The sequence below is a fragment of the Rossellomorea oryzaecorticis genome, assembly GCF_038405515.1.
In the GTDB taxonomy this organism is placed as follows: Bacteria; Bacillota; Bacilli; order Bacillales; family Bacillaceae_B; genus Rossellomorea; species Rossellomorea oryzaecorticis_A.
In genome coordinates this window covers 57672-173014 of the sequence record NZ_JBBYAF010000003.1, presented here as the reverse complement: position 1 = coordinate 173014, position 115343 = coordinate 57672, and the positions used below count along the sequence as shown (strand labels likewise).

Here is a 115343-nt window from a genome sequence, read left to right as displayed (position 1 = left end):
GAAAAGTCTTTCCAGTAGTCCACCCACAAGGTGTTTAACTTTTCTTCTACATCCAGTAACTCTTTTAGCCGCTTTCCCTGCTCCTTAGTAATCAACATATACCCACTCCAGCAACCTCTTTTTCGCTAGTATTGCTATAAAGCGGGAACAATATTCAGATCCGTCTCCGTGCTTCTTAAAAGCAAAAACCAGAGCGGGAACGGTCCCCACTCTACTCAAACCTTTATCTTCCGCCCCTTCCACTTCACCGAATGAAAAACATTCACCCGGATGAAGGAATACAGGTAAATCCCTGCAAAAAACAAAAACAATACCGGGTAAAAAGGAAACACCGCCCATCTGAAATCACCGACCCTGCGGGCAAACCACGCCGTTTGAAGCGCATAGAGGACATACAATGCTCCACTAAGAATCATCATGGCTGGGTCCCGTTCAATTACAGAAGTGATCAATGCCCCCGCAGTGGTTAAGCTGCCGGAAATCCAGATGATGACCATCAGCATGACGGCTGGATGGGTAGACTTGGAACCGACGGCGAAACTTTTGCACCAGCCTTCGATCAGGCTTCCCAAGCCTTCCGGGTACATGCGCAGGGAGATGATCCCTTTGCCGCCGAGGCAGCGGACCGGGAGATCTTTATCAAGAAACGCTTCCCCCAGGGCGAGATCATCCATGATGGCCCCTTCGATCCCTTTATGCCCTCCCGACAAAAAATAATCTTCCCGGTTGCATAGAATGCACGGGCCGAACGAGCCGGCGGTCTTAAACCGCGATCCCCAGATCGTAAACAGGTTCATCCCTACCACAACAATGATGTTAAAGACAACGGAGAGGTGTTCATACAAGCGCTCAACTGTATGAAATGGCTGTAACGCGACGATGCCCCTGGCTCCTTTTTCCTGGTAGAAATGCAGCAGACTTCTTATTCCATCCACACTCGAGAACCGAGTATCTGCATCCAAAAACAACAGCCAGCTCCCTTTTGCATGCTCGGCACCGAGCCAGCAGGCGGATGACTTTCCTGCTCCCTTATTCTTCAGGACCGTCGCCCCGCAGCTTTCCGCAACAGCAGCCGTTTTATCCGATGAATCGTCGTCCACAACCAGTATTTCGAATTGCTTGAAACGCTGCTCCTGCAAAGATTGCAGTAAAGGTGAGATCCTGCCTTCTTCATTCCTGGCAGGGATGATGATGGACAGAAACGGGAGACCGGCCGTCTTTCTGGAGGTGAAACCGGGAACCGGCAAAGACCAGAACATGATGATGCCGATCATCACTGCCAGAAAACCAATAGCGAGATTAATCACTTCTGATGCTGTCATACAACCTGCCTCCTTTCTCTATATGTGAGCTACAATCCCAATCACCCTTTAACTATATGTCCACACACAACTCAATCAGCCTTTATCCACATGTGAACACACAATCCGATTAGCCTTTATCCACATGTGAACACACAACCCGATCAGCCTTTATCCACATATCAACGCACAACCCGATTAACCTTTATCTTCGTGCCACTACTCCACCAAATCAACCGTTATTTCACCGAATAATCATAGGGCTCCCCTGTATCATCCTGTACCAGTTCCTGTGCGGCGATCCTCGCCGATAACAGCACGATCGGGACACCGGCACCGGGATGGGTGCTGCTTCCGGTAAAGTACAAATTTTCACAATGTGTTGCCTTGCTTTGCGGACGATAGTGGTTGCTTTGGTCCAGGCTCGGCTGCAGCCCGAACGTCGCACCGTTATAGGCATTGAATTTCGACTCAAAGTCCCGTGGTGTGGTACACGTTTCTGTCACAATCTCATTTTCAATGTTTTCAAAGCCGCGGATTTTCTTCAGTTCATTTAAAATGTAGCTCCGGTAATAAGAAATGGTGTCCTCGTCCCACTCATACTTTGCAGATGCTACATTCGAGACGGGCATCAGGATATACAATCCATCTTTCCCCTCGGGTGCAAGGGAAGGATCCATTTTTGAAGCGATGTACACATAGAAGGATGCATCCGTCAGTTTCTTTCCGTCAAAAATGTCCTCCAGATTCTGATTCAGGTTTTCATTGAAAATAAAATTATGTACATGCTCGATTTCTTCATATTTCCGGTCCATACCGAGATATAACAGAAAACACGAACAGGAGTATTTCATGTTGTCGATCTTTTTATCAGTGTATTTCCCTTTGGCCGTCTTGTCTTTCACCAGATGTTTCATCGCATATGGGAAGTCTGCGTTACAGACGACATAGTCCGAAGCCATTTTTTCGCCGTCCACGATGATTCCGTCCGCCTTGCGACTTTCAATGTTTATTTCCTGCACATCCTTACCGTAGTGAATCGTTCCTCCAAGTTCCTTGAAGAGCCTCTCCATGCCAAGGGCCATCGTATACATGCCGCCTTTGATGAACCATACTCCATATAAAAATTGAATCATGGGGATCATGGTGTAAAAAGATGGACTTTTAAGAGGGGAAATGCCTATGTACAGCGTTTGAAAACTGATCAGCTGCTTCAGCCGTTCGTTCTTGATATATTTCCCTATAAACGTATCGGCAGTGTCGTACGGCTTCAGTTTCAACGCTTTTTTCAACATGGGAAGGTTATAGAAATCAGACCTCTTGCGGAACGGTCTTTGAAGGATGTGATGCTTTGCGATGACAAAGCGTTTATAAATTTCATGCAGATATTGAAAAAAACCTTCCGTGTCCTCTTCGCTGATCGATTCAATCGTCTTTGTGAGCTCGGTAAGGTCCGAGGAGATGTCAAAAGGCTTGTCGGGAATATCACTGAAATAAGCTCGATAAATCGGGTCCAATTTTTGCATGGGAATATACTCATCAGGGTCGCGGCCGCATAATTCAAAGATTTCCCGATACAGATCCGGCATCATGACGATACTCGGCCCCAAATCAAATGAGTAGCCATCCAGTTCAATCCGGTTCATTTTGCCCCCGGGCCTTGATCCTTTTTCATAGATTTCCACCTCGTACCCCGCGTGCTGCAATCTTATGGCACTGGCAAGCCCTGCGACACCTGCACCGATGACAATAACTTTCTTACTCATGTACATCCCTCCGATAGTTCCAAAACCCTTGTTCTTTAATCTCTACACGTACCATTGTGTCCAATCTTTTCCGCTTACAACAGCCACTTCCTCAACTTCTTCAATGCCTTCATATTCCGCTCCGAATACGGCGGGAACTTCCCCCGGAAACGAATGAAATGATGCGCGCTGTAATCTGTTTTTTCATAACTGAACGCCAGAAAACCAGTCTTTCCGTGATAAGCACCGTAGCCGCTTCTTCCTTTTCCTCCGAACGCGATATGCGGACTCGCGGCATGATGGATCACTTGATTGACGCTGATGGTCGGTGACTGCATGTGGTCCTTGAACAGCTGGATCCCATTCTTATCTTTACTGAACATATATCCGGTAAGCGCATCCCGCTGGATCATTCCACTGGATAATAACGTATTTAAATCCGTATACGGAATGACGGGAAGGACCGGGCCGAAGATCTCCTCTTCTAAAATCGGACTTCCCGGGTCCATATCCGTTACCACGGTCGGAGCGATGAACCGATCGTCGCGATCATGCGTTCCCCCATGCCGGACATCACCCTGCCTGATAAACTCGAGCACCTTCTGAAAATGGGCATCGGTACAAATCCGGCCATAATCACCGTTCGTCTGCGGCCGGTCCCCGTAGAAAGCGGAGATCACAGCGGAAAGTTCATTCAGCGTTTTTTCAAAAATGGACTCATGGACAAACAAGGTGTCCGGTGCAATACAGGTTTGTCCGGCATTAAGAAATTTCCCCCAGACGATGTCCCGGATAGCCGCTTCTGAAAAGCCTTTTTCATCAATGATGCAGGGGTTCTTCCCGCCGAGCTCCAGTATCACCGGGGTGAGCTGCCCAGCTGCCTGCTCGGCCACGAGTTTTCCGGTCTCCCCGCTTCCTGTGAAAAAAATCAGGTCAAAACGTGATGAAGTCAACAGGCTCGCAGTCCTTGCATCCCCTGTCACAACGGTTACTTGTTCAGGGGTAAAGGCAGCATTCATGACTTCTTCCAGCAGCCCGGCCGTTGCCGGTGCATGCTCGGATGGTTTGATCACGCATCGGTTTCCGGCGGCTATTGCACCGATTGCCGGCATCAAAGAAAGCTGGAGCGGATAGTTCCACGAACCGATGATCAGGACACTCCCATGTGGATGCCTGTTTCTGTTGACCGTTTCCACATATCCCATTTTCAAATGCCGGGACCGCACCGGCCGCATCCATTTTGCCAGATGCCTGCATACATAATCGATTTCGTTCAATAAGACGGCGATTTCAGATGAAAACGACTCGAATGCCGGTTTTCCCAAATCGGAATGAAGGGCCTCCATAAATGCCTCTTCATGCTTCAATAAAATGGTCTTCAGCTTCAACAGCTGTTCTTTACGCGTTTTAAGTGAGGGGCTTCCTGTTGAATACAGATCCTCCCTCTGCCTTACCGGTAATGCCTGCAGAAAAGCCTCCTCAGGCATGAGTTGCATCCCTCTCCACAATCTTCTTCCCTACAAGCTGGCCGCTCAAGGTAACCATCGGCATGCCGCCGCCCGGGTTCACCGTCCCGCCGACAAAATAGAGATTATCATAGCGTTCACTCTGTTTCGGATGCTTGAATCCTTTATTCTTCTTTTTGTCCGACACGGTCCCATAAATCGCGCCGCGGTCGGAGCCGTACGTCCTTCTGATATCTTCCGGTGTCCACATATCCTTTGTGACGATATTTTCGCGTAGGCCCTCAAGGCCCATTTTTTCCAATTTGATCAGGGTCCGCTCCGCGAATTGTTCATAGTCCTGCTGCGTATACGGGTTTTTATCCTGGATAAACGGAATATGAGGCAGCACTTTTATATTTTCATGTCCTGGAGGAGCCTGTGTCGGATCGGTCTTATTGACGTTCACCAGATAAATGACCGGGTCGTCCGGCAGTTCTCGGCGATGGAAGATCGACTGCATTTGCTCCTTCATGTTTTCTGCGAAAAAGAAATTATGATGGCGCAGCTGCGGATAGCTCTTTTTCACACCGAGATGCATCACAAGCCCGGAACTGGCCGGCTCGAATTTCTTTTTTAATTTTTTAATATAATGACTGTCTTCATCCAGCAGCCGTTCATAAACCGGGATGACTTCCATGTTGGAAACAAAATAATCTGCCGTCAGAGTTGTCCCGTCTTCCAGCACGGCCCCTGTGATCTCGCCGTCCTTCTTTTCAAGTTTGACGATTGGCCTGCCCAGGTGGAAGTTGACGCCCACTTCTTCCGCCAGTTTCACGAGGCCGTCCGCGAGCTTGTTCAAACCGCCGGGCACATACCAGACACCCTGGTCATGCTGCATGTAAATCATCATATTCAACACGGCCGGTGCATCGTATGGGGACGAACCGACGTACTTGATAAAATAGGAGAGCATATCGCGGAACTGCTCATTGCTGATCCGTTTGTCAATCGCGCCGTGAACCGTCGAAAACAGATCAAAGTTCTTAATCGCACTGAACAGACCCGTATGCTTCATGATTTCCCTCGTCCGATCGACACCATGCTGAAAATAGGTTTTATCCGTCATGTCATAAAGCGTTTTTGAATAGTCCAGCAGATTCTGATATTCACGGATATCCTTTTCACTTAAGGACGGATTCTTCTCCTCCATATCCTTCAATTCTTCATATAAGTCTATGACATTTCCATCAGGAAAAAAGGAGCGCCACTGATGATCCAGCTTCTCAATCTGGACGTAGTCCTTCATCGATTTTCCGCTGGCTGCAAACAATTTTTCAAAAATCTGCGGCATCGTCAAGATGGACGGGCCGAGATCAAAGCCGAAACCATTTTGATCCAGCCGGTTCAGCTTTCCGCCAATGTGATTATTTTTTTCATATAAGGAGACGTCGTATCCGGCCTGCGCAAGTGAAATCGCAGCCGACAGTCCACCGAGTCCGCCTCCGATAATGAGTACGGTTTTATTTTTCAACTGCTCATGCATCTCCTTCCGGCAAATCAGTTTTTTCTTATTAAATGGCCTGTAATCTTAGCACTTATTTTACCCTTGGTTAACCTCCATAAAAACTTTGGATGTGCTGCAGAACACATTTTACAAAGGTGGTGATTCAATGTTTGTATGATACGGCCGCTGCTTTGATTTCCCCTGCAATCAACTGCCAAGCCTCTTCCGCTCTTTCTTTTGGACCCAGATGGGTAAAAGCATGCGAACAGCCGTCGAATCTTTCATCGTGGACGCTTACCCCTGCTGCTTTTAATTTCTCAGCATAACATTCGGCTTCCGGTCTGAATGCGTCGAACTCGGCTATGAGGATGAGGGCTGGTGCTAAACGGCCGCTCACCTCAGCACGAACGGGGGAAGCATGAGGGTGCATGGCTTGTTCTTTTTCGGGTACATAACACATGTTTAAAAAATGGGCCACTTGAGGATAGCGGGACCGCCACTTATCCGGTTCCGGTTTATCGCCGTGCGGAGTGACAAAATCCAGCATCGGGCAGGACAGCACCTGGAGCAGCGGCTGATCGTCCCCTTTCTCTTCAAGGTAGAGACAGAGGGCGGCTGCGATATTCCCCCCTGAACTTTGTCCGCCAACCATGATTTTTTCCTCATCAATATTCAACTCACCGGCCCTCCCCTTCAGCCATTGAAGAATGTCATAGGCCTGTTTTATCGGTTTCGGAAAAGGGTACTCCGGTGCTTTCGCATAATCCACATTAAGAACAACACATTCCGCTTCATTGGCCAGGAAGCGGCAATAAGGATCATCCATCTCCTTTTCATTCATGATGAACGCTCCGCCATGGAAGTTGATATAGACAGGGAACTTTTTCTGCTGTGCTCCCAACGGATAATACAAGGAAATATGAGTCGGCTGAACAGATGTTTCAACCAACACATCTTTTTTCATCTCTACCTCTTGCCGCGGAAGCATAGGTGTTTTTTTCGCCTGATTCGGCAGGAGGCGCAGTACTTTTGCAACAATAGCAGTGAACATTGGTGTGACCTCACTTTTAAAGTTAATTCTTCCATTTACTATGTATTCCACGAAAAGATGCGTAACCCTGCTTTAGGGTACGCACTATTCATTCTTCGGATAGCAGATCCCCGCTGCTAGTCAGGAAATCCAAAAAGAATGGAAGCTGCCTACAGCCTCCTCCTCTTAGTGTTAATTCCCACAAAAAATAGGCTCTCCTTAATAAGAAAGCCCACTCCATCCTCACATCAATTTAATTGGTGAATGTAAATCATCAAAATCCCGATAAGATCGATGGGAAACGATTTTCTTCCCATTTGAATAGCCATCGAGTTGTAAAACCAGGTCATCCCTGGTCTCTAAGTAAAACTGATAGTGGTTCGTATTCAGTCTGTAAAAAGTGTAACTGTTGCCGAGTAAATGCTTCCTAGTGACCTGCGTATCAGGGTGCTGCTGGATAAACTCAGCCAATTCCGGGACTGTAGAATTTGGAATATCAGCGATAGAATAAAACCTTTCCGTGATATTGTCTTTTAGCGTATGCATGGCATGCAGCGCCATGTCTTTCAATTCACTTCCATGTAAATCCATAAGACCACTCCTCATTTCTTGTTATTAAGAAGGGTCTCCAATATCACATAATACATTCCTGATTAAGGAGTCCGGCCTGTTTCCGATGGCACCAGAAATATAAATTTTCATAGTGAAAATTGAGCATATTACCGGTAGGGGGTGATAGGATGGATGACAAAAAGAAAACTTCCAGAGACATCAACAAATACAGTACATCAGATATTGGAAATAAAAACGATCGGCACAATGATAATGCCAAGGCGGCAGCAGCTCTTAAACAAGATTATCCAAGGATCAATACCGATAATCTTTGATTGCAGAGGCTCCGCTAGTTGGGACCTGCCCCCTGTTACGCTAAAGCTGCACCTGGCTCGGGGACTGGCCCCTATTTGACCCAAAGATTTTTGACAAGTTGGTCGATAAATGAAAAAAGTGGCTTGTATTTCTAAAAAGTGGCCCGTAAATCCGGAAAGTGGCTTGTAATTTAAAAAGCAGAGGAATTTGGGTGACCCGGGACGTGCCTAATCCCTTTTCTCGGTGAATCCAGCCGTTTCAGGGAAGCTTTTTGATAAAGAGGCTCTTTTTTTCATGTTTTAAAAAAAGCAGGGTGGCCCCCACTTTATTAAATCATTTTTTAAACTAACCTAAGAAAAACTGCTGGCCGAACTTCAACTTTAGTCTAAATTCAATCACATTCCTAGCGTTCAAAATGTTCCCCTTCGTTCGGGAGACTGCCCTCCGGGGGTGTCCAAACGCTTTGACAGATATTCTTTTCATCTGCCACTGAGTAAGTATACATCCAGCCTTTTTCGTTTTCGAACTCAACCCTTAAATGATAAGGGTTGTATTGCCTGCCTTTATTACGGCTAATTTCCCACTCTTCATCGGGGTATTTTCCCTCAAGATAATGATTTAGGTGTTCCGTCTTCTTGGATACCTGATAATCAATCCAATAGGGTCGAATGGCAAAGAATGAAAGCAATAGTACAGTGATTGAGGATGCAGCAATGATACTCAATCTTCTTATCATTTTTGGTAATAGAAATACGATGACAAAAAGAATAAGGATAAAAGCAGCAGATATTAAAATTTCTATTACGGTTATTGGATGCACACTGATAGCCTCCTAATCCATAAATTTCTTTGAATAAAGAAATTGTCGTGATTCTTGCTGGCAGGACCACCGGTTAGTGAAGACGAGTTACCGGGCAATATGTATAGATGACCATATAAACTCTCTTCACCTTAAAATAGAATCCTTATTTTGTTTAATCATGAACAATTTTCTCAGAGAAAATAGCAATTAAATCACCGCATTGCTTAAAATATATACATAATACCAAATACCCGCGGCGATAATGAAAATCAGACATAAAATCGTGCCCGTCACTTTATAATGCTGTCTCAACCAAAATCCAAAGCTGAATACAAAATAAAATACACTAATGTTAATCACAAAATGATAAACGGTACTTTCTGGATACGAAGACCATATCAATGGAGAAAAAAGAGGTTTTGATAACATTTCAAACGTAATAGCCGTACTTCTCATGCTTATCTCCACACCATATGTACTTACATTCAAAAAAAAATTTCCCAACAGAAAGAGAACTGAAAGTAAGATGATCCATAAAATCAGATTGGTTGTTAGCAGGATTGATTTTTTTAAAGGGCTCTTCTCTGCCTTTATCGTTTTTCTCAGAAACACTGATTTCAGCCCCTTTTTTAATAAATATTCTATTTTCTTTGAATAGTTTACCATAAAATTTGTAAAATACTAGGAATATAGAAAGAACCGGCCCTGGCCGACCTGGGACAATGACCCTGTCCTCTTGTCCCGGACTGAAGAAAAGGATTGGTTTGTGACAGTGAATGAGTTTTCAGTTGGAGAATGAGTGAGCATTCACCACCATCCCCTAGTAATTGTATAGCTAACAAGGATGAATTGGTTTCCATGTTGAATACCGCGAAATTTGACGAAATATGAAAGCCACAGCTCTTTTTCTAATTTTTCAATTTATGGTTTAATAGATAGTTGTGCTAAGTACTTAGAATTATCTATTAAAGTAGTAAAGGATTGATGCAAATGGACAGGTCCGTTTTTAGGATCTCGGTAGGAATTGCAGTGATTTTCGTCCTGATAGGGGTATTGATACCTGAACAATTGGGATCTGCAATGGAAGTAGCAAAAGGATTTGTACTTGAGAAATTCGGCTGGTTTTATCAGCTGGTCGCCACCTTTTTCCTTATATTTGCCGTGTTTATGATTTTCAGTAAATATGGAAAAATCAAATTAGGAAAAGAAGATTCACAACCCGAATTCAGCCGACCGACTTGGTTTGCGATGTTATTTTCGGCCGGGATGGGAATCGGTTTGTTATTTTACGGTGTCTCTGAACCCATCTCTCATTTTTCCTCGCCACCTGCAGGAGAAGGCGGGACGGCGCAATCGGGAATTATGGGAATGCGATATACCTGGCTTCATTGGGGACTGCATGCCTGGGCGATTTATGCCATCGTCGCATTGGCACTGGCCTATCAGAAGTTTAACAGAGGAGCCCCTGGTTTGATGAGTGCGACTCTTCATCCTGTAATTGGTGAAAAGGTGAAAGGCCCAATCGGTAAGACAATTGATGTTGTGGCCGTGTTTGCCACATTATTTGGCGTGGCGGCATCATTAGGATTGGGGTCTCAACAGATCAATGCCGGACTGGAATATCTGATTGGAATTCCGAACAACTTTTTCGTCCAGTTCCTGATCATGATGATCATCACTGTACTTTTCATTGTTTCAGCAACTACAGGCATTTCGAAAGGTATCAAGTTATTAAGTAATATCAATATGTCGTTGGCAGTCATATTGTTTATTGCCATGCTCATACTTGGTCCCACACTATTCTTGATGAATATGTTCACCACCACCATGGGCAGCTATTTACAAAATGTCGTTCAAATGGGCTTGCGCTTGTCTCCTTTCAATGCGGATGAAGCAGCTTGGACCCAAGGCTGGACTGTGTTCTATTGGGCTTGGTGGATTTCCTGGACTCCGTTTGTGGGAATGTTCATTGCACGTGTGTCCAAAGGACGTACCATCCGTGAGTTCACGGTCGCGGTCTTACTTGTGCCATCGGTTGTCTGTGCCTTATGGTTCACAGTATTCGGCGGAACGGGAATCAACCTCGAGATGGTGAAGGGCCTGGATGTTTCAGGACAAAGTCTGGAAACAGCCCTGTTCTTTGTTTATCAAAATCTTCCGTTCGGCGCGATTCTGTCGGTGTTGACTGTGGCACTCATCACGACTTTCTTCGTCACATCAGCCGACTCCGCAACCTTTGTTCTTGGAATGCTCACAACAGGCGGGAAATTGAACCCTCCTAACGGTGTGAAAGTGGTATGGGGATTGATCCTGGTCGCAGCCACACTTGTTCTGATGGCATCCGGCGGCCTGGCAGGACTTCAGACGGCAATCATCGTAAGTGCACTTCCGCTTACATTCGTCGTGCTGGTCATGTGCTATGGACTGGTCAAGGAGCTTGGAAAAGAATATGACATCCAAAAGAATCATTGGAAAACGGATAAAAAGGATAAATCACAAAAGGTTGGCTAAGGAAATGGCCTGTCCCGGAAATGGGGCAGGTCTTTTTTTGCACGAAAATTCTTTCGTTTTTAAAAAGACGGGGGAGGCTATGTTAGCTGTCGGCTTCCCTCTACAGTTGCCCAATAAAAATGAAGCGCGGAGCCGTCCCCGCGCATCAGACAACTAACATTGACAAACCATTAAAAGATTCCCGTCCGGATCTTTAAAATTGAACCAGTTGCCTTCAATGTCTGTTGTGAATTCTACATTCTTGCTTTTCATATACTCATAGGCTTCCTCGATATGATTTGTGTTGAAATGGAAAGGCGGTGCTTTATAGATCGTTTCCTCTGAAAAGATTTTGCTGTCAAGTACGATATCCGTTCCGTTCATAGGCAGTATGTACAAATGACCGAATAAAACCTCTCCATCTGCCGGTAACCCCAATATGTCACAATACCAGTCGCGCGCTCTTTCAATGTCACTCACAGGAATGAAGGTGGTTCCGATTTGATTTAGTATTGGTTTTGACATTATCATTTCTCCTCTCCCCCATTTGTTTTTAAAACATAAATCTCTTTTTTCACTCACTACCAATTATTTCAAAATAGTGCAGCTTACTCAAGTGATTCTTTCATAAACTTCTAGTTAATTAAACTGAAATTACGCTCATAGGTCATCGCCCCGATATTATTAATTATGCACTCCACAATTCAGATTTCCACTCGTCAAAACTATCTGCACCTTAAATGAGTTATCTATTCATCCTCCGCCGGGAGTTCAACCTTCGGGACCGGCCCTTACCGAAAGTTCAGTGGGCGATTGCCATCCTTATTTCTCGGACCGTGCCCCACTCTCCCCTGTCCCTATGTCCCAAAGATTTTTCGACAAGTTGCTTGAAAAAGGGGAAAATTGGATCGTATTTTCCAAAAGTGGATCGTAAATGCGAAATGTGGATCGTATTTTCCAAAAGTGGCACGTAAATGCGGAAAGTGGATTGTATTTTTAATTTGGGCAACCGGCGGCGGTACTTCTACTTACTTTCCAAGCTGAATCCAGTCGCACAGTGAACCTTATTGAAGACAATGCCGCTATTTTTCTTGTAAAAAGACAAAAATAGAATGAGAACCGCTCGCACTCTACTATTTTCGTAAAATCCAACGATACAGTATTCCCACTTCTTACCATTAGGTCTATAATACTATATTGTAACAGGAATATTTTCACATCAAAGAAACAGGCGGGATTTTTAAAATTTTTACACGCTTTTAAGAATACCAGGCCCTGCTGCTCAGTAAAATGAACTTTGTGGCAATCCATAAGTAAAGGAGGATGCACTAAGCCTCAGGTCTTAGATGAAGATTGGCCTGGAGGAGGCTGTGAATCAGTCAGTAATCCAGTATCTTTAAAAAGAAGGAAAAATAATACATCAGTATTAGGGGGGAAACACATGCAAGCTTTAATTAACTGGGGGTTTCGCAATAAGGCAGCCATGGGCCTTTTGGTCGTCATCACATTGATTATCGGTATCATCAGCTATTTCCGTCTGCCTATGGAATTCTTGCCTGAAGCGGACAATCCACAAGTTACGGTCGTCACCCTCGCACAGGGTTATGACGCCGGTTCCATGACAACGGCCATTACTGAACCTGTGGAGCAGGCGGTCACATCCATTTCAGGAAAAACATCGATCCTATCCACTACAGGTGAGGGATATTCCCAGGTCACACTCAACTTTGATTCTAAAACCGACATGAAAGAAGCCAAGAATAAAGTCGAGGATGCGATCAAAGGAATCCGCCTTCCTGAAGGAGTGGGACAACCGCAGATCTCGCAGCTGAATACTTCAATGATCCCGATCGGCCAGGTATCGGTGACGTTCGATGACGGATTGACGAAACAGAACCTTGATCTCGCCAACGATGAGTTCAAACCGTTGTTTGAGAAGCAATCCGGCCTGTCACAAGTAGGCTTCGCTGGAGTAAACAGCCCGCGTATCCAAATCAATCTTGACCACGACAAGCTGGAAGAGTTACATATCCCGGTCAACGCGGTGATGGGCGTGCTCCAGGGGCAGGATGTTTCCGCCTCTGCCGGCACCACCACGATCGATGGTCAGAAGAGTACCATCAACGTCACGGACAATCTGACTTCCGTGGAGGCCCTGAAGAATCTGCCCGTTCCGATGCAAGTCCCGAATGCTCCTGCGGTCAAATTGAAAGACATCGCAACCGTTGAAAAAGGGAAGCCTGAAGACATCATCACCCGGGTAAACGGGAAAGAAGCCCTGGCCGTCGTCCTGTTCAAAGAAAGTGACGCCAGTGCCGTAACTGCCGGGGAACAAGTGAAAGACACGGTAGATAAAATCAACAAGGACTATGAAGGGGTCGAAGCAACCGCCCTGTTCACAACGGGGGAAATGGTCGAGAACTCGGTGAACACCATGGTGCGGGAAGTAGCCCTTGGCGCATTGTTCGCGACGCTTGTCATTCTTTTTTTCCTAAGAAAATTCAAGCCGACGCTCGTGACCGCCGTCTCGATTCCATTATCACTCTGCATCACGCTTTTCCTTCTCTGGTTATCCGGAGTCACATTGAACATCCTTACGCTCGGCGGAGTCGCGGTCGCGGTCGGTCGTCTGGTCGATGACAGCATCGTCGTCGTCGAAAATATCTTCCGGCGCAGCCAGAATGAGAAGATCACGAAACAGAATGTGGTGCAATCCACCATGGAGGTTTCCCGTGCCATCACGTCGTCCACTCTCATCACCGTGGCCGTATTCCTGCCGATGGGACTCGTCAACGGCTCGTTAAAAGCATTCCTGCTTCCATTCGGATTGACGGTTACGTATTCGCTGCTTGCTTCTTTGCTTGTAGCCTTGACCGTCGTACCATTGTTGAGCCGCGGCATGCTGAAAAATACAACCTTGCCAAGCCACCGCACACCTCACCGCTATGTGAACGTGCTGCGATGGTCACTCAATCATAAATTCGTTCCAATCTTATTGGCCATTCTTGTGTTTGGCGGTTCGATTGCCCTTTACATCACACTGCCAAAAGCAGCAACGAATGCGAATGATGCTTCCTTTGTCTCTGTCACGATGGAGTTCCCGAGTGATACGCCGGCAGACACCATGAAGCAGCGTATGACAGACTTCGAAGAAAAAATTTCTGGGTTTGAAGGGTACGACCATCTGATTACACAGTACGGCTCAAGTGAAGAAAATGCCCAATACGGAGCCGTGAGTGATTCAGACACCGTGTTCTATACCGTCATCATGAAAGAAGATGGGGATGCTGAAGCCTTCATTGAGAATGTAAATGAAACGAAAAAAGAAGAAAAGGATGTGACCATCACCGCGTCACCATCGTCCATCTTTGGGGGATCATCCAACTCAAGCATTACGTATGACGTGGTCGGAAATGACACCGATGAACTTTTGACTACTTCCGAAACGCTTATGGATAGAATCAAAGATGTGGATGGGGTCAAAAAAATCTCGAGCAACCAGGAGAAAACGTCGCCTGTCTTCACAGTGAACGTCAATACGGAGAAAGCGAACGCCCAGCAAACGGCCATGCAAATCCGTTCCCTGCTGAACCCGCAGCCGATCGGGGCCATCACCCTGGATGACGAACCAACCCCTGTGTTCCTGGACTCCGGTGTCAATCCGGATACCTTGTCCGATTTGAAGGACTTGACGATCGCCACAAGTTCAGGCATCCAGCCGCTTACCGAAGTAGCTTCCATCACGGAAGAAGAGAAACCAAGCACCGTGCTCCATAAAGATGGTGACTTATATGTCCGGATCACGGCAGAAGTGGAACCGGAAGAACTCTCGGTCATTTCCAAAAACATCGCTGCAAAGATCAAGGATATCGATCTTCCGAAGGGCGTTTCCCTGGATACCGGCGGTGCAGCCGCCCAGCAGGCAGATGACTTCAAAGACCTTGGGATGACCATGCTTGCCTCCATCCTGATTGTATACCTGATCATGGTCCTGACCTTTAAGACCTTGAGAGCGCCACTGGCCATCTTGATCACGCTGCCGCTCGCCTCAATCGGAGCAGTCCTCGGACTGCTCATCGCCCGGGTGCCTGCAGACGCGACCGCTCTCATCGGAGCGCTGATGCTGATCGGTATCGTGGTCACGAACGCAATCGTCCTGATCGACCGCGTCAAACAGAACGAAGAAACGATGATCATCCGCGACGCGATTCTCGAAGCCTGCGGAACCCGGCTCCGTCCTGTCGTCATGACCGCGGTTGCCACCATCTGTGCCATGCTTCCGCTTCTATTCGGTCATGCAGAAGAAGGAAGTCTTGTATCCAAATCGCTTGCAGTGGTCGTCATCGGGGGACTTGCCGGCGCCACTGTTCTGACGCTCGTCGTCGTCCCGGTGTTCTACGAATTGCTGTACTTCAGGAAATCGAAGCGACAACGTGCTCAGCAATTGGAGAGAGAAGAAAAAATAGCTCAGTAGGAATATAGATTAGGTTGAAGGCCGCCGGGTGTTTTCGGCGGCCTGATTTATTGGCTGGGCTTGGTTGATTATGTTAAGCGGGGACGATTCTTTCCCTGCTTTTCACTGTGGAACCGGAGTGCCTCTAACAATGCTCATCCAAAGATTTTTCGACAAGTTGGTTGATAAATTGGAAAAGTGGATCGTATTATTCAAATGTGGACTGTAAATGCGGAAAGTGGATCGTATTTTTCAAATGTGGACCGTAAAGCTGGAATGTGGATCGTAATTATCAACGTGAAGGAATTCTGGGAACTCGAGACGGTGATTCTCCTGCTGCTCACAGTGGAATCCAGCCGCAGAGTAAAGATTTTTGATGATGGTGGCTCTTTTTTACTTATTGTTAGTGAAAAGCAGAGCGGGAACCGTCCCCACTCTAACCGCTCTACTCCTAATAAGAATGTTCGAATCCCTCTTATTAATGAATAAACCCTTGTGAACAAGGTAATAAAATGAATAGGTATATAAAAAGGCGGGGAATTCATGACAACGGTAATTGGTTACGCAGAATCATTCTCTTCATATTATTTAGTCATTATTTTAATTGTAATTGGTCTTTATTTGCGCCTTCGGTATTACACTGCTTATAAAGATAGAAATTTAGACAGAGATGCTCAAGCAGCAAAATTTGGTGGTTATGGCTGCTTAATCTTATCCGGGGTTGTATTAATTGCACATTTTATTATTTCTTGATTCTTCCATACCTTCTAATAGAAGTATTTACTTCCATTTCTATTTTTGCCTCTGCAAATGCTTCTTCCCAGTTGCCCTTCACATTTTTCCAATACTTATACTCATGTCTTCTTAACTTTTCACCAAACCCGAAGACATCGGCTTGATATTCATCTTGCATTTTCTTTATAAATTCCAAAGTATCATTTTTTATTTTTTTATTTAGTTCATTTTCCATTTTTTTAATCTTCTTTTCACTAATTAATCCTTTAAAGCCATCCTCGGCTAAGTGTCCTTCTACTAGTACTTCCACTTTGAATTCAGGCTTATCATTTTTTATACGGGTATGAATGATTGATCGCATTCCTTTTACCTCAAATGTAGAGGATGGTTCATTTTCATTCTTTTTATCCGAAGAGGATATGTGAGCTCCTTTTTTAAAAGTTCCTTCAACTACACGGAGTAATTTTACTTCTTCCCCTGTTAGAAAGCCAATTAACTTTCCTTCTCTCATTATGGCTCCACCACTCATATCTACATGATTTCCTCTCACATATACTATCGGCAATAATAAGTCAGCACCACTCTCATGCTCACTCGAAAATTGTCCGACTGTAAATGTAATAGGGATTAAAGCAGTCTTATTTACCGCCTCTTGAGTTAAATCAGATATATATTGCCCGGAAATAGGAATTAAAGGATGTTTAGTTTCTAGTGCATCTTTCGCTTTTCCTTTCACGATAATCAATTTCGTTCTCCTTCTCATTTCATGATCTCTAAAGAATAAGTCCAGGGAGTCAACGATCCCTTCTTCCATAGCCAGTTCTTCACCAATCAATATAATTTGCAAATGACCGTAGTAACTTGGCCTGGCTACCTCTGTTGCATTATCCCTTACACATTGAAATAGAGATGGACAAGTAGTAGATAAATTCCAAACAGGTTCTGTTCCCGGTATAGGTTTTTCAGTAAGCGCATTTGGTTCTGCAATTTGGATTGTCATATCATACCGGTCTTCTTCATTATTTGATTCAGGCTTATCAAGAGCAACCGAAAGAATCATGGTCCTCTGCTGAATTTCAACTGAATCCCAGCAGCCTGTTATGAAGGATGTAAGAATAATAACAACTGTCACTTTCAAGAACTTATTCCCGGTCATAATAGTTTCATCCCTTTTTTCAATCCATAAATACTCCATAAAATCAATGGAAGTCCAAATGATAAACCTATACCTGCATAGCTGGTTTTTTCAGCAATATAACTTACTTGAAGAACATTTTCAGGTAACACAGCCATTAAAAAAACAATTGGAAATAACAGTAGAGATACTGTCCGGTGTTCTTCCAGCTTTAATAAACCAGATGTGAGAAGACTGGCGCCATACAAAAAAATAACCACAGTAGTAACTGAAAATGGTATCCAAACAAACATCATAATCGATTCTAATCGTTCAATAAATGTACCTGGAACCTCTATGTTCTTAACAAGAGCAATCGTTGGATATTCGAGAATCACCACTTCTTTATGACCCAGTACAGAAATACTTAAAACCATAATAAATGTATAAAATAGAGTCACAACAATGATTCCAACTGATAGAATTCTCTTCACTTTTCCTTTATCCATTAAGAACGGCAGCAGAAAAAATAATAGTTCAAACCCTAAGAATGAAAAGAGTATCTTGGGAATGCTTTTCATTACTGGTACAACCCCATCCCCCAAAACCGGCAGATTCCTTCCAAAATCTGCGTCTTTTAATGTGAGGAGTAATACTACAATTAATATAAAAATAATACCTGGCTGTAATGATTCGTTAAATCGGGCAATAGGATTAATGCCATGAACAACCAAATAAGTACTCATAATCAATATGCCCAGTAATATAACTTCCACAGGTGTCTGGTCCAACAAAAACATTTTTGTTGCATCAGCGGAAATACGTACCACCATTGAGACAAAAGTTAAAAAATACAGAATGAAACAAACCATTATGATTATATTGATATATCGTCCCACTAATTTCGGGCCATAATCCACCAAACTTTGATACTGAAATTTCTTTCCTAGTGAAATGATGAGAAATGATGAAAATAGTGAAATGATTCCTGAGATGATAATCCCTATCCACCCGTCAACCCCAGCTTCTTCTGCCACAGGCCCTGGATATGAGAGTATCCCTACGCCAACCATTACAGATACAATCGTAACCGCTAGTTGGGCGGTTGTAATCTTATCTTTAATCATCACTTTTTTTACCACCCTTTTTTCCTTTGTTTTAAATCCATTCGTTTCTTATCATAATTATGAAGAACTTCTGGTCGATTCTGTAAGAGTGGCAATGGCCCTCTTACCACAAAATCCATCCAATCCTTTATTCGATATGGAGCAATAGGGGAAAAGTAATTAATACCAAATGATTTTATTGTGAGTAAGTGCGCCAGGATTGCCAGCAGCCCCAGTATCACACCTAATAAGCCTACCGTTCCAGCAAGGAGCATCAAAGGGAATCTAAGCAATCTAAATGAAATAGCTACGTTGTAATGAGGGATAAGAAAAGATGATACTGCTGTTAAGGCAACGACGATGACCATCATCGGGCTTACAATTCCCGCTTGAACCGCTGCTTCACCAATAACTAATCCGCCGACAATGCCTACGGTCTGTCCAATAACCTTTGGCAGTTGCAAACCGGCTTCACGCAGCATCTCTAACGTAAATTCCATCATTAGAGCTTCTAATAAGCTTGGAAAAGGAACGTTCGCACGTGTGCCGGCAATAGAAATTGCAAATTTAGTAGGAATCAGTCCGGGATGAAACGAAATTAAAGCAATATATAAGGATGGGAGAATGAGTGCAATTAATGCAGCTGAATACCTTACAAAGCGAATAGAAGAGCCTACAATCCATCTCTCATAATAATCACCCGGGGATTGAAACAACATAGAAAGTACTACTGGAACGAGAAGAACAATTGGAGTACCGTTGACCAAAATGGCTATTCGTCCCTCCAACAAAGAAGCAATGACTTTATCAGGTCTTTCTGTATATTGAACCTGAGGGAATGGTGTATACCAGCTGTCTTCAATCCATTGCTCTACAATTCCACTATCCAATACCCCATCTATCTTTATCGAATCCATTCTCTTTCTTACTTTTTCAAGCACCTTCTCATCCACAATTCCATCGATATAAGCAATGGCAAGTTTTGTTTTTGTTCGCTCGCCTTTTGTACTGATTTCAATTTTTAAATCCGTTGACAAGTAGCGCCTTCTTAACAGTGAAATGTTTGTGGTCAATGATTCAACGAAGCCGTCCCTTGGCCCACGCACGACAGCCTCGTTTTGAGGTTCATTAATGGAACGTATCTCGTAACCACCGCCACTCATCTTTAAGGCGGCGTCACCTCTTATCACGATAACATCTCCCCTCATGATCGACTCAACGGCCTCAGTGCTTCCCACTGAATCTGAACGATCCATTTCATCCAAGCTTGCTACTCTTGGAATGATCTTATCCTCAATGTATGACAGTTCAACAAAACCCTCCAAATAAATGAAAATAACCTTATTGTTATTTATATCTTTTTCTAAGAAAATGACATCCGATTGCCCTTCTAATAAGGAAACGATTTCATTATACATTTCACTTTCCTCCTAAGGAGTTACTCACTATAAGTTTCCTCATTTTGATATTTTTATGTAGTATATATTTCAATCGATTCAACATTCATACTCCTTATTATCACGGTGAATGTGATAACTTTTTTCTTTCCCTTACAGCTTCTTTCCCAGCTTTCTTACTGTGTGTTACTTCTGCTCCGGATTCGGTGTCGATTTGTTTAAGTCGGGACGGATCTTGTGGAACCGGAGTGCCCGTAACAATGCTCACCTAAAGATTTTTTCGACAAGTTGGTTGATAAATTGGAAAAGTGGATCGTATTTTCAAAATGTGGATCGTAAATGTGGAAAGTGGATTGTATTTTTCAAAAGTGGACCGTAAATGCGGAAAGTGGATCGTATTTTTTATTGTGAAGGGATATGAGTAACTGCGGGCGGTTCTTATCCTACTTTTCACAGAGACCCCAGCCGTGCAGAGAAGATAAGGTCCATTTTTCCTTTTTAAAAGAAGAAAAGCAGAGCGGGAACCGTCCCCACTCTGCTTCTTAATCACAAATTCCTGAAACCGTCCAGACTCTCCCCAAGCACATAACTCGAAAACCACCGCAAATTCTGCTCCATAACAGCCGCATTCATCCCCGGCTGCTCAGAACTATAGGCCATTCCTTTAAAAATTACTAAATCAGTCTCCACTCCCATATCCCTCAACCCTTGATACAGCTCATACGCATTTGTAAACGGAACCCTTGCATCCTCTTCACCGTGCTGAATCAAAGTGGGCGTACAGGCTGATTTAATGTAGGTCATCGGTGATGTTTTACTATAAATCTCCGGATCATGCCACGGGTCATTACCTAAATGCATCCTGATAAACCAAGGGATATCTGTATTAGCATAATGGTGACGCCAATTGGTCATGCCGCCGCCGACTGACACCGCCTTGAACCGGTCACTGTAGGTGGAACAGAAGGCTGATATGAACCCGCCCTGGCTCCATCCCATCACCCCTGTCCGGTCCTTATCGGCAATCCCCTTTTCAACCAGTGTATCCACACCGGATATGACATCGTGGTAGTCACCGATTCCCAGGTTTCGATAGTTCGCTTTTAAAAATTCATTCCCATAACCGGAACTGCCCCTGTAGTTTGGTTCCAACACAATAAAGCCTTTTTCGATGAAAGGTTCTACAGGATATTTCTCATTGAAACAGGCTGAATGGATCGGGAATGATGCCCACGCCGGACCGCCATGGATGAGTACCAATAAGGGATACTTATCCTTCGCATCAAATTCTGCCGGGGTTGATAAAACCCCTTCTATTTCAAGGCCATCCGTACTTTGCCATGTGATGATTTCCCTGTTGCTTTTAAGCTTCCCTTTGAAAAAGCTATTTTCATCCGTTATCTTTTCACCGTCAAAATAGACTTCAAAGGTTTCATTCCTTATGGCCCTGGCATAGGATAGATGATTTCCATCCCCTGTTATGGATGCATCGAAAATAAAACCATCCCTGTTGATCATTTCCACCGTTCCATCCTCGGACCACAAGCCGATACAATAATTCGTCTTATCCTGCCATCTTATTAAAATACCCCTGTCTGTCCACCGTAATGGAACAACCGAACTATCAACATCTGTTAAAGGCTGAATCCGCTCCCCAGTACGCAGATCGCATATTTCCAGCGTATTGTCCTGAATATGGGTTTCATAGTACTCCTTCTTCCTGATGCTCGCTGCGTAACATAGTTTGCTGCCGTCAGGTGAAAAGCACACGCCCCCTCCCAGCAGCTTGTCGACATTCAGCTTTTGCAGACCGCCAGCTTCAATATCCAGTATGTATAAATCTCGATTAAAAAAATCTCTCATATCCGGAGTCGGGGCAGCCATCAAAACAACCTTGTTCCCATCCAGTGAAACATCAAATTCATGGATATGAAAATCCCGGCCATCCGTTAATGGATTCGCCACGCCATTTTCACTAGAATTAATGAAATACAGACAATGATTCCGGTATTCCCTGCCTATATGATGGAAATCTCCATAAATCTCTTTGCGTTTCTTGATTTCCTCGGATTCTTCTGAGGGTGCAATATAATAAAATCCCTTGCCGGCAGGATCCCACTTGAATGTACTTACTCCTTCTTTTTCATCGGTGATTTGAATACTGCGATCACCATCCAATGACTCTACAAAAATTTGATTTCCTCCATCAGCCGAACGAAGATAGGCAAGATTCCCAGAGTCCGGTGCCCATAAAGGTGATGTACCTTCCAGTAATGTGTAACAGTCTCCCTTATGTTTTTCATAGATCCATATGTGATTCCTGTATGTATTGTCTTTCCAGTCGGGTGTACGTTTGACGAATGCTGCGTTATTGCCGTCCTCACTAATGTGGAGGCTTGATATGGTTGGTAGTGATATGAGGTCCTGTATGGTTGGATATGTTTTTTCATTCGTATTCATAAGTGAAACTCCTAATTTTTATTGGGTAGTGGCTGTAATGGGCTTAAAAACTTTAATATTACCAATTATTTCAAATTACTACAGAGAACTCAATCTATTTTTCAGGGACGGTTTTTTATTAATATTTTCCGAAATGCATAGAGAAACAAAAACATTAAAAGAGGTATGATATAGCTAATTAGTTCTATTAAAAGAGATGGACTTGGATTATTAACCGTTATAAATATTCCGCCATCTGTACTCCCTAACATTCCATTAAAAATTCCATAACAAACATTTAATCCCCAATGAATGCCTGTATTTGCCCAAATTGATTGTGTTCGATAAAAAGCATACGTTAACGATAATTCCAAGATGAGAGAAAAAATTGTATTCGATACACTAAATCCCTCATTCCAACTATCGTCTAGTGTATATATAAGGATAGAAATAATAAAAATCCATTTTCCATTAACTTTATCTTTCAAATGACCAAATATGTATCCTCTAACAATTAGATCGTTTAAAAAAGAACCGATAAAAAATGCAAAAAAAACAAAGAAAAACAAAAGTAAGGATTCAGTAAAACTTTTCACCCCAATAACTTCAAATCCATTTAAAAAATAGAGAATAACATACCTTAGTAACCAGAAGGAGAAACCGATGCTAATCCTACTATCAAATTCCTCTGCCATTTTGGATGAAACGCAATGCCAATGTTCTTATAGTCATTTAACTTTGTTCCTTTTAAAATCACTTTCAATAACGGGAAAAATAAAATAACAAGCAACAGCTGGAAAACAATGTTACTTGTTTTTGCAATAAAGACATTTAAATATATATCTAGTAAAACAAATCCTAAAATCACAATGAAATAATAATAAATACCCTTCTTAAAGAGCGACATTTTACCCTCCTGAAATTAAGATGTAAGATTCCTGCTTTTATTTCTGAAGCAAGAGAACCGCCTCCTCGCTTTCCTTTCTTTTCAAATACCTCTCCACTAGTTAAAAAAGAAAAATGCATAAAGAAGATTTCCAACGAAAAACAAGGGTGGCAAAGCACTTATAACCAAACCGTATTTAGCCCTCTTATTGTTAAATGAAAGCACGGCTCCAATCAGCCAAACTGCTATTACTAATAGAAATTGCGGATAAACAAATGCATTTCCTGTATAATTCTCACCTAATCCTCCACTCGCAATAAAAAGTGAGATGGGGATTGTAATAATTCCTGTTAAAATAAGGTGAATTATTTTATATATCTTAAAACTCACAAGAATCCCTCCTGACTGATCCTTTACCTGAACAAGGGCGGCAGCTTTTCCATCTCACCACATATGTTCTTCTTTATTACTTAGCTTATATAAATACGGCATGCTCATTAATACTAAAACATAAGTAATTAATCCGGCGGTCAAGATGGTTTGAATGGGCATATTAATTGATACTAATGGTATCCAGATTAAAAAAGGACTCATTACAAACAGACTTACCTTATTTCTTGATCTCTTTGTAAGATACTGAAATTTTTCGCAGGAAGGACAATTTAACTTTTGTCTGAATGTAAACATTTTTATAAAAGTTTCTTTCCATGTCCATATATATCCGCAATTTTGACACTCTGGCATCAAAAAACGCCTCCCTTAAATTACTTTCTGCCATGAAAACACGGGGACGGTTCTTGTGCTTCCGAAGCAATAATTCTTACCAAAGGAATCACCAAACATAAAGCTATTTCTCGTAAGCATATAGTATTATTTCCATCCCGTTATGAGTCTTCCGCCAATCATACACTATGATAACTTCCTTACCATCCCTGCTCTCAACATCTGTCTTAAATACCTTTATTGCCTTTTCTATTATGGCTTTCTTGTGCTCATATTTTCCTGAGTTGACTTCTCTTCTATCATCATAAACGATTGTATAATCAACTAATTTGTTCGAAATATTCATCACGTCCACCCTATCTCTCGTGATTGCGTTTCCTTAAGCCCCTTGAAACCCATACATCGCAATAAAAACTAAAAATGCCGAAAGCGAAACGCCTAGAACATTCGCTGTCACAAGACTCACTTTTACTTTGCCTTTCACCCCGAATAAAGCAAACAACAGGCCCAGCACCCCGAAGATCAAAGGTAAAAACACACTGACATTAAGTACTGATACATACAGTTCATTTCCCCACTCAGTTAATCCGGCTGCTAGTGGAAACACAGCCATTACGAAAAATACTCCCGACAAGATTGAATAATACCTCTTTGCCATGACAAGCCCTCCCCTTTATATATTTCAGCAAGCTACCCATCCTCATTTCATCCCGCGTTGAATTTTCTTACAACCGTTACTAAAAAGGCAGCCAATACAACACATACTCACTTTGAATGAATTATTCACCCGATTCCCTTATTAGACGGGGAATACGGTGAGCAAGTTTTACGTTGTTCAATTAACCTGCACATTCATATTTTACCAAAAAAAGTAAACGAAGGTTTAACTATTCAAAATCTTCATCTATTTTTCTTCCTTCGGTTTCGTTAGAACGTCATTCCCTTATATGTTAAAATAATCCAAGCGCAGCATTTTTAATAAAAGATTGGAGCTGTCACAATGAATAAAAGATTAGCAGCATCAGCCATATCCGCTATGTTACTCATGGGAATGTCCGCCTGCAGGCAAACGTCTGATGAAGATGCCGCCGATCAGACTGAATCCGATGTGATCTCAACAAGCACCGGGAATTCTTCTCAACCGGATGCCTCGTCTAAGGACAGTACAACGTCATCTGATGAAAAAGAGAAGGATCAGTCGAACGAAACTTCTAGCGAAAATACCAGCGCGGAATCATCAGACCAAGAGGATACACTCCCAAAAGTTGAAGGAAAACAAGCATACGTAGAAAAGTTGGACAACATCCAAAAAGAACTCGATGCCCTGCCATATAAAAAGGATTCCGATAAAGGCGTCACCAACGCGATGAAAAACTATTACGGGGTGGCATACGAAAAATATGACGAAGCATTGAATGAAATCTATGCGCTCTTTAAAAAAGAACTCTCTCCAGAGGTCATGGCAGACTTAAAGTCTGAGCAAGTGAAATGGATCAAAGAAAAGGAAGAAAAAGCAGAGAAAGAACGATTGAAGTATGAAGGCGGAACGTTTGAAAATGTGGCGTGGTACATCTCATTGTATGAGTCGACGAAGGACCGGAGTTATGAATTGGTTGAGAAGTATATGAAGGATTAAAAGGGGATTTTTTAAGTAAGGAGGTGGTTCTGGTGCTTCCCACGCAAAAGAAACGCCCCTCTTCCTGGATCAAGTCACCTCCCCTTATAACTTTTCCAGCTTATTAAATCTCACGCTAGTATCCTCGTTTCGCTTCCACTATAATGGTAAAAAGGAGGTGTGAAAAATGGAAAAGCAAATCGTGAACATGTTAAACGATATTCAGCGCAACATTAAAGAGCTTGACGGTAATATGAATGAGTTAAGAACTGATATAAAAGAAGTTAAAGAAACAGTCAATCGAATTGAAACCTCACAAACAGAAGATGTCATTGCACTGTTAAAAGTAGGCACTCAGCGTTCAGAAACGGACTTTCGTTATCTCAACACAAGAATCACAGACATCGATAAGCGGGTCTTCACCCTTGAAAATCGCGCCGAAAGTTAGCCCCGCCACAGACTCAGAACATATGAGCGATTGGCCAGAACAAATCTTCTCTTAACCCCCATCATGATCCTCAATAGATTTCTTCAAAATCAACATTCTAATTTTTAACCTGGAAGCACTGGGGAAGGTTCTCCTGCTTCCGACATGCATACCTTCCCCGATCTTCCGCATACAATTCATTCCTCACTCAAAATCCTCTTGTCTGAACTCATTGGGGGAAGCATCGGGACAGATCTTGTGCTCCCAACGCAAGAGAACGGTCCCCACATCCTTCCCTATTCACGTACCAACTCTTTTGCTATACTTCTAGAATACCTTTCACAAAAATCCGAGGTGTTCTTCATGATTAATGCAACCGGCTGGGTGACCTTTTCCTATACACCCAAGGCCGTCAAAAACTATAAACCAAAAGCAATCAAAACCATCAATTCTTTCAGCAAAAATGGCCATACATTCGAAGTCCAATCCGTCTCACCCCCGTTCGACCGGGAAGGCGATATCGCCGTGCAGGTCAAATGCAACTTCGACATCAATATAAAAGAACGATATGGATTCCGCGAAGGTGCCGATTACATCAGTGTCATCTCGGATGAACTGCAGCAGCTGCTTCCGATGGCCGGCGTGCCGATTACGCAGATTACGAATATTTATCGGTTTTAGGGAGCTGTATGCCCCCCTCAAACCTTTGCATAAGAACGGCGCCTGCCCTCCTGGGGCCGGGCGCCTATATTAGTTGTTCTTATATCACCATTACCCCCAAAGCAAGTTCTCTCCCTAGAAAAACTCATACAATCCCTCATCAAAATATTGAAATTCTTTCTTTGTCACCTTATATCGAGTATATCCGTCATAAAAAGCCGTTACGTATTCAGTGTTATTCATAAATTTCCTGATTGCCAGGGACTCATCATATCGGGGATCACCCACTGTCATACCGGCTACATCAATAAACAGCTGAACTACGCCATCAATCACCATTACATTATCCGTTGTGCAATCACCATGGATAATCGTTTGTTTTACGGGAGACGGCCTGTCAGTCTTCAGATTCTCTAATAATGTTAAACTCCCATCACACTGGCCATTTTCCGCGTAATGTTGTGCTTTGAGAAGCTGTCCTTCCAACCAATCCCCTTCACTTCTAAAAAAGTCAATTGGCTCCTGATCATGAAACTCATGAAGAAATCGTCCAAAACTCCTGATCAACGATTTCCTTTCGGTTTCCGACGCGGCTTTGGATAAAGCTGCCGTTAAAGACATCCCATCCTCAAATGACATGATCAGATGGTCACCGTCTTTTTCCTCAATCAAGCCATAGTATTCAGGAACTGATATGACTGTATTTCCAGTCAATTTTTTTAAAACCTGAGCCTCTTCCTTCAACCATGTTCGATATTTTCCCTTGTAGGAACTTTTAAGTAAATATGAACGATCACCTGTGTAAACCCTTCGCACCTCCGAGGTCCAGCCTTGTTCATCCAGTACATTCGTTTTATGTATACAACCTGTTACTTCTTCGATCTTAACCTTTAAACTATGGTTCATCTCTCAATCTCCAACCCTACTAAGTTGACCAGGGACGGTTCTCATCCTACTTTTTAAAGAGTGCTTGTCATGTACCTCTATACTCCAAGATTCTTGGTTGATAAACCGGAAAAGTGGAATGTGTTAGTTTATCATAAAATTTCCATTTATCAGTAAAAATATGGTTGAATAGGGGGCGGGCTTCTATCAACTTTATAAGACAAAAAGAATAGTAGAGCAGGAACCTCCCCGCCCTACTCATATCACTTCGAAAACAGCTTCCAATTCCCTTCGGAGATAACCTCGACCTCACCATCAATCACTTTGATGGCCGTTTGATCGTCAACCGCATATGCAGGTCCCTTCATCCCGGCTGCCCATTTCTCTGCGGCGGCCATGGTGTTATGCGGCAGCATCTCGTGATCCAGGTGCGGAAAGATTGAAAAATCGACCAGTCCCAGCGCATCATCTCCTCCGCCGGGTGGAGTCCAGCCAACGAAAAATTCCCCGATGTTAGGGGCCATCACCATGCTCCCGGCGCTCATTCCCACATAGACCGCTTGCAGCGACGGCAAAAGCTCTGCCATTCCCGATTGCTTCATCCAGTAACTAAGATACAAAGCGTCGCCCCCAGAGACCAGCAGGACGTCCGTCTCACTGACCAGCGGCACCCATCGGTCTTCGTCGATACTTGGCAGCGCAGTGAGCTCCAGCACGCCGACGGACTTCCAGCCGAGTTCGACCATGGGATTCTCAGATTTGCCGCTGATAAACTCCCAAGCCCTGACGCCCGGGCCGACCCATGGGTGACCGTACATCGCGGTGGGGATGCACAGGGCGGTGGATTCGGCGATCGGCTTGTCCAGCATGTCAACCAGCGCATCGTGTATGCTTTTGTTATTGACCCCTGCAGATGTGAGCAGAAATTTCATCACTTCAACTCCTTGTCTTTGTGTGGTAATGTCAAGATTTTATAACTCTAATGGAGCAAATTTGATTTTACTAGCTTTATATATATAACTTGGCTTTCCCTTTATCCCCTGTTCTTGGCATTCCCTTTTACAGTAACCTGCCTGTTGGTTCAATAAGGAATTCAACAAAAAAGGCCGTTAATCCTTCTTAATGCAAATAATGGTATAATTAAAAAAATGCCCAAACCCATATTTACCAAGGTTTTGGACATTTTATAACCGTTTTTAATAAAGCGTTAATTTATATTATACGAATTGTTTTCTCTTCTGACCATCTCTTACATCCATTGATCATACATCTCTTTTCTTGCTTGATGGTACAATCGAGCATACAGCTGCGTTTGATGTGGTCCGTTATGCCCCAATAGAACTTGGATCCATTCTAGTGGCATTCCCTTCATTGCTAAATGTGCAGCAAATGTATGACGTAACGTATGAGGTGATATGTGAATCCCTAACGTTTTTGTATATGCCTGAAATTTTAATTGCATGGTACGGGGACACATTGAACCTGAACTTGTCGTATTTACAAAAACAAACGGTTGAGAATCCTCACGTAGGTTTAAATAGGCTTTCAGATGTTCTGCACACTCTCGTGTAAATAGGACAATCCGCTCTTTTTTACGTTTCCCATTAGGAATCGTAATCATGCGGTCCGACCAGTTAATATCCTCTTTTTTCATATCAACTAACTCCATAAGACGAACACCGGTGGCATATAGCACTTCAATTACCGCTCTTTCCTCCACCTGTCCTTTTACCAATTGACGCAATTGTAACAGTTCATCCCTTTTAAGATATCTTGGTAGTTTATCCTCCGATTTCGGAATGAGTATTTTTTTCGCTGGATCCTTAGTAAGAAAGCCTTCTTCTATGCAATATTTAAAAAACAGCTTGATCCCTGCTAATTTACTGCTCACGGTAGCAACTTTATATTCCCTTGATTCTAAGGAAGACATCCAACCCCTAATATCTTTCGCATTCATTTCTGTGAATGGCTTCTCACAAAAAGCCAATAATTGATTCACTGCTAGTATATACAGATTCACTGTCTTTTCCTCTAATCGAAACCTATAATCCTCTTTAAATTGTTTCAAGCAATTATCTGCGATTATCAAAAAATCTATCCCCTTATCCCATATATTTTCGGTAAAGTGAAATGATCTCCCTCTTGGGAAGCCTAGCGTATATTTGTGTCGTCACAACATCACTATGACCCAATTCATCTCCAATGAACGCTAAATCTGCCTCTTTCGCCAATAATTCAGTTGCGAAGGTATGACGTAATCGATGTGGATGCAAATTTGTTTTGAGTTTAGCTCTCTTTCCCAATTTCATTAAAATAAGCTGTATGGTTCGAACATGTAACCTCTTACCTGTAGAGGTTACAAAAAGTGCCTTTAGAGAATTTTGACTTAAAGAGATATATCGCTCCAATAAAAGAGCACACTTTTCTATAAAATGAACAAAACGGATTTTTTTGCCTTTGCCTACTACGTGCGCTGTAAGGTTCTCAAGATTTACATCCTCTCGATTTAACTCACTTACTTCACTGACTCGACACCCTGTGGTGAGCAAACATTCCACCAACACCTGATTTCGAAGAGAGGTGATTTCGCTTTGATTACGAATTTTAGCAATTTCATCTTTCTCTAAGTACTTTGGAAGTGTTTGTGAAAGACGAGGAAACCATCGGCTTTTAACTGTTGAACTATCTATATAATTTTCATTTATACAAAACTTGTAAAATGAAGATAGAATACTTAACCGTAGTCTCAAGGTTGCTTCACTAAAATGGCCTCCGTTATTTTTAAACCATTCTAGAATGGTATTTGAAGTCAAGGAGAGATAAGTTTCATTCATTTCCCCAAAAAAGTGCTCTAAAAAATGCCGATAGGTAATAATCGTATTTTGACTTCGGTTTGAAACTTTTAAACTTAATAAAAACTCTCCAATGATTTCCTGATTACTTTCATTCGGAAAGTCTTTCGTCAACTCCCAGTAATTATCCATTTTTCTCACTCCTATTGGTAAAGATCATATTGTTTTTTACGTGCATGTTCCATTAATCGTGTATAAATGCGAGTACTATTAATATCCACATGACCCAGGAGATCCTGAATGTAACTTTGAGGCATATTTTTTTCTGCTAGGTGTGCGGCAAATGTATGGCGTAAAGTATGGGGGCTCACCTTAAAACCAAGTGATTTGGAGAAATTACGAAAGTTTTTTTGTATATATTCCCGGTGAAGTGGACCTCCTCTACGATTTGCAAATAAGAACAAGCTGTTTGTTTCTCGTTTTTCCAGGTATAGTTTTAAGCGTTCCGCACAATCGTGCGAAAAAAGGACAAATCTCTCTTTGGTTCCCTTTCCTTTGCGTATCCATATTTGCCTGGTATCCCATTTAATATCCTCTAATTTGATTTGTAATAGCTCACTAACCCGTACTCCTGTGGAATATAAGGTTTCAATGATAGGACGAAATTGGTAATCATTCCGTGTTAATTCTTGTAACTCGGCCAACTGGCGCCTACTTAAGTAGTATGGAAGGACATCATCTTTTTTAGGGGTTTTTACTGTTGACAATGGATTTTTCTTCAGGAGATTTTCTTCCATACAGTATTGATAAAATGACTTCAATCCTGATAGTTTAATATGTATCGAACGTTTTTTAAGACCTTTTTCCTCTAGGGAGGCAAGCCATGCTCTTATATCAGCAGCCTTCACTTCACTATATCCTTTTTTACAAAAGCTGAAGAATTGTTTGAGCGACAGTCTATAACTTCGGATTGTTTCTTTACTAAACCTTGATTGATGATCGTCAAAAAATAACCCTAATACCTCTTCGTTCATGGTTATCTACCCCATTATATTTTGATAAGATGTAATCATGTCTTCAGTTAGAATACGGGCATATATACGAGTTGTGTTTAGATTTGAATGTCCCAATTCATCTGCTATGAATTCAATGGTTGCCCCTCTTGCAAGCATGTTTGTAGCAAACGTATGGCGACAACAATGAGGATGCAACGATTGATTTAACCCAGCCTTTTTTCCAATTTTCCTCGTAATATAATAGATGGATTTTGGTCCTATACGTTGATCGGAATTACTCAAGAATAATGGATCTGATTCTTTACAGATTCTTGTATGTATATAGTCCTTCAATACAAGGGCACACTCTTCCGAAAAATGCACCTTTCTAATTTTCTTTCCTTTTCCCGTTACCTCAGCTGTTCTTTTTTCTAAATTGACATCTTTTATAGAAAGATTAGAAACTTCCGAACTCCTGCATCCTGACGAAAATAAAAATAGCATCAGTGCACGATCACGAAGAGCCGAATTTTCCGTTGTAATCTTTACTCTAGCAAACTCATTCTCGCTTAAATACTTGGGTAAGGACTTTGGAATTTTGGGTCTCCATCTTTTTTTAATAATGACATTTTCTATATACTCTTCCGCAAGACAAAATTGCAAAAATGATGATAATGCAGTTAGGTAAGCATCTACCGTCTTTTCCTTTTTTCCATTAGTGAAATGTAAAAAGCATTTTCTCACTTCATTGGTTGTTAATTGATTTAAAGGAAGAGTACATATGCTGAAGAACCGTTCTAAAAACCATCGATAGTTTCTTATTGTTCGTTCAGCTTTGTTTTCAAGTTTTAAACTTAGCAAATATTCATCCATGATAGCCTTTGTCGCTTCATCCTCAAGGTTACTCTTCCAGTAATCATTAGATTCTTTCATTTGTTAACCTCTTCTCTATTTTTCTATTAATGATATATATAATAATCTTTAACTAATTTAACTTTTTATATACATTTGTTAAGGACTAATACCAATCAAAAATATAGCCAACAATTCAGATTAACTTCATAAAATGAGCCATAGTATAATATTGTTCTCTGAAATCATTTACTTAGGTAAAGAACAAATCGAACGTAAATTAGAAAATTTTTATTTGATAATCTTCTTAGCAACACACTGTACTATAAAAAAAACATTCCAATCTATTACAATTGGAATGCTAAATGGTGTGTTATCCAACTCTTTAGGATAACTTGTTGTTGATTATGACATCTATGATAATTGGCTGATAAGATTTATGTTTTATATAGATTTGTTAGGCAAGATACTTGTATCCAAGTGAAAAAAAGTATTTTCATCTCTATTTAAATAGAATGTTCTATATCATAATCAAACAATAATGAATCAAGATGTTCATTTATTTTGTAAGGTTTTCTACTTTTAGTTGTTCTTCCAGTTTCTGCAAATAAGTGTAAATTTGTTATAGCTCTAGATCCAATTACGTATAAAAGATTATATGAAGCAGATTTTGTTACATAATATGGTTGATTAATGATGGAACTCCAATTAGGTATATTTCCCCAAAGTAGTCCAAAGGCTATGACTGTTTCGAATTCCTCACCTTTTACACCGTGACAAGAATTTACAACTACTCCTTTTGATTGTTTAAAAGTACTTTTTAAATATTTTATATTTTTGGAGATATCTTTAAAGTTATCTGATTCATAACGAGCTTCTAATCCATTGAAGAATGAATTCCACTGATCAAACAATACTGGGTTATCTACAAATTCGATATCTAGAGCCTTGAAGAATTCATTGAATGCTGTTTGCAAGTATTTAATTGCATTGTCATCATGTGGTTTAATTCTATTGACAATCTTTAAATACCTTCGACAATCTAATTGTTCTACATTTAGAGAATTATTGGTATAAATATTAATTTCTTGTATAACTTGTTTTATCCATCGAAACCGGTTTAAAGATGTTTCAGGAGAAATATCAGTTAAAAATATCCTCGTTAATTTCCACCAGAAATTTTCTCTATTTCTCGGTAAAGGAGTTGCAATAGGGGCTTCAAACGGAACATCAGGTAGCAAGCTCCTTAGCTTTTTAACTAATGGAGTAAGGAAGTACCACACAGGTGCAATTATACAAATTTCATTTGGTTTTACACCGTTATCAAGATTATTCCTTATTATTTTTGCAAACTCAGAGAAAAGGTCATTTTTATCTATTGTTTTATTTAGAGTAATTAATCCTCTCTGCCAGGAATGTGGACCAAGTGCTTGAACTTCTACATCTGTTGATTGAAAGTTTGTGAAAAAGTCGACTATCCTTTGAGTTGACCGATAATTCCCAGATATTTTTTTAAATTCTATTTCTTCTTGACCAATTTCATCTCTTATTTCTTCAATACTTCTTGGTGTACCACCTAATGAACCATATATTGCCTGATCAGGATCCCCGACTAAAAATAATTTACAAGTATTTCTCCCGTCAATAATTTTTCCAATTATTCCATACTGCAAATCTTGTGTATCTTGATATTCATCAACAAAAATATAACTAATTAAATTTGATAGATGTTGACGAATTTTTTGATGATTATTAATTAGTTTATACGAATAGTAGAGTAATAAATCGAAGTCTATTTCTTTATTTTCTAGAATAGCATGGTGAAATTCCTTTGCTAGATCATTATTGTAACTATCGTTGTTTATATATTCTCCCATCCTATTTAATGAAGTACTTATCTCTCCCCATACGGGTAATGAGCGTTTCAATTTCATTTCACTCAGTATTTTTTCTTTCTTTGTATCATCAATGATTGAAAAGCCATTTACCAAATCTGGTTCATAACAAGAATAAGGCTTTATAATCCACTGATAACAAAATGAATGAATTGTTCCTGCCCAAAGTTGGTCTTGAGGGATACCCATCTCATCTAATCTTTTTTGGATTTCCTCTGCTGCTCTGTTAGTAAAAGTTAGGGCAACAATGAATTTCTTTTTCGTTTTCATTCGATCTAACTCATATGCAATCTTACTAGTTAATACACGAGTTTTCCCACTCCCTGGACAAGCGATTACTAGTGTATTTTTTTCTGTGGTCACAGCTTCTATTTGTTCTGGGTTTAATCCTTCAAACATTTTTGATTTTCCTCGTATTTTTCCATGAATAAATATAAATCATCATCACTTTCTAAAATGTCATTAGAGAGACTCTTTAATAGCTCCAGGTCTCTGTCCCCTAATGGAATGGCCTCTAATTTCTCTTTAAATTTTTCATATTCCTCCCTACCAATTTCATTTTCTATTCTATACTTGATCATTTTCTCAAAATGTTTATACCCAATATGGCCCGTAGCAAAAGCGATAGCATCAAGAATATATTTAGGTATATAACTTTGATAGGTTATCTCTTCGGCTAATATAAGAGCAAACCATCCTTTTCCTACTACACTGTCTGCTAATCGTAGGGTCTCTACACCAACATCGATAGGGTTTTTGGACTTAAGTAAGTTTTTAGAGCCTTCAATTGCCTTTTTTTGCTTATAAATTTTATTAAGTGTCCTTCTTACTTCAATATCATTATTATTTAGTACAAAATCAATTTCAAATGTATGCTTAGCATAAAATGCCTCTACCCAGCGATTTCCCACACAATAAGCGTCAAGTTTATCTTTTCGTTCTTGTCCCTTTTCAGCAGAATTCCTTGCCTTCCTTTCCTGGTCATTATCCTTTGACTTTTCTATAGGAAGAGGAATTAAGGATTGATCATGGTCAGTGATAATCGCGCAATTTCTTCTGATACGATCATCGTGAAATAAATTTGAAATATGTTCAAAAACAGTACTATTCATATTAATAATGCTTACTCCTATTTCATCTAGGCTTAAACCGAACACTTTCTTGAATAATGTAGGAATCAATACTAATTCAGCATCACCCTCAACTAGTATTACGCCTTTAGCAAATAATAGTGTACTTCTTGTTGCATCTAAATACCTTTCGATTCTCAAACACTCTTCAGGTGTCAAGCCATTGCTTGGTTGACTAACGAGTGTTTCGTTTGGTTCCTTACAAAGTATATTGACTGAATGAATTTTATTTGCAGATGAAATATGAGTTGAATGTGTAGTTGTAATAACTTGGGTATTTTGAAATCTGTAATTATCAAACAATGTTTTTTGTATATGAGTATGAATGTGCGCTTCAGGTTCCTCAATTAATAAGAAATGAGCTGCTTTTTCTTCCGTTGGTTGTTTATACTCATATTCAAGTAATTTTAAAGTAATATAAATAAGGTTTGCTCCACCAAGACTAAGATCGTCTAGTTTTCCTAAATGATTATCATTCTCTCCGTCCCCTACCCACAAGGTTAAGGCTTGAAATAATTTATTTATATCTTCTGGTAGTTCAGATTGAATACTGACATTCGGAGCATATGTAAAGCCAATTGTAGAATTAAGTGTATTCCTAACCCGTTCAGCTAGTTGCATTATTTCAGGAAGACCACTAATTGTTTTATTTAAATCTGTAACTTTATCCGAAATATTTTTTGAATCATCTACTAATATATTTTTTGCACTTCCCCTTAACAAACTTAATAAGGGACTTTGTTTATTTTTTCGTAGTTCAGACATAACATCGCGCAATGCTTTTATATAAGTACATGAAATTTCCGATCTAACTAAAAATAAATTAGCTGCTGGATAACCTTGAATATCTTTTTTTTCATCTTCAGGGTTAGGGAAAATAATATTTTCAAAATCACCTACTATCTCTTTATAAACCGATTCTTCAGAGAAGTTAGCTTTAGCTCTTAGGTAAAAAACACCTTCATAATCATTAATGGTAATCTCATTTAATATCGCATCTAGCTTGTTTGGATCTTTATGTTCATCCATTGTTAAGTCGTAGAGCTTTTTTCTGTATTTTTTATTAGGTCTAAAATAAAATGTATATGTCCCAGTTGAAACACTTCCTTCGATGTGTTCCAAATTATGAGCTAAAAGGCTTGCCCCCTCACTTGTATCTAAATTATCAAAATCAATTGAGATAATAATCCAATGTCCTTGCCATCTTCTAATTCCTCTATTAAAATCTGTTTCTAATAGTTTTGATGCATTAATAGGTAAATTGTTGTCTAACAATAGCCTTAACGCAAAAAGAACATTAGATTTTCCAGATCCATTTTCCCCAATCAGTGTATTAACTCCAGGTTGGAAAATAAATTTTTGGTTACGAAAATTTCTAAAGTTTAAAATGTGTAATTTTGATATGTGCATAGTACCTCCAAAATAAAGGGAATTTTATATAAACTATACTAACATTTCCATTAATAGGATAGTTCAGTAAATGTTAAATTTTGACGAAAAAAAGCCTCTTTATATATTAACGGGTTCGGTTTCGAAGTACAAAATGCCAATTTAGAGTGCTATTCGCACAGGAATTCGCAGTTGAATTAGCAGACAATTTAGCAGTAAAATTAGCACAAAAAAAGTTCAGAGCATTAAGCTCTGAGCTTTATTTATAGTAGCACGTTGTTGAAGATTAGCACCCTATAGTTTAAGTAAAAATCTTCACAATCTTTTCTTTAGCCAACCTCTTAAATGTATTGGGGCATTAAAAAAGACGCCTTCTATTAATGAAAACGCCCAATTGTTGAAGACTTAATTAGTCATTACCCTAGTATTGATGTTAGTACGTGCATACCACATTTATTGAAATAAAGTACATTTTACATAAATTAGAATGAGATGTTCACTTACCATACCCTACCTACCATATTTACTTTCTTAATAAGAAACTTTAAAGCATTATTAGACAATAAAGACCCTTTAATGTGATTTTGTAACCATGTATAAAATAGTCATCTATTTTTGGGGGCATTAATTATTTCTTTTATTATATTTGGTGTCCAAACCATACCTACCTCAATATCCTTTTCTATTCTTCCTGAATAAATTCCTAAAAATCTTGTTTTTATACTACTATTCATTATTATTTCGCCACTATTACTTTCGTATGGACCAAATGTTCTATAGACAACTGGTGATCCCGACATTCCCTCCCGTGTCGTTGCATCAATAAAAAAGTGTCTTTGATTTTTATGTACAGCTATATCGGATGCAATGTGCCCAGTTTTCCAAATTGGAAATGACTTTGCACTCCTGCCAAAAGGATATCCAACTATATGGCAAGTGGTTCCAGGCGATAGTTTAATATCAAAATCTAATTCATCAATTTCTATTGGATGTATTAATACGTTTTTGTCTAAATCAGTTAATGGTAATGCTATTACATCAACGTTAGGTTCAAGATAATTATCTCTATCCTTTATATTTTTATTTGGGTGTTCTAACCATAATGGTTTTTCTTCTCCGTCATATAAGGACTCTTCCCGAAATCCCCAGGCACCATACCCCATAGTAGCTAAGGTAGAATGATGCCATATTCGTAATTTATTTGGGACTGCACCTAAGCCATGAAGACATTTACCTGTTTCTGTATGTCTTCCTGTTACAACATGTAGATTTGTTATAAGATAATATATTCCATTATGTTTAACAACAAAACCTGTAGCAGTGCTCAAAATTTCCCTTTGATTCGCATCAATTTCGAACAATACTTGTATAAACAAACTAGGTAGTGAGACAGGATCAATATTAAAATTGTCAAATTCTTTAATCTTTCTAATCAAAGACTCTCTTCCTTTGAGTATATCCGCCCATTCTTTTGAGGTGCTATCTAAAAAAGCCATATATTCTCCCCCTAAACTAATATTTTACTAGTTCTTAATTCATCTGTATTTTGGATTAAAACCTTACTTTTCAATTAATCCTTTAGTATTAAACCTCACTTACTTATTATAGGGGTCACTGCGATTAGTCTCAAAGCAACTTTAATGAGAGACCAATAAATAATTTGAGATATTACTTAATAATCAGTCCCGATTGTTTAAGAGCCAAAGACGCTGCTTTAACTAAACTGCATCGTTAGTTAACGAACCCATCTACTTACATTCCTAAAACTGAAATAAATTTTGTTGAAACACCTTTTTCATTAATCCAAAATTGAAAATCTGTAATCATAGATATTAGCTGCTTTTTATTTACCTCATAGTCCTCCATAAATTCTGTCTCAGAATAAGTGAAGGGAAATCCTAAAACACCTTTTAATGAATTTGGTTAAGGGTCCGCAGCTAAAAATTGTTTAATATGCTCCAATTCCTTAATAATTAACGACCAGGTATCAATATGTATTTCATTGAAAGCAAAATAGTCAAATTCCTTATAGCACTTTTCAAAGGCAGGTAAAATATAGCCGAAGTTTTCTTCTGTAAAGAAAACTGAATTCGCATTCCAACATTCACCTTTATATTTACTAGGGAGAACTTCTATATAACAAGAACCTTCAAGTGAATTGTACCGACTTTTTAGCATGGGACATAAAATAATAGAAGAAAGAAAAGAGCAATTTTAGTTGAACTCAATAAATACGAAATTTGTATAACTTCTAAAAACAGATAGGTAGAAAATTATATAATGATATAATAGAAAATTATAACCATCTAAATTCCTTACTAATTAAGAAATTATTAAAATGAGTTTATTGGCAGATTAATCCATGGATATATCCAACTACCTTTTTGAGGGGAGAATTTACATGAGTAAAACTATTAATCCTACTGCTGGAAGTGGAGACCCTTATTGGTATGAATGGTCTATCGGCTTATTATACATACTTGATATGATTAATCCAGACAATAACATACAATCTGTAACCCTTCAATCAAATAAAGCCCAAGGTCTGGATGATGTTGTAGTTAAATATAAAGACAATAGAACTAAATGTATACAAATTAAACATTCTCGTACAGGTAACACTATTACCTTCGGAGATATGGTGTCATCTAGTGAAGATAATAAGTCGCTCCTTAAAACCCTTTCCATCGCATGGAAAAAGGCAAAAGAGGAATTTGGAAATTCTCTACCTATTTTATACACAAACCGTAAATCTAGTATAAGATCAACAACTGTAAAGTTAAATGAAGAAAAAAAATATCTAAGACCACCACTTATTCAATTCTGGAATATTATTAAAGGAGAATCCGAATCAATAGATTCGATTAACGAAATCAAGATATGTGATGAATGGGATGAAGCATGGAAAATCTGGTTACAAGAACTAGATGAGCTAAATGTTCAGGAGAAAATAGAATTTTTGAAAGCCCTTACAATAGAAACAGATCAATCAGATATTGAAGAAGTAGAAAGTGAAATAATAAGTAAGATTGCTCTAACCTTTTCTATAAATGAAACCAAAGCAATTCCTATTAAAAATGCTTTGGACTCTGCTTTACGTAAATGGGCAACTACTCTTCGTGGTAAGACAGAGGAAATTAATAGAGAAGAAGTTTTTCAAACTCTAAGTTTTTCTTCCCGAGAGGTGGTAGGAGAGCATAACCTAAAACCTCCTTATCCCTTTTTCAAAAGTAGACAAGACTTCTTAGAGAACTTGGAAACCTATTTAATAAAAGGTGAAAAACAGATTGTTTTTTTATCCGGGAACCCTGGGGAAGGAAAAACAAGCATTGTCAGCTCGCTAGCTAACAAAAGGAACAGTTTAATAGACCTTCGATTCCATGCTTATAAACCAATTACTCCTGAATCTCCAATTTTACCGGCTGATGCGGGCAAAACAACAACTGCTCAAGCATTATGGGGAGATTTACTCTCTCAATTACGTACTATTTTTAAAGGGCGTCTATCTGAATTTGAAGTACCCATCTTTAATGATTTAATGACAACTGAAGAATTAAGGAGTAATGTAATACGTTTATCTCAAATTAATGGGAAATTAAAAGGTAGACCAACCGTTATCGCTATAGACGGGATTGATCATGCAGCAAGAGCTGGAATAGATAACGAAACATTTTTAAGTACCTTGCTTCCTCCAGAAGAAGTACCTAAAGAGATACGGTTTCTCATTGTTGGTCAACCACCTGAAGGATATTCAAAGTATCCTATTTGGCTTAAAGACAATAGAGGTGATATTTCCGTTTGGAAGATAGAGGGAATAAAAAAAGAAGATATTTTTAGTCTACTAAAGAACACTACTAATTTGAATGAGGAACATTTACTCCCTGCTACTAATTTAGTCTCTAGTATTGTGGATGGAAATACTCTTTCAACAATCTTTGCTGTGCACGAAGCTAAAGAGGTTAAAAATGTCGAGGAACTTCAAAAGGTGCTTACCGAAAGGAAGTTACATAATGGAATTTCTAGTTACTATCAGTCAATTTGGAATTCCGCCATATCCCAAATAAACAATCTTCCACCATTTTTAGATACACGTATTGCTGGTTGCCTTTCTATAACCAGTGAACGATTAAACGGATTCGACCTATCCGAAATCTTTAAAGAATACAGCTATCCTAAAACCGTGTGGGGAGACTTTTTAAGAAAATTACGACCACTTATTATTGAAGAACACGATGGATTTAGGGTTGCACATAACGATGTTCGAGTTCATCTAATGAGAGAAATTAACACTGAACCAACACAGTTAAGAGAAGTTGCAAGTAATATGGTGGATTATTACTGGACTGATAAAAACAAAGCCCTTGTCCGACATAGTAGTTTATTTAATTTACTGGAATTAAGTAATAGAGAAAACGAACAAATTAAATTGTATACTCCTGAATACGTTATAGAAGGAGTCGCACTTCGAAGACCTTTAAAGGAATTACAAAGTCAATGTAAAAGTGTCATTAAAAATATGCCGAATTTAGCAGATTGGGAAAGCCTCCATACATTTTCTCTAGCATGTACAACCCTAAACCAATACCAAAAAGTCTCAGAGTGGTCAGGGGAAAATCTTGAAAATATTGAGGAACTTCCTCCATTTTTATCAACTGAAGGTAGTGTATTAAACGTAAATGATTGGGATTTAGATAAGGTTTATGCAGTTGTTCAGGATGCTAAAAGGTTAATTTCTGAAAATGAGCTAGCCAGAGCAAAGGGGTTAATGAGTCGATGGTTTTCTGATATTACCCCATTTGACCTTATTTCAATAATTGGAGAAGAGAACCTCGTTCGTGGTGTTAATAAATCACTAAGTGATAAGGCAAATAACTTTTTTAAAGATTTTGGCATAGTATGCCAACACACTGGTCTATTGTTTGACAGTAACTCTCAAGAGGAGAAATCTAACAAACTGGTTAATAACTGTTTTTCATCGTTTTATGGTAGTTACATTACCGAAGCTGTAAGTATAGGTGGAACACTCCGGTTTATAAGATCTTTAAAAAAGGCTCAAACTTTATACTATTCTGATCTTGAATGTTGGTTAATAAAGCTAGCCGAAAATAGAAGATGGTTAGAGGTTTCTTTGTTATTGCATAAAATTAAAGAAACAGATAGGATACCAGTTTCCTTTAAAGTTACCGCTGGTTTTTGCTCTATATTTGCTGGCTATAAAGACCTTAATGAAAAGTGGAGTAATTCAATCATTGAAACTGGATTTGAATTTTTAACAAACTATGATGAAAACAATTATGAAAAACGCCCCGTTTTATACACAATGGTTAGTTTTATTCTTGGTTGGGGAAAAGCAGAAAGGGAAACAGGAGGCATTTCCCAAGATGGAGTAAATCATTATTTTAGAAATAGTAATCATGAAAAAGGAAGAGAACATTTGCTTGTTCTCCTTAATGCGTCAGCCATGATAGGAAAGTGGATGAGATTCTTATTTAAAAAGAACAATTCTGATTATACCAATGTTTTTTCTATCAAATATGTTATTCAAGTTTTAAATGCACTTTTAAAACAAAGGAATCCAAATGAACAACTGACCTTCAATCATTATAATTTAACAAGCACATCAATCGAATTGATTATTGAATGTTGTAAACAAACTGGAGAAGAATACGAAATCACTTGTTACAACTTTATAAAAGAATACTGTAGCGAAAAATACCCTGTTAATTACATGCTTAAATTGGGGTGGAAATACCTTGAGCAGCATGGTGAACGAGAATTGTTAGCTAAATGGTTTGATTACTGGGTAGGGCCGGATGGTATGGCTTGGCATGAGGACGTTTCATTTCGATTGGAAATTGTAAATGAACTTACAAAATTAGCAAATGATTCAGGTATGTCTACGGCGGTAGTTGAACAAGCCCTTTTACGCAAAGATTGGGGACTAATTAGCTATACTGGGCATAAAGAATATGTATTCAATGATCTGCTTCCCTGGTTTAATGAAATATCTAAAGTTAAACCTAATAGTTGGGAATTTGAGGGTAAAAAACTTCTTGAAATATCCCAAGAGGCGTCTAAAGTCGGGGATAACCGTATGGAGTCAAATCTATTAAATGATCTAGCAATTGCTATTGCCATTTCTGGGCCTAGCGATATGTGGCGTTTTTACAATGCAAAAAACTTAACCGACAACATATTGAACTATCCTCATATTCTTATGGATGGAATTATTGGTATGCTAGAGGTTTATAATTTAACTGAAAATGATGCCTTGATTCTTTGGTCATTAGGAGTTGGGACATTAAATTGGCAAAGTGAGGTAGATAGAATATACCTAAATGATTTAAAAGAGGCTTTGATTCTTGCATCAAAACGTTCAGGAATTCATGATATATCAAATAAGTTAGAAGGAATCGGAAGATCTGAATTTTATGCGTATGGTAGTATGATAAAATATAGTGTACCAACTAGATGGTTTTTTACTAATAGTGACGATAGTAGTTCAGATTGGCTAGAACTTAAAGAAATCTTGGAGACCGAAGACCTTGGATCAGCAATAATGTTTTTACAAAATTATAAAGACAGCGATAATAACAGAGAGCGAAATTTTTGGAAAGGTTTTTCTCATATTTGTAATAGACTTGAAAAAGAAAAGCCCTTGGATTACCTCTTACACTTGAATCAATTAAAAGATATTATTACTAATAGTCAAATCGGTTGGTCTATAGATGATATTTTATTAGGCTTTAATACTATTACTCCAATGCTACAAGAAGGCGAAAAATGGTCAGTTATCCATGGTATTCTAAGTAATATTGATTTTAATAATAGTTATTGGATCGCACCACTTTCTGAAATATTAAATGGATTTTGTTTTTATCAATCAAAACTAGATGGTACAGATACCCTCCAGCACAGATTTAACAAAATTCTTGAAACGCATTTACTTTGGATAAATGGTAATGGGTTCCTTCCAGAAGCTGAGTCTATCATTTTGCCAGATAGTGCGGATGGATACCCACTATCATGGAAAGAGTTTGCACTTAATTACTTCTTGGACATCCTCCAATCAAATAATTCATCTCGAATTGAATTAGCTTTAAGAGGTATTTGGGCAATTATTCAAACTTCTCCTGACGGAACTAAAGAATACCTGGATAAAATTCAAGAGGCAGATAAACGAATTAAAGAATGGATACTCATTATTGCGGAACGAATTGCAACATCTTTACCTGAAAACTTTAAATATTTTTTAGAGTTTGTAAAACATTGTTATGAAAGTGATGTACTTAATTTGAAATTCCAGGCACTTGCTGTTTACCATGCCTTAAACAGAACCAAAGGGGACATTATACCAGAGCTACAGTTTAGTGAGCACTCTACCAACTCTTTATTAATGCAATTAAATGAAAATGGTCCAAGATTAATGCAAATTCCTAGTATTAAACAAGGAGCTTTCTATTCAATAAATGGCAAAGATTTTGTTAGGAGTTCACTTGCTTTTATAGAAGAAGCAACAAAAGACGATGTGCTGGATATTGAAAAAAAATTAGTTAACTACTTAAAAATATCCCCCAAAATTGATGGTAGCTTTAAGAAAATAAAAATGCAAAGTGGAGAAGTTCAACTTGTTCATGTTCCTGAAAAATACAAACTTATGGATGTACTTTACCATGAAGTTTCACTTGATAGATGGTATGGTATACCACCTTTACGATTTGCCCAAGCCATAACTTCTGGAGATGATCCGTTCATTCTCCTTGATACACCTACTCCAGCATCTGATATAGAAGAATGGCCTATTGATGAGAAATTAGATAAATTAATTAAGGAAGATAGAAATCACCTAAAAAACTGTTTTTTACAAAATATTAATGCTGGAATTAGCGAAGACGAAATAGTAATTGGTGCAGTCCTATTCACTTACAGCTATAGCAATGATGTCATATTCCTCTTTGATCTCACCTTATTTGAGGAGCATATGATAAAGGTAAGAAAAGGTGGAAGTAGAGTTTTTAATGGCCGCTCATATGGATTTTATGAAAATTTACGTTTTGATCCGTTTATGGAATATAATAATGAGTTTGCTCAAATGACGTATCAAACTGGTGGCATTTCCTACTTTAGTAACCAGACATTTTCAGTTTATCCTAGCCGATTATGGTCAGATTTATTTGGCTGGGAACCATCAAAAAACAATCCAAGAATATGGTTACATCAAAATAAAGTAGTAGCAAGACATGATTATATTCATGGGCCATATAGAGAATTGTATCATGGAAGATTGGAAAGACAACCTTTAATGCAAAGATGGGTTTGCAACAGAACTATTTTCGAACAATCATTAAAAGAACAAAATATAGTGAGTCAACCCTTTTCAAGTATTAAAATAAATGAACAGTAATCTAAAAAAAGGAAGGATACATGCTTAGGCTGCATTTCCTTCCTTTTTAATTATTTCATACTGCTTTCCATTTCTTCTTCATTTGTTTTTTCATCTTCAGACTTATTATGTATCCACAGAAACTGCCTAGCAAGCTCTTCATTTCTTGGTACATCCAAAAACTCAGGATAACGGTCATCTATTGCCAAATTATTAAAGACTTCTTTAATAGCTTCCACTATGACGGTTGGTTCTATAATTTCTTTGATAGAATCGTAATTATTCCTTCGAAAACTTGATTTCCTTGCACCAAACTCCCCAAAGGCAGTAGGGGTATGGGCATTAAGGATTTCGAAAACAGAGTTCTTGTCTGTTCTTATTTTTCGTGTAATTGTATTAGTTGCCTCTTTTGGCTCCCCATATTCATTCCATACTGATAGTACATAAGGAAAGTTCTCTATTTTTCCAATTTCAATATCTTCAATGTTACTCAACTCAAAAGATATTCTTTTGGCCAAGATGCTTGCCAATTTTGAGTATTCCTCGTCAGAGAAACCTTTGGGATTTGGATGTTCCTCTGTATCTCTTTTGAACCAAGAAAAGCACTCTGCAGCAAAATATAAGGTGTCTGCATTAAAAATTACATCTTTGGCTAACTCGAACTGTTCTTCTTTACTTTCCAGATTCTCTATACAGTCACCAGTGAACATTGCTCCTTGTCCAAAAGTATTCATTGACCTGAAAAATTGAATAGGGTTAGGAAGATTACTACCTATCTTTGCTATAGAAATTGCTAAATTTCTGGACTGTAATAACGTAAACTTTTTACTTAACCTTCTTAACTTTGAAATAAAGGTTTCTGCATTCTTATCAGACAAAATCCCTTTAATTTTATTTACAATATCTTCTTCAGAATGATCCTCACTAAATTTTAACAATTCATTAATTGCTATATCTGAAACATCTTTAGTGGTTATTGCATAGGTGAAATATCTTTGAAAATATTGTGGAGAACATATTCGTTGCCTTTCACTCCATTTTAATTCCGAGCTTCCTCCGTAAAAATTATTACCAAAAACGCTGTTGAGTCTGGGAAAGAGAAAGCATAACAAGCCTATAATTTGTTCCTTTTCTTCTTGTGTAAATTCATTTAAGGCTAATTCAATTCGCTCTTTCCTTCTTGATTTCTCCTTTTGGTCATAATCATAGCCATAGCCACTCGTACTATCTTTCAAAAATAGGTCCCTATTGTCTCTGATTAGAGTATAGACTTCTGGCAATAGAACCCTAATTCCTTCAACTAACATTAAATCAACAAAATTGGCTTCACCTTTTAATATAGGCAGAGAAAACATCAGGATATTCGAATATAACTTAGCTTGTCTAGGTGTCTTCAAATGTGCCTCTAATCCTTTTGAGAAATTGCTTACAAATTGCCTAACATCTTCCTCAGTTAATTCAATATTAGAGAAGTTCAATACTTGGTCAATTTCATTAAAGCAAAAGTTTCTTAAATCTTCGCTCTCTATTGATGGAAGTTCTAAGGGAACCTGAATTATTTTTTCTAAAAATGAATTCCCCGTTCCTAAAGCATTATCTCCGTATCGTTCTTGTAATGCTGATGATACTACATGTTTATCAAACGCCAAAACATAAGCTGTATATTTAAAATCTGCTGTTAACTTAACTAATCTAAACACCGCATGTATTTCATTTTTCTCTAGTCTATCAATATCATCTATAAGTATTACAACTCTTTTTTTCTCCTCTTCTAAAAGATTTTCAATTCGTTCTCTTAATTCTTCAATATCTGCACCTGAAAAGAACGATTTTACTTCATCTGCAACTTCCCCTCTACCAAGAGCAGAAGCTAGTGGTTTACCATATTTCACAATAAGGTTGCCTATTTTTTCCTTTCCAGTTTCCATAGACCTATCGATTGCCGTAGCTAAGTCGTTGAAGAAATTGATGAGCATCTGATCTTCGACACCAAATCTCCATGGATTAAACTTTAAACAAACGACGTGTTCCTCTTTTTGAAGTTCCCTTTCTATAAAGTTTAATACAGAGGTTTTCCCGTCACCCCAAGCACCATATAATCCTATTACAATACTACCCAAATCATTTCTTTTAGCGATTACATTGGCTACTCTCTGTGAAAATGGAAAACGATTAAATCGATCGAGAGAAGCATCATATATTGGAGCATCCGATGAATAGTTATGCGGTTTCATTTACAAAATCCTCCCTTCATTTCATAGTATTGTATACATGCCTGAAACTTTTCCTGCTAATATTTTTGCTTTATAATATCAAATAACCATAAACCCTTACCTAAAATATTATCACCTTTCTTGTCTAACGGGTCTAAGAAATCTGCCTTTTCCCGAGCCCATTTCACCCAATCATTTAAAATTTGCTTTTCTCCCTCAGTGCCAACCTTATCAAACTTTGATTCTACAGCATCCAACAGTCTTCTAATCCTTTCAGCCTTGTCCCAATTCTGTGCATATTGGTCTAATAGTTCTAACTGCATTAATTCCTTTTCCTTCCTTTGGGCTATTTGCTCTTGAATTCTTGTTCTTCTATCCTTCATCGTCTATCAGTTTCACGTTCTAACCTTTTTAATTTTTCAACATGTATGGCTTCCATTATCCATAAAACAATTTCACCAATCTGATCTTCAATTACTTTTGCTTCCGTATCACGCCATTTTTTACGCTATAAGAATCAATACCACATTGAGGATTTCCACTTCTAATTTCCTATTCCATTGATATCCATGCACCACTTGTGGAAGAATTTCCACAAAAATAAGCGTTAATCCTTCTTGGATCAACGGCCCCGTTTAATAGAAAATGATATTATAATGTCCGAGAACTATCTGGCATTGTATTAACAAGAATTAAGTATATAAGTACATTAGCAGGTAAAAAAATAAATAGCAGCCTTACGCCCAAAGAAGAAATACCGAAATATTCGGCTATACCTCCACAAACACCGCTAATAGACTTGTCTGTTCGTGATTTTATTAACTTCTTTTGCAATTCAAATCCCTCTCTTTGACAAAAACCCATTCTTTACACTAGTTAGACGGAAATTCAATTATTTAAGTTTCGATTATTACGCTAACCTTCCTTACTAAAAAGGCGACTGCCTGTTCTGCAACGCTCCCTTAAATGTAATAAATACCTAATTCCTTTTTCTTATCAACAAATAAAGAATAGTTCCACTAATAGTGAATATAACCGTACCAACTAAAACCTTTAACAATGATACACCTACTTGGACAGTATCATCAGTTCTCTGTTTTATTTCATTGACTGTCCACCAGTCGTTTATTGAAGATTCATATACGGCAAAATATAGCCATATTAAAAAACAAAAGAAAATCAATAAAAAAAGACCGATTTTTCTATTCATAACATCTCCTTTTCACACTAAGGCATTTACGCAAAAAACTGACATTTCTTTCTTCAATTAAAATGCCCGATTGCAGAAGAACAAACGATAGGCCCTCTCTTACTTAAGAAGTAATATCACTTCTTTTCCTAAGTAAATAAGGTGCTGATACTTTACGCTTTATCAGTCCTTTTGTATCGCTTGTTACGTGGATGTAGTCTTCTGCCTCTTGAACATTCATCCAAGTAACCTCTTCTATTTCTTCAGGCATAGATATCGTAATCTCTCCACCGGTGATCTTCCCTCTAAAAATAAAGAAAACGGCGTGGTGGCCCCTGTCCTCAAAAAACCCCTCACTTACAGAAAAAACATCTCCAATTTCAACATCTAAACCCGTCTCTTCCTTCGCTTCTCTAATGGCTGCTTCTTCAAGCGTTTCTCCAGGCTCTACTGCACCTCCTGGAAGTGTATAGTAAGAACCGTTTTTTCCTGTATTTTTTACCATTAATACATTCTCTCCAGGTTCATCAAACAGCAGCACATATGTGACATCTACTCGCTTCATAAGGTCATTCGCCTCCATTTTAGTTTTTCTCCTTTACCATACTACCAATTATTTCAAATATCATGATTCTGAGCAATCCCCTTATTCAACTAACTGGCCCTTCCATGAAGAAAGGCGCTTTCCTTATTTCAGAAAAGCGCCCGTTTGCCGAAGACACGATGAATTTATTTAATTGGGATCCATATCTCAGAGTATAAATCCGGACTATTGGGATTCTCATCCGTATATAATTCAAATTCCGGGGTACCCGCGTGCTCATATCCAGTGGAAGGGAACCATTCGGAGAAAATTCGTTTCCACGCATTTTGCATTGCAGCAGGCATTGGTCCATTCACTTCAAAGACCGCCCACTTGGAAGCAGGGATTTCTAAGCTCATCATCCCTTCTGGAACCTTCCCGGCGTACGAGGTTGCCACCCAGTAATCAAACACATTAGCCTTTTCTTGCTCATCACTGACTCCTCCACACACACCTAATACTCCTTTTACTACCCCGTCATTCAATTGAAACAGCCTATCGCTTGTTCCATTTTGATTGACCTCTTCCCAAAGTTCCGGAATGCCTACTACGTTTTCTTCCTCTGCCACACAAGCAAATTCTCGCTTAATCCCAACGATTTGAAACGCATTCTTCTCGACTACACTATACTTCATTGGTTCTGCCCCTTTCAAAGTTACCTGGATGATCAGGCGGTTATAGGATTGCAGTTTCCTCTTATACTTTCGCGCCTCACTTGGAGAAACCCCATGCTGTCTGCGGAAAGCCTTCGAAAACGCCTCGGGAGTGTCATAGCCATATTTATAGGCAAGGTCAATGATCTTCGCGTCTGTTGTCAGCAATTCTTCTCCGGCCAATGTTAACCGCCGCCTTCTTAGATAGTCACCAACCGTCATTTCTGTCAAAACGGCAAACGTCCGCTGGAAATGAAAAGGGGACACATTGGCTTGCTCAGCAATACTGTCGATCGTCATATCTTCCACTATATTTTGTTCCATGTACTCAATTGCCTTCTGTATTGACTCCACCCACGCCATGGCCATCAACTCCTTAATGTCATCTTAGCAACTTTTTAAAAACGTATCCTGTCAATTTATGCTTTGTTGTGGCAGGTTCAATTCAGGTTAATCCGCGGACGGCTCTTATCCTACTTTATTCGGTAGATCAGGCAGTCCAGAGAAGTTTTTATGATAAAGAGGTTCATTTTTTTGTAAGAAAGCGAAAAGTAGAGAGGGAACCTTCCCCCTCTACTCTACTTGTACTTTTCGCATTTTTGTTGCCATTATGCTTGTTTACCTTTTAATAGTTGAACCATTTCTTTCGCATTTTCTAGATGAATTCCTTCGGTCGGACTTTGATTTTTTCGAACGGCTGTACCAAAATGATAATATCCCGTATTTACGGTTGAATGAACAGAACGAATATTGCTTGCATTTAATCCACTTCCAACCATAATTGAAACATGCTTACATACTGTTTTCATTTGCTGAATGGTCTGCAAACGTCTGGAAGATTCTCCATTTCCACCAGAGGTTAAAATAGTGGTTATTTCTTTGTATTGTGCTAATGTTTTAGCCGCTTGAACAGGATTGATTGTACAATCGATTGCTCGATGAAATGTAACCTCCATACCATTGCATTCCATCAATAACTCTTCAAGCATGTGTTGGTTGACTTCATGTTTCTCATTCAACACCCCTAGTACCACACCATTTGCACCTAATGAACGGATTATCTTTATATCATTCTTCATGATCAATAAATCGTCATAAGAGTAACAAAATGACTGGCTATGCGGCCTTACCATCACATTGACCGGAATGCTTACACGGTTCACTGCAGCTTCGATTAAAGAGTGACTTGGTGTTAAGCCGCCCTCTGTTAAAGCGGATACTAGCTCAATCCGATCTGCCCCAGATTGTTCAATTAATCTAGCATCTTCTAACGTGGTCCCAATAAATTCTATGAACATAGTATCTACCTTTCTTGTATGGGGCTTCCTTCTCTCCTTTAGACTTTTGAAAATCATAGATTTTAATTAAAAGGGGAGCATTAGGGTTTCCACATTAATATGTTTGTGGCCAATGATCAAAATGAAGTTGCAGTTAAAGTTTAATCCCCTTGTTTCCCGTTCTTCCATACCGCTGATTTTCTGTTACTGCCAATAACAGATCAACAAACCCCTACTTAATGTTTTTTCTCCCACTCTGACTTACTCAATATATAGTGGTTATAATGTTCATTTTCCATCGTCTGTTGACCTCGATGGGTAAACCCGCATTTCTCAATCACTTTGTTTGATGAGACGTTATTAATGAGAGCTATTGCGTTAAGGATTTCTACATTTGTATGTGTAAACAAATAGTCAATCAAAGCCATAGACTCTTTTGTCGCGTAACCCTTCCTTTGATGTTCAATTGAAATGGCATACATAATCTCTCTATTCGGTGCAGGAAGTTCCTCTTTAATACCCGTACAGCACCACCCAATCAATTCATCCGTTTCCTTAATAAAAACCCCTAGTTTTAAAATGTGGTCTTCTATATTTGCAGTTTTTGCAGCTGCATCAAGAAATGCTTGATTTGCTGGTATTTCATAATTGGTGACCCAGTATACCCTTTGTTCTTTGGTAGATTTCCAGTCAGGCAAGAAATGATAGATTTCTGGTTGATTAGATATTCTGTAGATATTAATTGCATCATCTATTGAAAACTCTTGAAGATAGATATCTTCGCAATCTATTCTAAATAATCCTTCTGATGTCTTATGTTTCATAACTTTTCCCCTTGTAAGTCATATCATTTCTTTTATCACTTCGAAAATACTTGTTTGCTCCTGCAAAGGAGCCTTGAGTAACTGCTCCCGCCATACCTCACTCATACTCATGCCATCTGAAATCCTCTTGTCTGAACATATTGGTACCCTTGGGATAGCCAAAGTAGTAGAGCTTTTTTCCATTTTCATCAAAGGCCGTGGCATTAAGTTTGTCTATTTGCTCACTAAACGGAAACAAAAAAGTAACACGCTCACCTTTACTCACTTCTCTGCGTTCGACTTGGGGCTCCACCCCTGCTTCGATATAAGCCACATTTTCATCATTCGAAATGACGGTCAAATAAGTAAGGGCGTTTTCTTCCGTGGTAACGCTCATGCCTCCAACAAGTTGGAGGGGGTCTGAGGTGTAGGGGGTATATGTAGAATAATTACTTCTATAAAGCAACCCTGACTTTTCGGCTAATACTGTCCTGTACTCCTCTTTCACATCACTTTTGAATAACAGGACCTTGGCCTCCCCGATTCCATTTTGATTCACATATTCAAAGTCACCAGTCAGGGAAGGGTTGCTTAGGGCTGCACTTTCAGGCGTCAACCGATAATTACTCAACAAAAACATGAATATGGCCAACCCAATAGATACTAAAATCAATACTACTCTTCTCATTCCGGTACTCCCTTTCCATCTTCACGAAACTCTCTTAAACTTATTTTTATTAATCGTGGACGGTTCTCACTCTACTTTTCCCCATGCATATCGTCCCCCAGCGCGGGTAGAGCGGGAACCCTCCACAATCTATCATTCATACTCTTTAATCAAATCCCCATTTTCATCATAATATTTGTAATTCCGATACCCATATCCATCTCGTTTAGTTTCAGGTAAGTCAACCCAGGTTACGCTTGGCTCGTGAGGTGGGAACGTTTGCTCAACTGTTTCCCCATTAATATCTACCGTCATTTTCGCAACGTCATTTTCACCATTCGCCACGAACATGATTTTCTTTATGCCCCTGCCAGGTAAAAACATCGAAAATGCCTCGTTTTGATTGGATTCAATATGTTGCCACACATAGTTCCCCTTATCGTTTCGGGCAAACTCAATATAGGATGGGTTTTGATTGGCTAAAAAACCTGCAATCCTAACATCATCAAAATCGTTGATTTGCACAACGTGAATGTCTTTATCCTCATAGCCTTCCACCGACTTTATCACCTTGATGATGGATTCCTCATCATTCCCGTATACCTTAGTGGATTGATACCAGGCATAGGCGGCGACCAGAATCATCACGGCAGCGATCAAGACTGATATTTTTTTCTTTTCCATAAAATCCCCCCTACGATTGAGTTGGCTGAAGAAAGAAAACAGCCAGAAAGATTATTCGATTAAAATTTAATCTCCATTTTTTATTGAATTAACCTTTCCAATAATAGAATAAGGCAATAGTGGGATTTGCTGATTTCATACATATTGGAGAACCAACCTATAAAATGCTACGCAAAATCCTAACAGACTGGCTTTCACTTTGGACGGATGGTTTCTTTTACTTATAAACATGTAAAAGAAAACAACGATAAATCCTAAAGGAACCCACAGCTCAAAGTGTCCTTCTTTTGTATCCGTGGAAAAAATCGGACCAATGTGTGTACTGATCAAAAAGTAAATAAAAACTGTATAACGACGTGTTTCTAATTGCTTACTCCACCTTACTAAATAGAAAATAATTATGATTGCACTGATTGTAATGAGGAAAGGCGGGAGAACAATAGAAAAGTCACCAAGCTTGAATTCCACACCCTGTATAGCCTCCTTTTTATATGAAGTCATGTTTCCCGAGTAGATGCCCTCATTGTTCATTCATGGGGACCTCAAATTCCTTAGAAGCACCCTCTATATTTTATTGTTCATCTAGTAATACCAATTATTTCAAATACTACGATATACAGCAATACTTTATTCCATTAAATGGTCCTTCATCCTAACAAAAAAGAAGCACTAGATTCGTCCCCAGTGCTTCTTTTTCGACAAGTTGGTTGATAAACGAGAAAAGGATAGTAGGAATCGTCCACTTTACCATCACTGTCCCTAACCCCTATTAAACTTTAGGTTAACCTGGTAAAGTTCTTTACCTCATTCCCCACCTTATCATGATGTAACCACCAGCAGTAACCTATGAGGAAGTCACTATTTTCCTATAAAAAAAGCAGAGCGTGAACCGTCCCCGCTCTACCAATCCTCTACTCCAAGTATGAAAGCTCTAACGTTACAACGGTTCCTTTCCCTACTTCACTATCAAAAGAGATTTTCCCATTATGCTGATGTGTGACCTTCAGGCATCGCATCAATCCGAGGCCGGTCCCTTTTTCTTTGATGGAATAGTAAGGCTCACAGAGGTGCTTCAACCGGGCTTGGCTGATCCCTTTTCCGTTATCGATTACTCGGATCCGGGCTTTATCTTCCTTACGGTCCAGTTTTACGATAAGATGTCCGGCCGATGCCATGGCTTCAATCGAATTTTTGAATAGGTTGATAAAAAGCTGTTTGAGCTGAGGCTGAATACCGTGTAAAAGCAGCCCATCATGGAAATCGGATTCTATAACCGTAGTGATTTTTTTGTCATTTAGCTCCGTCCCGACTGCAGTAAGGGCGGCCTGTATGATGCCGACTATTTCAACATTCGTCCATTCATCATCCTGTGAGTGGGACAGTTCAATGAATTCATCGGTAAAGCGATTGATTTGCTCCAGCTCTGTTTTTATGATCGGAAGGAAATCAAATAGTTTATTTTTATCTTGGCCTTCTTCGATCAATTTCAAAAACCCCATGATCCCAGTAAGCGGGTTACGGATTTCATGCGCGATTCCCGAAGCCAGCTGTCCAACCAATGCAAGTTTTTCAGACTGTTTCAGAAGAATATCCATTTCCTTTTTCTTTGTGATGTCACGAAAAGTGGAAATCACATATTCAATCTTTTCCCTGCTGCCTAATTCAAAAATGGCTCTCGTGTCAACGAGTATCCATCTTCTTTCGTTTCTTACAGGATTGTATATGGCCAATTCAACATTGCTGTGGGATTCTCCGGTACGTAACGTTTTCATAGCCGGGTGTTCTTCCCCTGATATGCCATCGCCTGAATCATTTAATGCTTCCCACTCCTCATTCATGGAAGACATTGTGATTAATGCCTCTTTACTGTATCCAAGAATGTCAATTGCATTTTTGTTCGCATAAACGATTTTTCCTGTCGGATCTTGAAGGACCACACCGCTGGTCACAGCTTCATAAATCCTTTTATGATGCTCTTCAAGTGTTTTCTTTTCCGTAATATCACGGGTCACGCCGACAACCTTCTTGATGACGTGATCTTTTAAAATGATCGGTGACAATACACTGTGAAAATAGTGCTTCTTTTCATGTATCGTGAATTCCCATTCGAATTCAGTCGTTTTCCCTGATAAAGCCTGCCGGGCTGCATCCAGGTGCAGACGGGAACCGTTGAAAATTCTCTCAATCGACTTCCCTTCGAACATTTCCTTCGTGAACCCGTTCGATTCGATCCACTTTCCAAATACGCTCATGACAGTCAACGACTGATCAATCGTGAAAACGAAGTCGTCCATGGACGAGACCAATGTCTTGTATTTTCCCTTGCTGTTTTCCAGCTCATTAAGAGAGTGAACTTGCTCGGTGATATCCACTCCTGTGGCCACAACATACTCTATATTTCCCGTTGGATCGTTGAATACAACGTTTTTCCATTTGACGTATTTTCTTTCCCCATTCTTCGTCATCCAGTAATTCTCGTATTCGGTGGGAATTTTCCCGGACAAATAGTTGTCTATAATGCGATTTTCTTCGTCTTTTTCTAAAAAGAGGTCCCAAAACTTCATGTATTGCACTTCTTCGAGAAGGTACCCGGTGAATGCTTCCGTGAAGTTATTCCAGTGAGCAATGCGGCCTTCCTTATCCAGGATCAATACGATGGACTGTGTGGTGTTCAAGATGGTATTCAAATAGGTGTTTTCTTCTTTAAGGGCTTCGTGATAACAGCAAGGGGTCGAATATTCTTTCAGCAGGCAGAAAACGATGCGTTTCCCATCTATGCTGGTCAAGGATACATTCAATTCCACAGGAATCATGGTGCCGTTTCCATCCGGAACGTCAAGGATCGTTGTGAATTTTTCATTCTTAAGAAAGAGATTTTTAATTGTGCTGAATGCGAGGGGGGACAGGTGGCTGAAAAAGGACATCACATCTTTCTCCATCAACTCTTTTTCTGGAAGCTTCAATAAAGTACAAGCTGCTTCATTGATTTCAAAAAGCCGATAATGATCAATCTCCTCGTTCACTATTTCAATCAGTAAAACCGGATATGCTAGCTTTTTAATAATGTCTCGATACAGGGACGGATCATTTCCTACCATCTCCATCTCCATAGGACACCTCCTGACTGCATTTTTTGCTCGTAATGCTGTAAATATAATAGTCCAGAACAGGTGAATATTTTACTACAGAGACACAAACATGAAAGATATGTTTCTATTATTTTATCACACAATAGGTAAAAAGAAGGACACACTTTCTTTCTTGGTAAAATATTTATTTCCGAAGCAGAAGCGTCCCATGCTTCCAATCCCATACTTTAGAATTTTCAACTAACAACCCATCAGCTTATTATACAAATTTGCACATAAGAACATCATCAATATACTCACCATTATGTAACTTGTATTCTTTCATTAAACGGCCTTCTTCCAAAAAGCCCATCTGCTTGTACAGGGAAATGGCTCTTTGATTGGTTGAAAAGACCCCTAAACTTATCTTTTCAATTAACGGGTTTTCTTCTGCCCAGTCTACTAATGCCTTTAAAAGCGCCTTCCCTATTCCCATGCCTCTGTAATTTTTACTTATCGACATTGAAACAGAGCCAGTGTGTGATAATCTCTTCCTTGTTTGTGAACGAAATTCTATCGATCCGACAACTAGACCATTCACTTCTGCTACAATAAGAGTATCTTTTATGTTATCCAGTATACTTAGTATTCGTTCTTTCTCCTCATGTAATGGCGTTTTTTCCACCTCTTCTGATACTGCGATAAAATATTCATCCTCAGAAATAACAGATCTCCCAATATCCAAAAGTACCTCCGCATCCCCTAATTTACCATTTCGAATGATGTATTCTACATGATCTTTAAACATTGGTATTAAAGTCCTCCTAAGTGATGATCTCTAACAAATAAATACGACATTGCATTATAATGTCCTTCTTCAACGTTCTGGCCCTTTACTTGCACAACCCTGTCCCACAATTACAAATTCAATCATTTAAATCACCAACTCACCCAGTGTATATTCACGCGTTAATAAAAAAGTGCACTCCTCCTTATTAAAGAAACACACCCGTTAATTGAATATCAAAGATAATTTGTCGCTGTTTCAACATCAAACATTTCACTTTCTCTTAAAAATTGGGAAACTAAATGGACGTGGGCCGCACCTATAATTAACACGGTTCTGTCTGAGGGGGAGCTTGTTATATTTGCCAAGTTGGAGTATATTATTAAGTTTCTTTGGTACCACCACCTGAGCCAATCAATGCCAACGTAGTCATCTTCACTTCCTATGCGTGCCACTGCCATATACATTTCGTGTTCTTTTTTCACGCTGCTTTCTCCATTCATTTCTTTCATTAGGTCCACTATGCTTTTGTCGGCTAAATTGAAATCTCTTTGCGAACGATATTTTTCATCTATGTATTTGTAAAGTTTGGGTTGTTCGATTTTCGCCCATTCAAAAACCTGACCAATTCCCCTGTTTCCGACGGTTTCCATCCAATCAATTGCATAAATCTTTTTGTGTTCTAGTTCTGATGCTATTCTAAAACCATATTGGTGAATTTCATCAATGGCCAGCTTAAAATCTTTGTTCAAATACTGCTTGTATTCTTCATTTAATTCCTCTTCTTTTTTTTTTACTACTTCCACAGCCAGTTTGGTTGGATTGAACCTTTTTACTTTTTCTACAACTTCTCTTATTTCTCTTTGTCTTCTATCATTTAATAGGTCATCAAATTCTACTTTATAAATATCTGGGGTATACCTCATATGAAAGGTACCTAACACCATTATTTTAGGTTTATGTGGCTCCATGCTTTAATCCCCTCCAGGACTCAGAATTTATGTGACTTCTGTAGGTAAATGTGACATCCCTTGTTTTTCCATTAACCTGCCCATAATACCAATTATTTCAAAATACAGCCCTTTACTCAAGGAAAACTTCAAACAAAAAAGAAGCTCATCCTGTTCTGGATCAGCCCCCGTTAGCGAAAGTAGCTATTTCATTTTTATCCCTTGTTTTTGTGCATAATCGTTAATTTCTTTTATTAGGTTTTTTCTATAAATAGATGTACTATATGGAATATCTCTTTGGCTTTCACCACGAAATGTATATTCAGGAAAGATAATAAAGTTGTCTTGGTCCATTTTTTTTATAATATACTCGTTACCTTCAAACTCGCCATTTCTTATATGAACATTTAAGATAAAGTTCATTATTTCAACATATAAATCTTGATACATTATTTCTGATTGTAAAAACCTTTTTATCACATTATCCATATAACTCGCTCCCTTATTGCACTCTCGCCATCTTTTTTATAGGTCAACATTAACATAGTATTCCATTAACCTGCCCCAATAATTGAAGATGAGCAATAAAATAAGCTCATCGGGTGCTCTTCTCTTAATGCCCCCTTTAGAGCAATAATATATTATTCATTATTTTTACTTATGACCCATTTAACAGCGTCTAAAAGGTTTTCAGCAACATAATCTGGTTCAATTTCTGCCCATTTACCCCTGTATTGATTTAGAGAACCATCTCCCCATCCTGTAAGCACCAAAACTTTCATTGCTCCAACAGAATGAGCTGCCAACATATCAGTTGAACCAACGTCACCAATAAATACAGTTTTTTGTTAAATCCAATTCATATTTTTTTGATGCTTGCAAAAGCATTCCTGGTTTTGGCTTATGACAATGGCAATTATCATCTGAACTATGTGGACAAATAAAGGCATCATCAAATCCATATGATTGAAATTCCTTGTGAAAATCATCGAGAGTAGCTTCACCTCTACTAATTCTATGTTGATTAGTACAAGCAAAAGTTTTAATATTATTATCTTTTAAGATATGTAATGCAGATCTACTGAACGAAAATGGGAGAAATCTTTCGGATGAATAAAGTGTCCAGTACCACCAATAGTTCCATCACGGTCAACAAAAACTGCTTCAATATTCATCGGTTTGGTATCCCACCCTTTTTTATCCTATCTTTTCAATTAAACCTGCCCAATCGAACATTGGGCGGCTGCTTGTTTATCAAAAGCCCAGATTGTTGAAGATCTGCCGGATTCATTTACTCCGTTATATTTAAATGGAATCCTCTTTCACAACGTTTACTTTATTATTGAATAAATACAAGTGTCTGTTAGCTTGCTGCCATCTGCGGATAGATCATCATTTCTTAAGGTACCTTCTAATTCAAAACCTAGTTTTTCTGGAATTGAACGACTTTTATAGTTTGTTGATTCACATCTTATTTCAATCCTTCTGAATTTGAGTTTCTGTAAGCCAAGGTTGGTTAACTCACTTACTGCTTCTGTCATATATCCCTTGCTACTAAATTGCGAGTTAATCCAGTATCCAATTTCACATTTGGAGATCTTCCAATTAACTCTGTGAAGACTGGCAGTTCCAATAAAATCATTCGTATCCTTATGAAAGATAAGATAGCGAAAGCTTTCTCTTTTCAAAAAATCTATATGGGCGTTTCTCAGGAGAATTTCTGTTTCTTCAACAGTAGGAATTGCCTGGAATAAAGACAACCATTGCTTTAGCTCATTAATTGAATCTTTAATAGCTTGGTGTACTACATTCCCGTCACCAGCTTGTTGTGGTGCTCGAAGAATTAGTCTATCCGTTTCTATTTGTAACGGAACATCTATTAAAATAGGATCCATATCATTTCTCCTTTCTACACTTTAAATTAAGATTTAATGAAACTACCCCTTTTTTTATAATTAACCCCAGTTTAGATTCATTTAATTTCTGTTAATGTAATTCAACAGAAAGTACATTAATCCTCCAAGGAATCAATGTACTGATATTTGTTATTAAATTAACCTGCCCAATTGAATAAAACCAGTAGACGGGATCATTTAAGTAACCTCAAAAGAATGCACTACACAAGGGAGTCTTCATCAGAGAATAGCCTGTCTTTAACATAATTCACTTGCTCTATCATATGACCAATATTTCCTTCTCCAGCATATAAGGACATATCAAAAAAGTTATGATCTAAATCAGACCAATAAAGAATATTTTCATCGCCAATAACCGATACATCCCTTCTTAATCTACCAACATATACTTCAACGTAACAGTCTTGAAGATAATATTTAAAATCCATTAAATGATGAAGTATTATATCTTCACTGGAAATATTAGTTTCTTCAAGAAGCTCTCTGTAAGCGGCATCTTTACCTGTCTCTCCATTTTCAATTTTTCCTCCTACTAAATTACTCAATCCTTTATAAGGATTCTTCAACCTTTCACACATTAACAACTTGTCCATACCTTTGTTATAAACCATCAATACATTATAGCCTTGCATTTTATCACTTCCTCATTGAGAGTTAAACTGCCCTTTAGCTTAATGAAGCATGGGGACGGGTTCCTGTGCTTCGAAAACAAGGGTACCGTCCCCATCCTTCTCTAAAAGGGCTTAGAGAAGAATTCCTCTAAGCCCTTTTTAAGTGTATCTTGCTATTGAAATTCCACCTGAATACTGACAATTTCAGACCGCGTCCCGATCCGTATCGGCGGTCCCCAAAAGCCGAATCCGGATGTGACGATGGAGTGCATTTGTTCCTTTTGCAGATGGCCCCAATCATTTTCGTAAATGGCATTTGTGAACAGGTTGCCTGGAAAGACCTGCCCGCGATGGGTATGGCCGGACACCATCAAGTCGATGCCTTCCTGCTGGGCGATGTCCAGGTCATATGGCTGATGATCCATTAAGATGGTTGGTTTTTTATCATCCGCTCCATCCACCAGTGAATCCAAAGGCAATCGTCCGTCGTCGATTCGGTCTTTACGGCCGATCAATGTGAATTGTCCTTGGACGTCTGCTGTCTCGTCATACATTACGGTGATTCCACCGCGCTCCAACGCTTCGATCAATTCCTTCATTGTGCCCTCATGACGGTCATGGTTGCCAAGTGATGCATAGACCCCGAGGGGTGCTTTCAGCTCTGATAAAACCTCATCAATGTTCTGGTCGAGGAATGGCTGCACATCATCATCGAAAAGATCGCCAGGCAGGAGCACGATATCCGGATTGAGGGCATTGGCTTTTTTTACAAAACGCTCCGCATGATCTTTCCCTGACAGCAGGCCAAAATGCATATCCGCTGCCATCACAATATGTAGATTTTCGATTGAAGAAGAGCCTTTATCTATCTGGATTTGATAGTCGCGGACCACTGGGCTGAAGGCGTTATAGCTGCCATAAATCATAAAGAAGATCAGAAGACCGAGAGTCATGAAACCAGCCCACTTCTGCGTCCCATGCCTCGGCAGCCGGGTGAGCCTCAGAAGGATGACCGTTAGATGGGCAAGCGGAACCAGCAGCAGGAGCAAGTAAAAGCACGCCATCCAGTAGGCGCCGATAATGTTGATGAAAGTGAGTCCTGTCATACGCCCGACCATAAATGAACTGGCTGCCATTATGACGATCACGCTATAGAGAATCTTGAAACGTCTGCTTGAAGACTCCGGGCGCAGCCAATGCAGCCCCCGCCAGCCGATATAATAGACAAGGCCGCCGTAAAGCAGCAGTGTAATGAGCATTACAACAATGAACATAAGAATTCTTCATGCTCCTCTTTTCTTTTATTTTAAACACTTCCCTTTTTATAGTATCAAAGTACTCGCGAAAGCACTAAGGTCAGCTCTCTATGCTATGGTGCTTCCAGGGCTATTCGCTTTAAGCAAGGAAGCAAGGAAGCATGGCGACCGTTCTTATGAGGTGCCTGTCCCCTTGACCCGCAGAACAAGAAAAAAAGCCAATGGCCCGTCCAAGCGTACGCCGTGACTGACCTTTGGCTTCTTAGTAGGTTATCGCCTCTGATATCTGCCTATTATAAGCAAGTTCATCCACGACAACGGTTACGTTTGGATGAAGATGAAGGGCAGATGCAGGGAATTGTTCATCGATTTTCCCTGTGAGCAATTGCCCGATTGCTTCTTTCTTTTTCTCACCTGAAGCAAGCAGCAAGATTTTTTTGCTGTATAAGATGGATTTGATGCCCATCGTGATAGCCTGCTTTGGAACTTCTTCGATTGAAGAGAATAACCGGGCATTTGCTCTTCTTGTGGATTCTTTAAGCTCTACGATATGGGTCTGTCCTTCAAATGAACTTCCCGGCTCATTGAATCCGATGTGTCCATTTTCACCAATACCGAGAATCAGTAGGTCAGGCGGACCGATAGTATTAATGATGCGGTCGTAGCGCTTGCATTCTTCTTCCAGATGTTTTGCTTTGCCATCAGGGATATAGGTGTTTCTTGAAGCTATATTCACAAGGGAAAATAAATTTTCCTTCATGAACATATGGTAGCTTTGAGGATGGGTTTTGGATAAACCAACATATTCATCCAGGTTGATGGTGGATACCTTCGAGTAATCCGTGCCGCCAACTTTATAATCCTGGACAAGACGCTCGTATAATCCAAGCGGTGTACTTCCGGTTGCTAATCCAAGCACGCTCCCCGGATTGTACTGCACCTGCTTTTGTATACATTCAGCCGCGAACCGGCTTAATCCTTTATAGTTGTCTTTAACGATGATTTTCATAGTCTTCCTCCTTACTCTGTCGTTTATCTGCTATCCTTTGCACATCGGAAGCCCATGTGGGTTGTGGAACTGTCTATGGTATTGGATGTCCGGGCAGAGACTCTGTACCGATTGCAATAAGACTCATGACACAGGAAAGACCCGCCGCGTATTATTTTCGTGTCTCCCTGCGCTGGCCCTTGAGGGTTACGATAAACTTTCTCTCGGGGATAGAAGGGACTGAACCAGTCACTGCACCATTCCCACGTGTTGCCAGTCATATTGTATAGACCGTACCCATTAGGCTCGAAGGTATGAACCGGCGCAGTGCCCAAAAATTCATCCTCCGCTTCATTTTCATGCGGGAAATTCCCCTGCCAGATATTGCACCGATGCTCCCCATCTGGATTAAGGTCGTCCCCCCATGGAAACTTCTTCTGCACCGTCCCTCCGCGTGCCGCGAATTCCCACTCGGCTTCAGTCGGCAGCCTCATTCCCGACCACTGGCAAAAAGCCATCGCATCTTGCCATGAAACATGGACCACCGGATGGTCCATCCTGTCTTCAATCGAGGAGCAGGGTCCTTCGGGGTGGAGCCAGGAAGCTCCTTCCACCGCTCCCCACCAAGGCGTTTCTCGAACAACCTGCTTTACATCTTTCCTTCCTATCTCAGGTAAAAAGGGCAGGAACACAAATGACCAGCCATACTTTTCAGCATCCGTTCTATAGCCCGTATCCTTGATAAATTCGAGGTACCGGGCATTACTCACGGCATAGGCGTCTAAATAAAAAGAATCTACATAGGTTTTTCTGACAGGACCTTCGCCGTCTGAAATGTGGCCGTCCTTATCCTCTGTACCCATTAAAAATTCCCCGCCTTCAAGGAGGACCATTGAATCCGGGACCTTTTCTCCCTTCCACGGTTTCACCAGTTCTATTTCCCGTAGATTGGGGTCTGTATCTCTTTTCACTGTGCAGCATTTCGCCATTATCAACTACCTCCCGTTAAAAAATCACACGTCCTATCGTGAAGACGTTAATCATGATGATGACTATCAGCGTGACATTAAATAGCGACTCCACCTTCCCGCTTCCGAATCGTCTGGCCAGAATGCTTCCGACGTAACCTCCCAGCACGCCGCCTCCGATCATATAAGGAATCATAGACAAATCGAAAATGCCGAATCCAGTTGAAAAGAAAATCGTAATCAGTGTTGACAGTTGAGAAAAGAAAATAATCAAGATGGAATTGATGGTGGCGTCTTTTATTCCCATCGAAAACACAAAGATGAGAACCGCAACATTCAACGGACCGCCTCCGATACCCAGGAATGCAGACAGCAATCCTAAAACCAGTCCCACCACAATAATCATGAAGGGGGCCGTCATGTGGAAAGACCTGAATTTTTTTAGAGAATTAAATAAAATCAAACCCAGCAGCAACACAAGGATTGAACTTTGAATCAATGTAATGTCGCTGTTATCAATGTGTTCAAGAAGCTGATTGAAGATCGCTTTTCCACTGATACCGCCGATAGTCGATCCAAGTGCCAGCAAGGAGCTCACCTTCCAATCCAGCTCGATTTTAGATCGCTTTTTCTTCAACAGAGAAACAGCGGCCATCGCAAAAACCGTTGCAGAAGAAAGCGTGCTGACCGTCCCTGCATCATATGTGCCGATGGCATCGAGGACGGGCTTGATGATGACCCCGCCTCCTATTCCTGTTATCGCACCAATAGATGTCGCTATGAACCCGATAAAAAAATATAAAACTATCATACAAACTCCCTAACCACGAATTTTACTATCCGTAAATCAATCTTGCGGCCACTGTTCATAATCCTCTGGATTCTTTGAGCTTGGTTTTAGACTGCTCCTCTTATTCACCTTCCATGAAGGGGAATAGTCTAGCTTTCCGTCCAGCAGCGGATCCCCCGTCTCCTTTTGCCAATGATGAAGAGCGCGCCTCATCATAATCAGCGGTTCATCGTAATCCGAGTCATTCACCAGATTCTTCCCTTCCGCCGGATCAAAATACAAGTCGAACAAATACTCTTTTTCTTTGGATTTCTCCGCCCAGCCATGCTGGATGAGCCTTTCCTTAAGCTCTGATTCATCACAGTTTGAGAGATTGTATTTCGTCCATTCCCCGTCGAAATACTTGATGTACTTGTATCTCGATGTCCGGATACAGCGGGCAGGTTCATATGACGTGTGGAAGTTCGTTTCGGCAAATACAGCCTCCCTCGTCTTCGAGTACGGATCCTGAAACATTTCGATGAATGAATGTCCTTCGAGGTGACCCGGCTTCTCGAGACGCAGGCAGTCACAGATTGTAGGGAACACATCCAGATGCGAAACAAGCTGATCGGATACACGTCCAAAGGAAGCTGGTGCCTCCGGGTTCCGGATGATCAGCGGAACACCGATCCCCGCATCTGACAGGCTGCCTTTCATGAATGGATTGGCGACGCCGTGATCCGTCGAGAAAATGATGAGGGTCTCATTGAATAGGTCCTGCTCTTTTAACACTTCCATAACCTTCCCGAAACAGGCATCCGCTATATGGGCCGATTTATGGAATTGGGCCATATCAAGTCGTGACTTCTCATCTGGGAACGTACCATGAGCCACCTCGATGTAATTCGGATTATAAACTCCTTCTGCCTCTTCCTCCGTTAACTCGGGATACTCTCGGTGAGTCGTGAAAAGGCCGTATGATAAAAAGAATGGCTTGCCTGATTTACCCCTGTTCCTCACATACTCCACCACCTTCAAGGCATTTTCCTCATCCCATCCCGCTAAAGAAGCACTGTCCTGATAACCCTCCATATCAGCTGTCAGGTGGGTGGTATATCCAAGTTCCTTCGCTGCTTCATGACCTTGTTCCAACGGTTTCCAGAAACGATGTTCATGCTGCACACCGCATAGAACCGTTTCATACTCCCTGCTCTGTAAAAAGGATGCCATATGCCAGTTGAAGTCCACCAGCTTAAATCCCCGATGTGCGAGGCCCATCATTCCATTCTGATGAGGATACGTCCCTGTCATGAAGGATGCCCGTGACGGGGAGCAGGTGGGACTGCCATTAAAGGCATTCGAGAACAGCAGGGCTTCCTGTGCAAAAGAAAAGAGATTCGGCGTGGGAACCTGCTTTCCATAAGGCTTTATATATTTTCCAGTATCATGCGTGTGAACATAGACAACATTCACTGATCGTCCTCCCCTTTCCAAAAAAATACTCTGTTAAAGGGTGTGGTGATGTAGAGTTTACAATCAACAACAGGCTTTAACAGAGCTTTGCGATTAAGGATTTTTGGTAAAAATCTTTTTACTGATTAGCCGCCTGATTTAAGACCGGCTTTTTATCAGCTGCTTCGTCTTTATGAAGATTTCTCTTGCGAATGAACATCGTCGTCAGTACAAACGGGATACCGCCGGCGATGATGTTGACAATCACATACTGAAGCATCGATCCATCAAGGTGAAGAAGGATACCCGGTATAACGGCTATTCCCATACCCGATCCAGCTAACCCGATGGCCGCTGAATACATCGCACCAATCGCACTTCCGATCAGTCCGAAGATAAACGGCCAGAAATTGACCAGGTTGACCCCGAAGATAGCAGGCTCGGTGATGCCGAACCATGCAGAGATTGCTGCTGAGTATGCAAGTGCTTTTTGTTTGCGGTTTTTGGCAAATAGAGCAAATGCAAGGACTGCCCCGGCCTGACCCGCTACGGCTGCTGAACGGATTGGCTGATAAATATTTTCTCCTGTCTGCTGCAGGAAATTGATATCGATGACCCATAATGCGTGATGAAGTCCCGTGATGACGAGTACTTGCTGCAGGCCTCCGATAAACATACCCCCAAGTCCAAGCGGAAGCGTGAATAACAGTTGGAATAGGTCGACTACACTTGATTCTATGAATCGTGCAACTGGCCCGATGGCAAATAGACCGATGAACAAGCCGATCGTCATGACGACGAATGGTGTAATGACAAGATCCAATGAATCCGGCACGATTTTACGTACGCGTTTCTCAAGATAAGCGGCTATGAAGGCCACACCCAATACAGGGATAACCGACCCTTGATAGCCGACAACAGATGATTCAAACCCGAATAATGATACTAAAATCGGTTCAAGATTCCCTTTCCCGACGGCTCCGGCTGAAGGCAAGATAGGATGTACGAGCATGAGTCCTATGATGAAACCGAAGATCGGAGTACCGCCAAACCGTTTCATGGCTGACCAGCCGACTAAAGCAGGCAGGAACGCAAATGGTGTATCGGTCAGAATCTGTGAGAATTTGTACCAGAATGTATCCTCTTCAAGCCATCCAAGATTCGTAAAGAATGAACGCAGCCCCATTAATATACCTGAAGCCACGATGACAGGAATGATTGGGATGAAGATGTCTCCGAATACACGGATCAATTTTTGCAGAGGCGTCATATTGTTATAGGCTTCCTCTTTCACACCGCCACTTTTGCCCCCTAGTTTTTCTGCTTCGCGGAATACTTCATTCACGGTCCCTGTACCGAGGATAATCTGGAACTGTCCGGCTTTAAACAATACCCCTTTTACGCCGTCGATCTCTTCAATCTGCTCACGATTGAACTGTTCTTCATCCTTCAGCATGATCCGCAGTCTTGTCGCGCAATGCTCCATGGCTTTGATGTTGTCGACACCGCCGACATTGTGCATGATTTCCTTGGCGACTTTCGCATAATTTAACCCCATTGTTCTCCCTCATTTCGCATTTATATTTTCTGACTTTTCGATAAACTGAAACTGCTTACATTCATTTGTGAAATTCTCTGCTGAATCCATTGAATCCAGCAGAGAATCGTTGCTTATTTAGTTGCTTTCGTTATCCATACCGGAGAAGACCATGCCTTCTCACCGTTTCGCTGGTGAACTTTCACCATGACATAATCCTGCTCATCCCCATCAATACCTTCAAGTTCACACTGATAGTTCACTTTGTAGGCTTTTTCAGGCACACCGCGATGGACCTTGAATTTGTATGCATTGTGCCAGAATGGATCCGAACGGTAAAAGTCGTCCTTCTCGAATTTTTCCCTTGCCAAAGTTTTCGAATCGTCCACCAATCCGACCAAATCAGAATCCTTTAAGATATCGGAAACTATATATTCATATGTTGTCCCGTCCAAATCGATTTGAATGGTCGAATTCACATCAGCCTCGATTTCAAATATCATCGCCTGATTCTGGATATAAGGTGTCGAATGATTCTTCTGTGACAGCTTGCCGTTTCCTGCATGGCCTTTACGCGTCACAATTTCGAAATCAACCTTTTCATCCTGATATTCGATGATTTTGGAGCCAGGAGATGTCCAAAGCTTCTCCACGTCATGGATCTTGCCTGTCGTTTTCACTGAGCCTTTCCAGATTTTCTCGTTGATATCAGGATAGACGCGCAGGTCAGGGCCCCAGCCCATTTCGAGTTCGAACTTGAACCTTACGATGCCTTCAATCTTGTCTTTCTCCCACTTGCCGTTGTGGATATACGTATCCTCCACGATACCATTCCGGATCACTTCAATTCGATCCAATGCATTTGTCGCTTCGACCTCCACATTCACCGCATAACGGTCATCCTCTTTGTGCTCGATGAAACTTCCCATCAACGCATCATTCAGCGTATAGTAAAGTTCGATCCGACTTCTCGTCACCCCATATACTTGGCGGTTCAAGAGTGCATCAAAAATCGTATCTTTATCATCGCTGTCAGCCCAGAGACCAAGGAATCCATTCCCAGTGATCGCTGATGAAACGTGGTTGTCACCTGAACAGATGATTCCAGTGATCGCCCCATTATTCAGGCCGCTCATCACGGTTCCTTTGCTGTCCCTCGGACCCATGTGAATGTGTACATTAAGCGGGATGTCATCAAAGTCGCTTTCAGATGAACCGTGGGAAGAGAAAATCTCAGTGAATGGCGAGTAGCGATAATCATGCGTCGCCCAGTTCTTCCCGCGGTGACCGACTGCATAGCCCGGATGGTGAGGAATCGCCATCGCGTCCCCAAGCGGAATGTTGTCACAAAGTTCCTTATACGTCATCGGGTGCGTCATGGCCTGGTCATTGTGACGATAGAACACGTTATGGTCACCGTCCTCACCGTTTCCTTGCCATTCATACCCCATATAGAACGGGAATCCATCCCCTTCCTTTTCCATGGCAAACTCACGGATTGCTTCCCAATCTGCATCACGGCGTTCCTCCGGGATCACATCCTCGAGTGGAAGACCTTTTTCTGAAAGTCGATGATGAAAAGGATAATAAGCAAGCGCCCAGAAATCAAGCATTTCTTTTGCAAAATCGTACCAGCTTTCTAACTGATCTAAACGGCCAGGATGTAAATTAGAATGGAAATCTGACCATAATACTTTTTTTGTCATTGTGATCAACCTTTCTATGATAGGATTCTGTTGGTTTGTATGCTAGTCCAGTTTCGGCCAGTGATCCTTATTGGCCTCGATCAAATCATTCAGGATCGCTTTCGCCTTTGGTGTATCCACGACGGTCCGGTTCAGTACAAGTGCTTTCAACGCATCGTCATAACTGTTGTTGTAGTAAGCATCGACCGTCAATTTTTCATATGCCAATTGATTTTCAAGCAAGCCTTTATAGAAAGTTGGAATCGGACCTACCCTTAACGGTTCAACCCCATTTGCATTCACTAGACATGGAACCTCTACCATCGCATCAGAAGGAAGATTTTCGATTGCTCCTTTGTTCTCAACCATCACGAGGAACATCTCACTCTCGTTATTGATGATCGACGCCATCAAATCAATGATATAATCCCCGTGTACGCCGCTTACCAATGAAGAACCTTCCACCGTTTGGCGCTCGTTCACATCGTCCAGCATCGAGAATACATTCTTTTCACGTCCGTTGATGACTTCGTTCGCCCGAGTATAGGTTGGGTTTGACTTCTCCACCATTTGCGCCGGGTATAAATAATACTGTAGATACGTGTTCGGGATGTACCCGTCAAAATCGCGCGTCATCTGTGCAAGCTGCTTGAATGTATCTTGCCATGATTCATCGAGCATTGCTTCTTCACTCGGAAGGATTTCCTTATCCTTCAAGAAGGAGTGAATTTCAGGAAGGCGGTCTTTTCCAGTTTCATCATAAAGCGCTGTGAACCATCCGAAATGATTCAAACCGAAGTATCTCGGTGAAAGCTGGCTTCTGTCTTTGTCCAAAACGGATGAAAACGCATCCATAATCGCAATCGGCATATCACAAATATTGATTAAACGCTTATCATCAGGAAACTCCCTTTTCGTAGCCTCCGCTACAATCGCAGCCGGATTGGAGTAATTGATGATCCATGCATCAGGAGAAAAGTGGCGGATGCCCTTCACAATGTCGATGAACTGCTGCAGGGTTCTCATACCGTAAGCAAACCCTCCAGGTCCGCATGTTTCCTGACCCACAGCCCCGTGCTTCAATGGAATCTGCTCATCATCCACCCGCATCTTCAAGCCGCCTGAACGAATCTGCATCAGGACGAAATCTTTATTCGCAAACGCTTTCTCTTCATCCGTCGTATAATGAATCTCTTCTACTTCCGGGTATTTTTCTTTAAAAAGGATTTCAGCGAAGCGGCCGACCTTGGCCTGTCTTTCTTCATCGATATCATATAGAGTAAGGCTTCTTATAGGAAGCTGATCTTGATAGTCACAAATTGTCTTCAATAATGCAGGTGTATACGTGCTTCCCCCACCTACAATCGTGATGTCCAGTTTCTTCATGAGACCATCTCCTTTTGCTGTTGTTACACTCATCATATGGCCGCTTCCCGTTCCATACAATACTTTGGCGAGACTCTGTGCCGTCTCATGAGAGGTTGTGACGTTTCCCACCCTGTGTGAAAAAGTGCCAAATATCCATATAAAGGAGATGAAGGTATTTCGAGTTCCTATATAAACGAGCTTCAAAGTGCTATAATATAAGGAAAAGAGATGGAACGTGAGGGGGGCCAACCGTTGAAATATCTAACGAAGATGATTCAAGAACATGAAGAACATCTATCAAATACCGACCTGAAAATTCTCGATTTCGTCATTGACAACGTACATGAAATCGACCGATATTCTATAAACAAGCTGGCAGACAGCTGCTTTGTATCGAGGACAACCATCCTTAGGCTGGCGAAAAAACTTGGATTTTCCGGATATTCAGAGTTTCGTTCCTATGTGAAATTCAATAAAGAACAAATCAATCAATATACCACTCCTGACATCGAGCAGAATTTCCTTCGTAAAGACATAGAGAGAACCGCCGAATTATTAAAGAAAGAAGCAGTTGAGAATCTGGTCACTGATATGGTTGAAGCGAAACGCGTCTACTTCATCGGATCATGGCTCCTGAAGACGAGCTGCTACTACACGGCTAAGCGGCTGAACTACTACGAGAGCAAATTCATCTCTCCGCAAAATGACGAAGAAATCGACATTTCGTTTCTTCACGATGATGGAATCAACGAAAATGCAGTCGTCATCTTCCTCTCGTTCTCAGGGGAAACACCGAAGATCGTCAAGTACGCCAAGAAAGCCGAAAACCTGGGAGCCAAAACCGTCTCGATCACATCCATCTCCAAGAACCAGCTGGCTAAACTTTGTGATGTCAACTTCTGGGCATACTTCTCCATGATCTACGAAGACACCCACAACGAATGTATTGCATCGAACCTGACGATTGATTATATCCTGGAAGAAATCTTTTTGAGGTATTTGTCGCGGAAAGGGATTTTGAATTATTATTGATTTATAACGTTAAAATCCCGGGCTATGACCCGGGATTTTGTATTCTTTATTTACCAACGTAATAGGCTACTATATTCAATGAAAATAAGAAGTGGCTTTTGCCTGTAGTATAGGCTTCGGGTTTTATCATCGTGGGGACGTTTAAGGAGTCTAAGAAGAAAAATTCAAAGATGAAGTCTAATCATCGGGACAAGAGCAATAATGTTATGTTCTCTTCAATCAAATATCCACAAAAATGATACTTTTCCCAAGCACACGCAAGCAACCATACAGTAATATTCAATCGTTTTCTTTGCCCCCACCAACCCCAGACCAACTCCCCCCAGTAACCCTCTCCCTCCTAACCAGCCCCTCCACCTCCATCCACGTCAACACATCCATCATCACCGCAAACCCCTCTTTATGTAAAAAAAACATCCCCTTCTCACAGCAAGCCCGCCATATCTCCCCATAACTCAAGAACCCCAGCCCGTCCTCCCTCATATCCGCTTCCCCCATCATGTCGATCACCAGCTGGTAAACCTTCCTGCCCTCCTCTAAAAAAGAATCCCGCGCCTCAACCGCCACCTTCGTCATAAACACCGCCATCATCTCCCCATCTTTTTTAATAAAATTGACCATTCCAACTGGGTCAAGGTACCTGTCCCCTCGACTCACACCCTCACCCAAACCGGGACAATGAACCTGTCCCCTCGTCCCAACGCCTACCCAATCCATCACTTCCCACTCCCACTGAACCGCCCGCACTCCTTCTTAAACCTCACCTTCACCGTCCCAACCGGCCCATTCCGATTCTTCGCCACCTTCACCTCCACAACATTCCCCTCATCAGACGCGCTGTTATAATACTCATCCCGATACAAAAACAACACAATATCCGCATCCTGCTCTATATTTCCGGAGTCCCGCAGATCCGACAGCCTCGGTCTCTTATCATCTCTCGACTCCACACCCCGAGACAGCTGCGAAAGCAGGATGATCGGGATCCCGAATTCCTTTGCCATGCTTTTCAGCTGCTTTGTGATATGTCCGATCATCAGGTCATGCCGGTCGAACCGCTCCTTCACGTTGATCAGCTGGAGGTAATCGATCACCACCAAAAACGGTTCGGTGGGATGTTCCCGTCTTAGATTCATGATCCGCTGCCGTATCTCCATCAACGTGATCAGCCCGTTTTCTGAGAATGATAGATTCGCTTTGTAGACCGAGTTCAACGCCTCCTGCATCCTCGGCATTTCCTCCTTCGATAAATATTTATACGGGTTATGCCATTTCATCATGTTGATGTCGGAGAGATTCGAGAGCAGCCGCTGCATGATTTGTTTTGAGCTCATCTCGAGGGAAAAGAGGAGCGACACCCCCTGTTCACGGGTGCATTCCCATGCGAGCTGGATCGCGAGTGCCGTCTTCCCCATCGACGGTCGTGCCGCCAAGATGATGAGCTCGCCTTCCTTCCATCCGCCGGTCAGCCCGTTCAGTGCAGGGAACCCGGTGTTCACTCCCGGCATCCCGCTCCTTTCCTCGTAAAGAGATTCATAGAGTTCCATGAGGAGACTTTCTTTCGTCTCCTCATCCTTCGATACTTCGGTATGCATCTCAATGAGTGCTCTGTACAGATCCTGTGCGGAATCAGGGGTGCTGTCGTTCAGAAAATGATTCGCCGAATTCCGGATCAGACCCAGTTCGTAGTATTTCATCACGATCTTCTCGTAGTGACTGAGATTCGCGACGGTCGGACAATACGTCGCGAGCTCAAGGAGATAGGTGACGCCCCCTGCATTCTCGGTTTGATCCTGAAGCTCTTCGACAAGCGTCACCGGGTTGATCTCGATATTCTTTTTCTGCAGCTCCTTCATCGCCCCGAAAACGATCCGGTTCCTACTCTGTGTGAAGTGCTTCGGTTCGAGGCTGAGCTGGTGGATCATGTCTTGCTTTAACAGCACAGCCCCGAGGATCATACTCTCTGCTTCATGCAGCAGCCTTAGGACCGCTTCATCGCTGCCAAGGTTTCTTGGGTCCGCCCCACCGTTCAATGTGTTCAACTCTTTCCACCCCCTCCTTCTCCCATTCCCCCAGCATGTCGAGCACGGTCGTTTCCGTCTCCGGCATCACATAAAGCTGGGAGACACTCGGTATATATTTGTGCTGCCTGATATGATCTTCCATCCGTTTTTCCACCTGTCTGAAATCACACTCCCGAAGCAGCCCGAACCACAGATTCATCGTTGTATCAGGCAGATTCTTTGTGGGATACGCCAGATGCAGCTGTCTCATAAGCTCCCTGAACTCCTCAGTTGTCATAGTCTTTCAGGCTCTCCTCCAGCCGCTCAAGCATCTCATCCAGCTTGTCTATCCTGACTCCCGGCGACTCCCGTCTCTCCAGTGCCTTCAGCAAATACTTCGGACTGTGGATTGTGGCATTCGGCTCATGCACCTTGACTTTCTCAAACTGCTCATCCATGAACGCCTTCAGCTCATCCACCGTCATCTCATGCAGGCTGATCTTCTCAAGCGCCATCTGATCAACCGGTGACAGCGAAAAACTTCCTCCCCTCCTCACCAGGAAATGCTCCGTGATCAGCGTCAATCTATCTGCCATAGTATTCGTTAAGGTGGTGAGTGTTTTTTTCTTTTCTTTCTCTACCTTCTTTACAATCTTCTTTTTGTTTTCAACCCTGTCACAGCGCTCCCCCAACCCTGATTCAAGTCTCGAAGGCAAAAAAATATCAGCACGGTTTTCATGCTTCTCCGTATCCGCCTCTTCCCCTTCGTTCCCCGTTACATCCAGAGGCTGTGGATCCCGGGCTTCCCGCACCGTAAACACATATCCGTGCTTGAACTTCTCTGTCATTAATAATCCGGCCTTCTCCAGTCTTTTAATCGAGCGCTGGATCCTCGAGTTACTATACTCATCCTTCTTATTCCCGCTATAGAACCAAAGATTTTCCCGAATCTTACTGATCGACTGCACAAACTGCCCCTTCTTCAAAACGCGATGCCCCAGCACAACACCATCCTTCACCGCTGCATGACCTGCAATCCACAAATAAATCCGAACATCCTCCGGGTGAAAAAACACCTGCGACTGCAAAAGCTCCTTTTCAATCTTCATCCATCCACTCGACAACATTCCAATCACTCCTTTTTCAACTTCACTTTCTATATAGTGAATGAGCGTTGAAAAGGACACCCTGATTCAAATCTTTTTCAAAAAAATTCAAAGCCCGTCCCGGACTGCACTCACGCAATCCGGGACGAGCCATCATCAGTTGCAAGAAAGAAGCACGGGGTAACTCCCCATTCTACCCAAGGAAAATAAATGGCATCATCTACCTACTTTCCGGTAAGATAAAATAGACAGACAGTTTACTGAAAATTAGAATAATAGATTGTGAGACAGGAAACGGAATAACCAATGGAGGGTTGATATGGCGTTTAAATTGTACATCGTGGTTCTGCTGGTCTTTTCGGTGGCGAATTTGGTTTTTTTCATATTTCAACCATTAAAATATCATTTGTCTCTTCGGACACTGCGGAAAATTCTTTATACGTTGTTTATAGGAGCCATATCCATCGGTTTATTGATGGACGAACTCCACTTGTCTAATTGGGAGTTCATCCTGACTTTGACAGCCATCGTGATTTTTATGGATTTAGCCGTTCTTCTGACTCCGAGCATTATGAAGATTTGGAGTGCCGAGTTTCAATACACTGATTATGTGGAAGATATCATCAAGACCAATGACAAGATTCACAAGGCCATGGTCTACCGGGTTGAAGCGATGTCTGAAATGATTCAGAAAAACAATGAGCTCCTCCCACCCTCAAGAAGTTACACGGAACAAGAGCTAAAAAACTATCTGGATCTTTACGCTGAGAAGTTTGGCTTCAAAGTACAGATTCATCGGATCCGGGATATAGAGTTTTCAGCAGATGATGTAGATCCCGCTGTGATAGGAGGACTGGCTGCTGATGAGATCCAAATGCTTGTCGAAGCCTATCGCTTAACAGAAGGAATCAGGATGACAGTGGAACAAATCAAGACCATTAACAATTTTGACCTAAACAGTGAGGAAGAGGATGTTGATAGCCTGGCACAATCAGCTGTCGTGTCCCTTGTTGAGGACGAGAGCATGCTTGTACCGGTCTTTATGAATACAGACCAGTTCATTATCGTCTTGAAAAAGGAAATGGGTGATGTACTAGAGGTAGATGCGATCCACATCACCAATTTAATCTATCTCTTCTATTCGCTTTAAAACGAATCGTGGTATAATGATAGAAAGACCACTTCATAAAGGGAGGGTTTTACATGATCGGACAATTTAAAGAAAAAGAATCAAGAAAAGGCAAAGTGATCACCGTAAACGGCCGGCGGGTCAAAGTGTCAGCCACCGCTTCCAGAGTGACCCACCTATCTGAGAAATCAACGAGCAAAATGTCCCGCAATGTCCAACAGCTGAATAAAAAGGTGCTGCAATTCATCAACAATCAATAGAGAAACGACTCGCAGGAAGCAATTATGCATCCTGCTTTTTTATTTATCTGTATACTTCTTTCCACTCCTGAATAAGATGGATAGTAACGGAACCCTGACAGGAGGGAAAAAACATGGACAAGGATCAAAATAAGAAACCAACCCCAAAAAAAGTCACGCATCTCAAAGGTGAAACGAAAATAGATAAAAAGAATAAAGAAGCATTGAAGGTTATTAAATCGATTAAGGGGATGTTTGGTTGAGTTCGTAAATAGACAGGAATCGTTTTAAAAAGAATATGAAACATCAAAAAGCAAGCATGGAGCTCGCTTTTTTTGATGTTTACATGGTGTGTAACTGTTATCTCCAAAATAAAAAGCCCCTAATCATTCAGGGACTTCTTCATAGACAAATAAAACGATGCACTAGATGAGTTTCAATTTATATTACCTGCCTATTATTCTTATTCTTAAACAGAAAAAACCCAAACCATACTACAAGGAATAGATACCCGAGTACGGTAAAGTAAGACCAAACAGCTCCATCCTGCAGCTGACTGACCAAATGCTCAAACTCATTCATTTCTTGTGCCCTGCCAATGCTATTCATAAAGCCGACCACCGGAATAGTAAGAGTGAATAGAATGGCCAAACCGGATATACCCTTATGCTTCTTTTTTACAAAGCTAAATATCGAAGCCACTAACACTGTTAAGAAAAAGAGGTAATACATAGCCCAAAACCAAGCAGGCAGCGTTTCCCCAAACATATCCTGTCCCCCCTCATTTCAATCTTTTTATAAAAAACCACATAAATTCACAAACCGCTCCAATATACCTATATATCACCATTCTACAAATACATCTAATATCCTTCACTTTTCTCCTTATTTTAGGGAGTTGAAATCTTTAGGCATGCTTAAAAAAATCACTGAAAGAATAGTTGGTTACTTAAAAACAGATTCCGATACTTATTTTAGGCATTGATTCAGACAACAGCCCCGACTCCAGAACACTTCTCTGAGACCTCACTCCTATTTTCTTAGTCACCTTCTACATAGTGACCGAATTGTTAAACTCCAGGAAACAATTACGTCATATTTCTGACATAAATTTATCGTAGTCTAAATTCATTGGGACAAGGGGGCTGGGTCTTTGACACATCCGCCTTTCCCAGTTTCGAAAAGATCATGTGAATTGACAAGGGACAGTCCCTCTGTCAAGAGGAGGAAGAGGATGAATTTTATTAAACGAGCTTGGTTGAGTGTGAAAGCAAGAAAAGGGAAAAGCCTGCTTCAGATTTTTGTTTTTTCTGTGATTTGTGTGTTGGTGCTGGCCGGGCTTTCGATTCAAACGGCTGCCCAAAAATCCGGGGAGCTTGCGAGGCAAAAGCTTGGAGCGGATGTCACGCTTCAAGTAGACATGGAGAAACTACGGGAAAACATGCAATCCCAACAGCAATCTTCAGGTGAACGGGTGCGATTCCGGCCTGAGCCTATTCCAGTAAATTCAGCAGAGGAATTAACCTCATACCCGCAGATTAAGGGATATAATTTTTACTCCTCCACGACTGCACTGGCTGCTACGTTTGAACCCATTGAAAGTACTGAAGATGCAGAGGAAACAACAACCGAAAGTACGAATGAGGCCCCGGGACAAGGCAGAATGGGAGGAATGGCACAAGGTGATCTTTCCATCCAGGGAGTTACCTATACAGACTCCTCAACAGAGTTCATGGACGGGACATCGGCTCTGGTAGACGGCGAACATATTACTGAAGAGGATACCGGAAAAAATGTCGCACTTATTGAGCAGACCCTTGCGGAAGAAAATGATCTAACAACCGGTCACACGATAACCGTTACAAGTCCTCAAGACGACTCTATTACAGTCGAACTTGAGGTAAAAGGAATATATTCTACATCCTCATCCGGTTCAGACCAAGGCATGAATTCCACTGCCCTCATACCATATAACAAAATTTACGTTCCCTATACGGCTTCAGCAGCGTTAAAAGGGCACGATTTTGAAGGGACGATAGACAGCGCTGTTTATTATATTGAAGATCCCTCTGAAATGGAGAGTTTTGTAAATCAAGCTCAGCAGGAAAGCAGCATTGATTTTGACACATTCAAGCTGGATGCCAATGACCAGCTTTATCAACAGATGGTCGGTCCGATTGAAAATGTGGCCAGTTTTTCAAATAACATTGTGTATCTTGTCTCGATAGCCGGCGCCATTATTTTGGCTTTAATGATCATGATGTCAATACGGGAGCGAAAATATGAAATGGGTGTGCTCTTAGCAATTGGAGAACTGCGCTATAAACTGGTCGGACAGTTTATCGTCGAAGTCTTACTTGTGGCCGTTATATCCTTCGGGATTGCAACAGCGAGCGGCAATGCTGTTGCTGATCAAGTAAGCGATCAGCTCCTGAACCAGGAAATGGAGTCAGCGGAACAGATGAATACACCGGATTCATTCAGGGGTGGAGGAATGGCAGGAAGAGGAATGCCAGGATTACAAGCAGCACAAAGCCCGCAAGTCGACACAATCGAAGACTTGGACGTCAGCGTAACTGGGGATAACTTGGGACTCTTAGCCATAATCGGACTTATCATCGTAATAACAGCTTCTCTACTCCCGACGTTTTCAGTCATCCGGCTTCAGCCGAAGACGATTTTAAGCAGGCAGGACTAGTTCCCAATAAGGAGATGGATACACATGACTTTACTTGAATTAAACAATGTCAGCTATTGGTACAAGCATGAAAATAAACGACACGATATTCTGCAAAACATCAATATCAGCTTTGAACGCGGGATGTTTTACACGATCGTAGGACCATCCGGTTCAGGTAAAACGACTTTTCTGGCTCTTGCGAGTGCACTGGATGTACCGAAGGAAGGGACGATATTATATGAAGGAAAAGAAATAAAAAAGATCGGCTTAACGAAGTTTCGAAGCCAATACGTCTCAATCGTCTTTCAATCTTATAACCTGTTACCCTACATGACGGCTTTACAAAACGTCCTGACGGGGATTGAAATAAAAGGATCGAAGCGAAAAAACAAAAAGGAATTTGCTTTGCACATGCTCGAGCGGGTGGGAATCTCAGCAGAACAAGCCCGCCAGAAAGTCTTGACGCTGAGCGGAGGACAACAGCAGCGTGTTTCCATCGCACGTGCTCTTTGCTCGGATACAGATTTAATAGTAGCAGATGAACCAACAGGCAATTTAGATGAATCCACAGCAAAAGAAATTGTCGACCTCCTTCAATCATTGGCTCATCAAGAAGGGAAATGTCTAATCGTTGTAACCCATGACCAAACCATTGCAAGCAAGTCAGATAAGATTGTGAAACTGTCTAAAGGAAAACTACCGTTGACAGACAACATGAAACGTTCCTTTCCTCTCACTCAACAGTAGTTAAAACTTATTGAGACTCTCTACTCAACGTATAGAGAGTCTTTTTTAGGATACCCGGAGACTGTTCTCACTCCGAACCTAGCCGTGCAGGGGATTACGTTAAAATCAGCAAAGTAGAGCGGGAACCGTCCCCACTCTACTCTCTACGTTAAACCTTTATTATTGTTCTTCCTAAATGCTGACCATTTTTTACCGCTTCAATGGTACCAGGTAAATCATTTAGTGTTATTTCATTTACTAGAGAAGTTTTTGAAATATTCCACTCATTCGCTATTTTCTCCCAGATATAACTACGGTTTTGAATAGGTACATTAACTGAATCTATTCCTAAAAGGTTAATACCTCTGAGAATGAATGGCAACACCGTTGAGGTTAGTTTCATACCACCAGCATTTCCGCACATACTCATACTTCCACCATAAGCAATTTGCGGAATCAATTTAGAAGCGACCTCTCCTCCAACAGTATCTAAGACAAAGTCAAACTTTTGTTTATTGAGTGGCTTGTTCTGTTCTCCTAACTCACTTGCAAAAACGACTTCTGTTGCTCCCAATGACTTTGCTACCTCTTCTTGGTGATCTTTGCGAACCAATGCAGAGATATTTTTGTAACCAACTTTAGAGAGCATTTGGAGCGCAATACTCCCGACTCCGCCAGTTGAACCTGTGACTATAATTCTTGGGTTATGACTGATATCCATACCGTTCTTTTCGAGAGCCATGATGGATAGTGCTGCTGTAAAACCTGCTGTTCCAAAAACCATAGCATCTTTGAGGGTTAAATTGTCTGGTAAAGGAACAATCCAATCAGAAGGAACTCTAGCATATTCTGCAAAGCCTCCAGTATGGGTCATTCCCATATCAAAGCCTGTAACGACCACTTTCTGTCCTTCCGTGTAACGGTTATCGGATGTCTGAACAATTGTACCACTTAAATCAATGCCAGGAATCATTGGATAATTTCTTATAACGCCTCCATTTTTTTGTACAGCCAGCATATCCTTGTAATTGATTGAAGAATATTCGACCTTGATCAAAACGTCTCCGTCAGAAAGACTGTTTAGAAGAACATTCTCTACACCATACTGTACTGAATCTTCATTTTCTTTTACTACAATCGCCTTGAAACTATCCACAACGATCCACTCCTTTCATTTGCAACAAAACATTTCTGCACCAAAAGTATTTCACAACAAAAACTAACATGCTATCATAGTAATTGTCAATTGGAGGAGATTTTATGGAATTAAAAGATTGTATGAACTTCTTACTTAGTGTAAGCCAGAATAAAGTGTTCAAATATTTCAGCAAGCTCTTAGAGGAACACGGTGTAACCCCCGCTCAATATGGTATATTGAACTGTTTATGGAAAGAAGGACAATTATCTCCTAAACAAATTGGATCAATGGTTTACTTGGAAGCCCCTACTATATCGGGGATATTAGACAAAATGCAAAAAGCTGATCTGATCGAACGTTCGGTAGATCCAAACAGTCGTAGAAATGTTTTAGTAACGGCCACCCCAAAATCATATGAGTTGAGAGAAAAAATTGAATCAGCAACCACTACCATGAATAATAAGGTACTTCAAAACTTATCAGAAAGCGAAAAAGACGGACTAAAAAAAGCTTTAGAAACCATAATTAGTACTGATTTCTAATTTTCATACGAGAACCGTCCCTTTGCTCACACCAAATGATACACAACATCACGGGGTTCCCAGCAACAAGATTTTCCAATAAGTTTGTTGTTAAATGAGAATAGTGGATTGTATGATCAATTTTGGGGAATTTGATAGACTTAAGAACGGTGCCTACCCACGTTTCACGATGAACCCAATCGGGCTGGGTTTTTTTATGAAGAGCTGCATAATAAAAGAAAAAAGTAGAGTGGGAACCGTCCCCACTCTACTCTGGCTTCTAACTACCCAACAAATACTTCTTCAAATCCTCCTTCACCTCATCCGCCGCAAATGAGGCTTCCACGCTGTTCTTATAGATATCCCTGTAATCTTCATCGCTCATATCAAACTGATTCCAGACAACATTAAATTCCTTCGTCATCGTTGTATCGGATACCGTTCTGTTGTCAGTATTGATGGTTATTTTTATTCCCTCCCTGTGGAATTCATATAGGGGATGATCACGAAATTGGGAAACCGCTTTGGTCTGCACATTACTGGTCGGGCAGATCTCCAGCACGATTTGTTTATCCTTCACAACCCGATAGGCTTCTTCACAGTCTTTTATATATACACCGTGGCCGATTCTTTCAGCCCCCAGCCATTCAACAGCCTCGAGCACATTTCTTCCGATTCCCGTTTCACCTGCGTGGATCGTGACTCTGTAGCCATATTCCCTGGCGAGCGAGATGGGTTCAATGAATTTCGCGCAGAACCCTTCCTCTTCGGAAGCACATAAGTCAATCGCGACGACTCCTTTTCCAAGGAAGATCTTACCCTTTTCAACGACCTCAAATGCACGTTCGGAAGGCATCGTTCTCATACAAGACAAAATGATATTCCCTTTGATATCAAATTGTTCTTCTGCTTCTTTCATCCCCTCGATCACACTTCCTATGATTTCTTCGACCGTTAATCCCTGACGAGTGTGAAGCAACGGCGCAAACCGGACCTCCATATATTTCACATGCTCGTTTGCAGCGTCTTCAAAAAGCTCAAAGGTAATTCTCTTTAAATTTTCTTTTGTCTGCATAACGGCATTAGGAATCGAGAATTTTTCTAAGTATTCATCCAATGATTCGCAGTCTAAAGGAGCAATGAGCTCTTCTTTCATCTCTTCTATTACAAAAGAAGGGATATGGATGCCATCTCTCTTTGCGATATCTATGATGGTCTCTGGTCGAACACTCCCATCCAAATGGCAGTGCAGTTCAATTTTTGGCATTACTGAAATATTCATTAGTGGACCTCCTCCACCGTACCGGGGGTCTGGCCCCACAACACCGACCGAATCTATTTTTTCCTTCTAATAATAATCACTGTAGTCAAAACAATAAGGAGTAAAAACATACCGCTAGCCATTTGCCCTCCACCTTTCCGAACGTGTTTTGATACCAACGAACATAAGGAATCACTTTGGGTTGATTGTGACCTTGAGTGTCCGGTTCATTACAAAATGTCAGGAACGGCACATTGTCCCAACCTTTGATGCTCATCTCAAGTTTCTTTCGTGATATGGCGGAAGACCAATGGAGCGAACAGTGATAGGAGCAGAACGATTAATGTGATCCACCACCCGATTGAGTTGAAGGTGTCGTCGGGGATGATAAATGTGTAGCCCAAATAGGATAGGAACAAAACGCCTTGAAGCAACTTCAATGCTTTGGCATCAGCTTCATTTTTTTCGGCGACAAGTCTTTCATCCGTTTCGGATAGGATTACGTTAGGGTTCTTTTTTATTTTCATCAGTTTAAGGAAAGAAGCTAGGGCTGCACTTAGAGGAATAAGCGATAAAGCGAGCAGGGCTTTATTGTTCGTGAAAGGTACTTCCTTTATGTCGATAATAAACCATGCGACAAGAAGGACCAAGCTTACAAGCATAAGTACACCGATGGTTATCTTTGTTTCCTTTACAACTTTTTCAACACTCATCGTCATTCCTCCCAAAATAAATCGTTCAACGTTTTATTTAGAGCTTTGCAAATGGCCGTACACAATTTCAGACTCGGGTTATAGTTTCCTGCCTCGATCAGATTGATCGTCTGCCTGGTGACGCCAACGATGCTTGCTAACTTTTCTTGAGATACATCCGCTTCCACTCGCGCCATCTTCATTTTTCGGTTTTTCAAAAAATTCCCTCCTCACTTACAGTATATTCAAAATACTTTAAATATGTCAATTATATCTTACATATTGTCATGTATTTCAAACAACGAGCGCGATGACGGGTCTTGTGCTTCCCCACTTTACACGGTGAATCCGGCTAAGCAACGTCCTTTATAGGGATGAGTCCAAAAAAATAGAGCAGGTATAAACCCACTCTACTTCAGTATCTAATAGAGATCTACGACACCTTCACTTATGATCCATCATTATACTCCTCGCCGCATAATACCCGCTGAGAGCCGAAGATAACGTTCCCGGCCCCGGAAAGACCTGTTCGCCGGCAATGTACAGCTGCGGCAGTGGAGACCGGACACTTTTCGGCTTGGTGATGGCATTTCGAACGGTCAGCGGAAAGCCTCCGACGGTCCTTTTTCCGATATAGTACTCATATGTCAGGGGAGTGCCCGCTTCTGCAAACAGCAGGTTCTCTTTTACCGGAATGACCTTCCCGATCTCCGCGAGAATCTCTTCTGTCACCTGCTCCTTGATTCGCTGGTACTCATCCTCTGTATATCCCGACCAGCTCTCTAATTTAGTATGCAGCGAGACCGTCATCATCACTTCCCCTTCAACCAACTCACCTTTCGGGTCAACAGAATGATTGAAGGTGACATAAACTGGTCCATGGGTGTTTGCCCTAAGAGAGGGAGAATCCAGACTCGGAACGATTTGATAAGCGAAAGGTAATGTCATTTCCTTTAACGACTCGCTCAACCTTTTTCTAGACAAAATGGCATCGACTCTAAAGGCTCCCCAGGAAAAATCGTCCTCGCTCACATAGCTCGTTCCCTCCCCAAAGGAGATGCCTGAATTGTTGATAACAAAGTCGAAGGAAGACGTACATTTACGACTGGCCACCCTCCATTGTTTCCGGCTTTCTTCATATACAAGGCTTTCAACCGGTGACACTTTCACAATTTCGCCGCCGAGTTCTTTAATGCGGTATGCTAGTACTTTTCCCAGCTGGCCCATACCGTTTTCTATAAAGAAACTGCCTCTTCGATAAATCGTCAGAGCCAGACTTGATGGAAGCAAGGCTGCCTCCCTGACATCCGTCTGCACTGCATCAAGAAGCTGTGCGTTCAGCAGTTGACGCAGTGGTTCATACGAGTCAAGATGATACTTCCTCATGAAATCTTCAACTGTATACAGCGCATATCGTGCCAGGCGGGCCATCGATCTTGGATGCTGTACAGCGTGACGAGGCAATCTTCCCAAGTCATATCGTTTTCTGACGGGCAAAGAAACCCTGCTTTCTGTCACAGCAAGGACATCATCACTTATTCGTTGAAGAGCCTCCCAGAACCTTACCACATCCCCTCTTCTCGGATGAAAAGCTTCCTTCAGTTCCTGTGCCCACAAATCTGGACTTTTAACGATCGAAACCTTCCCTTCCGGCAAAATGACATCCATGGGGTGAAGCAGTTCTTCCGCAGGTAGGTCGATATCTAGCTCGCTCAACAAAGTTCTCAACAAGCCCTTTTCCTCTAAGCCAAACGTAATCGTTGCGCCTGTCGGAAACTTCCGTCCTTTCCGAACATACCACCCCGCTGAACCTCCAACGGTCGCGGCCTTCTCAAGGACCGTCACCTTATACCCTTCTTTCGCCAAATAGGCAGCCGCCGTCAATCCCCCCACACCCGCACCAATAATACAAACCGACTTAGACAAGGAATAACCTCCGCTCCTTGCTTCCCGTAAGCAATGTTCGTTGTAGTTGCCATCATTATACCCTTAATAGACCTGAGAAGATAAGAATGGAGGTGTCGCGATGTACTGACTTTCGTTAAATGGGGGCTTCTCCCCTTCAACACTTTATGAGGACTAAGCCATAAACGAAAAGCTATTTCACTGACAAACCCAATGTAAAGTCAGCGAAGAAAGCCCGACTGACCAAAGGTACATTCATCACTGCAAGACCGGCAACAAAAAAGCCCTATTTGTCAGAGAATACAAAAAAGAAAAAGGCAACATTCATTCACCTTTCGTCTTTCTTGGGACAGCGAATAAATTAAGCACTCTGGGAACAAGCCAATGAGTTTTGTTTGGGAGCTTGACGAGAAAATGCCTTCTTATTTGTTGCCTCGGGCTAATAAGAATATATTGTAACATCATATAAAAAGGTTAGACACCATAAAAATACCTTCTAATAAAGGGATCCTACTGGGGTCTAACCTCTATAAAACAGGATAGGAATTCACTATATTATTATTTAGTAGCTAGCATTATTAATGAAATTTAAAAATAGTTATTCTACAGCATCCTCGGATATTTCCCCTAACTTTATCTCGTATTCATGAGGAGGGAGAATTTCATCAATTTTTTCTGGAGGGAAATGTTGCATAATATAATAGAAAACTGAATCTACTACATATAACCTTTTATCATAATAGGTAAAAACCTTCGGGAAAATATCTTTATCAACTTGCAAATCATCTATATGATTGAGAACAGATGTTAAAGATCCCTGATTTAAACTTGTTTTCAAAGGATGTATCTCGTTGATTTTCTCAAATAAGTATTGAAAAGGAAAACCCTTTCTCAGTACTTCTACACTTGAATTCATAACAACTACCATTATATAGTAATACAATTGTAATTTCCTTCTTCTTCCGCCACCTGCAATATCCTGAATCTTTTTAAAGTACATTTCACTATAGTTTTTCCAATAGTTTAAGTTACATTCCCTTGCTAACTCCAAGTTATCTAAAACTATGTGATCAGTCACAGTTTTTTTAATCTCGTTCATCCTACAGTAATCAAATAATAAAGCCTGATAAACGGCTACAATACCACTTGATGTGCTGATGAAATAATCAACTATTTCATCGGAAATACCTATATTAAGTTCATGACAACCCTTTTGTTGAATTTCACGTAAATTCTCCACAGACCATTTAGTAGCATCAATATAATCAATTCGTTGTGACAATTCTCCATTAAATTTCTCAAAGTAGCCTGAACTTATCTTTGTTCCAATAATAATAAAACGCAAACCACTTTGATAAAACATCTTTAAATCATAAGCTAAGAGATATTGCTCAATAAGATTTAGATAGTGAAAATCATCTAGGACTATAAATTCCACACCGGCCTTTTTCAATTCATCTGCAAGTCTCACACTCACAGTTGATGGAATAGGAGGCTTCACTATTTCAGTAGTTATTTCTTTTTCACTCAGCTCACCAGATAGTTTTGATTTAAGGAATTGCAGAAAGTTAGCCTGAATTTCGCCAGTTAACCTAGAACCTTCTTCAATACTTCTGCTAAGGCTATCGGTTAATTCAATATTCGCCTTATAAAGTATTTGTGTATATATCTCTGATAGACTTACCCCTTTGGTACAGTCAACTACCACTACATCTTTATTTTCAGGGATGTATTTTTTTCTTAAATGACTTTTACCAACTTTCGTTTCCCCAAAAACCACTAAATGATGATCGGTTAATACTAGTTTATCTTCAAATTCATTATCTATTTCAGGACGCAATACATAACTTTTCAAGATATTTTTTGAAACACCAAATACATCCTTCAATGAAACTGTAACTGTCATTATAAACCTCCTAATTTTCTATTTTTAGAGTGCCCCTACCACTAGCAAGTTAATATATTACTAGAGGATGGCAATACTGTTTATATAGGGTATAGAATTACCAATTATATACAAAATTAAATAAGTCTCTTAAACGAGGAAAGTTTTCAAGCTTACTTTCTTCAGCTAAAAGCTCATTAACCCTTTTCCAAGTTGAGAATGGTTTATCTTTTGCAGGTACTACTACGCCTTGCTCCCAAAGCAAATGTTCTAAGGTATCTTCTACTAAAAATATTTGGTTTCCATTTGCAGAAACTCTAATTTTTTCATTAGCCTTAAAAGGATCAATTGCATGACAACCTTCTAGTTCATCATCACTTCTGTCCTTTCTATCACAATCATGGACTATTCTAAAAGGAATTCCGAACGCACAGAGCAATTTAGCATACGGTACAATCGTCCATTTCCCACCACACGAAACAATCGTTGTATTATTATATACTTCTTCCGAAACATCAAAATACTCATGTAGTTTTAAAGCATGATTGAAAAGCGCAAGCTCTGTATCTCCCTCCACCAAAATGACTCTTTTAGCAAAAAAAGCTTGGTTAACTGTAGGATGGAAATCCAAGGAAGCTCTAAGTGCATTTTTCTCTTCTCTTGCTGTTCCACTTTCAATAAACGGATCTACGCGAAGTTGATTTCTAAATGGCGATTCGGCTGAAGAATTTCTGTTTAAAATTACTAGTGATTGAGGGTTATCCACTACATCGATTAAGAAGGGAGAGTGAGTACTAATGACCACCTGCCAGCTCTCCTTGTTTGAAATACTTTTTAGAGCATTTTTTAACCTTCCCATTAAGTGAGGGTGCAAATAGAGCTCAGGCTCTTCAAATAATAAAATTGTGGATTTTACATTTTGGTCGGAATTAGAAACCCGATTGGCAAGAACTTCAATAAGAGCAAAGACCAGTGATCGTTGAGAGCCGTGTCCCTGTCTACCAATAGTTGTCTCCGTCCCATCATCCATTAATAATGTTGTATTTGACCCAACAAATTTATTAGTATCAGGAGTCGACATGGTTATCTTTACCTTTGATTCAATAATTGATGACATTCTTGTGGTTATCTCTTGTGTCAACTCTTTGATAATTGGGACTTCTTCTCCCGCTTCACCAGACAACGTTTTGGAGAGTGTCTCGACACTTTCAATTAAATTTTTATATTCATCCATTCCTTGAATAGCAGGGAGTATAATTTGTCCTAACAGAGCTCCGAAGATAGTGGTATTGGAAGTTTTAATTTCATCGGCGGCATCTTTTACAGCGGGAATGACTACTGCATTAGGGAGCGCTTGTTTTAAAGCTGGAGCTATGCTAATGTTTTCAGAAGTCCAATCTTCCCCCATTAAAATAGCTAAATCTGTTCTTTCTTGTGTCACTTTCTCTTCTACCTTTGTTCTATTTGCCTTAGTTCTCCATTGTGTTCCATTATTAATTCCTAATTCCTCTGCAATATCTTTTATTTCAGAACTTAAATCTGGCCAACGTTCTGACCATCCTTGAATCTCATATTGTTTAATAAATGCTTCATAACTGGTTTCGGCTTTTCCATCAGGATTAATTTTCGCTCTAACTCTTAGCTTGATCTTTCCATCATTAACTAAACCTGCTACACCGGGAGTGTTCCGCTCCCAATCTTCAAGGTGCTCAAATAAACCCTCTATTACTATTTCCTGATCTTCACAACCTTTTTTCCATTCATCGATACTTGGTTTTACTTGATTTAAAAAAATCTCTATAGCCCTAATAATTGTAGATTTCCCACAGTTATTTGGACCTATGAGACTAGTAAAATCATATAAATTAATATTAATGTCTTCTATGCTACGAAAATTCTTGATCCTTATATATTTTAATTGCATAATTTCCCCCTCAATTAAGGATTTATATTAATTAGAATCAAAAAGAATAAAGATTTTTACCTAATACTATTAAATCAGTAATCGACATATTTTTACATATAAACATCAAATTATTCCTAAAAGAATATTTTTTCACAAATACGCTTATAAGATTCTAACTGGTAGAGTAATAAACAGTTATTTCTCATTAGAGTTATAGTCAATGTGACACCCCGTATTTGTCGAATTTCGTGCGAGGGACTTTTTAGAGATTGAAAATGAATAGAACATGGGCATTATTGGGAAATTTCATGGTAATATTAAAGAAACAGACAATGAGGTTAAGAGAATGAACGAACTTATTGTAGAAAAGAAAGATTTCAGCCATGAGCATCTCACTCACGTAAAAACAGTACACTTAAACAACTATCCAATCGTATATATTCTTTACAACCATAACAAAAAGCCCTCTGTCTATATAGACAAACGGTTCAAGCTGCTCAGCGGTTGAAGAATCATTTAGAAGATAAGAGGCGTAAGAACTTAAATTGTTCGATCTTGATTGATCATGAGAAGTTTAATCAGTCGGCGACCTATTATATCGAGTCTAATCTTATTAACTTCTTTATTGCCGATAATCGCTATCATCTGCAGAATGTGAGACAGACGAATTCCAGGGAAATGCATAACTATTATGAGAAGCCTTTTTATAATGAGGAGGTTTTTCAAGAGATTTGGGAGAAACTCAGGAATCACCGGGACGGTTCTCATCCTACTTTTTGTATAGCGAGAAAAGTAGAGCGGGAACAAACCCCACTCTCCACTACCTTCCATGATGAGCAATTTTCCCAATAAAAAGATGAAAAGCAGAGTGGGAACCGTTCCCACTCTGCCTTGTGCTTCGGAAGCAAGAGAGCCGTCCCCATACTGCACGGTAATACTCTATACTTCGATATCCTCCACCTCTTCAAACTCAACGTCAATAATCTCAGGAAATTCTTTACGCAGCTCATAATATTCTTCTTTGACTTCCTCTTCTGTCATGACAAGGATTTCTGATAACGTTACGGCCAATCTTTTACCCATGGGTCTCATTGTGGTATAAGTAATGGAGCCAGATATTACTCCCCCTACAACGGGGATTGCTTTAGAAAGACCCTTGGCAAATGTCTCTTTGGTGAGCTTTACCCCTATATATCCGGCAATCTTCTTAATAATCGGGTAGTAAATTGTTTTCGTTAATGCTTTTTGAGGCAGCTTTTTCAATACCTGCTTAGATAGGCTTGAGGACAGGAATTTAATTGCTGAAGTGGAGCCCCCCACTCCAAACATGACACCTAAGAAAACGATGATTTTATCCCGTGCTCTCTCTGTATCCAGGTGTTCCTCCAACCATAAGTCGTGATGTCCATATAAATACGCCAATTCTTGTGCGAGCCTCATGGCTATCCCGTAGAATTGAATGACGTCCCCGGGGATCGTCCCTGCCATTGCAATTCCTCCCGGAAGCCCGGCCCCAAATGAGATGGATGTACTGGTCAACGTTCTTTTATGAATGATCGACTTCGCAATGTTATCAATTTCCTTTCTGGTTACCCCTGCACCATATGGCCCCTTCTCTACAATCTCCTTTAGCTGGGCCGCATCTTTTCGTTTAGAGAACACGCTCGTTAAAAAATCTCCCCTGGAAACCTTCACCCCAGGCAAGCTTAGAGATTTTTCAATAATTAATTCTAGTTTGTTAGTTGCAGTCATTTAGTACACTCCTAAAAAAAATAATTTCACGCTCATTATAAATCAAACCGTTTACAGTTCATTCCCCCCTCGAGAACCAACCATCCCCCTTTTCCCTTCTACAATAGCGATAAAGAGAATATAACTGATTCCTTGCGGGGGGTGCCATTTACATAAACCCAGAAAACCATATCCCCAAAGTAGTCCCTACATAGTTCCCAATAATATACCCCAACGTCCCCACAACAAGAATCGGCCCAATCAAATCCTTCCACCCTTTCGCAATCGCCATGGCTGCAGCTGTTGTCGGGCCGCCGACATTGGCATTGCTGGCCAGAAGGATTTCTTCAAGGTCATATTTCAACAGTTTTCCTGCCGTCAGTGACACGGCCATATTCACGACTACAATAATGAATACAAACACGAGAAGCAGCGGAGCATTTTGAACGATGAGCGGGATCGATGCCGGAATGCCGATCACCACAAAGAACAAGTAAATGAGAAACGTACCGATTTCCTGGCTTCCGTTAATTGTTTCAAAATATCTTGGAAACAGTGCAAGTGCCAGGAATGTCAATGTCGTTAACATTAAGTACTGGTCGCCGAACAATCCATTCATTAAATTTAAAAAGAAAGACGTATCCTCCCCGGAAGGAATCACCCCGTCCAGGAATGCTGCGATTTTAAACGAAACCATCACGAGCAGGAAGGCAGTTCCGACAGACAACGCAATATCCTTCAGGGATATATCCTTTCGTTCCCAAAAGCTTTCTGCGAGTGTCTTGCCCTCTTCTCTGATTCCTCCGCTTTCCACTTTTTCCACGTGTGGTGCTGTAAAGCGTCTTCTAAAAAAGTTCATGGCCGGAATCATCATCAGCACGATGAAATAAATGGCCATCATTAAATTGTCTGCGACCACTGCGGAAGAAACCATTTCTCCAGGCGCTTCGAATTTTGCTGCCATGGCTGCAAAGTTGACCCCGCCTCCAATATAAGATGCACTAAGCATGGCGCCGATTTTATCAAGGACTGGTATATGATCCTTCAATATAAAGAAACTCATGATCACCCCTGCAACCGTACCGATCGAGCTGATCATGAAAATAATCAGCAGCCGTCCGCTTTCCTGCCAAATCCTTTTAAAATTCACATGAAAAAGCAGCAGCGGAATCGCGAGCGGAATGATAAATGTCCAGACGGCATCATAAACCGGCGACGCTGTAGGAATAATCCCGGTATTTGATAGAATAATAGCACCTATCAGCGCAACAATCGCACCAGAAATCTTCGCCGCCCAACTGTAGCGCTGTTCTATGTAGATGCTTGCTGAAGCCCATACTACGATAATGCCCCAGAGCGTTACATAATCATCTGCTTTAATAAGTGTATTCTCCAAAACGTTTCCTCCTTTTTACAGTTTTTTGCACTATTAATATATTACCTATATTAGGTTGAAAATTCAAAATATTCAAGCGAGGACGTACTAGGGCTAACTGCTTCTTGAGTAAAAAGAAGCTAGCCCTAGTTCGTATCTTTACTTATAATTGAAAATCTCTTTTTATCGGAACCGTCCCCCCTCTACTCCTAAAGCACATTCCACGTGAGAACAATCCCTATACCTCCCTTTCTAAAAAAATCCCTACTATTAAACCAGTATTTATCTTAAAATAGAACTACTGTGCATCCAACCCGGGACAATGTACCTTACCCCTGTCCCGCAAAGAGAGGTGAAATGATGAAAAGAAAGATTAGTTTGTTGATATTTTATGTGATTCAAGTTATTTTTTCACTGTTGATTGCAGCGTCGATTGTGCTGGGGTTTTTCAGCAGCTTTTACTATTTTTTTGTTGTAGCCGCGCTGCCTGTTGTCTGGCTTGTACTAGATATCATTCTATTGAACTCCATCCGGCGTCTTTGGGGCCTGCATCTGGTGATCGGACTGACGATAGCCTATGTGGTGTTCAGGTATTCCGTCAGCATTTTCTTTATGATGGGCGCCAAGACCCTTCCATTTTAAACTTCAAACTCAAACCGGATTGGAGGTAAACCATGATTAAATCACCATTATTATTAGCAGCATCATTCGTTCTGTTTCTCATTTCGTTCCTCTTGAGATTCCCCTTTACCTCTCTCAAAGCACCTGAAATGGAGATCATTCTGACGAGACATCTCAACCTGGCCTTTCATCTCTCCATCCTTTCACATGTATTGATGATTGCAAGTGTGACCGTGCTCTGGTTCGCTCTGAAAAAATTCCAATTGCTCACCGTGACCATCGCTTTTGTCTTTGTCCTGTCCTCCCCGGCACTAGCCGTGGACTTCTATCAGCAATTCATGGCAAAAGGGGTTGAAAAGGTAAACTATATCTCGGACGATAGCGTATGTATGTTTGACGTCCCGGACTGGGATAACCCGAGGACCATGACCGCCGAATGCGAAATGACCTTTGAGAACACCGGCAATGACAATCTGACATTCACTTACAGCTTCGATGAGAACAACTATAAACCTGTCCCTTTCCTTAACCAGGAGGCACCGTTCCACGCTGAACTAAAAGCAAAAGAAAAGAAAACCATCCGCTTCAGCACCATGATCGAAGCTCCCGAGGGAGCCGACGGCCACATCGGAGGCGTCCAAGGGCCGCGCATTATTTTGTATACGAAGAATGAATCGAAGTAAAAAACAAGGGGACAGGTACCCTGGTCTTTAAACCGCAGTTCCTGTCCCCCTGGTTTCCTGTAATCACGGGGACGGTTCTTATGCTTCGGAAGCAAGAGAACCGTCCCCGTGCTGCCCTTCCATATTTTTATAGGATTCCACAAAAATAAGAAATACCCTTTTATTATGTATAAATTTATAATGGTGTCATTACTCTTTTAACTAACTTCAATTTTTCCTCCTTACCACTTAGTCCAAAAAACAGAAAAAAGATCCGGAAAGTATCCGAATCTTTATCACATATAAACACTATCCTTAATAACCTTAAACGCCTGTGCAGGATGTTTTTGTAAAACGTCTAATGAAACAGTATTTAACAATTCATCATTCTGCAAAACTTCAATTCGCTTGCTCACTGAATTAAATAACACCTCAACATGTCCAATCTGATAAGCTTGAACCTTCCTAGCCCGATCAACCGATGTATCATCTAAACTAGTCAACACTTTACTAGATAGCCGCCTCAACATCCGCCACAACTTAATCTCCTCACCCGACTTCATAAACAACTCCGGGAGCTCCTCAGCCTGCTCAAGCAAAGCCATCGTCGTCAACATATGAGACTGAATCCCATAACCAACCGGGCGAATCCCACGCTTCAGCTTCCGCCAACTCTCAACTTCAAATCTCACTCGCGTTCCTTGAATCTTCAGATCATGGACACGTCCATAAAACTCGATTCCATTAGCAACTCCAGTTTGAGCACTCACGTCACTAGTCACATACAACGCCACATACTCAGAACTTTGCCAACCTTTCCGCAGCACTGCAGAATCCAACTCAAAATAACCAAACTTCTTATATTCGTGATACATCTGAGCATCATTCACCGTACCAACTAGCACTTTCTCATCAAGCGACGACTCCCAATGAGTCCATGCTCCAGTCGGCAAGACACCTTCCTCCTGCAGATCCTCAGGATTACTCTCAACAAGCCGGTCTACTAAACGCTCAACCAGAACGGTGGAATTCGGCAGGAACGGCAGCCCGCCAATATTCACTTCATCAATACTCTTATAAAAGGGATGCTCCAAATAAGTCTGCTCTTCATTCCACGGAAACAACACATAAGAGCCAAAGGAATACCGCTCATAACTGTCACGCTGATGATGCTTCTTCACCAGCGCATCCCGGTAGCGGTGCATCGTATTAATATCCTCCTCAAGTGGACCGACCTTCTCAGCAGTACCTGTCCCAAATCCGAAATCAATCCGATACTTCGCATCAAACACATAATGATATCGGTTATGCGAATGCTTCTTCTCAACCTCAAGCATTATATCTGGCTTCTGCGTCACCGTAGGCAGCTTCCCTTCTCTCTTCTGAAAAGAAAGAACAATCCGCTCACCCGTCTGAGGATGAGTAAATACCTGCTTTGCATTTGATGTCTGATCTAGATCAACAAACAAGGTTCCATGGCGAATGGCCACAACATCCTGGTACTCTGATACATAGTTTTTCCTCAGGATCTGTCCCATCTTTAAGTACGTCCAATACTCATAAAGAGTGGCCACGTCCTTCACAGACATCTTAAACAGCTCGCCTTCTAACGCCAGTCCTCTTGTCACCACTAAATAGATCTTATAAGCATCCCTGTACCCGATCTTCCGTTGAATCACCATACTCGTCACCGTTCGATCAATGGAGCTGATACTCTTCCAAAACGGCTTGTTCATAAAAGTCTTTAACTTCTTCTGCATGGACATGATGTTACCCAGCAGCTCTTCATCAACTGCTCTTTCATACCTGCCAGACTGGCTGGCAACCTTCTTAGCCATATCCGCTAACTTGTGACTTAGCCGCTCCATCATCCACTTTACAAACCGATTCTCTAGCGTGTCGTAGGTAATGGTTTTGCGGGTATTTAAGCCTTTCACTGGAAACACAGGCTTATCATGCAGGACCATCCCATTTTCCGTTTCTATAAACAAGCGAGGGTTACGGCGTAAATGCTTTCTCCCCTTGTTATCCAGCTTCTTGATCCGCTCACCTCGTACCATCTGATGCTCCGTCAGCAGTTGATGATGCGGCTGCTCCTCAATTCGCTGGATCGATTTGATAAAACTCTCAAAATAAAACTCAATCAACCGGTAAAACTCAGTTAAAGAAGGATTCTCTGACAAATGATTTGATGCCCCTAAAAACGTCTTCTTAATAAAGTGAAACGCCAGATTATAGACCTCATCATTCACCTCTTCAAGCAGTTTACGGTAATCATCCTTATAACTTAACTTCGTTGGGAAAATTTCAAGTGTAACATCAATTAACGTCTTCCCGTTATGCTTCACCTGAAAGCTCGTGAATCCGACCTCATTCATGAACTGCAAGTTCCCCATGAGAATCGGATTCTTCCCTCTCCCCACAGGCTCAACAGCACTCCTTAGCCCTGGATGCTCATGATAAAAAGACACTTTCTTATCAGTCTTAGGTGAAATGACGATCTGATAAGTGCCATTCTCAAAGAAAATAGGAGAATAAGAATGTCCATCTTCAACTTCAAGCGAATCAGTCTCCACATCATAAAATTCAACTGAATCTATATTCTCCCCGCTCACCTTAAACCTCATAGCCTCTTTCTCAATAACAGAGTGCTTTCGATACTGTGACAGATTCTCAAAGCGGGCATTATACGGCATCCCCTTAATATAAAGCGACAAATCCTCCGTCTCGATGTACAGAAGCTCTTTCGTCTCCGATCCACTCATACTTAACTACCCCAGAAAGAAGTAAAGCCGTCATGCATAATTTTTGGTATCATATTAGATAGTTTCCTAGCTGATTTCGAAAAACGAGCCTCTTTTACAATTGCCTCTACATCTTCCTCCGTCCACTCATGTCTCGTACAGAATCGGAACAACTTCTTCAATGCATCTTCCGTTTTCAGATCATTCCCGGTTAACCGCGGAAGCACCTTCTGAAGCAGCTGATAATCAAACGCCTCATCAAACGACATCAATTGCCCCTCATCGTTATAAATCATATAAAAACAAACCTCATCTCGAACCCTGTAACCAAAATGAGCCTTTATCGGTTCTAAAATTGAATTCACTTCAACTAGCAAACTAGTAACCTTTTTAACCAAATCTTCATGATCAAAATAAGCATCCTTCAAATTCAGAAATCTTCCAGCCACTTGCTTATTTGAAATAGACAATGGTTCAGCATCCGTATCTTTACTCAAGAAACCAAAGTGATCCAGAACCACCTCATTGTATTCAATCGTATTGGCGCGGTCTAAAACCTTCGGACTGAACGGATGAGTCGTTTCATCCATATTAACCGTCCCAATGATAAATAGATTGTCTCTCATCAGTAATCGGCCAACTTCCGTCTCCTCAACCACGGGAGCAGAAACCAACTCTCCATCCTTTCGGTCACGACTTTCCATCACACTAAGCAGATCACTAAAATAGTACTCCACTCTAGCTAGATTCATCTCATCTAATAGAACAAAATACGGCTTATTCCGGTTCTCCGGTTTATTCGCCTCTATTAATACCTTTGTGAATGGTCCTGCTTGAAATTCTCCTTTAATGTCACGGTACCCAATTAGATCTGATCCGTCGCTCCAATCTGGCCGGACAGGGATTAACGCGAATTGTCCGTTATCTGCGGTTGCTCTTAAACTTTCAGCAAAGAGTTGGACGATTTTAGTTTTTCCGGTTCCTGAGATGCCTGAGAGAATAACAAAAGGCTTTGTCTTTAGAGAAAGATATAAATTATTTATATCTCTCCGTTCATAATAAAATCCTTTAGTAGAAATATAAGAATGGATATGATCAACCAATTCGCTGTCATTCCTAAACTCGACTGCGGTTTCCTCAACTTCCGACAACAAATCCTCTGTATTGACTTGTGTTTTAGAATAAACAATGTATCTCTCATAATAGGAAATCATACTCTCTAAATCTTCAACAAGCTCTCTTTCAGAGGGCATTGCGTCTTTTTTATATTCAATGTAAGCAGCAGTTGATAGAGCATACCCCTTTGCTTTACTTGACTCCCCTAGGTATAAATCATTATCCTTCTTAACTGAAGCCCTCATTTCAACGTGATCACGTATTTCTTGCTTACGCTTCAACATCTCTTCCTTTGTTGTTTCTGTTACTCCCTGGGCTAACGTTAAATAAAGTCTACTCATATCTTCACTGAATAAATAAACAATATAATAGCCTCTTTGAGTGGAAGTTGTAATTTCTTTATTCATAATCGCAATCCAAGGAACAGATGCCCAGTTCCCTTGCCCTACAGAACCCGTAACAACATATTGATCATTCAAACAAGACAGCTTTTGAAATTCTTTAGGGACCTCATTTCTTACATAAGGGCCCAGCTGATTCCCTCCAAAAGGTTGGGTCTTCGCTGAAACATAATTATTCATAATATATAAGAGTTTTTCACGTATTGACGTATTCACAGCAGGGTGCTCCTTTAGTGTATTGACCTTAATATTTGGAGTGTACTCTTCATCAATCAAATCTACATATTGAAGCCATTTGAGAAGATTCGTCGTTCTTTCTTTCGCAACACTATCCACCATTAGATTATCCCCAAGGGAGTTTCTTACGATTAGTTTCCCTAGCTCAATCAAGGCTCTCTTTTTCTCATTTGGTGTATGACCTTCTAATAAACCCAATATTTCAAGTGCAATTCTAAAATACTGTTTATGTACAATTTGTTCTCTTAATAGTTCAATCTTATTGAAAGATTGTATGTATTTATTAATGAGTTCCTCATTTTGTTGTTGATCCTTATCTAGGAAACCTAGCAACCTTAAGTCCTGTCGCGCTCTTGACTTGATTCGATACTCATTACCTTCTAGTTGTTCACTTAATCTTTCGGGTTGATAGGTACCCTCAATGATCTCCTCTAAAAAGATCTTTACTTTGTGGATCTGCTCATTCGGCAAATCATCTGTTTTAAACTCAATGAACGAAATCGCTGTCTTTTGTCCCTTTTCTACTACCTTTACAAAAGGAAGCTTTGAGAAAAAAGACATAATAAAAGAAGTTCTCCCCTTTGTTCTAATAAAGTCCTCTTTAAAAGCTACCCGCTTAGAAGAAAATTCTGCCCAAGCTTGTTGTATAAACTCGAATGAAATTAACTCAAGAGAAGTCGTCTTTTCTCCACGCCTAAACTTCTCCAATGATGAATCCGTTTCTACATAGATCCCTTTTCCATCAACTTTTCTAATGTAATTCCTCTTCTTTAACGATAAAGTTTCTATCATTTTTGTTTGTTCTGCCAATGCTTTTATGATTTCTATTAACATAGTTGTCTCCTAAATAGTCATTTTCTATAGTTTATCACAATTATTTCCATGTAATAATATAGCCTTCTAGCAGTATGCAAAGAAGGCTAAAGAAAAAATATTTATTATGCAACCCATTTCAATCAACAAACATACTACTTACAAGCAGTACGTTACGAAAGTATCAGTTTGTCGAAGTAGTGGTTCAATTCATCTTTATTATCTCTTATATAAATCCCACTAATTTCATCATCATGAATAATGAAATTGTACAATTTCCTAATACAATCATCTAATTCTTCCGATACCTGAATCTGTTTTTCTAAACTTCTAAATTTTCTAGGAAGTTTATCACCATGAACATTAGATGACCTAATTGTATAAGCGTTTTTTATAAACTTATATATTTTTTCACGTGTAGAAAAATCCTCACCTAAGATTCTCGCTATTCTTTCAGAGATCTTATGGCTTATTTCTTGACTGTCAGTTGAAAATAACGTTTCCAAGGCTGTACAGTACGAAGATATTCTATTAGGTAAGAATGCTTGATTTCGTGCAGACTGAAGAAAATATATAAATCTTTCAATTCTATTCGCTTTTGTCGTTACAATATTTACTGTTTCTGAATGTTCAAGATTTGCAGTAGTTTCATCATAGAAAGTGTTATGGATACTTACCCCTTCTAGCAACTCATCATAAGAAAATGTGGTACTGGCAGTTCCACCATGTGAATTAAAAAAATAAGAGGTTCTAGCATTTGAAGATACAGAGGTAGCTTTGGCATCAAATCTTCTTTCGTCATATACATATATAAATCCTAATTCAGTTCTTACACTATTATCTTTTACTCCCCATAACGCTGTCCCTAAAGTTTGAGTTAAACGCATATAATAATTTAGAAGTTCTAACCTCTCTTTTTCTCTAACTACTTCCGCTTCTATATCATAATCTCCTTCTACATAGACATAAGGTCCGTTAAGTAAATCATGGTATTCTATATCTCCAATAGCTCTTTGAAAATAACTATCTCCTATTCTTTCTATTCTCTCTCTATTTGTTGAGAGTCTTAGGTTCTCTATAATCTTTATTCCCCTATTTAAAGTTCTATTTACTTCAAAACCATAAATTCTAGCTACAAAAAAATATTTCACATTACTCACCTCACGTATTGGACGTCATAATACTAGATTTCAAATGAATTTCACATTCAAATAACTTTCTAACCTTATAAGTAATCTTTCCTTTTATCACAACTGCCATGTGAAAAAATAGCCTTCTAGCAATACTACAAAACTATATTCCAAATCGAATGTAAACCCCATTTCCTATCTATTTTCTCTTTTTTTTCCATAATAATTATTTTGAAAAACTAATCCAATCTATCCTCTACCTCAATCAAAAAAATCTTTTCTTCAAACCCGCCGCGCTTCTCAGCTTTTTCCTTACGTACCTTCTCCACTTCTTCGATAGAGAAGCCATGATGCTTGGCCAAAGCATGGATAATCTCTAATAGATCTGCCAGCTCCTCCACCGCTTCTCCATTCGTTTCAGCTGCACAATATTCGTCTAGTTCTTCGTAGCTTTTTTCTTTTAAGTATTTTATGTAATTTTGATCATTAAGTATTTCTGTTGAAAATTCCTTCCCCGTCTTTTCAATGATTTGTGGGATTTTATCTCTGACTAGTTTGTTGTAGGTGGGCATGATAGTGACCTCCTAGTATTTGTATTATCTATAATTCTACCATTTATAAAGGTTTAGACGTATAAATAAACTGATTTCTCTCTATAAAAAAGCCCTAGATACATCCTGTGTACCTAGAACTCATCTATCTTAGTGTAAAACAACCAAGCAATCCTCAAAAGGAGCAGAATACATTCCCTTTGTAGCAACCATTTCATTCGGCTGATATCTCTTTTCACCTTTTACCATATACTCCCCAGCCGGGAAGTAATCGAATAATCCAGTTGTCTTATACATTTCTTCGAATGCAACTTGCAAATCATTTAATAACAAACGATATTGTTCTTCTTCAATAATTTCATCGTCTTCATTTAACATGAAATTCTTCTGGATTACGTCCTCAAATGTGTCATGGCCTTCTGTGGCTACAAATAAATCAATCTCTTCTTTCACATTTAACAGCATTGCTTGCCCTCTTAACTGATCATGAGCAGTCTTGACCATTTCCAATAAAAGTTCTTCGATTTCTTCTTTATTCACTAGCTTAACGGTTGTATGTATCATAATGTTCTCCTTTGTCTATGTTTTTGGCCAATTAAAATCTTTTTCATAGAAATGGAATTTGAGTTTGGCTAAATCATGTTCCCACTCTGTAATCGCATTTGAGTACTTAGAGACTCCATTCTTTTGCCCTTTGCGAAGTTTCACATTGTATGCAATCGTCATCGCCACTCTTCGCAACCCTAATTCAGGTACCGCCTTCTGAAGAACCTCCCACCTTTTAGCTCTAGTCATTTTACCGCTAACTTTGTACCCCATTAGCATCAAGGCACTTTTCTCACTCAACGTGTTTTCATCCCGTTCATTCCCTTTCTCTCCGGAAACGTCCGTTGATGGCCAGGCAAAGTGATTAGAATTTACGTTTTGGGATTTAGGAAAAAGTTTATGTTCTTTAGTGAGTTTATTCAAATCAGACTCTGTTATATACACACGTTTTCTATCCTTATCTATAAGAACCTTCTTATCAAAGAAGGCATGTGCCAAGTTATCCCTCTTATTCCTATAAAGCGGTAGAGATATAAATTGTTTTTGCAGATTCCCTTTATTCAAAAAGTAAGGTTCCCATTTATCTTGAATGACAAAGATCGGATCATAGAATACAGGAACTTTCACCTGTTTATCGAAACGACCATCCACATTCTTTTTTACTTTTCTAAGAATAAGATCCTTTTCCTTTGGAGTTAAAACAGTCCCTTTATTAAATTTACTAACTTTCTGTAGATAGGTATCTTTCTCTAACCTATCCTCATCGTAAAGATAGAAATAAAGGGCTAACTCGTTATCATGGGCATCGAACCATTGTAAACTAATAGATCCTAAATCAATTAAATCTTCATCATAGTCAAACAGGTATGAGTACCATAATAGAAAGATAAAGTCATTTCGTGTTAATGAACTATCAATGAAACCCCATTCCACATCTAAAATGTGCTGCATTGAACGCTTCACCACATCAGTGAACTCATATTCCATTAATAATCGTAAATATTTCGTGATCAAGCTTGGTTCATTTAACGACAAAACTCGTTCAAATAAATCATCATGTCTTTCTTCAGTAAAAGTAGACACAACATGGTTAGAAGAAGCTTGATTTAGTTCAATTAACAATCCTATAACACTTGATAAAAGCCGATCTTCTTTTGGAGTATCTTTAAAGGAAATCCCAAGTAGTACCTTCTCTACTAAATGAATGAATTGTTCCTGAAATTCAGGTTCTTCATGGTCTACTTTAGATTTATTATGATGAAGTAATTCGAATACATATAAGAGCATTTCAGCATTCTCATCGTCTAACAAACTTCCGCAAATCATCAATAACTGATGAGCGTTGTCCAATGATGGAGACAAACATAACTCATCAATTAACTCGTATGTAATTCCATTGTCTAATCGATCAACATAAGCTTTAGCGTCAGCTTCCTTCTCTTTTAATTTGCTGGCCAATTCCTTATTCTCTTTTTCCAAAGAAGCAATTCGCTCCTTTAAACTTTTCACTTCACCAACTAATATTTCTTCCCTTTTTTCATACTGATCTATTATGCTGCTTAATTCAGCGTCTATCAATTTCAATAGAGTGTCTTTTGTCATAGCACTTTCCTCCATACAGTCTCATTCCAATTATCGGGATTTGGTGAAGGTTTTTCAAATGGAAAAAATACCATATAACATCTGTCTAGACTAAAAAAACATTATCTCGTAACACTTAATTTTAAAATGTGGTGTTTAGTCTGTGTATTCTCTCGATTCCCCCTTGAATAATAGAGTGGAAAGGTGGGTAGCGAGAGATGGACTTACATAATGATTTACACGAAATTATTGGCAAGTATATTCGTAAAGAACGAAAACTTCAGAAACTAACAATAGAAGAATTGGCAGAATTAGCTGGCGTAGATCATACCCACCTAGGCAATATTGAAAGAGGTGGAGTTAATCCCACAATCGTTACCCTCTTTAAGATCGCTGCCGGTTTAAACCTTAATGATCCTTTTGTCATGCTGACCGAAGCTAACAATAAACTCTATCCTCTCTTTCAAGAAGAAGTTAAAAAGCGTACAATTAAGAAAAGATAATCTTCCAATAAACATCAAATTCCATCTACCTAGGGGGTATCATAATTAAGAAAGAATATTATGTAATTAAGGATAAAGATACCTACCTTTTCACCTTTATAGGATTTCATGGTGGGGATGGCTATGGTGAAATATATATACGTGACAAAACATCAACGACTTATGCTTTTAGAGGATATGATAGGCAAAAGATACTGAAGGAAGCCAAGATACAGATCAATACTAGAGCATAGACAAATTCATTGAACCTTGCTGTAGATGGACTTAAAAAGGTGACACAAACTGTGTCACCTTTTTAAGTATTAATTTACCCCCAACGCCTTAACCACACTATCAATAGGATCCGAATAAAATATAGGCTGCACTTTTATTAACAAGTCAGAAGGAACGGTTTGAAAATCCACTACAGAAGATGCTGGTATTAAAACTCTTTTTGCCCCTGCATCAACACAGACTTGTAATACGTTAGCTAGCTCTTCTACTCTTTCTATAGTTCCACCCACTGTCATATTCCCTAGAACAACAGTACTCTCTTGTACAGGCCTATCTAACGCACCTGAACATAAGCCAATCAATTCAGCTACAGCCAATTGTGGTGTAAGTCCAATCCCCTGTAAATCAGCAATGTGCATAAGGTAGTCTTTTGTTTTGATTGAAATTGTTCCGCTAATGCTTTTACTGTTAGCAGTAAAATATCGGTATGCCGTATCTAAACTTTCTTTTACCCCTCGGTTCGAACCTACACCAGATTTCTCGAATTTTCCGGATCCAGAAACCACTTGGTTCTCTAATTTAAATACACCGATCATACCAGATTCGCCTACACCGATTGTGTATACATGTCCTGGTCTTCCCATGCCTTCAGGAATTAGCTTGCCACCACCTTGTTCAGGTACAGACACATATTCTTCTTGTAAAGATTCTTTATCGATATAAGAAAACATAACATCATAAAACTCCATACCACCGATTTTCTTCAATTGTTCTTTTACACGCCTACGACCTTCTAGAGCATACTGAAGAACTTCTTCTACATCTTCTTTGGTGTATTCTCCATGAGGGTACAATAACTTCATTAATCCCGATACTGTTCTTCTAACCCCATTAACATCACGTTGATTTAAGTTGTTACCTAGTTTAAAGTATTGATCTATTGAATCTCCAAATGCTCGCTTTCTCATTTCTCTAAAATACTCGGCTAAATAATCCACGATGAAACCATATCGGTCTGTAAAAAAATCTGGTCTCATTTTAGGAATTTCCCAACCAGGAAGATAATAGTGCATACGATCAAAGAACGCAGAATCGTTATTCATTCCTTCAGGAAACGGGGCAAACAAGTGAGACGTTTTAATCAACGAATCGACACTTTGATTAATATTACCAACAAAGACCATGGAGGCTGAAGCTGTTTTTTCTTCCTTACCTCTCGCAAAGGAACCACTCGCCATGAAGTCTTTCATGATTTGAATACCATCTTTGTCTTTAAATTTAATACCTGCGACCTCATCAAACGCTACAACATCCCACATACCAACAAGTCCTACCGTTCTTGATGACATATTATAAAATAGATTGGCTACCGTTGTTTGTCCCCCAGATACCAAAATTGAATTGGGTGAAATTTCTTTATAAACGTGACTTTTCCCAGTTCCTCTTGGACCCAATTCACAGACGTTGTAATTATTTTCAACGAGTGGGACTAGACGTAGTAATAAGTGCCATTTCACGCGATCATTTAATTGGGTTGGTTCCATACCAGTAGAACGAATAAGTATATCTATCCATTCATCCTTAGTGAATTCTTTACGTCCTTCAATAATTTCATTCAAATCCATATTAGGCATCTGAATAGGCTTTAAATTACTTATGCTAAAAGGACTTATATTTTTTTGTTCCTCATCGTAATAGTAATCCATTTTCAACATACACCAGATACCACCAGCTAATAACTTATCAAATTCTTTTACATAATTAGAGGAAATTGGAACATCTTTTAAACCCAAGTTTGAAAATTCGGCTTCATAGGTATCTCTTTTAGGGTTTAACCTAACGCTTATCTTATCAATAATGGAATATTGACCGACCTCACGAATCTTACTTTTAATTTTTTCAGCTTCATCTGGTCGCACGAAATTTTCAGAAAGTATTTTCTTTACCCTGGTTACACCTTCACTAATACTTTCTTCATCATCAGTGGCCGCATACATTCCCAACAAATACTCTAAAACGTATATAGGAACGTTAGCCCCCTCTTTAATGAGTTTCGTTAAATCCTTTCGAACGACACGACCTGCAAATACTTCGTTCAATTTTTTATCAAGCTCTACTGTGCTTACTTGTCGCATTTCCTGTTCGCCCATACACAAACCTCCCCTCTAAAAATCAAAATCGCTGACAATCCCTAAATTAATATTAAAAGGAACCTTATCGATCACTACATCTGTTTCCGTATCTTTGATGACTAAATTATATGCTTTGCTCTTATCATAAGGTATAGACTTCAGCACAAAGCGTAATTTAAAGGTACGCTCTTCTGGTTGATCAAACGTTCTATCTGCAATAATTGTTTCTTCATTAGAAATGACTGCTCCCGCTTCATCTACCATATAAATAAGAACTTTTCTTGCTATTGTTTTATCTCCTACTTTTTCCGTCTGGAAGAATGATAAGTTAAAGATGCTATTTGTAATCTTTCTCGTTGTGTTCGTTAGCTTCACATCTACTTTAGTTATGGCTTTAGTACCTTTTTGTCCTTGTCGTTTGTTTTTAAACTCCAATAAAGGTACAACGATTTCTTGAAGGCTTGCTCCTCCATGGACAAAATTAACTCCCGAACCTTGCATCTTAAATCGAATTGTGGAATTAGGAGCATACGCTGTTAATTTATGTTCATTCATTACAATAGGAGTTAAGTCAATGTCAAGAAGTCCAGGTTCTTCTTGCTTATCTCTTGAAAGAATATAACGTCTTTTTGACTCAACCTTATCTATTGCAACTTGGTCTATTTTATCGCTTTCTTCAAGAGCATCTCGTTGATATAGAAAGCCATGGTCCGCTGTGATATACACGTTTGTCCCACTTAAATCATCTCGAATGATTTTGATTAAGTCATATAATTCATCCATAGCTTTTTCAACAGCATTAAATGTGTATACCTCTGTTGATGCCTTATCTCCATGTGCATCAATCGTATCGTGATAAAGATAAATTAATTTTTTCCCTTTAAAATACTCTCTTCTTCCTGCTTTGTTCATCGCTAAAACTTCTTGAAAATGAACAGCCACACTGTCATTTACTTTTGATTTAAGTATCTTTTGTCGATTTTCAATCCCAGAACTTTGCTTTCCATCCACTAATACTCGGCCGTTCTCATCAAAATCTAATTCTTTATATGGTAGAAGTGATGCCATACCAAGCTTTGTTACAGAAGGAACAACCCCAAGTAAACTCTGAACTTCGCAACTCCCTAATGTTTCAGAATTTAATCGTTCACTTAATTCCACACCAACTTCGTAACGCATGGCATCTGAGATAATAACAAATACTCTCTCTCCATTATTAACCCTTGATGCTATATTATTACGGTAGAAATGTTGCTGATTATTAACACCAGGTAAAGACCATTGTTTTTTTAACTCTGATTTCACAGCTTTTGACCAATTGGCATTTAATTCTGCCATATACCAATTTGTATATATATTCTCTACCATCGTTTTTAGCTTCTTCAAGAGCTCATTATTACTCTCTTGGTCATATGCAACGTAAAACTTACGATAGAACCTGTCCATTTCAAAATACTCGTTTACATATGAGGAAAACATATCGACGGCTTGTCCTTGTGGAATCCCGTTACTATATCGCTTATTAAACTCATGAATTTTTACTGTATAAAATAAAGCTTCATAAATAGGTTGATACGTTTCATAAAAGTGCTTTGCTCTACGCAGTTTGATAAGCTTTGTGTATTCTTCATAATCTTCCAGATTCGTGGATAGACTATTGGCTATGTAAATGATAATAGCTTTATCAAAGTACGGGAATATATCTGCCTGTTTAAATTCTTCTAATGGAACCTGTTTTACAAGATCAGAAATTTGTATATCTTTCTCAACGATTTCTGCATATTCATTGAAAATTTCATAGTCTGATTTATGATGCATCCAATGATCTATAAATACTAAGCCGTTTGATTTGTTACGTTCGGCAATATAACTTTGAAGGTTCGAGATGTATTGTTCAGCAATAGAATGGCTTAATGCTGTGACAGTTAAGTGAATAAATAAAGTCTTTAATGACTTTTCTTCTCGAATGTACCCATATCTATTAGCAACAAAGCTCCAGAACACCTTGACGTCAAAAAACTTCTCCATTTGTTCTAGATACTTGTTTTCACTATCAACTATACTGTCCATTAGAACTGTTCTGACAATCGCTTCAACATCAGGCGTTTTGGTCTGACATAATACTCCCATAATTGATATTTCTATAGACTCGACTGTATCAAGTTGAATATCAAAACCCTTGAACTTCTTTAAACGGTCTTTATTATTAAAGAACTTCTCATATTTCTTTATAGTAGCTCTTAATGACGGTTCAACGTTTAACTCTCCTAAAAGCATGGAGATTTTATCAGCATAAAAAGTCTGTGAATATAGTACTGTATCAACAAGCCAATTATCCTCTGTTGATAGCTCTTGGTTTGTATAAATTAAATAATTGGAGGTTGGGTTTTCTTCTTCAAGTATGTACTTTGTATGGAACTGGTTACTATTTGTTAACTTATGAACAATTACTTGTTCTATTTCCAATAGTTCTACTTCTTCTGTAAACTCACGATCTTTATCTACCCAGAAAATAATCTTTCTTTGCTCACCATCTTTTAATGGTTCATTAAAATAATTCGTCAGTGTCGTGATGATTTGTTCTACATTCAAAATCGTCACCCCTTTACTTATAAATTCTTTATCTGAAATAAGGATATATCAGCCATCTTATCTTAGCTAATATATCCTCTGATGATGACTTTACTATATTTTTGCTACGAGTCCTTTAAACTTCTCATAATTAACAGCAACACCATCGTCTAAGTCAATTTGCATTTGCATATCTGCCATATGGTGAAGTAGCTCATCATATTCCTTCAATTCCTCAATCTTTTTATCTAATACTTTCAACTCTTTTTTAGCGTTACTTATTTCTTTAGTTGATGCGTCACTTTCAATTAATTGTAATAGATCTTGTTTTTCCGAATCAAGTCGAGTTTGATACTCGTGAAGATAATCAGTTCTTATTCTTGATAAAGTCGTTTTATCATAGCGATGCATATAGATAAGACAATTAAAGGCTTTTAGTTTGCCTGATGTAAACAACCAGTATATTGGGCGTTTCTTATAAGTTTGGACATGATCTTTGAAAAAGTCATTTAAAAAGTACCTTCTAATCGTTTCCTTCGCAGTTTCACCTTTTTTCTTACCAAGCGTTTCTGCGATAAAGTCGAGGTTTTCTACTAATGAATCTTCTCCAAATGTCACTTCTATGAATTGAGTGAACCTTTTAACAATATCATCTTCGAAATAAGTACCAGGTAGTATCGGAATAATGTTATCCTTGTCGACTTGATAGGTTGTATAATCACTTTCCTTGAATTCTCCACCCGCAAAAATTAATCCCTCATTATCTAAAGAGTATCTACCAACTAAACAACCAATTGCATATGAAATAAAACTCTTTATGTCTCCTTCCACATTTGCCTTTCTAACAGAAACATTAGATTCATCTACTTCTGGCACTACTTCATTTTCAAGATCATAAATGTCAATAAAAATGCTATTCATCTTTTCTTCGTATTCTCTTAATTGTTCAAATTGATTCAAAGATATTTTTTCCCATTCTTCAAATGCTTTACTTAAAAGCATACATTCATTATTTTTAAATTTTAAAAGAGGATGTTTTTGAAATTCCCACGATGTTTCCACACTATCCCAATCACGTTTAGAAATTTGAATACAAGCTTTACTTAGTTCTTCAATTTCTTCTCTTCTATCTATAATACATGGAATTTTTTTTATTTGTTCAGGTCCAAAATTTATAGTGGGTGCAAGTATCTTCAACACTTCCATCGAAACTTTTGAATTTAGCAAAGCTATGAAATATAATATATCCTTATTTATAAAACAAGTTGGCCCACCGTTACCGAATAGAACCCCTTGTGGTACATATCTTATTGAAAACAAACCACTTGAAACCTCAGTCCATGTTAAACCTTCAAGAAAATAATAAGTGTTTTCTCGTAATCTAAAGTTATTTGTATTATCATGCTTTATCTCATGTGCATTGTTTTCTAAATTAACTACATTTTCAAAATTCCCATACCACCTTCTAAAATGCCCTCCTCCAGTTATAGGAAACCATTTTTTTGAGGTACTTAGTAATTCTTCATATTTTTTTGTATTAAAACTTATTTTTTCATCTATTACTTCAAACCATAATCTTACAAACCTTGAATCGTTACCTGTTAATATACCTTTTTTAGTTATACCAAAATCACCCAGATTTTTGCTTTGTTTAAAGTTCTCGATGAATTTGTTACTTAGCCAATATGCAACAGGGCTTCCTGGAATAGCTTTAAAGTTCTCCTGGTCGAATATATACTTTTTATCATGTTTAGACATTTTACTTATCTTCATCAAACATTCTTTCTTTTCTTTAGCAGTTCTCTCTTCTACTAAACGTAAAAACATTCCACTTTCGCCAATATTTTTACTATTTCTAAGTACAAATGAAGTCGACTGAACAACTTCCCCTCCAATTTCTTCGAAGGCTCTTGGGCCTAAATGTATCATTGTAGAAAATGACTTGGTTTCTATTATTTTTTTTCTCAAAGCTTCAAAACTTGATAAAAACATCCAAGAGTGCTGATTAATGCTTGCATAGAAACCTTCTGGTTTTAAATACTGATCTATTTCCATGAAACAAGCAAAAAGATCAGCTTTTGCATCTGAATAGTTTTCTTTAAGAAATTTTGATAATGTTGAATTCATATTCCTCGAACCCATATATGGAGGATTTGTAATCAAAATGTCATACTTCCTATTCATAATATCAGCCTGTTTAAGCAGGGATGGCAATAACTCTAAGACGTCTTTTCTTATTTTTTCTTCAAATAAGTCTTTTGCAATGTTAGTCTTGATATACTCTACCCTATTCTCTAAAAATCCCCTATTATATTCTTCAATCTTAATTAATGACCCAAGTGTTTTTCCTTTAGAAAACATTGCAATGAATTTTTTAGTATATTCGAATTTTTCTCCATCACTTTCACCCGCAATATAAGCAACTGCTTCATCATTTAGAACATCAGCTTCCTGAATGGATGCTAAATGTAGTGTCAGTCCCTCTCTTTCAATACTCCTAAAGAACCTCTTATTATATTGCAATGCCTTCATTACCAAAGAAAAACATGCAAGCTGATATGCACGATCATCTATATCCAATCCATATAGATTGTTCTCTATTATAAGCCTCGGTATTTCCCTCTCCATGTATCCACATTTGCTATATATTTCATATAACACGTCGAACATATAAACAAGGATATGTCCACTACCCATTGCAGGATCAAAACACTTAATATCTTCTACATTTAATTCTTTGTTGATATATGGAGCTAACTTTTCTTCTAAACCTTGCCCTGAAGTAGGATTTTCAAGATAGAATTCCCACTCGTCTATTAAGTCCCGATTTTCAGGATGTGCTTCTATCCAATAACGCCCTAATGAGTTTTGTACCATGTAACGTACTATCCAATCAGGCGTGAACAATTGGGTAGCAAATGGAATTTCCTCTGCCTTATATTTTGATTTCTGTTTAAATACTCTTTCTTTTTCTTCTGCGATATAAAATTGGTATAACCAACCAATAATTTCAATTTGGCTCCAATCATCTTCTGAAACCTTTTCAACATCAGTCATTTCATGAAGGAAAGAATCCTTTGCAAGTAACCCCTCTGGAAAGAGTATTTCTGTGTAGTCATCAATTTTTTCAAACATAAAAGGTAAGTAACGATTCAAATCATTGCAGTGCTTAATAATAAGGTACTTGAATAACTCTTCTGTTTTATTGTTTACCTTCAAGTCATATATGTACTCTTTGTCCAAATCCAAATCAAGATTCATTGCTTCTTTAATCATATCTGGTTCTGCACTATCAGCGTCAACTGATGAAAGAACACGTACTTTTGTTGGCAAATAGTTGTTTACTTCCATAAAGCGAAGTGCCGTAAATCGGTTGAACCAAGTATATGCAACTTCTTCCATAACTCGATCAAAACCTATTTGCTTTATGCGATCAATTAGGTTCTCTCTTTTAATTCTCTCTTCCTGCGAAAGCTGTCTGCCATCAATAAAGATGGCATCCGAGCTTTCTATATTTGCTTTCTGAATGTTTTCTGATGAGATTCCTATTTTTAAAGCTTTGGATTGTACTTTCTTTAATAGCTCTTTCCTCGCACTAATAGCAAAATTCTTCAATCCTGTTTTATTCATAACCATTACACCTACTTAATCAATAAACTCAATGTGTTTATTGGATTTGATTATTTGTTTTAAAGTTGTTGAAAGAGTATTTACAAATTGATCTACATCTTCTTCTGATGTTAACGTACGTATGTTTAAGACTTGTGTAACTTTTACTTTTTCTTTTTGTATTGTAGTAACTGGTGTTGTTGAAGTTTCCGTTTCCCCAGTTTCTCTTCCGATTGGTGCTATTTCCTGCTCTTTTTTCCGTTGCCACTCTTTAATTTCTTGGTTGATTATTATTTCATGTTTCTCTTTAAAGCTTGCACTTTGCGATATTGTAGCATCCACCTTATATATATCCTTAAATGTATCCACACTCGCTTGTAGGTCATTATAATAAGCTTCTACTTTCTCTTTAGTTGCAAGATTTACACCATATTGCTTAGCTAACAAAACAAGATAATCCTGATCCACTTTAATTTTTTCTTTGGCATTACCTTTTTTCTCTTTTAGAACTGACTCAATGTGTTCGTCAATCTGATTAACGAGTTCTGGTATTTCTTTGATCTTTCTATAAGGAATTGGATCTTTAAGAATAGAGTGTAATTTATTCACAACTCCTTGTGAGTCATCCGTTGATAAATAAGCTTTGTTTTCATCATGTTTTTTCAACGCAGATAACCCCTTATCAAAAATATCTTTCTGATTTTCAAAAAAGCTCTTTACATAGACAATGTCCTCTTCCCAATCCAGTAAGTCGTCTTCCATTTCTTTAAGTTTTGTGAAGAATGACGCATTATCTAAGCCTTTATGGAACACCTCAAAGTATTCTAAACCTTTATCTAATAGGCTCGTCCCTGGATATTTGCGGCCTTCATAACGAGCTTTCAATGCATTAATATCAGCTATTTGTTGCTCTATTAAGTTACGAATGTCCTTTATTAAACCGTCTTCATCATCAGCCAGGTCAGATTTATTAAACAATTCTCTACAAATACGTTTAGCAGTTTGAATAAGTTGTTCGTCTACTTTTGTACGTTTAATAATAATCGCTTTATCAGCATCAGAAGATTTTGTAAGAACAGTCACGATTGTGTTTGCATTTTCTTCTGGTTCCAAGTATTCTGCGTTAAAACGGATACGTATTTTTTGTTCTTTAAGAAGCAGTGCAATTATTCCTGCAATCTCTAACGTTCTCCAACCATATGGTTTATCTGAAAAACGATCTAACAAGATTTTCACTCGTACTTGCTTATTAATATCAGCTTGTAACTTAATAAACTCTTCCATTTCCTTTATTGCTCTTATATTTCCATTCTTTGATTCGCCAGTATCAAGTGTTAATTGCTCATTTGGATAAGATAAGACGGGGATAAGTTCTCGCTCACTTTCTAAGAAGTCAGCAATATAGCCCAACTTTGTATAAACGTTATCAACTAAACCTTTAAGAGCTGTATTCAACTTCTCTTTTACGGTTGAACCTTTAACATCGGCTCTATCTCCATTGATGTAAAATACACTCCCTTTAATTGCATCTTCTAACAACTCACGAATACGTCTTCTACGCTCTCGCACTTCTGCCTGTTTGTTATTTAATATGTTTTGAATATTTTCAGGCAGCTGTGTGATATTTTTTTTCTTTCTATATTCTTCAATTTTTAATACTTCTTCCATCTCTTCAACGTATAATTCACTACCGCCTAATTTCACAACCATTTCACTTGTACCAGAGGTCATCATCATCAATTGTTGCTCTGATTTCTCGTAATGATCTGAAAGGGGTGATAGAATATGAATTCCTACAGCAGACGTTTGATTGCCATAATTCTTATCATCCATCTTCTGATTGTAAGAGAATGAATATTGAGAAGAGTAACGGAACTTTTTATCATCATAAAGATCCTGATAAATATAGTTGGCAAGTTCTCGTTTCACCATTTCTTCGTCCACATTCATTGATTTAATTTCCCTGTTAATGTCCTGTTCATCATCGGTTAGGAAAGTGTAGTAATCGCCATTCTTTTGAATAAGTGTTTGAGAAATCAATTTTCTTAGAGATAATTTCAACTTTTCTTTTAATTCCAATTTATCTTCATCAATATGTGTAACCATTAAGGTTGCAATATTGTCCATGTTTGCAGGTAATTCTTTAATATATTTAATCATGAACAGTACTTTTAATAAATTTATATTGAATGGGTCATCTTTTAAAGCAGGATTCTCATATGCTCCTTCAATTACTCTTGAAATGGAAGGATTCAGAAATTCCTTGATGGTATCATAAAAAGCATAGAAAGGAATGACGGTTCCTTCTTCTGAATCTTTATATTGAAGTCCCGCTTCCTTAAAGGCAGATAGCATTGAGCGTTCCCCTTCTGATAGATGCTTGCCTGATGAACCATGTTTCCTTACTTGCTCAAATACATTTTGCAGCAGCTTGAATTGATATGGAATAAAAGGATAAACATTTGCAAATTCATCTGAATCATCGTATCCCCTTAAATCTGCTGTATTCTCTTTAAAGCTAATCAGATTCTTTAAAATGGCACTTTTTTCTGGATAAATCAATTTAAGCCTATCCGATACGAAATCTTTTTTTAGTAAAATACGCTTTTTAATAACTTCATCAACTGAAATGGAAGATAGAGATAACCTTGTATCGAAACGACCTTGGATACGTGAAAAGTCATCGCCTTTTACTTTTACTATGCTATCAATACTTTCTTGCGAGGTTACCATGATCCATACCTTACCTCCACAGTGAGTACCTAAATCTTCAGCAACAGTTTGAAGGTTAAGCATGAGATTCCTGTTATCACCAATAAATTGACCTATTTCATCTACTAAAAACACAAGGTGGAAGTTGTCGCCATTTTGATCGATATATTCCTTAACATCTTTGGAAAACTTTTCGATACTGATTTCAAAATTATTCACTCCGTTTTCAAACCAATTACGAGCAGAATCTTCCGACATATCAGTGACTTTAGTCAAAGCACCAATAACATAATCCGCGTCAAAATAGAAGGTATGACGACGATCAACCCATTCTTCTCCTGAAAGTGTCTTAAACTCATTCTGATACGCTTCATAGACTCCTTTTTGATCTAGGTATTTTTCCATTTCAGCTACACCAGGGATGTCTCCGTAATAACCTCGGTGTTCATAAAAAACTTTCATAAACACACGTAAAATCGCATCCTCTTTAGATTTGCTATCTAACGATGCTTTAGAATCAATATTAAAGAGTATTGTCTCAGTTTCTACATTACCAGATCGATTCATATTTGCTAAAATTAAAGGGTCTTGTAATTTATCTTGAAAAAAATCTACTACTTTTTTATCCTTTACTTTGTTGTTTTCAAGTAAGTAGGCAAGAATCTTAAGAAAGTGTGATTTACCAGAGCCAAAAAAGCCACTGATCCAAACACCCATCTTATCTGTATTACCATCAATACCTTTTTGGTAGTTTTCATAAAACTTAGATAAATGCTTGTTTAGTTCCCTGGTGACTACATACTCGTCAAGTTCTTGGTATTTATTTTCTTCATCAGTTTGTGCTACCTTAATGACACCTCTTATATCTCTCTCAATGTCTTTTTGAAACATCTCTTTTATTATCATTGATCTTTCTCCCCCTTTTATTTCTTAATCCACTAATCTAAATGCTCTATAATAGTTGTCATCTTTAAATTTCCCAAATAACTGGAGAGATTGCCCAGTATATTTTCCAGGAAAAAACAAAACAACAGGAATGTTATCAATTGCTTCCTGAAGATTGTTCAATATATTGTGTGACCTTACGAAGGGAAAGACTTTGCCTACTCCTGTAATAAAAACCACATTGTGTTCTCCTATCTCTTCTTTAATTTTTCTCAAAAAGATTTCTGGTTTAGCAAACGTGGTCATAGCTTTAAATAATGCTTCTTTCCCTTGGTTGACCTCTACCTCAAATGCTCTATCAAATATACGCTTTTCCTTTGCTATATCCAGTAGCATTTTATATAAATCAAATTCAATTATATTTCTACTTGAATTTTCATAGTTAAATTCTTTCTTCACATGCTTAATATAATCACGAACGTTTAATTCTTCTTTTGGAT

At 39.7% G+C, this 115343-nt stretch carries 99 protein-coding genes and 1 pseudogene (2 of these 100 cut by a window edge); 24 read left to right on the top strand and 76 right to left on the bottom strand.

What is annotated here, in order from left to right; translation table 11 throughout:
• From AAEO50_RS02825 to AAEO50_RS02795, 7 genes are all read right to left on the bottom strand, one after another.
• Positions 1 to 98, bottom strand: the start of a protein-coding gene (locus AAEO50_RS02825; protein WP_341980190.1) for a CBO0543 family protein. Its footprint begins 490 nt before the window's first position; the window shows 98 of its 588 coding nt (coding positions 1-98); the start codon lies at positions 96 to 98; its stop codon lies beyond the left edge, outside the window.
• Positions 99 to 215: 117 nt separating this feature from the next.
• On the bottom strand, positions 216 to 1322 hold the full coding sequence (locus tag AAEO50_RS02820; protein ID WP_341980189.1) for a glycosyltransferase: 1107 nt from the start codon (positions 1320 to 1322) through the stop codon (positions 216 to 218).
• 218 nt (positions 1323 to 1540) lie between these two features.
• Complete coding sequence (locus AAEO50_RS02815; RefSeq protein ID WP_341980187.1) at positions 1541 to 3067, bottom strand: phytoene desaturase family protein; 1527 nt, start codon at positions 3065 to 3067, stop codon at positions 1541 to 1543.
• Between the two features lie 74 nt (positions 3068 to 3141).
• Positions 3142 to 4542, bottom strand: a complete 1401-nt coding sequence (locus tag AAEO50_RS02810) for an aldehyde dehydrogenase family protein (protein ID WP_341980185.1) — start codon at positions 4540 to 4542, stop codon at positions 3142 to 3144.
• A complete protein-coding gene (locus tag AAEO50_RS02805) occupies positions 4526 to 6034 on the bottom strand; it encodes a phytoene desaturase family protein (protein WP_341980183.1) in 1509 nt (502 codons plus the stop codon). The genes AAEO50_RS02810 and AAEO50_RS02805 overlap by 17 nt, the downstream gene beginning before the upstream one ends.
• A 124-nt stretch (positions 6035 to 6158) precedes the next feature.
• Entirely contained in the window at positions 6159 to 7046 is an 888-nt protein-coding gene (locus AAEO50_RS02800; RefSeq protein WP_341980181.1) for an alpha/beta hydrolase, read from the bottom strand.
• 222 nt (positions 7047 to 7268) lie between these two features.
• Entirely contained in the window at positions 7269 to 7616 is a 348-nt protein-coding gene (locus AAEO50_RS02795; RefSeq protein ID WP_341980179.1) for a hypothetical protein, read from the bottom strand.
• Between the two features lie 149 nt (positions 7617 to 7765).
• Between AAEO50_RS02795 and AAEO50_RS02790 the strand changes: the two genes are divergently transcribed.
• Positions 7766 to 7912, top strand: coding sequence for a hypothetical protein (locus AAEO50_RS02790; protein WP_341980178.1), 147 nt, complete (start codon positions 7766 to 7768; stop codon positions 7910 to 7912).
• Positions 7913 to 8295: 383 nt separating this feature from the next.
• Here the strand turns inward: AAEO50_RS02790 and AAEO50_RS02785 are convergent, their stop codons facing one another.
• Entirely contained in the window at positions 8296 to 8712 is a 417-nt protein-coding gene (locus AAEO50_RS02785; RefSeq protein WP_341980176.1) for a hypothetical protein, read from the bottom strand.
• A 966-nt stretch (positions 8713 to 9678) separates the two neighbouring features.
• On the opposite strand from AAEO50_RS02785, the gene AAEO50_RS02780 reads away from it, so the two are divergent.
• Positions 9679 to 11205, top strand: coding sequence for a glycine betaine uptake BCCT transporter (locus tag AAEO50_RS02780; protein WP_341980173.1), 1527 nt, complete (start codon positions 9679 to 9681; stop codon positions 11203 to 11205).
• Between the two features lie 153 nt (positions 11206 to 11358).
• Here AAEO50_RS02780 and AAEO50_RS02775 read toward each other — a convergent pair whose 3' ends face one another.
• Entirely contained in the window at positions 11359 to 11709 is a 351-nt protein-coding gene (locus tag AAEO50_RS02775) for a VOC family protein (RefSeq protein ID WP_341980171.1), read from the bottom strand.
• A 378-nt stretch (positions 11710 to 12087) separates the two neighbouring features.
• Between AAEO50_RS02775 and AAEO50_RS02770 the strand changes: the two genes are divergently transcribed.
• From AAEO50_RS02770 to AAEO50_RS02755, 4 genes are all read left to right on the top strand, one after another.
• Entirely contained in the window at positions 12088 to 12228 is a 141-nt protein-coding gene (locus AAEO50_RS02770) for a hypothetical protein (protein WP_341980169.1), read from the top strand.
• Positions 12229 to 12625: 397 nt separating this feature from the next.
• Positions 12626 to 15658, top strand: a complete 3033-nt coding sequence (locus tag AAEO50_RS02765; RefSeq protein WP_341980167.1) for an efflux RND transporter permease subunit — start codon at positions 12626 to 12628, stop codon at positions 15656 to 15658.
• 177 nt (positions 15659 to 15835) lie between these two features.
• Entirely contained in the window at positions 15836 to 16126 is a 291-nt protein-coding gene (locus tag AAEO50_RS02760) for a hypothetical protein (protein WP_341980165.1), read from the top strand.
• Positions 16127 to 16180: 54 nt separating this feature from the next.
• Positions 16181 to 16390, top strand: a complete 210-nt coding sequence (locus tag AAEO50_RS02755) for a CLC_0170 family protein (protein ID WP_341980163.1) — start codon at positions 16181 to 16183, stop codon at positions 16388 to 16390.
• Here the strand turns inward: AAEO50_RS02755 and AAEO50_RS02750 are convergent.
• The 9 genes from AAEO50_RS02750 to AAEO50_RS02715 all read right to left on the bottom strand — a co-directional run bounded on the left by AAEO50_RS02750 (position 16380) and on the right by AAEO50_RS02715 (position 24695).
• Entirely contained in the window at positions 16380 to 17567 is a 1188-nt protein-coding gene (locus AAEO50_RS02750; RefSeq protein WP_341980160.1) for a Ger(x)C family spore germination protein, read from the bottom strand. The two genes, AAEO50_RS02755 and AAEO50_RS02750, sit on opposite strands and share 11 nt — an antisense overlap.
• A complete protein-coding gene (locus tag AAEO50_RS02745) occupies positions 17525 to 18613 on the bottom strand; it encodes a GerAB/ArcD/ProY family transporter (protein WP_341980228.1) in 1089 nt (362 codons plus the stop codon). The genes AAEO50_RS02750 and AAEO50_RS02745 overlap by 43 nt, the downstream gene beginning before the upstream one ends.
• An 8-nt stretch (positions 18614 to 18621) precedes the next feature.
• A complete protein-coding gene (locus tag AAEO50_RS02740) occupies positions 18622 to 20010 on the bottom strand; it encodes a spore germination protein (protein WP_341980158.1) in 1389 nt (462 codons plus the stop codon).
• Positions 20011 to 20535: 525 nt separating this feature from the next.
• Positions 20536 to 22449 (bottom strand): S9 family peptidase, encoded by a 1914-nt coding sequence (locus AAEO50_RS02735; RefSeq protein WP_341980155.1) that lies wholly within the window; start codon positions 22447 to 22449, stop codon positions 20536 to 20538.
• Positions 22450 to 22550: 101 nt separating this feature from the next.
• Positions 22551 to 23123, bottom strand: a complete 573-nt coding sequence (locus AAEO50_RS02730) for a CPBP family intramembrane glutamic endopeptidase (RefSeq protein ID WP_341980154.1) — start codon at positions 23121 to 23123, stop codon at positions 22551 to 22553.
• A gap of 308 nt (positions 23124 to 23431) precedes the next feature.
• Positions 23432 to 23704 (bottom strand): hypothetical protein, encoded by a 273-nt coding sequence (locus AAEO50_RS02725; RefSeq protein ID WP_341980152.1) that lies wholly within the window; start codon positions 23702 to 23704, stop codon positions 23432 to 23434.
• A 54-nt stretch (positions 23705 to 23758) separates the two neighbouring features.
• Positions 23759 to 24058, bottom strand: coding sequence for a TIGR04104 family putative zinc finger protein (locus AAEO50_RS21375; protein WP_425383139.1), 300 nt, complete (start codon positions 24056 to 24058; stop codon positions 23759 to 23761).
• A 103-nt stretch (positions 24059 to 24161) separates the two neighbouring features.
• Entirely contained in the window at positions 24162 to 24383 is a 222-nt protein-coding gene (locus tag AAEO50_RS02720; RefSeq protein ID WP_341980150.1) for a hypothetical protein, read from the bottom strand.
• A 33-nt stretch (positions 24384 to 24416) separates the two neighbouring features.
• The gene (locus AAEO50_RS02715; protein WP_341980148.1) at positions 24417 to 24695 is read right to left on the bottom strand and encodes a hypothetical protein; all 279 of its coding nucleotides are present in this window, start codon (positions 24693 to 24695) and stop codon (positions 24417 to 24419) included.
• Between the two features lie 342 nt (positions 24696 to 25037).
• On the opposite strand from AAEO50_RS02715, the gene AAEO50_RS02710 reads away from it, so the two are divergent.
• From AAEO50_RS02710 to AAEO50_RS02700, 3 genes are all read left to right on the top strand, one after another.
• Positions 25038 to 25673 (top strand): lysozyme inhibitor LprI family protein, encoded by a 636-nt coding sequence (locus AAEO50_RS02710; protein ID WP_341980146.1) that lies wholly within the window; start codon positions 25038 to 25040, stop codon positions 25671 to 25673.
• A gap of 166 nt (positions 25674 to 25839) precedes the next feature.
• Positions 25840 to 26100 carry a hypothetical protein gene (locus tag AAEO50_RS02705; RefSeq protein WP_341980144.1) on the top strand — a complete coding sequence of 87 codons (261 nt, stop codon included), beginning with the start codon at positions 25840 to 25842 and terminating at the stop codon, positions 26098 to 26100.
• Positions 26101 to 26442: 342 nt separating this feature from the next.
• Positions 26443 to 26760: a hypothetical protein gene (locus tag AAEO50_RS02700; protein ID WP_341980143.1), complete on the top strand. Its 318-nt coding sequence runs from the start codon at positions 26443 to 26445 to the stop codon at positions 26758 to 26760.
• A gap of 114 nt (positions 26761 to 26874) precedes the next feature.
• Here the strand turns inward: AAEO50_RS02700 and AAEO50_RS02695 are convergent, their stop codons facing one another.
• The 9 genes from AAEO50_RS02695 to AAEO50_RS02655 form a co-directional block, all read right to left on the bottom strand.
• Positions 26875 to 27645 (bottom strand): aminoglycoside phosphotransferase family protein, encoded by a 771-nt coding sequence (locus AAEO50_RS02695; RefSeq protein WP_341980141.1) that lies wholly within the window; start codon positions 27643 to 27645, stop codon positions 26875 to 26877.
• A gap of 242 nt (positions 27646 to 27887) precedes the next feature.
• Positions 27888 to 28556: a Type 1 glutamine amidotransferase-like domain-containing protein gene (locus AAEO50_RS02690; protein ID WP_341980139.1), complete on the bottom strand. Its 669-nt coding sequence runs from the start codon at positions 28554 to 28556 to the stop codon at positions 27888 to 27890.
• 317 nt (positions 28557 to 28873) lie between these two features.
• The gene (locus tag AAEO50_RS02685) at positions 28874 to 29713 is read right to left on the bottom strand and encodes a tyrosine-type recombinase/integrase (protein WP_341980137.1); all 840 of its coding nucleotides are present in this window, start codon (positions 29711 to 29713) and stop codon (positions 28874 to 28876) included.
• Positions 29714 to 29726: 13 nt separating this feature from the next.
• Positions 29727 to 30608 carry a tyrosine-type recombinase/integrase gene (locus AAEO50_RS02680; protein ID WP_341980135.1) on the bottom strand — a complete coding sequence of 294 codons (882 nt, stop codon included), beginning with the start codon at positions 30606 to 30608 and terminating at the stop codon, positions 29727 to 29729.
• Positions 30609 to 30619: 11 nt separating this feature from the next.
• Positions 30620 to 31450 (bottom strand): site-specific tyrosine recombinase/integron integrase, encoded by an 831-nt coding sequence (xerA, locus tag AAEO50_RS02675; protein WP_341980133.1) that lies wholly within the window; start codon positions 31448 to 31450, stop codon positions 30620 to 30622.
• Between the two features lie 6 nt (positions 31451 to 31456).
• Positions 31457 to 32344, bottom strand: a complete 888-nt coding sequence (gene xerA / locus AAEO50_RS02670) for a site-specific tyrosine recombinase/integron integrase (RefSeq protein ID WP_341980131.1) — start codon at positions 32342 to 32344, stop codon at positions 31457 to 31459.
• Positions 32345 to 32769: 425 nt separating this feature from the next.
• On the bottom strand, positions 32770 to 34557 hold the full coding sequence (locus AAEO50_RS02665) for an ATP-dependent helicase (protein WP_341980128.1): 1788 nt from the start codon (positions 34555 to 34557) through the stop codon (positions 32770 to 32772).
• Positions 34542 to 36698: an ATP-dependent nuclease gene (locus AAEO50_RS02660; protein ID WP_341980126.1), complete on the bottom strand. Its 2157-nt coding sequence runs from the start codon at positions 36696 to 36698 to the stop codon at positions 34542 to 34544. The genes AAEO50_RS02665 and AAEO50_RS02660 overlap by 16 nt, the downstream gene beginning before the upstream one ends.
• A 584-nt stretch (positions 36699 to 37282) precedes the next feature.
• Positions 37283 to 38173, bottom strand: a complete 891-nt coding sequence (locus AAEO50_RS02655; RefSeq protein ID WP_341980124.1) for a serine protease — start codon at positions 38171 to 38173, stop codon at positions 37283 to 37285.
• A gap of 905 nt (positions 38174 to 39078) precedes the next feature.
• Between AAEO50_RS02655 and AAEO50_RS02650 the strand changes: the two genes are divergently transcribed.
• A complete protein-coding gene (locus tag AAEO50_RS02650; protein WP_341980122.1) occupies positions 39079 to 45081 on the top strand; it encodes an ATP-binding protein in 6003 nt (2000 codons plus the stop codon).
• A gap of 50 nt (positions 45082 to 45131) precedes the next feature.
• Here the strand turns inward: AAEO50_RS02650 and AAEO50_RS02645 are convergent, their stop codons facing one another.
• From AAEO50_RS02645 to AAEO50_RS02565, 17 genes are all read right to left on the bottom strand, one after another.
• Positions 45132 to 47294, bottom strand: coding sequence for a KAP family P-loop NTPase fold protein (locus AAEO50_RS02645; RefSeq protein WP_341980120.1), 2163 nt, complete (start codon positions 47292 to 47294; stop codon positions 45132 to 45134).
• 56 nt (positions 47295 to 47350) lie between these two features.
• On the bottom strand, positions 47351 to 47656 hold the full coding sequence (locus tag AAEO50_RS02640; RefSeq protein ID WP_341980118.1) for a hypothetical protein: 306 nt from the start codon (positions 47654 to 47656) through the stop codon (positions 47351 to 47353).
• A 268-nt stretch (positions 47657 to 47924) separates the two neighbouring features.
• A complete protein-coding gene (locus AAEO50_RS02635; protein WP_341980116.1) occupies positions 47925 to 48137 on the bottom strand; it encodes a PspC domain-containing protein in 213 nt (70 codons plus the stop codon).
• Between the two features lie 449 nt (positions 48138 to 48586).
• Positions 48587 to 49027, bottom strand: a complete 441-nt coding sequence (locus tag AAEO50_RS02630; protein ID WP_341980226.1) for an NUDIX hydrolase — start codon at positions 49025 to 49027, stop codon at positions 48587 to 48589.
• Positions 49028 to 49191: 164 nt separating this feature from the next.
• The gene (locus AAEO50_RS02625) at positions 49192 to 50061 is read right to left on the bottom strand and encodes an AraC family transcriptional regulator (RefSeq protein ID WP_341980114.1); all 870 of its coding nucleotides are present in this window, start codon (positions 50059 to 50061) and stop codon (positions 49192 to 49194) included.
• 245 nt (positions 50062 to 50306) lie between these two features.
• A complete protein-coding gene (locus AAEO50_RS02620) occupies positions 50307 to 50996 on the bottom strand; it encodes a copper homeostasis protein CutC (RefSeq protein ID WP_341980112.1) in 690 nt (229 codons plus the stop codon).
• Between the two features lie 215 nt (positions 50997 to 51211).
• A complete protein-coding gene (locus AAEO50_RS02615; RefSeq protein ID WP_341980110.1) occupies positions 51212 to 51799 on the bottom strand; it encodes a GNAT family N-acetyltransferase in 588 nt (195 codons plus the stop codon).
• A 97-nt stretch (positions 51800 to 51896) separates the two neighbouring features.
• Positions 51897 to 52466, bottom strand: coding sequence for a hypothetical protein (locus AAEO50_RS02610; protein ID WP_341980107.1), 570 nt, complete (start codon positions 52464 to 52466; stop codon positions 51897 to 51899).
• Positions 52467 to 52598: 132 nt separating this feature from the next.
• Complete coding sequence (locus AAEO50_RS02605; protein WP_341980105.1) at positions 52599 to 53129, bottom strand: hypothetical protein; 531 nt, start codon at positions 53127 to 53129, stop codon at positions 52599 to 52601.
• A 911-nt stretch (positions 53130 to 54040) separates the two neighbouring features.
• The gene (locus tag AAEO50_RS02600; protein ID WP_341980103.1) at positions 54041 to 56239 is read right to left on the bottom strand and encodes a PAS domain S-box protein; all 2199 of its coding nucleotides are present in this window, start codon (positions 56237 to 56239) and stop codon (positions 54041 to 54043) included.
• Between the two features lie 238 nt (positions 56240 to 56477).
• Complete coding sequence (locus AAEO50_RS02595; protein WP_425383141.1) at positions 56478 to 57011, bottom strand: N-acetyltransferase family protein; 534 nt, start codon at positions 57009 to 57011, stop codon at positions 56478 to 56480.
• Positions 57012 to 57220: 209 nt separating this feature from the next.
• Positions 57221 to 57955, bottom strand: coding sequence for a DUF5694 domain-containing protein (locus tag AAEO50_RS02590; protein WP_341980099.1), 735 nt, complete (start codon positions 57953 to 57955; stop codon positions 57221 to 57223).
• Positions 57956 to 58138: 183 nt separating this feature from the next.
• A complete protein-coding gene (locus tag AAEO50_RS02585) occupies positions 58139 to 58423 on the bottom strand; it encodes a hypothetical protein (RefSeq protein ID WP_341980097.1) in 285 nt (94 codons plus the stop codon).
• A gap of 152 nt (positions 58424 to 58575) precedes the next feature.
• Positions 58576 to 58767 (bottom strand): HAD hydrolase-like protein, encoded by a 192-nt coding sequence (locus AAEO50_RS02580; RefSeq protein ID WP_341980224.1) that lies wholly within the window; start codon positions 58765 to 58767, stop codon positions 58576 to 58578.
• Positions 58768 to 59265: 498 nt separating this feature from the next.
• Complete coding sequence (locus AAEO50_RS02575; protein WP_341980095.1) at positions 59266 to 59829, bottom strand: GNAT family N-acetyltransferase; 564 nt, start codon at positions 59827 to 59829, stop codon at positions 59266 to 59268.
• A gap of 221 nt (positions 59830 to 60050) precedes the next feature.
• On the bottom strand, positions 60051 to 60482 hold the full coding sequence (locus AAEO50_RS02570) for an NUDIX hydrolase (protein ID WP_341980093.1): 432 nt from the start codon (positions 60480 to 60482) through the stop codon (positions 60051 to 60053).
• Between the two features lie 152 nt (positions 60483 to 60634).
• Positions 60635 to 61735 (bottom strand): metallophosphoesterase, encoded by a 1101-nt coding sequence (locus tag AAEO50_RS02565; RefSeq protein WP_341980091.1) that lies wholly within the window; start codon positions 61733 to 61735, stop codon positions 60635 to 60637.
• Here AAEO50_RS02565 and AAEO50_RS02560 point away from each other — a divergent pair.
• Positions 61728 to 61964, top strand: coding sequence for a hypothetical protein (locus AAEO50_RS02560; RefSeq protein WP_341980089.1), 237 nt, complete (start codon positions 61728 to 61730; stop codon positions 61962 to 61964). The two genes, AAEO50_RS02565 and AAEO50_RS02560, sit on opposite strands and share 8 nt — an antisense overlap.
• A 15-nt stretch (positions 61965 to 61979) precedes the next feature.
• On the opposite strand, the gene nagB is transcribed toward AAEO50_RS02560, so the two are convergent.
• The 7 genes from nagB to AAEO50_RS02525 all read right to left on the bottom strand — a co-directional run bounded on the left by nagB (position 61980) and on the right by AAEO50_RS02525 (position 70538).
• A complete protein-coding gene (gene nagB, locus AAEO50_RS02555; protein WP_341980086.1) occupies positions 61980 to 62726 on the bottom strand; it encodes a glucosamine-6-phosphate deaminase in 747 nt (248 codons plus the stop codon).
• Between the two features lie 23 nt (positions 62727 to 62749).
• Complete coding sequence (locus AAEO50_RS02550; protein WP_341980084.1) at positions 62750 to 63694, bottom strand: formylglycine-generating enzyme family protein; 945 nt, start codon at positions 63692 to 63694, stop codon at positions 62750 to 62752.
• 16 nt (positions 63695 to 63710) lie between these two features.
• Positions 63711 to 64484 (bottom strand): sulfite exporter TauE/SafE family protein, encoded by a 774-nt coding sequence (locus tag AAEO50_RS02545; RefSeq protein ID WP_341980082.1) that lies wholly within the window; start codon positions 64482 to 64484, stop codon positions 63711 to 63713.
• Positions 64485 to 64520: 36 nt separating this feature from the next.
• Positions 64521 to 65918, bottom strand: coding sequence for a sulfatase (locus AAEO50_RS02540; RefSeq protein WP_341980080.1), 1398 nt, complete (start codon positions 65916 to 65918; stop codon positions 64521 to 64523).
• A 118-nt stretch (positions 65919 to 66036) separates the two neighbouring features.
• Positions 66037 to 67455 (bottom strand): PTS transporter subunit EIIC, encoded by a 1419-nt coding sequence (locus AAEO50_RS02535; RefSeq protein WP_341980078.1) that lies wholly within the window; start codon positions 67453 to 67455, stop codon positions 66037 to 66039.
• Positions 67456 to 67568: 113 nt separating this feature from the next.
• Entirely contained in the window at positions 67569 to 69140 is a 1572-nt protein-coding gene (locus AAEO50_RS02530) for a hypothetical protein (protein WP_341980076.1), read from the bottom strand.
• A gap of 42 nt (positions 69141 to 69182) precedes the next feature.
• On the bottom strand, positions 69183 to 70538 hold the full coding sequence (locus AAEO50_RS02525; RefSeq protein WP_341980074.1) for a 6-phospho-alpha-glucosidase: 1356 nt from the start codon (positions 70536 to 70538) through the stop codon (positions 69183 to 69185).
• A 201-nt stretch (positions 70539 to 70739) separates the two neighbouring features.
• Here AAEO50_RS02525 and AAEO50_RS02520 point away from each other — a divergent pair, with 201 nt between their 5' ends.
• Positions 70740 to 71519 carry a MurR/RpiR family transcriptional regulator gene (locus AAEO50_RS02520; protein ID WP_341980072.1) on the top strand — a complete coding sequence of 260 codons (780 nt, stop codon included), beginning with the start codon at positions 70740 to 70742 and terminating at the stop codon, positions 71517 to 71519.
• A gap of 279 nt (positions 71520 to 71798) precedes the next feature.
• Here the strand turns inward: AAEO50_RS02520 and AAEO50_RS02515 are convergent, their stop codons facing one another.
• Genes AAEO50_RS02515 through AAEO50_RS02500 form a run of 4 tightly spaced genes read right to left on the bottom strand, consistent with a single transcriptional unit; the run spans position 71799 to position 74709 of the window.
• Positions 71799 to 72236 carry a hypothetical protein gene (locus tag AAEO50_RS02515; protein ID WP_341980070.1) on the bottom strand — a complete coding sequence of 146 codons (438 nt, stop codon included), beginning with the start codon at positions 72234 to 72236 and terminating at the stop codon, positions 71799 to 71801.
• The gene (locus AAEO50_RS02510; RefSeq protein WP_341980068.1) at positions 72236 to 73561 is read right to left on the bottom strand and encodes a replicative DNA helicase; all 1326 of its coding nucleotides are present in this window, start codon (positions 73559 to 73561) and stop codon (positions 72236 to 72238) included. Before AAEO50_RS02510 ends, AAEO50_RS02515 begins: the two co-directional genes overlap by 1 nt.
• Entirely contained in the window at positions 73512 to 73820 is a 309-nt protein-coding gene (locus AAEO50_RS02505) for a replicative helicase loader/inhibitor (protein WP_341980066.1), read from the bottom strand. The genes AAEO50_RS02510 and AAEO50_RS02505 overlap by 50 nt, the downstream gene beginning before the upstream one ends.
• Positions 73810 to 74709 (bottom strand): hypothetical protein, encoded by a 900-nt coding sequence (locus AAEO50_RS02500; RefSeq protein WP_341980064.1) that lies wholly within the window; start codon positions 74707 to 74709, stop codon positions 73810 to 73812. Before AAEO50_RS02500 ends, AAEO50_RS02505 begins: the two co-directional genes overlap by 11 nt.
• Before the next feature lie 238 nt (positions 74710 to 74947).
• On the opposite strand from AAEO50_RS02500, the gene AAEO50_RS02495 reads away from it, so the two are divergent.
• From AAEO50_RS02495 to AAEO50_RS02485, 3 genes are all read left to right on the top strand, one after another.
• Positions 74948 to 75778 (top strand): type II toxin-antitoxin system SpoIISA family toxin, encoded by an 831-nt coding sequence (locus AAEO50_RS02495; RefSeq protein WP_341980062.1) that lies wholly within the window; start codon positions 74948 to 74950, stop codon positions 75776 to 75778.
• Between the two features lie 53 nt (positions 75779 to 75831).
• The gene (locus AAEO50_RS02490) at positions 75832 to 76017 is read left to right on the top strand and encodes a hypothetical protein (RefSeq protein WP_341980060.1); all 186 of its coding nucleotides are present in this window, start codon (positions 75832 to 75834) and stop codon (positions 76015 to 76017) included.
• 113 nt (positions 76018 to 76130) lie between these two features.
• On the top strand, positions 76131 to 76259 hold the full coding sequence (locus tag AAEO50_RS02485; RefSeq protein WP_341980058.1) for a hypothetical protein: 129 nt from the start codon (positions 76131 to 76133) through the stop codon (positions 76257 to 76259).
• A gap of 178 nt (positions 76260 to 76437) precedes the next feature.
• Here AAEO50_RS02485 and AAEO50_RS02480 read toward each other — a convergent pair whose 3' ends face one another.
• A complete protein-coding gene (locus AAEO50_RS02480) occupies positions 76438 to 76764 on the bottom strand; it encodes a hypothetical protein (protein WP_341980056.1) in 327 nt (108 codons plus the stop codon).
• Positions 76765 to 77230: 466 nt separating this feature from the next.
• Here AAEO50_RS02480 and AAEO50_RS02475 point away from each other — a divergent pair, with 466 nt between their 5' ends.
• Both AAEO50_RS02475 and AAEO50_RS02470 read left to right on the top strand, forming a co-directional pair.
• On the top strand, positions 77231 to 78694 hold the full coding sequence (locus tag AAEO50_RS02475) for an ABC transporter permease (protein WP_341980054.1): 1464 nt from the start codon (positions 77231 to 77233) through the stop codon (positions 78692 to 78694).
• Positions 78695 to 78718: 24 nt separating this feature from the next.
• Positions 78719 to 79423, top strand: a complete 705-nt coding sequence (locus AAEO50_RS02470) for an ABC transporter ATP-binding protein (RefSeq protein ID WP_341980052.1) — start codon at positions 78719 to 78721, stop codon at positions 79421 to 79423.
• A gap of 148 nt (positions 79424 to 79571) precedes the next feature.
• Here AAEO50_RS02470 and AAEO50_RS02465 read toward each other — a convergent pair whose 3' ends face one another.
• The gene (locus tag AAEO50_RS02465; protein WP_341980050.1) at positions 79572 to 80558 is read right to left on the bottom strand and encodes a YhdH/YhfP family quinone oxidoreductase; all 987 of its coding nucleotides are present in this window, start codon (positions 80556 to 80558) and stop codon (positions 79572 to 79574) included.
• A gap of 104 nt (positions 80559 to 80662) precedes the next feature.
• On the opposite strand from AAEO50_RS02465, the gene AAEO50_RS02460 reads away from it, so the two are divergent.
• Positions 80663 to 81082 carry a MarR family transcriptional regulator gene (locus tag AAEO50_RS02460; protein ID WP_341980048.1) on the top strand — a complete coding sequence of 140 codons (420 nt, stop codon included), beginning with the start codon at positions 80663 to 80665 and terminating at the stop codon, positions 81080 to 81082.
• A gap of 259 nt (positions 81083 to 81341) precedes the next feature.
• On the opposite strand, the gene add is transcribed toward AAEO50_RS02460, so the two are convergent.
• From add to AAEO50_RS02440, 4 genes are all read right to left on the bottom strand, one after another.
• Positions 81342 to 82343, bottom strand: coding sequence for an adenosine deaminase (gene add / locus AAEO50_RS02455; RefSeq protein WP_341980046.1), 1002 nt, complete (start codon positions 82341 to 82343; stop codon positions 81342 to 81344).
• Between the two features lie 257 nt (positions 82344 to 82600).
• Positions 82601 to 83035, bottom strand: a complete 435-nt coding sequence (locus tag AAEO50_RS02450) for a hypothetical protein (RefSeq protein WP_341980043.1) — start codon at positions 83033 to 83035, stop codon at positions 82601 to 82603.
• 2 nt (positions 83036 to 83037) lie between these two features.
• The gene (locus AAEO50_RS02445; RefSeq protein WP_224874922.1) at positions 83038 to 83232 is read right to left on the bottom strand and encodes a helix-turn-helix transcriptional regulator; all 195 of its coding nucleotides are present in this window, start codon (positions 83230 to 83232) and stop codon (positions 83038 to 83040) included.
• 226 nt (positions 83233 to 83458) lie between these two features.
• The gene (locus AAEO50_RS02440) at positions 83459 to 84940 is read right to left on the bottom strand and encodes an NAD(P)/FAD-dependent oxidoreductase (protein ID WP_341980039.1); all 1482 of its coding nucleotides are present in this window, start codon (positions 84938 to 84940) and stop codon (positions 83459 to 83461) included.
• Between the two features lie 127 nt (positions 84941 to 85067).
• Between AAEO50_RS02440 and AAEO50_RS02435 the strand changes: the two are divergent.
• Positions 85068 to 85378: pseudogene (locus AAEO50_RS02435) on the top strand (DUF3427 domain-containing protein); the annotation flags it as partial.
• 139 nt (positions 85379 to 85517) lie between these two features.
• On the opposite strand, the gene AAEO50_RS02430 reads toward AAEO50_RS02435, so the two are convergent.
• Together AAEO50_RS02430 and AAEO50_RS02425 are read right to left on the bottom strand one after the other, a co-directional pair.
• Positions 85518 to 86825 carry an ATP-binding protein gene (locus tag AAEO50_RS02430; protein WP_341980037.1) on the bottom strand — a complete coding sequence of 436 codons (1308 nt, stop codon included), beginning with the start codon at positions 86823 to 86825 and terminating at the stop codon, positions 85518 to 85520.
• 97 nt (positions 86826 to 86922) lie between these two features.
• A complete protein-coding gene (locus AAEO50_RS02425; RefSeq protein WP_341980035.1) occupies positions 86923 to 88728 on the bottom strand; it encodes an ATP-dependent endonuclease in 1806 nt (601 codons plus the stop codon).
• A gap of 268 nt (positions 88729 to 88996) precedes the next feature.
• Between AAEO50_RS02425 and AAEO50_RS02420 the strand changes: the two genes are divergently transcribed.
• Both AAEO50_RS02420 and AAEO50_RS02415 read left to right on the top strand, forming a co-directional pair.
• Positions 88997 to 89218, top strand: coding sequence for a hypothetical protein (locus tag AAEO50_RS02420; protein ID WP_341980033.1), 222 nt, complete (start codon positions 88997 to 88999; stop codon positions 89216 to 89218).
• On the top strand, positions 89215 to 89562 hold the full coding sequence (locus AAEO50_RS02415; protein WP_341980031.1) for a hypothetical protein: 348 nt from the start codon (positions 89215 to 89217) through the stop codon (positions 89560 to 89562). Before AAEO50_RS02420 ends, AAEO50_RS02415 begins: the two co-directional genes overlap by 4 nt.
• 87 nt (positions 89563 to 89649) lie before the next feature.
• Here AAEO50_RS02415 and AAEO50_RS02410 read toward each other — a convergent pair whose 3' ends face one another.
• Together AAEO50_RS02410 and AAEO50_RS02405 are read right to left on the bottom strand one after the other, a co-directional pair.
• The gene (locus AAEO50_RS02410; RefSeq protein ID WP_341980029.1) at positions 89650 to 90462 is read right to left on the bottom strand and encodes a bacteriochlorophyll 4-vinyl reductase; all 813 of its coding nucleotides are present in this window, start codon (positions 90460 to 90462) and stop codon (positions 89650 to 89652) included.
• Positions 90463 to 90610: 148 nt separating this feature from the next.
• Positions 90611 to 91837 (bottom strand): DUF819 domain-containing protein, encoded by a 1227-nt coding sequence (locus tag AAEO50_RS02405; protein ID WP_341980027.1) that lies wholly within the window; start codon positions 91835 to 91837, stop codon positions 90611 to 90613.
• 339 nt (positions 91838 to 92176) lie between these two features.
• Here AAEO50_RS02405 and AAEO50_RS02400 point away from each other — a divergent pair, with 339 nt between their 5' ends.
• Both AAEO50_RS02400 and AAEO50_RS02395 read left to right on the top strand, forming a co-directional pair.
• The gene (locus AAEO50_RS02400) at positions 92177 to 92458 is read left to right on the top strand and encodes a hypothetical protein (protein ID WP_341980024.1); all 282 of its coding nucleotides are present in this window, start codon (positions 92177 to 92179) and stop codon (positions 92456 to 92458) included.
• A gap of 32 nt (positions 92459 to 92490) precedes the next feature.
• Positions 92491 to 93120 carry a hypothetical protein gene (locus AAEO50_RS02395; protein ID WP_341980023.1) on the top strand — a complete coding sequence of 210 codons (630 nt, stop codon included), beginning with the start codon at positions 92491 to 92493 and terminating at the stop codon, positions 93118 to 93120.
• A gap of 275 nt (positions 93121 to 93395) precedes the next feature.
• Here the strand turns inward: AAEO50_RS02395 and AAEO50_RS02390 are convergent, their stop codons facing one another.
• From AAEO50_RS02390 to AAEO50_RS02365, 6 genes are all read right to left on the bottom strand, one after another.
• Positions 93396 to 95864: a restriction endonuclease-like protein gene (locus tag AAEO50_RS02390; RefSeq protein ID WP_341980021.1), complete on the bottom strand. Its 2469-nt coding sequence runs from the start codon at positions 95862 to 95864 to the stop codon at positions 93396 to 93398.
• 2 nt (positions 95865 to 95866) lie between these two features.
• Positions 95867 to 98431 carry an MrcB family domain-containing protein gene (locus AAEO50_RS02385; RefSeq protein WP_341980019.1) on the bottom strand — a complete coding sequence of 855 codons (2565 nt, stop codon included), beginning with the start codon at positions 98429 to 98431 and terminating at the stop codon, positions 95867 to 95869.
• 152 nt (positions 98432 to 98583) lie between these two features.
• Positions 98584 to 99561 (bottom strand): hypothetical protein, encoded by a 978-nt coding sequence (locus AAEO50_RS02380; protein ID WP_341980017.1) that lies wholly within the window; start codon positions 99559 to 99561, stop codon positions 98584 to 98586.
• A 218-nt stretch (positions 99562 to 99779) separates the two neighbouring features.
• On the bottom strand, positions 99780 to 100112 hold the full coding sequence (locus AAEO50_RS02375; RefSeq protein ID WP_341980015.1) for a nucleoside triphosphate pyrophosphohydrolase: 333 nt from the start codon (positions 100110 to 100112) through the stop codon (positions 99780 to 99782).
• Between the two features lie 129 nt (positions 100113 to 100241).
• On the bottom strand, positions 100242 to 100655 hold the full coding sequence (locus AAEO50_RS02370) for a hypothetical protein (RefSeq protein WP_341980013.1): 414 nt from the start codon (positions 100653 to 100655) through the stop codon (positions 100242 to 100244).
• 15 nt (positions 100656 to 100670) lie between these two features.
• Positions 100671 to 102239, bottom strand: a complete 1569-nt coding sequence (locus tag AAEO50_RS02365) for a hypothetical protein (RefSeq protein WP_341980011.1) — start codon at positions 102237 to 102239, stop codon at positions 100671 to 100673.
• 197 nt (positions 102240 to 102436) lie between these two features.
• Between AAEO50_RS02365 and AAEO50_RS02360 the strand changes: the two genes are divergently transcribed.
• Positions 102437 to 102721 (top strand): helix-turn-helix transcriptional regulator, encoded by a 285-nt coding sequence (locus tag AAEO50_RS02360; RefSeq protein WP_341980009.1) that lies wholly within the window; start codon positions 102437 to 102439, stop codon positions 102719 to 102721.
• A 302-nt stretch (positions 102722 to 103023) separates the two neighbouring features.
• Here AAEO50_RS02360 and brxL read toward each other — a convergent pair whose 3' ends face one another.
• The 5 genes from brxL to AAEO50_RS02335 form a co-directional block, all read right to left on the bottom strand.
• Positions 103024 to 105084 carry a protease Lon-related BREX system protein BrxL gene (gene brxL / locus AAEO50_RS02355; protein WP_341980007.1) on the bottom strand — a complete coding sequence of 687 codons (2061 nt, stop codon included), beginning with the start codon at positions 105082 to 105084 and terminating at the stop codon, positions 103024 to 103026.
• Positions 105085 to 105099: 15 nt separating this feature from the next.
• The gene (gene pglZ / locus AAEO50_RS02350; RefSeq protein WP_341980005.1) at positions 105100 to 107667 is read right to left on the bottom strand and encodes a BREX-1 system phosphatase PglZ type A; all 2568 of its coding nucleotides are present in this window, start codon (positions 107665 to 107667) and stop codon (positions 105100 to 105102) included.
• 84 nt (positions 107668 to 107751) lie between these two features.
• Positions 107752 to 111267: a BREX-1 system adenine-specific DNA-methyltransferase PglX gene (pglX, locus tag AAEO50_RS02345; RefSeq protein ID WP_341980002.1), complete on the bottom strand. Its 3516-nt coding sequence runs from the start codon at positions 111265 to 111267 to the stop codon at positions 107752 to 107754.
• A 15-nt stretch (positions 111268 to 111282) separates the two neighbouring features.
• Complete coding sequence (gene brxC, locus AAEO50_RS02340) at positions 111283 to 114864, bottom strand: BREX system P-loop protein BrxC (protein ID WP_341980000.1); 3582 nt, start codon at positions 114862 to 114864, stop codon at positions 111283 to 111285.
• Between the two features lie 24 nt (positions 114865 to 114888).
• Positions 114889 to 115343, bottom strand: the 3' portion of a protein-coding gene (locus tag AAEO50_RS02335) for a DUF1788 domain-containing protein (protein WP_341979998.1). Its footprint extends 142 nt past the window's final position; the window shows 455 of its 597 coding nt (coding positions 143-597); the start codon falls outside the window, past its right edge; its stop codon occupies positions 114889 to 114891.

Excerpts from the sequence above, each read along its gene's own strand:
- AAEO50_RS02820 (WP_341980189.1), bottom strand. The coding sequence starts at position 1,322 with ATGACAGCATCAGAAGTGATTAATCTCGCTATTGGTTTTCTGGCAGTG.
- AAEO50_RS02815 (WP_341980187.1), bottom strand. The coding sequence starts at position 3,067 with ATGAGTAAGAAAGTTATTGTCATCGGTGCAGGTGTCGCAGGGCTTGCC.
- AAEO50_RS02810 (WP_341980185.1), bottom strand. The coding sequence starts at position 4,542 with ATGCAACTCATGCCTGAGGAGGCTTTTCTGCAGGCATTACCGGTAAGG.
- AAEO50_RS02805 (WP_341980183.1), bottom strand. The coding sequence starts at position 6,034 with ATGCATGAGCAGTTGAAAAATAAAACCGTACTCATTATCGGAGGCGGA.
- AAEO50_RS02800 (WP_341980181.1), bottom strand. The coding sequence starts at position 7,046 with ATGTTCACTGCTATTGTTGCAAAAGTACTGCGCCTCCTGCCGAATCAG.
- AAEO50_RS02795 (WP_341980179.1), bottom strand. The coding sequence starts at position 7,616 with ATGGATTTACATGGAAGTGAATTGAAAGACATGGCGCTGCATGCCATG.
- AAEO50_RS02790 (WP_341980178.1), top strand. The coding sequence starts at position 7,766 with ATGGATGACAAAAAGAAAACTTCCAGAGACATCAACAAATACAGTACA.
- AAEO50_RS02780 (WP_341980173.1), top strand. The coding sequence starts at position 9,679 with ATGCAAATGGACAGGTCCGTTTTTAGGATCTCGGTAGGAATTGCAGTG.
- AAEO50_RS02775 (WP_341980171.1), bottom strand. The coding sequence starts at position 11,709 with ATGTCAAAACCAATACTAAATCAAATCGGAACCACCTTCATTCCTGTG.
- AAEO50_RS02765 (WP_341980167.1), top strand. The coding sequence starts at position 12,626 with ATGCAAGCTTTAATTAACTGGGGGTTTCGCAATAAGGCAGCCATGGGC.
- AAEO50_RS02755 (WP_341980163.1), top strand. The coding sequence starts at position 16,181 with ATGACAACGGTAATTGGTTACGCAGAATCATTCTCTTCATATTATTTA.
- AAEO50_RS02750 (WP_341980160.1), bottom strand. The coding sequence starts at position 17,567 with ATGGAGTATTTATGGATTGAAAAAAGGGATGAAACTATTATGACCGGG.
- AAEO50_RS02745 (WP_341980228.1), bottom strand. The coding sequence starts at position 18,613 with ATGATTAAAGATAAGATTACAACCGCCCAACTAGCGGTTACGATTGTA.
- AAEO50_RS02740 (WP_341980158.1), bottom strand. The coding sequence starts at position 20,010 with ATGTATAATGAAATCGTTTCCTTATTAGAAGGGCAATCGGATGTCATT.
- AAEO50_RS02735 (WP_341980155.1), bottom strand. The coding sequence starts at position 22,449 with ATGAATACGAATGAAAAAACATATCCAACCATACAGGACCTCATATCA.
- AAEO50_RS02730 (WP_341980154.1), bottom strand. The coding sequence starts at position 23,123 with ATGGCAGAGGAATTTGATAGTAGGATTAGCATCGGTTTCTCCTTCTGG.
- AAEO50_RS21375 (WP_425383139.1), bottom strand. The coding sequence starts at position 24,058 with ATGCCAGAGTGTCAAAATTGCGGATATATATGGACATGGAAAGAAACT.
- AAEO50_RS02720 (WP_341980150.1), bottom strand. The coding sequence starts at position 24,383 with ATGAATATTTCGAACAAATTAGTTGATTATACAATCGTTTATGATGAT.
- AAEO50_RS02715 (WP_341980148.1), bottom strand. The coding sequence starts at position 24,695 with ATGGCAAAGAGGTATTATTCAATCTTGTCGGGAGTATTTTTCGTAATG.
- AAEO50_RS02710 (WP_341980146.1), top strand. The coding sequence starts at position 25,038 with ATGAATAAAAGATTAGCAGCATCAGCCATATCCGCTATGTTACTCATG.
- AAEO50_RS02705 (WP_341980144.1), top strand. The coding sequence starts at position 25,840 with ATGGAAAAGCAAATCGTGAACATGTTAAACGATATTCAGCGCAACATT.
- AAEO50_RS02700 (WP_341980143.1), top strand. The coding sequence starts at position 26,443 with ATGATTAATGCAACCGGCTGGGTGACCTTTTCCTATACACCCAAGGCC.
- AAEO50_RS02695 (WP_341980141.1), bottom strand. The coding sequence starts at position 27,645 with ATGAACCATAGTTTAAAGGTTAAGATCGAAGAAGTAACAGGTTGTATA.
- AAEO50_RS02690 (WP_341980139.1), bottom strand. The coding sequence starts at position 28,556 with ATGAAATTTCTGCTCACATCTGCAGGGGTCAATAACAAAAGCATACAC.
- AAEO50_RS02680 (WP_341980135.1), bottom strand. The coding sequence starts at position 30,608 with ATGGATAATTACTGGGAGTTGACGAAAGACTTTCCGAATGAAAGTAAT.
- xerA (WP_341980133.1), bottom strand. The coding sequence starts at position 31,450 with ATGAACGAAGAGGTATTAGGGTTATTTTTTGACGATCATCAATCAAGG.
- xerA (WP_341980131.1), bottom strand. The coding sequence starts at position 32,344 with ATGAAAGAATCTAATGATTACTGGAAGAGTAACCTTGAGGATGAAGCG.
- AAEO50_RS02665 (WP_341980128.1), bottom strand. The coding sequence starts at position 34,557 with ATGTTTGAAGGATTAAACCCAGAACAAATAGAAGCTGTGACCACAGAA.
- AAEO50_RS02660 (WP_341980126.1), bottom strand. The coding sequence starts at position 36,698 with ATGCACATATCAAAATTACACATTTTAAACTTTAGAAATTTTCGTAAC.
- AAEO50_RS02655 (WP_341980124.1), bottom strand. The coding sequence starts at position 38,173 with ATGGCTTTTTTAGATAGCACCTCAAAAGAATGGGCGGATATACTCAAA.
- AAEO50_RS02650 (WP_341980122.1), top strand. The coding sequence starts at position 39,079 with ATGAGTAAAACTATTAATCCTACTGCTGGAAGTGGAGACCCTTATTGG.
- AAEO50_RS02645 (WP_341980120.1), bottom strand. The coding sequence starts at position 47,294 with ATGAAACCGCATAACTATTCATCGGATGCTCCAATATATGATGCTTCT.
- AAEO50_RS02640 (WP_341980118.1), bottom strand. The coding sequence starts at position 47,656 with ATGAAGGATAGAAGAACAAGAATTCAAGAGCAAATAGCCCAAAGGAAG.
- AAEO50_RS02635 (WP_341980116.1), bottom strand. The coding sequence starts at position 48,137 with ATGGGTTTTTGTCAAAGAGAGGGATTTGAATTGCAAAAGAAGTTAATA.
- AAEO50_RS02630 (WP_341980226.1), bottom strand. The coding sequence starts at position 49,027 with ATGAAGCGAGTAGATGTCACATATGTGCTGCTGTTTGATGAACCTGGA.
- AAEO50_RS02625 (WP_341980114.1), bottom strand. The coding sequence starts at position 50,061 with ATGGCGTGGGTGGAGTCAATACAGAAGGCAATTGAGTACATGGAACAA.
- AAEO50_RS02620 (WP_341980112.1), bottom strand. The coding sequence starts at position 50,996 with ATGTTCATAGAATTTATTGGGACCACGTTAGAAGATGCTAGATTAATT.
- AAEO50_RS02615 (WP_341980110.1), bottom strand. The coding sequence starts at position 51,799 with ATGAAACATAAGACATCAGAAGGATTATTTAGAATAGATTGCGAAGAT.
- AAEO50_RS02610 (WP_341980107.1), bottom strand. The coding sequence starts at position 52,466 with ATGAGAAGAGTAGTATTGATTTTAGTATCTATTGGGTTGGCCATATTC.
- AAEO50_RS02605 (WP_341980105.1), bottom strand. The coding sequence starts at position 53,129 with ATGGAAAAGAAAAAAATATCAGTCTTGATCGCTGCCGTGATGATTCTG.
- AAEO50_RS02600 (WP_341980103.1), bottom strand. The coding sequence starts at position 56,239 with ATGGAGATGGAGATGGTAGGAAATGATCCGTCCCTGTATCGAGACATT.
- AAEO50_RS02590 (WP_341980099.1), bottom strand. The coding sequence starts at position 57,955 with ATGGAGCCACATAAACCTAAAATAATGGTGTTAGGTACCTTTCATATG.
- AAEO50_RS02585 (WP_341980097.1), bottom strand. The coding sequence starts at position 58,423 with ATGGATAATGTGATAAAAAGGTTTTTACAATCAGAAATAATGTATCAA.
- AAEO50_RS02575 (WP_341980095.1), bottom strand. The coding sequence starts at position 59,829 with ATGGATCCTATTTTAATAGATGTTCCGTTACAAATAGAAACGGATAGA.
- AAEO50_RS02570 (WP_341980093.1), bottom strand. The coding sequence starts at position 60,482 with ATGCAAGGCTATAATGTATTGATGGTTTATAACAAAGGTATGGACAAG.
- AAEO50_RS02560 (WP_341980089.1), top strand. The coding sequence starts at position 61,728 with ATGAACATAAGAATTCTTCATGCTCCTCTTTTCTTTTATTTTAAACAC.
- AAEO50_RS02565 (WP_341980091.1), bottom strand. The coding sequence starts at position 61,735 with ATGTTCATTGTTGTAATGCTCATTACACTGCTGCTTTACGGCGGCCTT.
- nagB (WP_341980086.1), bottom strand. The coding sequence starts at position 62,726 with ATGAAAATCATCGTTAAAGACAACTATAAAGGATTAAGCCGGTTCGCG.
- AAEO50_RS02550 (WP_341980084.1), bottom strand. The coding sequence starts at position 63,694 with ATGGCGAAATGCTGCACAGTGAAAAGAGATACAGACCCCAATCTACGG.
- AAEO50_RS02545 (WP_341980082.1), bottom strand. The coding sequence starts at position 64,484 with ATGATAGTTTTATATTTTTTTATCGGGTTCATAGCGACATCTATTGGT.
- AAEO50_RS02535 (WP_341980078.1), bottom strand. The coding sequence starts at position 67,455 with ATGGGGTTAAATTATGCGAAAGTCGCCAAGGAAATCATGCACAATGTC.
- AAEO50_RS02530 (WP_341980076.1), bottom strand. The coding sequence starts at position 69,140 with ATGACAAAAAAAGTATTATGGTCAGATTTCCATTCTAATTTACATCCT.
- AAEO50_RS02525 (WP_341980074.1), bottom strand. The coding sequence starts at position 70,538 with ATGAGTGTAACAACAGCAAAAGGAGATGGTCTCATGAAGAAACTGGAC.
- AAEO50_RS02515 (WP_341980070.1), bottom strand. The coding sequence starts at position 72,236 with ATGGATTGGGTAGGCGTTGGGACGAGGGGACAGGTTCATTGTCCCGGT.
- AAEO50_RS02505 (WP_341980066.1), bottom strand. The coding sequence starts at position 73,820 with ATGACAACTGAGGAGTTCAGGGAGCTTATGAGACAGCTGCATCTGGCG.
- AAEO50_RS02495 (WP_341980062.1), top strand. The coding sequence starts at position 74,948 with ATGGCGTTTAAATTGTACATCGTGGTTCTGCTGGTCTTTTCGGTGGCG.
- AAEO50_RS02490 (WP_341980060.1), top strand. The coding sequence starts at position 75,832 with ATGATCGGACAATTTAAAGAAAAAGAATCAAGAAAAGGCAAAGTGATC.
- AAEO50_RS02485 (WP_341980058.1), top strand. The coding sequence starts at position 76,131 with ATGGACAAGGATCAAAATAAGAAACCAACCCCAAAAAAAGTCACGCAT.
- AAEO50_RS02480 (WP_341980056.1), bottom strand. The coding sequence starts at position 76,764 with ATGTTTGGGGAAACGCTGCCTGCTTGGTTTTGGGCTATGTATTACCTC.
- AAEO50_RS02475 (WP_341980054.1), top strand. The coding sequence starts at position 77,231 with ATGAATTTTATTAAACGAGCTTGGTTGAGTGTGAAAGCAAGAAAAGGG.
- AAEO50_RS02470 (WP_341980052.1), top strand. The coding sequence starts at position 78,719 with ATGACTTTACTTGAATTAAACAATGTCAGCTATTGGTACAAGCATGAA.
- AAEO50_RS02460 (WP_341980048.1), top strand. The coding sequence starts at position 80,663 with ATGGAATTAAAAGATTGTATGAACTTCTTACTTAGTGTAAGCCAGAAT.
- add (WP_341980046.1), bottom strand. The coding sequence starts at position 82,343 with ATGAATATTTCAGTAATGCCAAAAATTGAACTGCACTGCCATTTGGAT.
- AAEO50_RS02450 (WP_341980043.1), bottom strand. The coding sequence starts at position 83,035 with ATGAGTGTTGAAAAAGTTGTAAAGGAAACAAAGATAACCATCGGTGTA.
- AAEO50_RS02430 (WP_341980037.1), bottom strand. The coding sequence starts at position 86,825 with ATGACAGTTACAGTTTCATTGAAGGATGTATTTGGTGTTTCAAAAAAT.
- AAEO50_RS02425 (WP_341980035.1), bottom strand. The coding sequence starts at position 88,728 with ATGCAATTAAAATATATAAGGATCAAGAATTTTCGTAGCATAGAAGAC.
- AAEO50_RS02420 (WP_341980033.1), top strand. The coding sequence starts at position 88,997 with ATGGGCATTATTGGGAAATTTCATGGTAATATTAAAGAAACAGACAAT.
- AAEO50_RS02410 (WP_341980029.1), bottom strand. The coding sequence starts at position 90,462 with ATGACTGCAACTAACAAACTAGAATTAATTATTGAAAAATCTCTAAGC.
- AAEO50_RS02400 (WP_341980024.1), top strand. The coding sequence starts at position 92,177 with ATGAAAAGAAAGATTAGTTTGTTGATATTTTATGTGATTCAAGTTATT.
- AAEO50_RS02395 (WP_341980023.1), top strand. The coding sequence starts at position 92,491 with ATGATTAAATCACCATTATTATTAGCAGCATCATTCGTTCTGTTTCTC.
- AAEO50_RS02390 (WP_341980021.1), bottom strand. The coding sequence starts at position 95,864 with ATGAGTGGATCGGAGACGAAAGAGCTTCTGTACATCGAGACGGAGGAT.
- AAEO50_RS02385 (WP_341980019.1), bottom strand. The coding sequence starts at position 98,431 with ATGTTAATAGAAATCATAAAAGCATTGGCAGAACAAACAAAAATGATA.
- AAEO50_RS02375 (WP_341980015.1), bottom strand. The coding sequence starts at position 100,112 with ATGCCCACCTACAACAAACTAGTCAGAGATAAAATCCCACAAATCATT.
- AAEO50_RS02370 (WP_341980013.1), bottom strand. The coding sequence starts at position 100,655 with ATGATACATACAACCGTTAAGCTAGTGAATAAAGAAGAAATCGAAGAA.
- AAEO50_RS02365 (WP_341980011.1), bottom strand. The coding sequence starts at position 102,239 with ATGACAAAAGACACTCTATTGAAATTGATAGACGCTGAATTAAGCAGC.
- AAEO50_RS02360 (WP_341980009.1), top strand. The coding sequence starts at position 102,437 with ATGGACTTACATAATGATTTACACGAAATTATTGGCAAGTATATTCGT.
- brxL (WP_341980007.1), bottom strand. The coding sequence starts at position 105,084 with ATGGGCGAACAGGAAATGCGACAAGTAAGCACAGTAGAGCTTGATAAA.
- pglX (WP_341980002.1), bottom strand. The coding sequence starts at position 111,267 with ATGAATAAAACAGGATTGAAGAATTTTGCTATTAGTGCGAGGAAAGAG.
- brxC (WP_341980000.1), bottom strand. The coding sequence starts at position 114,864 with ATGATAATAAAAGAGATGTTTCAAAAAGACATTGAGAGAGATATAAGA.